Source organism: Confluentibacter sediminis, assembly GCF_003258355.1.
Lineage (GTDB): Bacteria > Bacteroidota > Bacteroidia > Flavobacteriales > Flavobacteriaceae > Confluentibacter > Confluentibacter sediminis.
In genome coordinates, this window is sequence record NZ_QKPO01000008.1 from 1 (window position 1) to 115,343 (window position 115,343).

Sequence of the window (115,343 nt, forward strand, 5' to 3'; positions counted from 1 at the left end):
CATTTGGGACCCCGTCTCCATCGATGTCCGGGTCATTGTTGTCCCCAACACCATTGCCATCTGTATCCGTATCCTCCATTGGATCCAATGGGAAGGCATCCTGGTCATCGGGCGTGCCATCATTGTCATCATCTGGATCCACATTGTTGCCCATGCCATCACCATCCGTATCCGTATCTTCTTTTGGATCGTATGGGAAGGCGTCCTGGTCATTTGGAACCCCGTCTCCATCGATGTCCGGGTCGCTGTTGTCCCCAACACCATTGCCATCCGTATCGGTGTCTTCCATTGGATCGTTCGGGAAGGCATCCGCTTTGTTGCCAACGCCGTCACCATCCGTATCCGTATCCTCCGTGGGGTCGTATGGGAAGGCGTCCTGGTCATTTGGGGTCCCGTCTCCATCTATGTCTGGGTCGCTGTTGTCCCCAACATTATCACCATCCGTATCCGTAGTTTCTTTTGGGTTGTATGGGAAGGCGTCTTGGTCATTTGGGGTCCCGTCTCCATCGATGTCTGGGTCGCTGTTGTCCCCAACATTATCGCCATCTGTATCCGTATCCTCATTCGGGTCGTTCGGGAAGGCATCCGCTTTGTTGCCAACGCCGTCACCATCCGTATCCGTATCCTCCGTGGGGTCGTATGGGAAGGCGTCCTGGTCATTTGGGGTCCCGTCTCCATCGATGTCTGGGTCGCTGTTGTCCCCAACATTATCGCCATCTGTATCCGTATCCTCATTCGGGTCGTTCGGGAAGGCATCCGCTTTGTTGCCAACGCCGTCACCATCCGTATCCGTATCCTCCGCGGGGTCGTATGGGAAGGCGTCCTGGTCATTTGGGGTCCCGTCTCCATCTATGTCTGGGTCGCTATTGTCCCCAATATTATCGCCATCCGTATCCGTAGTTTCTTTTGGGTCGTATGGGAAGGCGTCCTGGTCATTCGGGGTCCCGTCTCCATCGATGTCTGGGTCGCTGTTGTCCCCAACATTATCGCCATCTGTATCCGTATCCTCATTCGGGTCGTTCGGGAAGGCATCCGCTTTGTTGCCAACGCCGTCACCATCCGTATCCGTATCCTCCGTGGGGTCGTATGGGAAGGCGTCCTGGTCATTTGGGGTCCCGTCTCCATCTATGTCTGGGTCGCTGTTGTCCCCAACATTATCACCATCCGTATCCGTAGTTTCTTTTGGGTTGTATGGGAAGGCGTCTTGGTCATTTGGGGTTCCGTCTCCATCGATGTCTGGGTCGCTGTTGTCCCCAACATTATCGCCATCTGTATCCGTATCCTCATTCGGGTCGTTCGGGAAGGCATCCGCTTTGTTGCCAACGCCGTCACCATCCGTATCCGTATCCTCCGCGGGGTCGTATGGGAAGGCGTCCTGGTCATTTGGGGTCCCGTCTCCATCGATGTCTGGGTCGCTGTTGTCCCCAACATTATCGCCATCTGTATCCGTATCCTCATTCGGGTCGTTCGGGAAGGCATCCGCTTTGTTGCCAACGCCGTCACCATCCGTATCCGTATCCTCCGAGGGGTCATATGGGAAGGCGTCCTGGTCATTTGGGGTCCCGTCTCCATCTATGTCTGGGTCGCTGTTGTCTCCAACATTATCACCATCCGTATCCGTAGTTTCTTTTGGGTCGTATGGGAAGGCATCCTGGTCATTTGGAGTGCCATCTCCATCAATGTCTGGGTCGCTGTTATCCCCAACCTTATCGCCATCTGTATCCGTATCCTCATTCGGGTCGTATGGGAAGGCGTCATCCACATCAGGTGTGCCATCTCCATCAGAGTCTAAGCTTATAGTCACAATACCTACTTCGCTATAAGTTGTTCCACAACTGCCATTACTCAACTCTGCCCTGAATAAAGTGGTAGTTGCTATATTTGAATAAGGATAGGTATTGGAAGTATTCGCAATATTTGTCCAGATAATACCATTATCTGTTGACATTTGCCACTTATTTATGGTTCCTGTATAGTTAATAAGGGTAAGTGTTCCACTATTTGTTGCAGAGGAATGCGTTACCGAACTTATCTGACCTCCTTCAGGGGGCGTTCCATTGGTCACTGTAATTTGTTTGGAAGGCGAAGCTACTGGTGCACCACAGCCAGCAATTTCAACTAGAACCCTATAATAGAACGTTCCAGTAGAAGGCAAGGTTTGGGTAAATGTAGTTGCTGTACCCGTTTGATCTACCCATGTAGCATTGTCCGTAGAGCGTTGCCATTTATTAACTGTTCCCACCTGACCTGAGACATAAAGTTCCACATCAGATCCTGAACAAATAGTTGTGTTTTCCGCAAAGACGTTTCCAGGCTTAACTTCTTGCACATAGATTGGGATACTTGAGGTTACAAGACCATTACAGGTACTTGGCGACGTTGAATTCACTACGGCGCGATAATACATGGTCTCGTTTATATTCGTTACCGTCAAGGTGGTCGATGTAGAATTGATAGTCGTTCCTACAGTTATGAAATTATCCACGGAACTTTCCCAACGCACAACAGACCCCTGAAGACCAGTTAATGTAAGTGTTGTGGAATTTGTCCCTGGGCAAACATTTACGTTACCTCCCGTGATACTTCCGCTAGATGATCCCTGAACGAAAATATCTTTTGTAAAATGTGGGGATGCAGCTGTCTGATCGGTGGGCATATCCCCAAATTCCATAATACCTTTAATGGTTTGTGAGTTAGGAAAATCATTCCAATCACCTGCGGCGCCTGCATATACATGTCCATAGTGTTCAGAACCCAAATTATTGGGTTCTCCATTTCTCCAATTCAGATAAACTCCCGACATCCATCCACTATCCCCATTGGTGGTGGTTAATTGCGTTCCCTTTTCTGGTCCGGTCACCCAATAAAATTTACCTTCTGAGGCACTCTGGTCCGCATAGAGTGTATAACCTACAGCCTGGTTTATCAATTGATAATCATCCGAAGCCCCCATCCAAGAATTCTCTCCCACGAGTCTGGCTACAAATGTATTTTCTGCTGCACTGGTTAGGGTTACCAAATACCCTTCCCGTCCATAATACGAAATAGAGGCAGCCGAAGCCTGTGCGGATGTCCAACTGGAGGCAGTAGTGGTGAGGCGATAATAATGCCCGTTTAATGGATTGTAAAATGTTTGTCCGGCCACAAAAGAAACTTGCCGTGTCTCGGGCGAACATACACTACCTGTGGTAATGGTTACATTCCGTAAAAAACCCTGCCATTCGGCGGCTGTTTTAGTGCCTAAAAACACTATAGATCTCGTATTGGCATTCCAGCCACTTGTTGTAATTCCCGATGGTAATGAACCTGTAAATCCCAGAGCATCATTGGTACTGTATGAGTTGGTAATAGACACCGTAAAATTTGTGATAACTTGGGGCGCATTTACTGTTAAATCCGGAGCTACAATCTCAGCGGTACTAGAAAGAATAATCCTAGTATCCTGTGTACCCCCGACGCTAATTTGTCCATACGTTAGGGACAAACTAAAAAACGAAAATAAGAGTAATACTTTACTCCATAAAGAAAATCTGTGCATGTTGGTCAGCTGTTTTTTTGTTAAAAGAAAAAATGAACTTATTTTATTTAAAATAACATATGATTTTTTTTACAAAAAATAACACGTTATCGAAGCAAACGTACATTTAATCTGATTTTTAAAAATAAAAAAGTATCATCAACATTGACATATATCAATAAAACAATGTTTTTAATCGAATTATCATGCATTTAATCGCATTTATACACAAGAAATAAGCAAATACATACAATTTAAATAAATACCAATATTTTAGGATAGAAAAAAATAAAGACTGGCTTATTAATATTGTAGGTGCATAATAAGGATGAGTAATGCATTTCATTCTATAGTCAATCTTTAGTTCGAATTCGGGGTTAATCCACCTAACGCTTCATTGAAAAAATATTTGATTGTTTAAGTGTTCTTTTGGAACGTCAGTGAAAGTGAAAAGGACGTGAAGTTGAATGGCCCGTTGGGTGTAATTAACTAGAAATGCTTTTGATGATAAATTGAGGCCGTTAGAAATAAAATATCTCTGTATCGATAAGTATCTTGAAAGTCGAAGACCTCGTAAACAAGCACTTCTCCTGTACGCAGTGTGATAAACTTAACATAATTACCTGTAAACAATATTATACCCGACGGTGTGATATATTATTTATCACAATTTAGGGTGAGTTTAATGTTATATACTGCCCGCAATACCAAAAATCTTTATAGGTTATTAGAGATAAAACTCTATAAACAGGATCCTTTATTCATTTTTTAACTGCTCTTCATACATTTTCAAGTTGTCTTTAATGGCATCATCAAGATCGGGCTCTTGAATGTCTTTATATTCTTTTAATGTGTCGTATATTATTTTGGCTACCATGTAACGCGCAGAATCTTTATCATCTGCAGGAATGTTATACCAAGGCGCATAAGGTGTTGATGTTCTATTAATGGCATCTTCATAACAGCCTTGATAGGTATCCCAAAGCTTGCGTTCTTTTAAATCTCCAGGAGAGAACTTCCAATTTTTTTCTTGTTTATCTAATCTTCTCAAAAGCCTATCACGTTGCTCATCTTTTGAAAGATTTAAAAAGAACTTAAAAATAATAGTTCCGTTATCGACAATATGCTTTTCAAAATTATTTATTTCTTCAAAACGCTTATCCCAAAAAGCATCATTTACATCTTCAACCGAATTTACGGTTGGAAGGTTTTCACCCAAAATATACTCAGGATGTACACGTGTTACCAAAACATTTTCGTAATGTGTTCTATTAAAAATACTAAACTTACCACGTTCTGGTAAAGCTATATAATGACGCCATAAATAATCGTGTCTTAATTCTAGCTCAGTAGGCACTTTAAAACTGTGTACCACAACACCTCTAGCATTAAAGTCCTTAAACACCTCTCTAATTAAACTGTCTTTACCAGCAGTATCCATCCCTTGCAAACAAACCAAAACGCCATATTTTCCATGGGCATACATAGTGTCTTGAAGTTCCCCAAGCTTTTTTCTAATATCTTCTAATTCCTTATCGGCATTTTTTATAACTACTTTAGTTTTTGAATCTTTTAAGGATATGCTTGCAGGGATTTTAAAATCGTTTATGTTTACAGACTTCATATTTTTATGTTTATTGGATAATAATTCCTAAATATACTAAAACCATAAATTCGACGAACGACATTCTTGTTAATTATGGTTTTAATATATTTGACCTAACCTACTTATTAACTTAACCCGAATTTTATGGTAAAACATTACTTATTTTTATTATTTATACTGTCATATAATCTCTTTTTTGCCCAAAACTCTTGTGAAGGTGCTAATTCAGATTTGATTTATGCTTATTCACATGTAAAGTCCTCTTACAATTCCAATAATATATCACATTTAAAATATTATGCAAACAGATCTTTGGAAGCGTTTGAACGTTCTAAGAAAAAGTTAAAGGAATGTGGTTGTGAAACTGCTTACGACTTAGCTTATGATGCCGCTCAACTTTTAAGTAAAGTGGAAAGTGCTGAATCTTTTGAAGACGGTCGTTTTTTTGTTAAAAGAGCAAGAGACATAGCGCAACAAAGCGTTACAGAACTTGATAGATGTACCATTTCAACTAAAGAGATTCAAATTAATGCTGATAACCAAGAACTTTCTTCTTTACAAATGGAGCAAGAAAAATTGAAGCAACAACAAGAAGAACTAAAACGCAAATCTGAAGAAATTAAAATAAAAATGGCTGAACAGAATGCCATGGCATTAAAGCTTAAAAAGCAAGAAATGATCAATTCCTATAAAAGTGCCATATCTTCTAACATCGAAAGTTATAATAATGCGTTAAAAGCCTGCAATTGTGATAAAAACTTAATTACACTAGAAGATAAAAACATGGATGTTTCAGAAAAAAGTGAAGCAGAAATTAAGCGCTATTATTTGAATAGCCTTAAAAGCTTAAATTCAAACTATTTATACCAACTAAACTTATGTGATGATAACTAAATAAATCACTATAGACTAACAACCAAAGCCTTTAGACCAAACATGCCTGACCCAATAACTCCTTCCTATCTCGGGGAATTTCTCTTATAATTTTAGAGAGCTCCTTCCCTTCTATTTTTTAACAATTCTACTTATATTTTGTGATGGACCATACACTATATAAATGTGAACTTGGTATTTACCCACAACTCCTTTTTGAATATTGATACCTTCTGAATCAATAATTTGTATCAAAAATTTTCTGCATTCTTTTTGAACATCTCCCAGTGACACAGGGTAATGGCATTTAGTACTCCTACTATATGTGCGGTTAAGCGGGAAAATGTATATCCATTATTATTTGCTCTGACATAAAACAAAGGAGATTTTTTAGAAGCTAAAGCGAAATGTACTAAAGGCATAGTTTTCACTAATTTTGAGACCAATAAAATACTAAAGCATTCCAGACTAAAGTTTGAAAGGTTTCCAGGAATTGTCTGTACATGCAACTATTTACTCATAAACACCAAACAAACTACCTAAGATCAGTGCTTACCAAAAGCCTTGACTCCTGCTTCTACTCTCGTTTTTAAATAATTTTCACGTGGTACAATGGGACATGAATATTTGTCGTTATAAGCACAATATGGGTTGTAGGCGGTGTTAAAGTCAACAGCTAAGCTGTCTCCTTTAGGGATTCTTAAATCTATGTAACGTCCGCCACCATAACTTTCCAAGCCGTTTGTTTCATCTAGAAAAGGTAAAAACAAATAATCCTCTAAGCCTTCTTTCTTCATGGTCTCTTGCCCTTGATACACATTTAGCTGATAGGTTTTTCCTTTTAATTCAAAATGCAAAATACCAAAAACACGTTCTTTAGATACTCTACTGGTGGTGGTTCGCATATTAAACCATTTAGAATCTGGGGTTCTCTCTAACTGCGCTTTTACAACGTATGTAGAATCAACTTTAAAAAAATCCAATCCTTCAAACTTTTTTCGGTCTTTATCTTTTAAAGGCGATTTGCTGGCATCTTTATATTCGGCATTCAACTCACGCTGAAATTCCGTGTCGCCTTGTATAGGTCGTTTTTGGGCACAACTGGTTAAGCATAACATACCTATCAAAAAAGTGACTAATAGTTTCATTTAAAAATATTTGTTCCAAAAATACAACTTCAAAAGAATATTTTTATAAATTTGAGACATCAAAAAATTAAAAACAATTATGCGCCATAACGTCACAATTTGTATGAAGCGATCAACCTCTTTAAAAGAGATGAGTTGGGCTTGTTATATATTGTGGTGATATGAATTAATATATTACAATATTTAAAAAGTCCGACTTCACCGTCGGACTTTTTTGTTTTCAGCTAAAAAATCAATCAAAAAAACGAATCACTAACCAAAAAATGAAACTATTATTCAATAAATATCTAAACACGTTTAAAGGACTATCAACTGAGGTTTGGTGGCTTGCTTTAATTACGCTTATCAATAGGGCTGGCACCATGGTAATCCCTTTCCTATCTCTGTATTTAAAAGAAGATTTACATTTTACCATTAGTGATGTGGGTTGGATTATGAGTGCTTTTGGATTGGGTTCGGTAGCAGGTTCTTGGTTAGGCGGCAAACTAACGGATAAAATAGGCTATTATAAAGTGATGGTTGGAAGTCTTTTTATCAGTGGTATTTTGTTTATAGCCTTGCAAATAGCCCATACATTTACAACAGTATGCTTGGGTGTATTTATAGTAATGCTTGCTGGAGATGCCTTTAGACCAGCTATTTTTGTGGCACTTAATGCGTATAGTAAACCTGAAAACAAAATACGTTCTTTAACCTTAATAAGGCTGGCCATCAACTTAGGGTTTTCAGCGGGACCCGCTATTGGCGGGCTTATTATAACTGGCTTAAGTTATGGCGGTTTATTTTGGGTAGATGGTATTACCTGTATTTTGGCATCTTTATTAATGGTACAGGTTTTAAACCCTAAAAAGGCAAAGGTATTGGATGCTATTGTGAATGAAAATCCTATTTCGGCATATAAAGACAAAGCTTTTTTAGTTTTTTTAGTCGCGATGACTTTATTTGGGATTGTGTTTTTACAATATTTTTCAACCGTACCCATTTATTACAAAGACGTTCATAAACTAAGTGAACTACAAATTGGGATTATATTAGGCTTAAATGGTTTTCTTATTTTTATCTTTGAAATGCCATTGATAAAATGGTTGGAAAATACGAGATTTACCAAGTTAGGTCTTATGTTTTTTGGAGCGCTCTTAACAGGCATTAGCTTGTTAGTGCTTAACTTAACAAGTTGGTCGGGTATTTTAATTATTGGGATGCTCCTTATGACGTTTGGGGAAATGATAGCGTTCCCTTTCTCGAACGCCTTTGCAGCTGATAGAGCCAAAAAAGGAAATCAAGGCGAATATATGGCATTGTATTCCATATCGTTCTCCATAGGTCATATTTTTGGACATAACGCCGGCTTACAAATGACGAATGTGCTGGGATTTAGCATGACTTGGGATATTATTGCGGGCATTGCCCTGGTATGTGCCCTTATATTATTTAGTTTAAATAGGAATTTAATAAAACTTAAACCTTGACAATAGAAAAAGACATCATCATTATTGGCGCAGGCCCTATAGGAATTGCCTGTGCTTTAGAATGTAAAAAAAGACATTGGAATTATGTGGTTATCGAAAAGGGGGCACTCACCAACTCCCTTTTTAATTACCCTAGGAATATGACCTTCTTCTCTACTTCAGAGAAATTGGAAATAGATAATATTCCGTTTATAAGTAACCATCCAAAGCCCAATAGAGATGAGGCTTTGGAGTATTACAGACGGGTGGCTATTTCAAATAACCTTCCTATCAATTTGTATGAAACGGTTCGTTCTATCAAAAAAGAAGACGATGTTTTTTCAATTTCAACGAGTAAAAATAATTACAGTTCCAAGAGGGTCATTATTTCTACGGGGTTTTATGATATCCCTAAGTTATTGGATATTCCTGGTGAAAACCTCCCTAAAGTAACTCATTATTACAAAGAAGCCCATAATTACGCGATGCAACATGTGGTAGTGATTGGCGCAAGCAATTCGGCTGTTGATGCCGCTTTGGAAATTTATAGAAAGGGTGGATATGTTACTATGGTGGTTCGTGGTGAAGGTATTGGTGAACGTGTAAAATATTGGGTTCGCCCCGATATTGTAAACCGTATTGAAGAAGGCAGTATTAAGGCTTATTATCATTCTGAAGTAATAAAAATAGGTGAACATAGTGTTGATATTCAAACGCCTGACGGATTAAAGACCATAGAAAATGACTATGTGGTGGCTCTTACTGGCTATTTACCAAACTTTGACCTTTTGAAGGAGAGTGGTATTGAATTATCGGATGATGGTAGAAAAATACCCAACTACAATCCAGAAACCATGGAATCTAATATTGAAGGTCTGTATTTAGCTGGTGTAATTTGTGGTGGGAAAGAAACCCATAAGTGGTTTATTGAAAACTCCAGAGTGCATGCCGAATTAATAGCAAAACATATCTCTGAAAAAACTAAATTATAGGTTTTAATTCTTTTTGTTTCACCACATGGGATAATACAATTTGGGTTTTGGTTTCGCCGTATACAATAAGTTGATCTATAAACTGTTCTAAATGTTTTTGGTTTTTTAAAACTACTTCCATTACAAAGTTTTCATCACCCGTGATGCGATAACAATTAACGATTTCATCATAGGTTTTTACTTTTTCAAGAAAAGGTTTTAATTTCCCCATAAAAGCCCTCATGGTGATGATCGCTTTCAATTGATACCCGATTTCAAATGGAGACACCAAGGTTTTGTAGCCTTGTATCACACCTAAATCTTCCATTTTTTTGATACGTTCAGAAACTGCTGGCGAGCTAATCCCAACCTGTCTCCCAATTTCGGCATTAGACTGTCTGGCATTTTGCTGTAAGCACTTTAAAATTTTCCAATTAAGACCATCTATATTCATTTAAAGTAAATTAACATTAAAAAATTAATTATTAAACCAAATATACGATTTTACTTTAAAACCTAAAGACGATTACCATTTTTAGTGAGTAATTTTGAGTAAAATTGCTTAGGAAAATGTTATCGAATACACCTACTCATTTGTATGACTTGCCTATATATAAAAAGGCAATGGAAATATTTGCCCTGTCTCAAAATATTTCGGTGTATTTAAATCATGATTTATCCGGATTAAAAGATGATGGGTCTGAAGATATCAATATCTATTTCTCAGGAGATATCATACAGCAATCTGTGTCGCTAGCTCCCGAAATCGTGAATGCAGAATTGGAACGTTATTCCGAAAGAAAGCACAAACACATTGCTTCCCTAAAACGTCTTACCAATTTGCTTTACAAAAACTCTTATAGACTTGAGCGTTCTAACAGCAATGGTAAAGATTTTCTCCCTATTTTACGTGCTGAATTAAGAAAGTTCAAGAAGCTACAACGTAGTTGGATGTTGAGTTTATAATCAACAAAAAACGTTTACTTTTATAAATAAAAAAAACATACATCAAAAGACATATGTTTTTTAGTTAGAGGTTATATGGTTAGTAATAAAACAATAAACCTTATTGTTGATATAAAGCAATTTACATTTATAGATTGCACTATAAATAGCGATGCTAAAATATTATTTTAAATATATATATATTAAAAAAAGGACATCTATTATTGATATATGTCAATCTTTATGATTCTTTTGAAACCTCATTGTGACTTCAATCTCGACAATGTTTCTGGTCTCATATTAAGAAGTGATGCCAAGTATTTATTAGGCAACCGTTTAATGATTTCGGGACTTGTGATGCTTAAAAAATATTCATATCTATCTTTAGCTATAGGAATTCTTGCCATAAATGCACGGTACTCAGCATGCAGATAGTAATCCTCCATCAATATCCTATTTAGATGGCTCATTTCACTAAAGTTTTTTAAGGCATAATGCATATCCTTAAAACTTAAACTTTCAGTAAATGTATCTTCAAGGCAGTGTATATTTTCTAAAGCAGGTTCGTTTTTAAAATATCCAGAGATTGAAGTAACCAATGTACTATCTACACTCACCCAGGTTGTTATATCGGTATTATTATGATTAAAATAACCTCTTACCAAACCTTGTCTAATAAGGTGTATTCTATCACACACTTCACCTTTCTTAACAATATAATCCCCTTTCTTATATTTTGACGAAATGAGCACATTAGTGAAAAACTTATTGAGTGGTTTTGATAAAGGGTAAATTGAATTTAGTAGAGCTATAGTAAAAAAATGATTGTATTTTTTATTAGGCATGAGGGATATTTTGATCACGAAAATATATAAATTTCTATAATTGACAAGTCAATTTTAGGGTAACTTTACTCTATAATTAACATGTTGTGCATTTTGAATGAAATTTGCTATTTCGATTGAATTTGGGAATCATACTGAACCAATTCATATAGAAACACTTATACTTTATAGGAGGTCTCGACATAAAATTTTTTACAATTTTTTTTTCGAACTAACATTCCATGATATTAGATAAATTAACATGTACAACGGAATATTATTAAAATAAAAATCCTCATAGATGTTATTCTACAAGGATTTTGCTTGACTATTAAAATGGATCGTTTTAATCTATATAAGCACTGTGTGTAAAATTAATGATGTCACCTTCAACTTGATAATATTTTTCTGATTTAATAACATTTATCAACCAATCTAAGTGGTTCTTAGACTGTCTTTTAAAATTATAATTTAAAGTAGTTTTCATAGCTGAAAAAAGTTAAATTGTTTGGGATTAACACTGTAAAATTAATGCTAGATATTTAGTCTAACTATTTTCTTAAACTTTATTAGTTTAAGAGTTCAATTAATTCTATGACGTACAAGAATTTGCAAAAATGAGCGATGAAATATCCATTGAATTTTAGTCAATTCTGTAAAATCATATTCTATGGTTATTGTTAAATAATTTTGGGTATTTTTAGGAACTGAAATTATTTTAAACAACATGAATAAAATTACCATTTTAATACATTGTAAAGACAGAAGAAATATTATTGCTACGATAACCAACTTTATCGCCGAAAAAGGAGGTAATATTGTATACATCGATCAACATGTGGATAGGGAGCAAAATATATTTTTCATGCGTTTAGAAAGTGAGTTTATAGTAGATGGCTTTTCTACAGACATTTTTAAAGAAGCTTTTGAAACTCATTTGGCTACTAAATTTGAAATGAAATGGCGTATATATTCTACTGCAATCAAGCCAAAAATGGCATTGTTTGTCTCAAAATATGACCATTGTTTGTATGATTTATTGGGACGTTACAATTCTGGCGAACTTAATCTAGAGATTCCCTTTATAATAAGTAATCACAATGATTTAAAACCAATTGCCGATAGTTTTAATATTCCTTTTTACCATATTCCTGTTACTAAAGACACTAAAGTGGAAGCTGAAAACAAACAACTAGAACTTCTAGAAAAACATCAAATAAACTTTATCGTTTTGGCTCGCTATATGCAAATAATCTCAGAAAAATTAATAAAAAAATATCCAAACAAAATCATCAATATCCACCATTCCTTTTTACCTGCGTTTGTTGGCGCAAAACCCTATCATTCCGCTTATAAAAGAGGCGTTAAAATCATTGGTGCTACTAGCCACTATGTTACGGAAGAATTGGATGCAGGCCCTATTATAGATCAAGGTGTTGCTCGAGTATCCCATACTCATTCAATTGAAGATTTAATTGCTAAAGGTCGGGATTTAGAAAAAATTGTATTGGCAAATGCCGTTAAATTACATACCAATAGAAAAGTGATGGTTTTTAATAATAAAACCGTTATTTTTTCTTAATTTGTTTTACTAATCCCATATCAAATACATTATGATTCGTAAATTTTTAATATTGGCAGTCATTTTTAACCTTACTGCATGTGCTGAGTTACAACAAGTGGTCAATCAATTACCGCAAGGAACTCTAGGCAATGATGAGATTGCTTCTGGACTGCGACAAGCCTTGGATTTTGGAATAGATAAACAAGTAAGTAAGCTAACCCAAACCGATGGTTTTTTTAAAAATGAATTGGTCAAGATTTTATTACCAGATGAACTTAAAAAAGTAGATAAAGCCTTAAGAGATGTTGGTTTAAGCAATTTGGCAGATGAAGGCTTAAAAGTATTAAATAGAGCTGCTGAAGATGCTGTGAAAGAGGCAACTCCTATTTTTGTTGATGCTGTAAAAGGCATTACGTTTGCTGATGCTAAAAATATTTTACTGGGCAGCGATAATGCGGCCACACAGTATTTAACCAGCAAAACTGAAACATCATTATATGCGAAATTCCATCCTGTTATTAAAAAATCTTTTAGTAAAGTTGGAGCAGACCAAATTTGGAGTAATTTAATCACTAGATATAACGCATTACCGTTTACTGCAGATGTAAATCCTGATTTAACAGATTATGTGACCAATGAAGCATTAAAAGGCGTTTATACCATGATTGCTATTGAAGAAAAAGATATTAGAACAAAATATTCGTCTAGAACCACCGATTTATTAAAAAGGGTCTTTGCATTACAAGATTAGCATTATTTCAAAAAAATATCATTTATTTTTAATTTTAAAATAAAAAATGTATATTTAATTATCTCTTATTCAGTAATTAGATGAATAGAATTGATATTATAAGGAATCATGAAGTTAAACTCCACAAGCGATACAAAGAACTTGTTGAAGAAGCTTATAATTTACGCCAGATTGATTCTGCTCTTAGTGATATATCAGAATTTAAAGCCATAAAACTTCTCAATAAGCTTAATAGACTTAAATATCTGTCCAGAGAAAAAACATTACCTATCCTTTAGAATTTTTTATCAATTCTTTAACTTATAGCTTACGTCCAAATCTTAAAAAAGCTCGTAATTTATAGTATAAAAAATCAAGTTATGAGTCCCCATTTTTGTAGAGTTGGTAAAATTAAACCAAACGTAAATAAATTAATTAGCCTTATGGAGCTGGAAAATATGATACTTAATTTTGTTGAAGATGCCAGTAAAATTGACTATCCTGAAAGTTTAAAGGCTAATTTTTAAATAAGTAAATGTATTATTTACTTAAAATAGCTTCCATTTCCTGTTGAAGCTCTAAGGCTTTTTGTGCTGCAATGTGAGCAAAATCCTCTTTATTGGAAGCATATATAATGCCTCTAGAAGAATTTATGAGTAACCCTACACTAGAATTCATTCCATATTTACAAACATCCTGTAAATTTCCTCCTTGTGCACCAACACCAGGAACCAATAAAAAACTATCTGGAATTATTTTTCTTATATCGACCAAATATTCAGCTTTTGTAGCTCCAACCACATACATTAAATTCTCTGAATTGTTCCATGTTTTCGATGTTTCCAAAACTTGTTTGTAAAGTTCTTTACCTTCAATTGTTTTAGTTTGAAAATCAAAAGCCCCTTCATTTGATGTCAAAGCCAACAAAATAGTATGTTTATTTTCTAAAGCCAGAAAAGGTTCAACGGAATCTTTTCCCATATATGGAGCGACAGTTATAGAATCAAATGCTAAATCCTCTAAAAAAGCTTTTGCATACATACTACTTGTATTACCAATGTCTCCTCGTTTGGCATCAGCAATCGTAAAAATGTCAGGATAATTCTCGTTTAAATACTTAATTGTTTTTTCAAGGGCTTTCCAACCTTTTAAACCATACGCTTCATAAAAGGCCGTGTTTGGCTTATAAGCCACACATACTTGGTGTGTTGCGTCTATAATGGCTTTGTTAAAAGTAAAAATAGGATCTTCTTCTTGTAATAAGTGGGAAGGTATTTTCTTTAAATCGACATCTAACCCAATACATAGAAAGGATTTCTTTTTTTTTATTTCTGAAATGAGTTGGTTTTGGGTCATATTTTTTTTGCCACTAATTCACGAATGTTAAGTTTTTTGTTTTGGATACATTCCTATGAAAACAGGAATGACAAGCTAAATATTCGTGAATTGGTGGCATTTTTTTTAAATTACATCATTATTAGCTTTCAATTTCTCAGTATTTTCTGCGAGTTGTAATTCGTCTATAATTCTTTGGATATCGCCATTTACAATATTTCCTAAATCGTAAAGTGTCAATCCAATTCTATGGTCTGTGACACGTCCTTGCGGGTAGTTATAGGTTCTAATTTTAGCACTTCTATCTCCTGAAGACACCATCGAGCCACGTTTCGCTGCATCGGCTTCATTCTTTTTAGCTAACTCTATATCATACAAACGAGAACGCAATACTTTAAAGGCTTTTTCTTTGTTTTTATGTTGCGATTTTTGGTCTTGACATTGCGCCACCAATCCTGTTGGAATATGCGTTAAACGTACCGCTGAATAAGTCGTATTTACAGACTGCCCCCCAGGTCCTGAAGAACAGAAAAAATCGATACGTACGTCTTTTGGATTGATTTCAATATCAAACTCTTCAGCTTCCGGAAACACCATGACGGTTGCTGCACTGGTGTGGACACGTCCTTGGGTTTCGGTCTGTGGCACACGCTGTACACGATGAACACCTGCTTCAAATTTTAAAGTACCATACACATCTTCACCCGATACTTCAAACTGGATTTCTTTAAATCCACCATTGGTGCCTTCACTAAAATCTACCGTATCTACTTTCCAACCTTTGCTTTCGCAATATTTAGAATACATTTTAAATAAATCACCAGCAAAAATACTGGCTTCATCACCACCTGTTCCTGCACGTAATTCCACTACGGCATTTTTAGTATCTTCTGGATCTTTAGGTATTAAAAGGAATTTTATTTCATCTTCCAATTTGGGAATTCGTGCTTTGGCTTCTTCATACTGCATTTTGGCCATGTCTGCCATTTCAGGATCACTTTTATCTGAAAGCATCTCTTCTGCTTCTGCTAAGTTATTAGTGACTTCAATATATTCTGCACGCTTATCAATAAGAACTTTTAGGTCTTTATATTCTTTATTTAAAGCTATATAACGTTTCTGGTCGGTCATTATATCCGGCTGAATGATTAAATCACTCACCTCATCAAAACGTTGTTTTATTATTTGTAATTTCTCTAACATCTACCTGTTTAAATTGTGAGGCAAAAATACGATAATTTATGAATTCTATATATTATCTAAAACATCTTATAAATGGATATTAAAAATAATGTTAGTTTTAAGTCGTTATCAACATATTATGCAAAAACTAATCTCCATATTTTCCTTTTACAAACCTTATTTTTTTTGGTCTATGGGGATAACCATATTCTTATTTATACTTTTCAATCAAAACATCCCACTTTTCGGTCACAAAGTTTTTTTGATAATTATAGCTAAGATTTTCTTGATTTCATCCTTGGCTTATTTTATTAATGCTTCTTCATTCAAACAAAAACTAATATTCTATAAAAATTTAGGGATATCTACCTTCATGTTGTTTTTTATGTTTTTTGTCATCGATTTTGTATGGACCATTCTCCTTCTCATTACTATTAAAATATTTATATGATTGTAGAGATAGATAATGTAGAACTATATTTTAAAGAAAAATGCATTTTAAATGGCATTTATTTAAAAGCTGAAACAGGAAACATCACAGGGATTTTAGGAAGCAATGGCTGTGGAAAAACATGTTTGCTAAGAATTTTATTTGGGGATTTAAATTCAAAATACAAATTAATACGAGTTGATAACAAACCTATTTTAAAACCTTTATATCAAACCCATTTAGTAGCTTACTTACCTCAACATCATTTTATACCAAATAACCTAAAAATTAAAACGGTATTTAAACTTTTTAAGGTGAACTGGAATGATTTTATAAAAGTCTTTGAGTCTTTCATTTTATTCGAACATTCAAAGTTCAACAGACTTTCTGGTGGTGAACGGCGGATTATTGAAATCTATATCATACTTAAATCCTCAAGTAAAATAGTCTTATTAGATGAACCCTTTTCTCATATAGCGCCTTTATATATTGAAAAAATAAAAGATTTAATTGAAACTGAAAAACATCAAAAGGCAATTATAATTACCGATCATATGTACCGACATATAATTTCAATTTCAGATACCATGTATCTTATAAAAAACGGCAGTACCAAGCTTATTGAAAACCTAAAAGCACTTGAAGATTATAGCTATTTAAGCATTGGAGCTTTAGACTGAGAAATAATTTTTCATTTTTACTTTTTTTAGCTTGTCTTTATCCGAAAAAAGGACAATCTTCGTTTAACATAACATATAAAATATTAAAAGGATTTCATATCAAGTCGTTGTATTCATGGGATGGTACCACATGTCAAGTGGATACGATGTAAGAAAGTTGAAAATAATCACAAAAAAAGAATTGACTAAATTGGTACATTGTTTATTGGTAGAATGGTCCCATTTAAAGGATGATTTATTTTATTTTTGCTTCCCACATTCAAAGACAAGAAACATCCAGCCTTTAAAACAATATATTTGTAAACTATGAAAAAAATATTAGCTGTATTATTTATTACCGTTCAAACAATTGCTTTTGGTCAGTTACCTGCATCAGGTAAAATGCAATCCGACAAACCCAATTTGCTCCCCCCGTTTCCAGAAACACGAGAAAAGCAAGCCATAAACAGTGTTGAAATGGGAGATTGGAAAACATTTCCAGAAATGATTTTGGATATCCCCATAGCTGATGGTCCATTTAAGCCAACATGGGAATCCATCGAGGAAAATTATCCAGGAGAACCTTCTTGGCTCCGCGAGGCAAAGTTTGGAATATGGGTGCATTTTGGACCACAATCAGCTGGAGAAAGTGGTGACTGGTACGCTCGTAATCTGTACAAATCAGATTATTTAGCCTATAAAAACCATCTTAAAAATTTTGGGCACCCCTCTAAAGTGGGTTATAAGGAAGTGTTACGCGACTGGAATCCCATAAAGCTCGACCCTGCTGCGCTCACTAAAATATATGAAGATGCTGGTGCCCGTTTCCTCATGATTCAAGGAGTACATCATGATAACTACGATTTGTGGAACTCAAAATATCAACCATGGAATTCCGTCAACATCGGACCTAAAAGAGATTTAATCGGTGAATGGGCCGCAGCTTGCCGTGCCAACAATATGCACTTTGGTGTAACGTTCCATCATGAATATACCTGGTGGTGGTGGCAAACTGCATTTGGAGCCGATGTAGATGGTAACAAAATGGGGGTTCCTTACGATGGTAACCTGACACTTGCTGATGGGAAAGGCAAATGGTGGGAAGGATACGATCCCCGCATGCTTTACGGCATCGACTTACGAGAATACAACGGTGTAAGAGACGCAGCAAATTCGTCATGGTCTCCTCCTCCCGCAGGTATATTCTCGAATCACTTGGATTATGCCAAATGGTACACGACCCAATGGGCTTTAAGGATGATGGATGTGGTAGAACATTATGATCCTGATTTCATATACACCGACGGTACGGTTCAGGGGCCATTCACTGGCGATGGTACAGGAACCGGTATTAAAGCTAATGCCATGCCGCTAGTTATGGCCGATTATTATAATCGCACCCTTCAAAAGCGTGGAGAGGTGAATACTTTTAGCATTGTAAAGTTCCGTCACAATACAAATGGCACTGTAAATACTGAGGAATTTGGTATTCCTGCCGATATTAAAACCGATCAACCTTGGATTGCCGAAGCACCTGTTGGTGACTGGTTTTATGCCCCTGACTTTACTTATGATGCTGGCATGATGATTCACTACATTATTGAGGCCATTGCCAGAGATGGTAATGCCGCGCTTTGTATTTCTATTCTACCCGATGGATCGTTAGACGAAGGTTCCATTTCGATGTTGAAAGCTGTTGGCTTATGGATGCGTCAAAATGGTGAGGCCGTTTACGGAAGTCATGCCTGGAGCATACCCGGTGAAGGAGAAATAGTCAATGGAAAATTAAGAATGTTTCCAGGAGGAAAACTTGACAGCAAACATGCCGAATTTAAATTTAGTCCGCAGGATTTTCGCTTTACAATTGGTAAAAACAGCTCCCTTTATGCATTCTGTATGACTGTTCCAGAACCTGGCACAAAGTTGAAAATAAAATCAATTGACCAAGATGGGAAAAACTTGGGCAAACCTGTGAAAACGGTGAAGCTAATCGGTTATGATGGCAAATTAAATTGGAAACAAGAAGCCGATGGACTTGTAATTACATGTCCTGATAAAATGCCTTTTGCAACATCGGTAGTTTTCAAAATTAACTAACAAATGTCTTTCAAGAATAATTGCGGGTACAATAGGTGGCGCAACATAGTGTCTCTTCCAATAGTCCAATATCAATAAGGCTAAATACGAACGCAGCCGTTCATCCCTACCATTTTTAGCACCAAAGATAAATGAGCACAGAATACCTCTAATACAAAAAAAAAGGAAGTTAATTAACCCATTAACTTCCTTTTTCAATACTTATTATAAAATTATCATCCACATTTAGAAGACCCGCAGTCTTTACAGGTTAAACAGCCTTCTTGATAAATTAAGTTTTCAGATTTACAATTATCACATACCTGCCCTTTTACTTGAGTACCGTCTTCAACATAGCGTTTTAAGGCACGTACCACACCATTTTTCCATGTATTGATAGATTCACTATCCAGTTGTAAACTATTTATTAAATCGACAATTTTATCGATGGGCATGCCATGGCGAAGGGTACTAGAAATAAGTTTGGCATAATTCCAGTACTCTGGATTAAACTTATGAGATAATCCTTCAATAGTAGTTTTATAGCCTCGTATGTTCTTATATTGAAAATCGTATCGAGATGTGCCATCGGCATTTCTATTTTTTATAATAACACCCTCATTCACCCATCTTGGAATTAAAATACCATCTTCATCATCAGCTAAACCTGTAAAAATCTCATAAGGTTTTCCTTCTATCAAACCAATAAAGGCAATCCATTTTTCTTTATTATTTTGAAATCGAACTACATCGGCCTCCAAAGACTCTGGACGCTTTTTAGGAAATGGGGTTAATATATTTTGATTTTTATCTTCCTTCTCATCATTCGCAATTAACACCCCTGAACGAGAACCATCCCGATAAACGGTAACACCCTTACAACCAACTTCCCAAGCTTTTAAATATAAAGAACCTACTAAATCTTCCGTAGCATCGTTTGGCAAATTGATGGTCACACTTATGGAATGGTCTACCCATTTTTGAATAGCTCCTTGCATAGATACTTTACTTAACCAATCTACATCATTGGACGTTGCTTTATAATAAGGTGATTTTTTAATTAATTTGTTTATTTCTTTTTGGGAATAATTAATCGAGGTATCAATACCATTTACTTCCATCCATTGTTTGAAGCGATGATGGAAAACCACATATTCTTCCCAAGAATCGCCTACTTCATCAACAAAATCAATACGTGCTTCTTTATCACTCGGATTCACTTTTCTCCTTCGTTTGTAAACGGGCATAAATACGGGTTCAATACCAGATGATGTCTGCGTCATTAAACTAGTAGTTCCTGTTGGCGCAATGGTTAATAAGGCAATGTTTCGTCTGCCGTATTCCAACATATCATAATATAATTTACTATCTGCTTCTTTTAAACGTTGAATGAAAGGGTTATTTTTTTCGCGTTCTGCATCAAAAACTAAAAAGGCGCCCCGCTCTTTTGCTAAATGCACAGAGCCTCTATAAGCTTCAATAGCTATGGTTTTATGCACTTCTAAAGAAAATGCATTGCCAGCTTCGCTGCCATATTGGATACCCAAGGCTGCTAGCATATCTCCTTCTGCCGTGATACCAATACCTGTTCTTCTTCCTTCCTCCGCTTTATTCTTTATGTTATTCCAAAGATTTCTTTCTATAGCCTTAACCTCATCTAGCTCAGGATCGGCATCGATTTTTTGCATGATAGCATCGATTTTCTCCAATTCCAAATCGATAATATCATCCATAATGCGTTGGGCATAGGCAATATGTTCTTTAAATAAATCGAAATTAAAACTAGCCTTTTCTGTGAACGGACGTTCCACATAAGAAAATAAATTAATTGCCAACAATCGGCAAGAATCATAGGGACATAATGGTATTTCCCCACAAGGATTTGTCGATACGGTTTTATATCCTAAATCGGCATAACAATCTGGTATGGATTCATTTATAATAGTGTCCCAAAACAGAATACCTGGTTCTGCAGATTTCCAAGCGTTATAAACTATTTTTTTCCATAAAGCATTCGCATCAATGGTTTTAGAAACCTTAGGTTCGCTACTAAAAATAGGATATTTTTGAACATATGCTGTGCCATTTTTAACGGCTTCCATAAAACTGTCGTCTATTCTAACCGATACATTGGCACCCGTAACTTTCCCTTGCTCTAGTTTTGCATTAATAAAATCTTCTGAATCTGGATGATTAATAGAGACCGATAACATTAAAGCTCCTCGCCTACCATCTTGTGCAACCTCTCTTGTGGAATTGGAATAGCGTTCCATAAAAGGCACAATACCTGTAGAAGTCAACGCTGAATTATTGACCGGAGAGCCTTTCGGACGAATGTGCGATAAATCATGCCCCACTCCCCCACGGCGTTTCATGAGCTGTACCTGCTCTTGGTCAATTTTCATAACGCCACCATAAGAATCGGAATTGCCAGAATTTCCAATTACAAAACAATTTGAAAGCGACGCTATTTGATATGGATTACCAATGCCAGCCATAGGACTACCTTGCGGAACAATGTATTTAAAATCTTTAATTAAATTAAAAATAGCATCTTCACTTAAAGGATTGGTGTATTTTTTTTCTACTCTAGCCAATTCTTTGGCTATACGACGGTGCATATCGTTTGGTGTTAACTCATATATATGCCCTTGGGAATCTTTTAAAGCATATTTATTCAACCAAACTCGAGCAGCTAAATCATCATTTTTAAAATATTCTAAAGATGCTTTAAATGCGTCATCTTGTGTGTAAGTTTTAGGTGGTAGTTTGGATACATCTGCTTTCATTGTTATTTTTTTGATATGAATTAATAATTTTAAACCGTAAAATAACAAAAAATAAAGAACTTAAAACATGACAAATATCATGAAGTTATCAAAAAACACCTGTTAATATACTCATTTTTAATTACTTAATTTTTTATCAACACTAAAAAGTTAACAAATTATTGAAATAATAAAAAATATATAATTTAAAAATCTACCGCAAACCCAATACCTAAAAACTGTTTCCATTGAACTTTGGCACCAGCTTCATCAAATTCTCCCGCAACAGCGGAAGGTACCGACGTTTTTACGTCATCATCATACTTTAAATGAGATTCTAAAGTAGCCCTAACAAAACTATTTACTTTAAAGTCAAAATTCACTTTCCAGTCAACATCTACATTGCCAAAATTATTTATGTAATCAGAATACAGAGTTAATAGATTTTTAGCAACTATATTTTGAGCAATTTCCATTTGGTAACTGTTAGTGATTAAAATACCGGCCTCAGTTCTTGATTTACTTCCTTTTTTAATTAAAACCCCATCTGTATCATAAACCGCAGGTGTTACCCCAAACTTACCCGCATTAGCTAAATCGTCATCTAAAACAAAGGTGGTTTTTAATGTAATGGGGGATAAATAAAATGATAATTCATCAATATTACGACCATATTCCATACCACCTCCAAAAAACAAATAGCCCGGAGCCATAAACTTAGATATAGGATTATCTGTATTGGGGTATTGATAACCTTCGGCAAATTGGGTTTTAAGATTGAATCGTGCAGAATAAAACCAATTCGATTTTTCATCAGGACTAAATCCGAAATTTGAATTAATATCTAGTAAATCCGTTGTTTTTCTAGTTTCTCTTCCTTGTTGCCCATTCACACCGTACCCAGCCACAAGACTATTTTTCCAAAAAAAATATTTATCAGTATAATCATAAGAAAACTGATAGCCCAATAATGCGGAAATAGAATTGCTACCTCCCGCATTCCAATTCACAAAGGTCACCTCGTTTAAATCTACACTAAACTTATTTTTTTGAATCCACTCCGGTCTTATTTCTTTTTCTTTCTTGTCTTTTAAAAACAGGGAATCTGGTTGCGCATTGGAAAAGTTGAAAATGAAGCAAAATAAAATAAAAAAAATACTCTTCATGGTTGATTGAGAACTTTGCATGATACAAATAAAAATTAAGGCTTAACTAAAAAACATTCTTTCTACCAAAAACTATTCCGTTTTAGCCTATTAAAATAATTTTAATAGTTAAACTCCCCAAACTCACTTTTTATTGTAAGCTTTTTGGTATTTGATGCTTCAACACGACCAATAATTTTAGCATCTACATTGAAAGATTTTGAGATTGAAATAATATCATTGGCTGCTTCAGGAGACACATACAACTCCATTCTATGCCCACAATTAAAAACTTGGTACATTTCTTTCCAATCTGTTTTAGACTGCTCCTGTATTAATTTAAACAATGGTGGCACAGGGAACATAGCATCTTTAACAATATGAAACTGATCGACAAAATGAAGAATTTTTGTTTGTGCCCCACCAGAGCAATGAACCATACCATGGATAGTGTCGCTAGTATATTTTGATAAAACTTCCTTTATAATAGGCGCATAGGTTCTGGTTGGCGATAATACTAATTTACCCGCGTCAATGGGCGAGTCTTTTACAGTATCCGTCAATTTCATGTGTCCTGAATACACCAAGTTCTCAGGGACTGAAGCATCAAAACTCTCTGGGTATTTTTTTGCCAAATAGTTGTCAAATACATCATGGCGAGCTGAGGTTAAGCCGTTACTGCCCATCCCTCCGTTATATGATGTCTCATAAGTTGCCTGTCCAAAACTTTCCAACCCCACAATAACATCGCCTGCTTTAATGTTGGCATTATCGATAACATGACTTCGTTTCATTCTAGCCGTTACCGTAGAATCAACAATAATAGTGCGAACTAAATCTCCAACATCTGCAGTTTCTCCTCCAGTTGAATGAATGGTGACCCCGAATGATTTTAATTCTGAAATCAACTCTTCAGTACCATTAATAATAGCTGAAATAACATCTCCAGGAATCAAGTTTTTATTTCTTCCTATGGTTGACGACAACATAATATTATCTGTAGCCCCTACACATAGTAAATCGTCAATATTCATGATTAAGGCATCTTGAGCAATGCCTTTCCAAACAGAAACATCCCCAGTTTCTTTCCAATACATATAGGCTAAAGACGATTTTGTTCCAGCACCATCGGCATGCATAATCAAGCAATAATCGTCATCATTTGTTAAATAATCAGGAACAATTTTGCAGAATGCCTTTGGGAACAATCCTTTGTCTATATTTTTAATAGCATTGTGAACATCTTCTTTTGATGCCGAAACACCGCGCTCCGCATAACGTTTACTTACTTCTTGACCCATAGTATCATATTGTGCTGCAAATTTAATTTTTTGAATTAAAAAATCCCGCTTTTTAAAGCAGGATTTTCCAAATGATACGAACTATCTTGTAAACATTAATTCTCTATACTTTGTTAATGGCCAAATCTCATCATCGACCAGTAACTCTAATTTATCACAATGATAACGGATATCATCAAACAAAGGTTTCACATTAAAACAGTAAGCATGGGCTTTCTTTTCTATATCCTGTATGTTATTTGCTTTCTTACGTTCATTAGTCATTTTGGTTACATTCGCATTTATACTCTCAATATGGGTGGATATTTCTTCCATTAACACCAGTTGTTCTTTAGCCAATTTCTTATAATCTACTTCAAAAATATCTTTTAATCCTTTTACATTTTCAATTAAAATATTTTGATACTTTACAGCTGTAGGCACTACGTGATTTCGTGCAATATCACCTAAAACGCGACTTTCTATTTGAATATGGTTAACATAATCTTCCATTTCCACTTCATAACGCGCCTCCATTTCTATTTTACTCAGAACCTCCATTTCTTCAAATAAAGCAATCGATTTTTTGGATATTTTGGCTTTTAAAGCTTCAGGAGTTGTTTTATTATTACTTAAACCTCTTTTTTTAGCTTCTTTTTCCCAAGCCTCGCTATAACCATTACCTTCAAAAAGAATGTTTTTCAATCCTTTTATATATTCTCTTAATATATTGAAAATGGCTTCATCTTTTTTCAAACCTTTACCATCAATAAGTTCATCTACTTCAACTTTAAAATCCTTTAATTGTTTGGCAACAATAGTGTTTAAAATGGTCATAGGATTAGCACAATTTGCTTTAGAACCAACAGCCCTAAATTCAAATTTATTACCCGTAAAAGCAAAAGGCGATGTTCTATTTCTGTCTGTGTTATCCAATAAAACATCAGGAATCTTCCCAATAACATTAAGCTTTAAATCTGTTTTTTCTTCTGGAGACAGTTTTCCTTTGGTGACACCTTCCAATTCTTCAAGAACTTTAGTTAATTGTTCCCCAATAAATACTGAAATGATGGCGGGAGGCGCTTCATTTGCACCCAATCTATGATCATTTCCAGCAGAAGCAATAGTTGCTCTTAAAAGTTCTTCATTTTCATGAACCGCTTTGATGGTATTTATAAAAAAGGTTAGAAACTGAAGATTGCTCATAGGCGTTTTACCCGGTCCCAAAAGATTAACTCCTGTGTCTGTGGACAATGACCAATTATTATGTTTTCCAGAGCCATTAACCCCTGCAAATGGTTTTTCATGCAACAATACTTTAAAATTATGCCTAGAAGCCACACGCCCCATAATATCCATTAGCAATGAATTATGGTCAACAGCTAAATTAGCTTCTTCATAAATAGGAGCTAATTCAAATTGATTAGGAGCGACTTCATTATGCCTTGTTTTTGCTGGAATTCCCAAATACATACATTCAATCTCTAAGTCACGCATAAAATTTAATGCCCTATTAGGAATGGAACCAAAATAGTGGTCATCTAGTTGTTGTCCCTTGGCGGAAGAGTGTCCCAACAAAGTTCTGCCTGTTAAAAGGATATCTGGCCGACTAGCTACGAGTGCCTTGTCTATTAAAAAATATTCCTGCTCCCAACCTAGTGAAGACGTTACTTTTCGAACGTTTTTATCAAAATATTTACATACCTCAGTGGCCGCATTATCAACCGCTAGCAATGCTCTTAACAAAGGTGTTTTATAATCTAAAGCCTCGCCTGTATAAGCCACAAATATGGTTGGAATACACAATGTTGTACCATAAATAAATGCCGGAGAGGTAGGATCCCAAGCCGTATAACCCCTAGCTTCAAAAGTATTTCTTATACCTCCACTCGGAAAGCTAGAGGCATCAGGTTCTTGTTGCACTAATTGGCTTCCTCCAAATTTCTCAACAGATATACCCTCTCCAATAGTTTCAAAAAAAGCATCATGCTTTTCAGCGGTTGCGCCTGTTAAAGGTTGAAACCAATGTGTATAATGTGTAACACCTTTAGATAGTGCCCAATCCCTCATAGAAGACGCTACTTGGTCCGCAATATTTCTATCAATTTTTTTCCCATGTTTTACAGCGTTCATAACACCTTTAAAAGCATCCTTTGTTAAATACTGACGCATGGTATTTTCGTTAAAAACGTTTTTACCAAATATATCTGAACGACGTTCTTTCTCTTCTATTAGAATGGGCTTATGTGCCAAAGATTCTTTGATGGCATGAAATCTTAATATAGACATAGTTTAGAGTATTAATTATATTTTAAAGCATAAAAACTTCAACACAAAAATAAGTATCAAAGTCTATAATAAATAATTAAAATAGAAATTTTCTTATTGCCAAAAAAACCACTATTAGCATTTTTATAATATAAATATAAAATAATAAGGTTTTTTTAAAATATACCGCAAAAAAATGGGGTTTAAATAAAAATACTATAGACTTTTATTAAAACCCCCCTGTAAAATGGTAAGTATTGGTTAAAAAATTATATTTGTGTTAACTTATCAAAATTATAAAACATTCACTATGGCAAAAATTAAATTAGAATACCTTTGGTTAGATGGTTATTTTCCAACTCAAAATTTGAGAAGTAAAACTAAGGTAGAGGAACATGAAAACTTTAAAGGCACATTAGAAGAAATAGGAAATTGGTCTTTTGATGGTTCATCAACGAGACAAGCAGACGGTGGGTCTTCCGACTGTGTTTTAGTTCCTGTTGCGATTTACCCAGATCCTGAACGTGTTAATGGTTGGTTGGTAATGACAGAGGTTTACAATGCTGATGGAACGCCTCATGTTTCTAATGGTAGAGCTACTATTGATGATGAAGATGATGATTTCTGGTTTGGTTTTGAGCAAGAATATTTTATTATGGATACTGCCACTGGCTTACCATTAGGTTTCCCAATTAATGGATATCCAAAACCACAGGGTATGTACTACTGTTCTGTTGGTGGTTTAAATACACATGGTAGAGATTTAGTTGAAGAACATGCCGATTTATGTATTCAAGCAGGTTTAAATTTTGAAGGTATTAACCAAGAAGTTGCTTGTGGCCAATGGGAGTTCCAATTATTTGCAAAAGGCGCTAAATTAGCTGGAGACGAATTATGGGTTGCAAGATATTTATTAGATAGATTAACTGAGAAATATGGTTACTATATTGAGTACCATCCAAAACCACTTGGTAAAGATATGGATTGGAATGGTTCTGGTATGCATGCTAATTTCTCTAACTCCGTTTTAAGAACTTGTGGAGACAAAGAAGTTTATGCTAAAATATGTGAAGCTTTCCGTCCTGTTGTGGAAGAACACATAGCCGTGTATGGTGAGTTTAATGACCAACGTTTAACTGGTAAACATGAAACTGCATCGATCCATGATTTCTCTTGGGGAGTTTCAGATAGAGGTGCTTCAATCCGTATTCCTTTAATTGCCGTTAAAAAAGGTTATAAAGGTTGGCTAGAAGACAGACGTCCAGCTTCAAATGGTGATCCATACAAAATTGCTGCTAGAATTGTTAAAACCGTTAAATCTGCTAAGATTTAATTAAAACATATAGATTTCATTCATACAAATAAGGCTTACAGAAATGTAAGCCTTATTTGTTTTACTTATCTTTTTTTTTCGGATTAAAATATTAGGTACATAAAAACAGCATACCCTAAAACCAACAAAAAACCTTTAAGCTTATTTAGTTCAAATTTTTTGGGAAGCAATACCAGTGGCAATAGTATGACCGCAAATCCAAGCATCCAAAAAATATCCCTTGAAAGAATGGACGGCTCAGTTACAGAAATAGGTTTTATAATGGCTGTCAGTCCTAAAACAGAACCAATATTAAAAATATTAGAGCCAATTAAATTCCCTAAAGAAATAGCTTTCTCTTTTTTAGCCGCCGCAATAATGGATGCCGCCAATTCTGGCACACTCGTCCCAACAGCTATTAAAGACACTCCTATAACGGCCTCGCTAACACCTATAGATAATGCAATATCCTTAGCGCCTTCTACCAACCATTCACTTCCAAAATACAACGAAATGGCCCCTATTAATAACCAAATAATTATTTTAAAATTTGAAACCACAGATAAGGTTTCATCAACCTCTTCAACAATATCATACTTTTTTGATTGTTTAATTAATATGATTAAAAATAGAATAAGACCGATAAATAAAACAGTTCCTTCTATACTAGAAAGCGAATTGTCATTATATAGAAAGCAATATAATACTATAGAAAAAACCATCATTACGGGCCAATTAAGCTTATAGAACGATGTATCAACAGCAATAGAACTTACTATGGCTGTAATGCCTAAAACCAATCCAATATTAGCGATATTAGAGCCTACCACATTATTAATTGCTATGGCAGGAGAACCAGACAATGCTGCTTGAAGACTCACTAACAATTCGGGAACAGACGTAGCAAATGATACAACCGTCATACCAATAACCATTTTTGAAATATTGAACTTGAATGATAACGCCACTGAAGACCTTACCAAAAACTCACCTCCTACTACTAATAGTACAAACCCTAGAATAACCAAAATAATACTCATAACTATTTTTTTTTACGAAGATAGTGTTTCGTTACTTTTTATGTTAAATAAATCAGTAATTGTTAACACTCTTTTAAGTAGTAGTTTTAAAGTTTAGTTAAACTTTTTTAATCAAATAATTTATATAATAATTTTATATAACAGTTTTAAAAATAAATAATTATGAAATCTAAAAATGTATTAAAAATAGGTACTGGCCTATTTATCATTGTGATTTTATGCCTCGTTTCTTTAAAAAGTTTTGCACATAAAAACACAAAAGCGGAGCCAACAAAACAAATTAGCAAAGATGCTAATGTGATTGTCACTATCGACAAAAAAACCACTCAAGAAGAATTTAATGACATTAAAAACATGCTTAAAGAAAATGGTATAACGGCAACTTTTAGCAATATTAAGCGTAATGACATGGGAGAACTTACGGGTCTTAAAATTGTAATGAACGACAATAATAACAACCAAGAAGCAGCAAGCAACATCTCTAGCTCATCTCCAATCGCTCAGATTACATTTGGAAAAAAAGATGGTTTGCTATTTATATCGCAAAGCAACACCGAACAAGGCGCGTTTGGTTTCTTTAATCAGCCAAATATGTTACCATTTGGTTCTGAAAATGATTCTATAGCAAGTCAATTCGGGAACTTTAATTTTGATGACTTTTTTAATAATGATGACAACAACAGCTTTTTCTTTGACGGAAAGCCTATGGATATTGACCAAATAAGAGAGCAAATAAAAAAACAAATGGAGTCTAGCGGAATGAATTCCAATAGTTTTTCGTGGTTTTTTGATTCAGAAAATAATTCCCAAAACCATTACAGTTTTGTTGATAAGCCTTATTTGAACAAACTCATTATTATTGATGGTAAAGAATCTAATTTTGAAAACTTAAATGATTTAGCAAAAGCAGACAAACTTAAAGCTGTAGATGATTTAAAACCTGAAACTGCTAAAAGTTTATATGGTGACAAAGCTAAAGATGGCGCTATTATAGCGACCACAAAATAACAATACCATAAACCTTCCAAAACAAATTGAGGCACTTAACAGTGCCTTTTTTATTGCATTAAAAACTAAATATTTCGTTAAATAACGATATATTTAGTTGTATAACTACAAAAATAGTTATATGTTTACTGAAAATTAAATATAAAATGTATTCACTATCAAGAAAAATTTATGCTTTTTTTACAATTTTTATAGGTTTATTATTTTTTACATCTGGAATAATGCGACATGATGTTAACGAAGCGGAATACTTAAAATTAGGCAGCCTAAAACAATTTGAGTCTGTTGGAGAGGTTATTAAAGATAGTACTAATAAAACAGAAGGATCATGTGTTCTTATAGACAAAAAATTTGTGCTCTCGGCGGCTCATGTTTTTGCAGAATTTGAAACAACTCCAGATACAATTAAAATGAACGGTCAAAAAATAGTAGTCAATCTACCTTCAAAAGCTAAACTTGCCGACATTTCAAAATTCTATTTAAATTTTAACAACCAAAAATATAAGATTAAATCTGTCGTTCTTCATCCAAATTATTCTGAAAACTTTAAAAACGGAGGATATGACATTGCACTTATACAACTTAAAGAAGAAATCAAAAATGTTATCCCAGCAACTCTCAATAAATCCTTAAACGAATTAAACGAAAATGTTGTTGGTGTTGGATATGGTATGTCTGGTGTTGCAAATAAGCCTAACGAATTATCTCTACAGCATAAAAAAATTGGGGGAGAAAATGTTATTGACAGTATTGGTGGATTAAAAATAAAAAACCTTCACACCATATTATATTGTGATTTTGATAGTTCAGAAGATCCTTCTTTAAACCTTATGGGTAGTGCTTTACCTAGACCTTTGGAATACTTGCCTGTTGCTGGCGATAGCGGAGGTGGTCTTTTTAGACAAGATGGAAATTCATGGAATCTAATTGGAATAGTTCACGGAGGTAAAATAGATTTAAATCACCTTAAAAAAAATGGATATTATGGTACTCTTATGGGTTGGACTAGGGTTTCTGTTTTTAATGATTGGATAACCAAAACTATGGATGAAAAAAGAAAATAAAAATATATTTATAATAAATATGGAAAAGCTAACAAACAAAGAAGAAGAAATCATGCACATTTTGTGGAAGCTTGAAAAAGGTTTTGTAAAAGACGTGATGGCAGAAATAAAAAATGATAAACCACATTACAACACCTTATCAACCATTATAAGAAATCTAGAAGACAAAGGCTATGTATCTTATAAAGCTTACGGAAAAACGCATGAATACTTCCCTATTGTTAGCAAAGAAACGTATAGAAAAGGCTTTATGAATACAGCCATTGACAATTACTTTAACAACTCCTATAAAAATATGGTCTCATTTTTTGCAAAAGAAGAAAAAATAAGTGTGGAGGAACTTAAGGAAATTATAGCATTAATAGAAAAACAAAAATAATATGGAATATCTATTAAAAGTGAGTGCCGTTGTAGCGATTTTCTATCTAAGCTATAAACTGTTTTTGCAACGGGATACCTTTTTTGAATCAAACCGATGGTTTTTAATTCTTGGTCTGATATCTTCTTTAGTGATTCCATTTTTAGTAATTCCCATTTATATTGAATATACACCTGTTGATCTATCCAATTTCACTATTAACGAACAAATTTCAACAGAAATTACTGAGAAGGCTTTTAATATTTTAGATTATTTAGCAATTTTTTATGGTCTAGGTGTTGCCTTTTTTTCTGTCCGCTTTTCTATTCAGTTTATGTCGTTAGCAACATTGATCTTCAAAAACAAAGGGCTTAAAAAAGAAAACTTTGTTTTTATTGAAACACAAACTAATATATTGCCTTTTTCATTTTTTAATTGGATAGTTTACAATCCTGAAAAATTTAACCAAACTGAACTAGAACAAATCATCACACACGAAAAAGTACATGCCAAACAATACCATTCTCTAGATATTTTAATAATGCATTTAAGTTGTATTCTACTTTGGTTCAATCCGTTTATATGGTTTTACCATAAAGATTTGAAACAGAATTTAGAGTTTATTGCAGACAAAAAAACAATAAAAGAATACAACTGCAAAAAAAGCTATCAATACACGTTGCTTAAAACAAGTATGCCATCTCATCAAATGGCTTTAAGTAACAATTTTTATAATTCATTAATCAAAAAACGAATCGTTATGTTACAAAAATCAAAATCAAAAAAAATCAATCAATTGAAGTATGCGCTGGTCATTCCTTTTGTGGCTCTATTTTTAATGGGTTTTAATACGAAAGAAATTTATGTTGAAAAACAAAATCCTAGAAAATCAAACTTAATAGAAACATCAAAAAAAATAATTCCTGAAGATATCTATATCATTATTACAAAAGATTTTACCGATGAAGACTTCAAAAGAGTTATTGCTGAAGCACAAGAGCAAGGCATCAAACTTACTTTTACAAACATTAAGCGCAATGATAAAAACGAAATCATTTCTATTGACGCTGCCTTTACAAACGAGAATGGCTCAGGAACTTTTAACCTAAACGGAAAAGAACCCATAAAATCATTCGCTTACAGTCAAAATGATGAAGGGTTTGGGTTTGGAACCGCATGGGAAACAAAATCTATTTTTGGAAAAACTACGGCCGATGTTACAGTAGTTGGATATGGAGACAAAACTGCTAGCACATCACAAATTATTTTGAAAGGCGTATCTAACGCAAATGGCACATCACCCTTAATTGTTATTGATGGAAAAGAAATACCAAACAAAAATTTAAATGAGGTCATTAAACAAGATGACATTTACTCCATAGATGTTCTAAAAAATGAAAATGCCAAAAGTTTATATGGTGAAAAAGGTAAAGACAGGGTTATAGTAATTACCAGCAAAGAAAAAGCTAAAATTGAAGGAAAAACAATGAACAATGTGACAGTAGTTGGGTATGGTACTATGTCTGATTCAACTAAAACCATCAGAATTGGACATAAATTGGATGTTGGAAAAGATAAACACCCTTTAGTAATTGTTGATGGTAAAGAAATACCACAAGAAGATTTTGAAAAATTAAATCCAGACAAAATAGAAACTATGACCATTTTAAAAGCTGAAACTGCAACAAAAAAATACGGTAAAAAAATTGAAAATAATGTTATTGAGATTACCACCAAAAAGTAAATTGCAAGCTATTCTATAATTTTAAAGCACTCCCAAAAGGGGTGCTTTTTTATTTTAAAAATAATCAAAACTTCAAAATAGCGGCTTTTTAAAGTATTTATTCCCTATAACTTTTAAAAACATCTCAAAAACCTCCTATAATTATTATAATTTATAACAATAAACATATTTATTAGTTAATAATTTAAACTTTAATGAAGTAATATTAATTAAATATATTATAAATATGATTTTTTTAGTTACATATTTATAGTCAATTTCATAGATTTTAGTGAAAGTATTATAGCAAACATGGGCAAATATCTATCTTCAATAAACAATTTATAATTGAAACTATTTACTAACTATAAAACCTAAAATTATGATCACACTTGCCGAACTTGTAATTGAATTTATCATTTCAATTATATTCTAAAAAAAACGTAAAACTTAGTCTAGAATAAGTTTTACTACTTTTGTCTTTTAAGAAGGATGTTAAAAATGAAAAAGCAAGTATTCAAGATTTTAGCAAAAATCAATAAAATAGTTTTGCCCAGTTATTCTAAAAAACAATTAGATTTAGCTAAAGCCAGTAAACTACAAATGGCTATTATTGGGTGGAGATGGTTTATTACAAAAAATGCTTTAGATTAATCTGTAATTAAATCAAAATCTCTTGATTTTTTTCTAATTTTAAAACATGTATTCAGAGATTAATAAAAACATATCCAAATACGTTTCTTTTACTGAAGAAGAATTAAATATATTCCATTCTTTATTAGAAATAAAAACGGTTTCAAAAAAGGAATATCTTCTTCAAGAGGGCGATATTTGCGATTTTGAAGCGTTTGTTATTAATGGTTGTTTGATAAAATATTATATCAATGAAAAAGGTGCCGAAGTTATTGTTCAATTTGCCATTGAAGATGGTTGGATAAGTGATATTGCTAGTTTTTCCAATGGTAAACCAAGTCATTTTTTTATTGAAACATTAGAAGATAGTGAGCTTTTTATACTAACACCATCTAAAAAAGAAGAATTACTTTCCAGAGTTCCTAAATTTGAGCGTGTTTTTAGAATACTTGTACAACGCCATCTTTCTGTAACGCAAGATCGCTTAGTAAATACCATTGCCAAAACTGCTCCAGAAAAATATCTTGATTTTTTAGAACATTACCCAACCATTCCACAAAGAGTTGCTCAACATTATATTGCATCTTATTTAGGTATTTCTGCCGAGTTTTTAAGCAAAGTAAGAACCAGATTGGCTAAATCTTAATTGTAAATTTTTCTTTATAACAATTTCTGCCTTCTGTAAACATATAAAGTATGTCTTATTTATCCATGCTATTAATTTAATTTTTTTGCGGATTTTATTTTTCTTGTCCTAGTTCAATGCACAGGGTTTATATAAGCCGCAAATTTGTAATGTAATAATAAAGCATTTAAATAATGCTCAATTAAAATCACTTAAATAATAATTAAAATAAAACATTAAAATTATGGCAACTACAAAATGGACAATCGATCCAACACATTCAGAAATTGGTTTTAAAGTAAAACACATGATGTTTACAAACGTTTCAGGAAAATTTCAAGAATTTGAAGCTACTGCTGAAACCGAAGAAGAATTATTTGAAAACGTAAATTTTGAATTTACAGCAAAAACAAGTTCTGTAAATACGGGAAATCCTGATAGAGATGCCCACTTAAACAGTGGAGATTTCTTTGACTCAGAAAATTATCCAGAAATAGCTTTTAAATCTACTTCTTATAAGAAAGTCTCAAACGGAGCATATGAATTAAAAGGCGACTTATCATTAAAAGGTGTTAGCAAGCCTGTTACTTTAAATATTGAATTTCACGGAACAGCATTAGACCCTTGGGGAAATAAAAAAGCAGGTTTCGGGATTACTGGAAAAATCAATAGAAAAGATTGGGGACTTAACTGGAATTCTGCTCTTGAAGCTGGTGGCGTTTTGGTAGGAGAAGAAGTAAAACTAGTTATTGAATTACAATTTGTAAAACAATAAATTTTTGGTTCCCTTTCATAAATAAAAACCAAACACATCATGGAACATGTTCTTCAAGGCTTGCATCACATTACGGCTATTGCTGGTGATGCAAAAACAAATTTTAAATTTTACACGGAAGTTTTAGGTTTACGGTTTATTAAAAAAACAGTGAATTTTGATGACCCACATACCTATCATTTTTATTTTGGTGATGAAATAGGAAGTGCAGGAACTATACTAACATTTTTTCCTTGGGGTGCCGGAATCCCACAAGGACGAAGAGGTTCTGGCATGGCTACTGAAATTGGTTATTCTGTACCAAAAGGAAGTTTGGATTTTTGGATAAAACGTTTTGAAGAACATAATGTTATATACAACAAACCTGCTACCAAATTTGGGGAAAAATATGTAACATTTTTAGACCCTGATGGGTTAAAATTGGAACTCATTGAAGTTGAAGACAACAGAAAACCTTGGATTACCAATGAAGTCGCAATAGAGCATGCCACCCGAGGATTCCATAACATTACCATTACCTTAAATGATATTAAAGGCACGTCACATGTTCTTACAGATATTTTTGGTTACAAATTAGTATCAAAGGAAATTAATAGATACAGATATGTTATTGATACCGTAGAACATGCTTCCATAGTTGATTTGGTAGAATTACCTGAAGAAAAAAGAGGACATGTTGCTAATGGCACGGTGCATCATGTAGCATTTAGAGTAATAGACGATGAAACATTAATGTATTTTCGTGAAAAAGTAGAAGCTGCTGGTTTAAATATTACGCCACAAATAGATAGAAACTATTTCCACTCCCTTTATTTTAGAGAGCCAGGTGGTGTTTTATTTGAAATTGCAACAGATAATCCTGGATTTACAGTAGATGAATCTGTTGAAGATTTAGGTAAAAACCTAAAATTACCAGCTCAATACGAATCTCGTAGAAGTGAATTGGAAAATCATTTGGTAAAACTTAATTAATAGAATTATGGATTTTCAACCTTTAAAATACATATACAAATCTGCTGGAAACCATGAAGCACGCACCTTATTGCTGCTTCATGGGACTGGTGGAAATGAAAATGATTTAATTCCTTTAGCTAAAAACTTTGGAAATACTTTCAATATATTAAGCGTAAGAGGAAACGTTTTAGAACATGGCATGCCTCGCTTTTTTAAACGTTTAGGCTTGGGCATTTTTGATGAAAACGATTTAAAATTTAGAACCCACGAATTGGTCGCTTTCTTAAAAGAAATAGCCATCAAAGAAGGTTTTGATGTTGAAAAGATGATAGCTTTAGGATATTCTAACGGAGCTAATATGGCTGGTTCCTTATTAGTACTTTACCCTAACTTTTTATCTGGAGCTATTTTATTTAGACCTATGCTGCCTTACAAACAGATGCCTGATTTTGAAACTAACAACAATGTGCCTGTATTTATAAGTTCTGGGAATTCCGATTCTATGGTTAGGACAGAAGACATTGAATTTTATAAAAATATATTACAAGAAAATAACTTTAAGGTAGAACTTAATCAATTAAATGCGGGACATAATTTAATTGAAGAAGATATGGCATTAGCTGTTAAATGGTTTCATAAATTATTTTAAAAAACATGCTATGAATTCTAACATCACTAAAGTACATTCCGATGCTAATGGCGATACACATTTTAAGACTTAATGATACCCTTAAATGATAATGATGATATTGGTTATCTGTCTGAATCCCAAAAATTCAAACATTTGGTTTTTAGAAAAGTAGCAGCTACTTATGACTTTGATTTCCACCCAGCTCCAAAACGCCAATATGTGGTGTTATTGGATGGCGGCATTGAAATAGAAACCTCATTGAGTGCTAAACGTAAATTCACATCAGGAGATATTTTATTGTTAGAAGACACAACTGGCAAAGGTCACAAAACAAAAAATATAAAAGAAGCCATTAGATCTTCCTTATTTATAGAAATTTAATAACAAATCCTTAAATTTACTCAAAATCTATGACATGAAATCACCCTTAACTATAATAATATTGGCTCTTTTAATGGGCTGCACTGCTGTAAAAAAAGAAAGTAATATGTTTACAATTTCTAAAATTCAGCAAGAAAAAGATGGACAAACGCTTTTTCTAAAAGATAATGATAATAAGGTCTACACTACAATTATTAGCATTCCCAACGGAAACTTTATTAAAGTTAATGAGGGCGATAACATTCGTATTAAAATAAAAGAAATTTTAGATACAGATCCTCCAATAATAGTGTCCAAACATATAGAAATTTTAGATTGAAGCCTATCGGTTTAAAGTCATCCTTACATAAAGTATAAAAGAAAAAAGAATGAATTTAACAATCGAAAACATATTATTCGTTGGCTCTTTATTATTATTTTTAAGCCTTATTGCAGGTAAGACATCTTATAAATTTGGCGTTCCAACATTATTACTTTTTTTGGCCATTGGGATGTTGGCAGGTTCTGATGGCATTGGGGGTATTAATTTTGACAATCCACAAATTGCTCAATTTGTTGGCATAGTTTCTCTTAACTTCATCTTATTTTCAGGGGGTCTGGATACCAATTGGACTTCTGTAAAACCAATTTTAAGGGAAGGCCTTGTTTTGTCTACTTTTGGTGTTTTATTGACAGCTCTTTCATTGGGGACATTTGTTTGGTTCGTTACGGACTTTACAATTTATGAAAGTATGCTATTGGGATCCATTGTTTCATCAACAGATGCTGCTGCCGTATTTTCAATTCTACGTTCTAAAAACCTAGCTTTAAAAACTAACCTAAGACCTACGTTGGAGTTAGAAAGTGGTAGTAACGATCCTATGGCTTACGTGCTGACTATTGCATTTTTGACACTGGTAATCAATCAAGACCAAAACATTTTTTCTATCATCCCTTTATTTCTCCAACAAATGATTTTGGGCGGAGTTGCAGGTTTTGGGTTTGGGAAATTAAGCAAATTCATTATTAACAAAATCCAACTCGACTTTGAAGGACTTTATCCTGTATTGGTTATCGCTTTAATGTTCATTACATTTTCTGCAACCGACTTTGTAGGCGGAAATGGCTTTCTAGCTATTTACATTTGTGCCGTTTATTTGGGTAATCAAGACTTAATACACAAAAAAACCATCTTAAAAATGTATGACGGTTTAGCCTGGCTAATGCAAATCGTATTGTTTCTTACATTAGGATTGCTTGTTTTTCCTTCTCAAATTATTCCATATATGGGTATTGGGCTTCTTATTTCTTTGTTCTTAATACTTGTTGCGCGTCCTGTAGGCGTATTTATAAGTCTAATGTTTTTCAAAATGAAATTAAGAAGGCGATTATATATTTCTTGGGTTGGATTACGTGGTGCTGTCCCCATTGTATTTGCTACTTATCCTCTATTAGCCGGAATTGACAAAGCTCATATGATTTTTAATATTGTATTCTTTATATCGGTTACTTCCATTCTTATCCAAGGCACCACACTGTCCATTATTGCGAAATGGCTTAGAGTGGCATTGCCAGAACAAGCAAAGAAACTAACTGCAACGGATTTGCTATTGACAGAAAGCCCAAAAGCTGAGATGAAAGAAATTTTAATAACAACAGAGAGCTTTGCCGTAGATAAAAAAATCGTGGAATTGGGATTTCCAAAAGCCGCAATAATAGCCATGATTATCAGGAACAATAGCTATATCACCCCAAATGGATCAACAAAAATAGAAGCACAAGACACTTTAATTGTTCTAGCTGATAGACATATCGTTTTTTATGATGTATACAAAGCACTCAAAATATAAGCTCAGCAGATATTATAAATAAGAGTCATTCTGGCGAAAAAGTGTTTATTTTATAGTTTTTTAATTTAAAACCCAAAGCCCATTTTAAAAGCTAACCTTAAACCATCATGTCCATGAAAAGCAGACACATTAAAAGTCATAAAGTCTGCCGCATTGGCGAAAATACCCCCTCCCATGGATGTATTCCATTTTCGTGATGAATCATTTTCCAACCACACACGACCATAATCAAACCCTCCATAAAAACCAATATGGAGTGGTAATAATCCTGTTTTCACTTTATTTACATTTACTCTTAAATCTGTGCTTTGAACAAATGAATTCTTTCCTGTAAAACGTTGATTCCTATACCCTCTTAAGCCATTACTAGCTCCAATAGTGGCTGCTTGATAAAATTCATAGCCTTCACCAATATTAATATGCCCAATTAAGTTTGATGCCAAAACGATATTGCCGCTTGAAACTAATTTATAATCAATCCCTAATTGTGGCATGACATACATAAAATCATTTGAATTATTGACATTCGATTTATAGCCTATTTCCAAGCTAGTCGACATTCCTAACGTTGGAAAAGCCTTATTGTCATAATTTTCAAAAGCATACTTAACCTCTCCTCCAAAAAAACTACTGCTTACCTCCACATTATTACCTATAAATTGGTTTATAAAACGTCCCTGGGTTTCTTCAACTTCATTAGTTTCATAAGATAATCCTACTTTAAAGCTTGCACCCATTTGACCTCTCCAAATTAATCTTGAAGCAACTTTTAAGAGTCTTATTTTCACTCGATTATAATCCATACCAACCTCAAGTCCATCACTATCATCAGCTTCAGGGTTTGACGTTTCATTCCCATAACCAAAAAAGTTTACAGCATAATTTGGACTTGTGTAAACAGCATCAAAACCTAAATTCATATTTCCTATTATTTTTGCAAATTCCCCTTGATAAGCCAATTCAAAACCATTAGTTGCAAAATAATAGGCTCCTTTAAATGTGTGTTGCGAAGTAAATGGGTTTCTTTCAAAACCATAGTTTTTATAGGTATTTGAGATTCCTATTTTAAATCCATCATCTGGGTTAGCTCCAAGTGTTGGAATAAATTGATTGGAACTATTTTTTAACTTTTTATAATCATATACATTGGTTTCATAATCATCAGTTAATTTCTGACTTCCCTTATGGGTTACAAACTCATTAGTTTTGGATTTGTAGTCATAAATTTTCACTCTAGCTCCATTTTCAATATCATAGGTATCTGTATTCTGCCCTCCCACTAAACGAATTTTAATCGGTTTGTCCCCTTCGCCATAAACTTTAAATACATCGTCATCATCTAAACCATACACCCAAATTTCTTTAGTTTCGTCATTATGATATATCCTATCATGAAAGACATCTCCCTTTTTCCCGTTTTTAATTCGAAATGCCGTTACTTTAGTACTTCCTTTTGGTAAGCGCTCTATTTCAAACCAGTCATCTTTGTTGGTTCCTTTTACAACAGCATAGTTATTGATATGCTTATAATAAGCATCTGATATTGTCTGTAGATTTGCTAGTCTTCCTTTTAACTTCTGTTTAATTTCCATTACGGTTGCATCATTAACTTCCTTTGGAAAATTTAAAAAAGCTTTATCTATAACTTCATCCGTTATGTTTTTAACTAAATAATTGACTTGTTCATCCCAAACCTCTTTTCCTGATTGATTGATTAATGCCATATCCAATGAGTACGGTTCTAAATTGAACCATTTTGTATTTTTCAGCTCTTCACCATAACTTTGCATTAATCGTAAAGTGGGAATTGCTTTTGTTGCAAAACTTAACAAAACGCCATCTGCCATGATTGAAAACGCCTGATCTCTGTCTCTAGGCACTGGACGATACCATTTTTTTCCATTGATTTTAAATTCTGCCCAACGCCATTGATCTTCATGTCTGTCCCAATCTCCAATAAGCATATCAAATAATCGAGCTTTGATATAGGCTGGTTCATCTAAAACAAAATCTTCATCTTTATTTAGTTTTTTCAATAAATCGTCGGTACTTATTAATTCATTGGAAAAACCAAAACTTGCTAGGTCTCCATGTCCTGAATCGGCACGTTCCTCAATCATATATAATTCATCACCAAACTCACTGTTAAATTCGCCTAAAGCCTTTTGTTTAGGTACATAATACAATTTGGGATTTGTATGGTAAATTCCAACGGCGTCCGATAATGTTCCAATAGTAAAAGGTGCATAAGGGTGCGCACCTGCAAACACATCCATTAACAATCCCTCTGTATAAGTATCGTTGAATTGTCCCTCAATATAACGATCTTTGAACGCCACAGCTTGCAAATATCGAACGGCACTTTTACGAAGCGCACGCATCACATACTCCTTGCCTTTTTCATCTACTAAACGCAATGATTTTGATTGATGCCCACCTCCCATCCTGATAGGGACGACACCTCCAAACAAGGTGTCAAGGTTCACAGTAGATGCGTTTACTTTGGTGCTGTAGTATTTTCGATAGCGATTACCCCATAAAACTTTATAAAGACCACCTTTTTCTGTTTCCTTTTCTGAATAGATAGAAGCTAATTCCTCCTTTGGGAATGGTGTTTCAAATTGGGTTGTTTCTTCAGGTTTTTTATTTTCTGAAAGCACCTGACTTTCAAAAGCAACTTTTTGGTCATTAACTGAGAAAAAACGAACGTGAGAGGAGCCATCTTCAAAAACGTCCAATCTTGCAAACCCTGGAGACGCATAAGAGAACTGACCACCACCCACATTTCTGGTAGCAGACAGTTTGGAACCAGAACCACTTATAATTTGAGGTAAATTATCTTGCACAATGTATTGCAGATTATGATCATGACCAGACACAAAAATGACTTTATCATTTTCTTGAGACATCGTTATAATACGCTTTCGCAACTCATTATAACGCTTATTCTGTATATCAACCGAAGCTAAACCACTCGTTTTTCTAACAACATTTTTTAAAGTTCCTAAAATGGGTAAAGGGGAAAGATAACTTGCAAACGAATACTGCCCTCCATGACTCCCATTGGTAAACATAGGATGATGAATGGCCAATATGGTTGTTTTACCTCGTGCTTTTTTTATGTCTCCTTCCAGTTCTTCAAAAAACTTATCTCTGGTTTTTATATCACAATCGTCATTTATTGTTGGATGATTATCCCAATTGGTTAAATACCATTCTGAATCAACAACAATCAAAACAATATCATCAGATATGTCCACTTTATCGATTGGACAACCATTTTCAGGCAAAAATGTGTTTTTTCCTAATTTGTCTTCTATAAAGTTTTCTTGACGTTTTAACCCTTTCAACCCCTCTGAATACCAGTCATGATTTCCCGGAATGAATATAGCATTCCCTTTAAAATCCTTTACCGCATCCATCTGAACGTTTAATTGGTGTTCGGCAAAGCCCCTTCCGTCTTCATCTTTTTTAGGCAATCCATTTGGATAAATATTATCTCCCAAAAAAATGACCGTACTATTTTTAGAGGCTTTATTTAATTGTGATTTCAAAAGCTTTAATGCATTTGTCTCATTATCGATAGGCGAATTTCCTGCATCGCCTATAAAATAAAACGACTGTGCAATCGTTTTATCCTCTGGAAAGTTTTTTTCTTTGAATTCGTCTGAATATTGGGCTTTATAAGTAGCACAAGACACCGAAAAAAAAGATATAAAAATTAAAATGATGGTTTGTCTAAAAGTCACGATAATGGATTAATTATTATCTTAGTAAAAATAATATTTTAAATGAATGAATTACTTATAGAGGTCGAGAATTATGTATCTAATTTACTTAGAAAAAAATTATCGCATGTATTTGTTTACCATAACCTGAGCCATACGCATCGGGTGATAAAATGCATACAAGAACTTATTGAAAATGAGGCCATAAGTGAAAATGAGACGGAAAACCTATTAATTGCAGCTTGGTTTCATGACTCAGGCTATATAAATGGTACTGATAATCATGAAGAAGAAAGCGTTACTATTTCAACTGAATTTTTAAAAAGTAAAAACATAGATTCCGAAAAAATACATGCTATTTCTAAAATTATTTTGGCAACAAAAATGGGTTATGAACCTGAAAATTTAGCTGAACAAATAATACGTGATGCAGATTGCGCGCATTTATCAGATAAAAACTTTATTGAAATTAGTGAGCTTTTAAGACATGAATGGGAACAGACTAAAGATAAATTATTTACAGACAGTGAATGGACTCAAGAAAACATATCTTTTTTAACCAAACAACACCAATTTTATACCAATTATGCCATAAACACTTGGCAAAATGGAAAAGATAGAAATTTAGTATCTCTGTTTAAAATTCAAAAAAAACTACAGCAAGATGAGCAAAAGAATATGGCGAAACATGAAGCACTAGCTTTTAAGAAAAAGAAAGCTAAACTGCCTGAACGTGGTATAGATACCATGTTTAGAGTCACGCTAAGAAACCATATTACTTTAAGCAATATTGCAGATACTAAGGCAAATATTTTACTTTCAGTAAATGCCATAATTATATCCTTGGTACTATCTAACTTAATACCAAAACTTGACAATCCTTCCAACCAATATTTGATCTATCCAACAGTCATTTTCACCCTATTTACGGTTACCTCCATGATTTTATCTGTAATAGCAACGAGACCAAATGTGACCAGCGGAAAATTCACTAAAGAAGATGTGAAAAACAAAAAAGTGAATTTACTTTTTTTTGGAAATTTTCACAAAATGAAACTTGATGAATTTGAATGGGCCATTAAAGAACTTATGAATGATAAAGATTATTTATATAATTCTATGACCAAAGATCTTTATTTTCTGGGATTGGTTTTAAATAGAAAATATAACATTTTAAGAATAACCTATACAGTTTTTATGATAGGAATTGTTTTAAGTGTCATTGCCTTTTATATAGCGTTTCAATCTTCTGGAATTAAAAATTAAGCCTTTAATTCTTTCATTAGATCGTCATAGGTATAAAACTCTTTTTTACTATCGTCTTTATGGTATAATATGCTTACTCTAATAGCCTTTAAACCTGTTACTGCCTGTAAATCTTGCAATTCCAATATTTCAATATCTTCATCTAAATAATTTTTGGATTGCAAAAATTTAATGTAACGCAAATATTCTATTTCATCTTCCTTTTGGGAATAAATAATCGTTATTTTACCCTTTTTAGTAACACGTTGTTTTGTGCCTTTTATAAAGGCTTTATCAACACGCTTTTTTACAATCTCATAACGTGCATTATATGTACCATCTACATCAAATTGTTTTTCATCCATTCTAAAACTTATGGATAACGGTTGATTGAACACCAAGATCATAGATGCCACATCTAATTGCATAGGAAACTCACTTTTCATTTGGTAATATTCATTTTCCATCTCACACATTACTTGTAATTGCCACAATCTTAAATTATACAAGTAAATAATGTTAAAAGTCTCTTCTTTGGCAATCGCTTCACCGATATACATGGTATGTTCAACTCCATCGGTTTTAAATCGTTCAAAAAAATGCGGATACATGTTTTGAGCGTCTACTTGTTTTTTATCAAGAATAGAAGCCATTCTTTTATTGATTAACGAAATTGTTTCATCATAATTCTTCCTGTAAATATAGATACCTTTCAGCTTATTATCGATGCTATCCATATAATGATGAATCGGATCTTTCAAATAATCCACATGCCTTAAATGTTCAAATAACGGATTAATCTCGTATCTTAAAAAGCCTAGTATTTGTTGTTCGCTATCAACTTTAAAATAATTATTTAAAGCTTCTAAGTAGTCCGTAACCTGAAAAATATATTGTTCATAAATGGGTAAGGATTCTTTAGAAAAGGCTATTTCTATGATGTTCTTTACTGCTTTTAATTGTAAGGTTAAATCATTTTGAGTGGCCCAATTTCTAGCTTCAGAAGACCCTTTAATATCTATTTGTCCATATAAAGGATAAATATCTTCGAATGAAATTTTATTGAATATAGCATTATGTCCTTTAAATTGCGCTTTAATGAAGTTTTTAGCTTCTCTTTCAAATTTCCAATAAACACTTGGATGTATAGATGTACATTCTTGCTGTATAACGGCTTCTATTAAGTTTTGCTCTTCCCTTTTTGACCTTAAAACTGAGGCAACTATAAAAGGCATGATATCGATAAGCTTATTGGCATTTATACTGTTCAAAATTTTAGGATTGCTAGAAACCAATTCTAAAATACCTAGTAATTCATCATTATTGGCAATAGGTGCCAATATGGCGCTTTTTATACCTTGTTCTTTTAACGCAGTAATCTCAGGTGAATTTCCTTTAGATAATTCATACATTCTATCAACATCTGAAACTGTATAAAACTTATTTTCCTTTAATAGGTAATTATAAGAACCATCACACAGAAGATTTTTGCAATTATTGGTTTCTCTATCGTTTAACAAAAAACTAGTAATACCTTCACCATAAACATGTTCAAAGGAATCTTCTGCTTCATTGTAAGCGGAAAAGCCCACTCTTAAATCTTTTATTCCTAGAAAAGATTGAAATATCTTATAAAAATCTTTCATTAAGTAATCTTTGTTGGTATCTTTTTTAGATATCAATGCCGACTTAATGTTAGAAATGGACTGGTCATCAGTTACATTAAAAATATTGGAAATAACAAACCCTTTAAAAATGTAGCTGTTTGGTGGAAATTTTTCTTTCCATAAATCTATATTATTAAAATTATCTAGCAACTCATCATAATCTTCTTGTGATATTGGTTTTGCTAAATCTGTAGGGATTATTTCAGAAAAATCTGCATTATACAGAATTTTATAATATTCCAATACACCTTGTTTATTGGGGATTTCATAATAAAAAGGCCTTTTGAAATTGATATCATAACCATAACAGGTGTTAAGTATAATACTACATGCCACAATATAAATGTCGGCTATGGGCATGTTTTTTATCTTTAGCTCAAAGCCTTCACCCGCATCTCCAATGATTTTTTTGAACCTTTCAGATAAATTAAAAATAGTATTTCCAAACGGTATTGATGCTGCCTTTATTTCGTTATGTGTTAAAATAGGATTGAAAGAATCATGGAGGATGGTTTTTATTTGGCTTTTGTAGATTTCCAATAAAGACAAGTCTGTGAACCCTTCTCTAAGCTTAGGATAGTCCGCCCCAATTTTTAAGATTCTTTTTGCATTATCAGCTATTAACTCGTTATTATCATCAACCAATTTTTCGTATTGCGATAACAATTTATTAAAGCTAATCTTAAAACATACTGGTAGTTCAATTTGTGGGGTATTCTCCATTTGAAACTTCTTTATTTTATAAAAATACAAATATAATATACGTTTGTCGTAAAAGCTATACCATTATTTCACATATGATGCATTAAATTTAAAAACTATCAATTATCAAAAGCACAGGAAATAATGGTCTAAAAATTAGTTTATTAATTGATAACCCTAGATATTCTTGCTATATTTAAATTATTATTACAAACTGAAATGAGGTTGTAGAACTTCAATCATGTCAATTTTAGATAGATAATGGTGATAAATTGGCATAATAGAAAACCAAAAAACCACAAAGAACTAAAAATCAGTAAGTTATATTTTATTTTAATGACTTCGCTGGATTTGAACTTTTACTCCAACCCTATATTTATTACCTCACCGGCTTTTTTAATAAAATCACGAAAATTTACTCTGTTCCTTTTTTAGTACAAGTTTTTTCAACTTACGCAGAACATTACAGACAGCGTAAGTTTTTATTATATAATTGAATGAAACACTAGCGAGATGTGAAACTCAAATTGCCGCACCAAACTTGTCATTAGGTATATGAAGTGTTATGGACTGAATTTTATTTTCTTGCATTAATATTCTCTGACTAAATTTTCAAAGTCAAGAAAAAGCAATTTATCGCCCATCATCATTTTTAAAGTTTTAGCTTTCCTACCAGATTTAATATAGGGTGACTCAAAACGGGGATAGTTTGTGTTGATAATTTCCCAACATCATATTTACGAAATATTGGATTCCAGTCATCATCAACAATACTATATCCAAATAATTGGAGCCGTGGAACAGTCTATTTACAATATTTAATTTTTTAATCTATATACTATTAATAGATCTCTATATTCGAAATAAGTGGACAAGTTTTTGAATCTAGGATATTAATTCTAATTTTTTTAGTCAACTTAGGGGAATTCAATCTCACAATCCTTTTATAGCCAATTGTAGCACCATTACCAACTTCTACCCATTTATCTTCTTCCCATGCTTCCACATTAAATTGTTTTACTCGTTGTCCCAATCGGATGTACTCTTGAATCAGTAGATAGGAAATCTTTTTATCTTCTGGGAATTCTATTTCTATTATTCCTTTTTGTACTCCATCATCGGTAGCCCAATACGTATCTTTATTTTCATCTACCATCTTCTGGGCACTGTATGTATCTTTTCCACCTCGATAAGAACTAACCGAAATTTTTCCTTGACCTACTAAATTCGAAGCAAAACGTTCGTTAATGAGTTCCTTCCATTTCAGTAAAGACGCCACATCATTTTCATGGATTAATCCCCTACGATCAGGAGGAATATTCAGTATGAGATTTGATCCTCTGCCAACCGAAGTTAAATAAATATCAAATAGTTCTTCAGGGCTTTTAACCTGAGTATCCTCATTGGCATGGTAAAACCATCCCGGACGTATAGAAACATCTACTTCTGCAGGAATAAAAGAGGTTCCATAAGGTCTACCTTTATTAAGATAAGCCTTCTTTTCTTTTCCTGTAATGAGCTTCTTTTCAATTGAATCTTTATTAATCATACTCCAATTTGGATCTCCAGCATAGCCTTCTTCATTTCCACACCATCTTACATCTGGTCCAAAGTCACTAAATAAAATAATCTCAGGTTCTAATTCCTCAACTAAATCAATTGTTTCGGGCCAATTGTAATACCCTGTATTAATTTCTCTTTTTTCTTTGGCTCCTCCGTAGTAACCATCACCCCCGTTCGCTCCGTCAAACCACATCTCAAATACGGGTTCATATAGAGTAAACACTTCCTTTAACTGGTTTCTGTAATATTCTACATAGCTAGGGCTTCCATAGTCTGCGCGGTTTCTATCCCATGGGGATAGGTAAACTCCAAATTTTAATCCATACTTTTTGCAAGCATCACTCACAGCTCTTACAACATCCCCTTTGCCGTTCATCCAACGGCTATTTTTAACAGAATGCTCGGTGTATTTACTTGGCCACAGCGCAAAACCATCATGGTGCTTACAAGTAAACACGATACCTTTTAAGCCAGCATCTTTGATGACTTTCGCCCATTGGTTCGGGTCAAATTCTGGTCCAGGGTTAAAAACATTAGGGTCTTCATCCCCATAACCCCATTCTAAATCAGTAAACGTGTTAGTTGTAAAATGTATAAATGCATACATCTCCAACTCGTGCCAAGCCAATTGTTTTTCTGAAGGTAATGGATAGATTGGTTCTGGAGGTGCAACAGATTTAGAACAGGAAAAAAATCCATAGATTAACAATATTAAAGTTGTTGCTTTACAAAACTCTTTCTTTTTGAGAATATTCAATAAAACTGATTTTGTCATTTTTTTATTTTTTATTAAGAGAAAATCACAAATACTGCCTTTATTATATGCTGAATCCGTAAATTAATTATAAAATAACTACCTCCTATTTATGTTTTCATTATTTTTTTGATTAGAATAAATTCAATCCCTAACATCTATAAACTAACAAGTCAAATAATTTTTAAATCGTTACTTTTTCATTTCTTGTTTAACCGCTTTTGAAAACTGAGCGTTTGTCACTTCGGTAATATCCATAAAAAATCCGTCTACTTTTACTGGGTGTTGAGGCTTTTCATGCCTCATCGCCATGTTGTCTTGTGGCACCGCACCTTGTAAAAAAACACCCCTTGGTATCCAAGCCAAGCTTCCTGGAGGGTTTTGAATGAGACTATCTAATACTTTTTTTGAAATAGTTTTATCTGGGAATGAATCATTTCAAGTTTATCAGACGGTTGTCTTTTACAACCCCTAGTTATAAAAAAGCAAACAGCTAGTATCAGTAATTTATTCTTAGGTATCATTTCAACTATTAAAATCAATTTATTATTTTCAAATAATAAAAACCGTTAAACTTATAGCTCCTTGGGCTCCAATTACCAAACATTGTTCTATATCTGCTGTTTTTGATGGACCTGAAATAAATAATCCAAAAGTTCTGTCTCTTTTTGAAATGGACTCATAAGCACTGTGCATGTGCAAATGAATATCTTCTTTGTTTACTACTAAAACCAAATCATTCGTTATAAAAGGTAAAACACGAATGGTGAAATTATTTTCGGCAATCCAAACCGCACCGTTTTCGGCAACAGCCAATTCTCCTTTTACAATCGCTAAATCAATAGTTTCTAATTCATGAGGCTCTGTGTTTTTAGAAATAGATATGCTTCCTAAGCTAGATTCCTTTATGCATGATACCATTTTTACAGCATGGGGATATAGATTTTTTATTTCTGCATCGATGTCTTTGATACTATCCAATAGAATGGCTCTGCCGCCTACAAATTGAACATTTTCAATAAAGGTTTTTACTAAATCTATATCTTCAGAAAAAACATTTAAATTAATTTCTGGCAAGGGCAATAATTCAGGTTTGTTCTTTTTAACAGCGTTTAAAATGGAGGTTCTACTCATGTCTTTGTCTTTTTTTATACCATTGATCAAAATTACCATCTTTAATTTCAGGCAAATCTCTTGCTTTTCCCCATGTATTTAATTTAGAATACACTACCCATCGAGGCGCATATTTTAACATAAAACGTGCTGACTTTCCAGCAAAATCATACAGTTTAGTATTTGCCAATACACGCCCAGCCATTTTTAAAATGGTTTTCTTTACAACAGGTTGAGGAACGTTTTTAGTGATTATTTGCCGCCATTTATAAAGTTGTTCGTGAATGTTTATTTTTACGGGGCAAACATCAGAACAAGATCCACATAAGGTCGATGCAAATGGGAGATCGCTATGTTTCGTTAAATCTTTTCCTGGCGATAAAATAGAACCAATAGGCCCTGGAATGGTGGCTTTATAACTGTGACCTCCACTGCGTCTATAAATCGGACAGGTATTCATGCACGCACCACAACGGATACAATGTAGGGATGCCCTAAAATCTTCTCGACTTAGCTGCTCAGTTCTACCATTATCAACAATAATGATATGCATTTCTGTTCCTGAAGCTGGCTTATTAAAATGTGAAGAATAAGTGGTTATAGGTTGTCCTGTGGCACTCCTTGCCAACAATCTAAGAAAGATTCCTAAATGTTTTTCTTCTGGAATCAGTTTTTCCATTCCCATACAAGCAATATGAACTTTTGCTAGATGCGCTCCCATATCGGCATTGCCTTCATTGGTACAAACAACGATACCTCCAGTATTTGCAATTGCAAAATTAACACCTGTTATGGCTGCATCGGCTTTTAAGAATTTATCACGTAAATGTTTTCTAGCCTCATTGGTTAAATATTGAGGATCGCCATGGCTGGGTTTTGTACCTAGATGCTTCTGAAACAAGACATCGACTTCTTCTTTTGTTTTATGAATGGCGGGTAAGACGATATGACTTGGCGGTTCTTTTGCTAGTTGAACGATGCGTTCCCCTAAATCGGTATCAACCACTTCTATGCCATGGGCTTCCAAATACGGGTTTAAATGGCATTCTTCTGTAAGCATCGATTTACTTTTAACCACTTTTTTTACGTTGGTTTGTTGAAGAATACTATGCACAATTTTATTATGTTCATCAGCATCAACAGCCCAATGCACGGTTATTCCATTCTTTTGTGCGTTTTCTTCAAACTGAATCAGATAATTATCAAGATTAGACATGACATTCGCTTTAATGGCCGATGCTAAATTCCTGAGCGTTTCCCAGCCTTTTACGTTGTGCGCCGATTTGTCTCGTTTTTGTCTAACAAACCATAAGGCTTTATCATGCCAGTCTACTTTTTCTTCGTCTTTATTAAATATTGCTGCTTCGTCTGCGTGTGCCATAATTACATGCTACTGTTTAAAATTTCTGCAATGTGCATCACTCTTAAAGGTTGCTTATTCCTATTAATCAAACCTTCTAGGTGCATCAAACACGAATGATCTGCTCCTGTAATCACTTCAACATCACTATCTATATGATCTCTAATTCTGTCGTTTCCCATTTTTACTGAAATGGCTTCTTCAAATACGGAGAATGTACCCCCAAAACCACAGCATTCATCTACTCTTTTCAAGGTCTTCAATTCCAAACCTTTTACATTTTTAAGTAAATCTTCTTCAGTAGAATAATGTGCGTCCATCCGTTCAGAACATGACCCTAAACGCAATCCTCGTAAACCATGGCAACTTTTATGAATGCCTACTTTATAAGGGAAAGATGCTCCTAAATCGGTTTTTCCTAATACATCGTGTATAAATTGGCATAATTCATAGGTGTTTTTTCTAACCCGTTTCACATCTTCCGTTTGCTCTAAAATATCGAAATGTTTTTTTACGTGGTACACACAACTCCCTGATGGCCCCACAATATAATCGTATGCTTTAAAATTTTCAACAAATAAGCTACAAATACCTTTGGAATCATTTTCGTAACCGGAATTCCCCAATGGTTGTCCGCAACAGGTTTGTCCCATAGGATAATCGACATTTAGTCCTAATTTTTCAAGTAACTCTAATGTTGCAATCCCCACCTGAGGATATAATTGATTAATATAACATGGAATAAATAACCCGACTTTCATTTTTAGTTAACCTATATTAAACTTTATACAATTCGTTATGACTTAAAAACACAATTCATCAATACCCATTTCTCTCCTTTTTTAGCATTGGGCTGTGTTGACCATAATATATGGTAACAATTCCACGACCCATTCTCTTATTAAAGCGTTTCTACCTGCATTTGAAGCAGCATAGCCAGAAGTCCTTCCTTGTCCTATCATTGAAGTCTCAGATCCCATATTAACAATGGCTCCATTGCTCTTCTTCAGTTCTGGCAAGGCATAATGGCCCATTAAGTAATAATGCACTAGATTCGTTTTTATGGATTCCATAAAGCTATCATAATTCCCAGATACCAAACCTACACTGTCGTTTACTCCTGCATTGTTTACTAATCCGTCTATTTTTACAAATTCTTTTATAACTCGTTCTACGGCATTTTTGCATTGTTCATGATTGGTAAGTTTAACAAAAGCATAGGATGCCCTTTGATTTTTAACATGTATAGCCTTAATAGCATGAAATATATTTTGATGGTTTCTTCCTACTATTACCGGTATAGCACCTTCTTCTTTCAAAAGATTACACATGCCATTACCAATACCCTTGGAGCCTCCTGTTACTATGATTATCTTATCCTTGAGTCCTAAATCCATCTAATTTAATTACCTATAAATAATATTATAAAATGGCATCTAATTTCCTAGCATTCCTTAAGAATTTAGAAATTTGAGTAAAAGTTTCCTCTCTATGCACCATAAGCTTTAACATGTTGCCTAGAGATTCCTAACCCCTCTATTCCCAATTCCATGACATCTCCCTGCTTTAAATATACCGGTGGATTTAAGCCTAATCCGACACCAAAAGGTGTTCCTGTGGAAATGATGTCCCCGGGTAATAAGGTCATGAATTGACTTATATAGCTCACCACTTGCTGCACGTTAAAAATAAAATCGGACGTGCTGCTGTTCTGCATCATCTCTCCATTCACCTTTAACCAAAGGTTTAAATTGTTAGGATTTTGTATTTCATCTTTTGTGACCATAAAAGGTCCCATAGGTGCAAATGTATCACAGCCCTTGCCCTTACACCATTGTCCGGAGCGTTCTATTTGAAAGGCGCGCTCACTTATATCATTATGCAAGACATAACCTGCAATGTGGTCAAAAGCATCAGCCTCTTCCACATAGGATGCCTTCTTACCTATAACAATTGCTAATTCTACTTCCCAATCTGTTTTGCTGCTCCCTTTAGGAATAATGACATCATCGTTGGGTCCAATTAAAGCCGTTGTGGATTTAAAGAACAAAACAGGTTCCTTTGGGACTTCCATACCTGCCTCTGCAGCATGCTGTGCATAATTCAATCCTACGCATACTATTTTAGATGGGCGTACAAAAGGTGTCCCCAGTCTAACATTTGGATTAACTATTTTACAAGTTTCTCCATGTTTATCCAGCCAATTCTGTAATCTGGTAACTCCATCTGATCCAAAAAAAGATTCATTGTAATCTTCACCAAAATCGCTCACATCGATTCTTACGCCATTACCTATTTCCAATCCCGGTTTTTCCTTTCCCGCTTCTCCAAATCGTATTAGTTTCATCTATCTTTATTTATATTAAAATTTGTTAGTTTCCGTTCAATGTTACAAAACCTCCATCAAGAGCATAATTAGATCCTGTTATAAAAGAGGCTTCATCGGAACATAAATACAATGCTAAATTGGCAACTTCCTCAGGACTACCCATGCGTCCAACGGGTTGTGTCTTCGACAATTTTTCGAACATTTCGGCTTTGTTATCTGGATAATTCTTTTCTATAAAGCCATCAACAAAAGCCGTATGTATCCTTGCTGGAGAAATACAGTTACAGCGTATGCCATATTTAATATAATCTTTAGCAATTGAATAGGTCATCGCAAGCACTGCTCCTTTTGTCATGGAATAGGCAAATCGGTCAAAAATACCAACAGAAGATGCTACTGATGCCATGTTTATTATAACACCTCCATTTTGTTTCATGGTGTCTATAACAGCTTGCGCACAGTTATAAACCCCTTTGATGTTGACTTGGTAAAGTTTGTCCAAATCTTCTTCCTTAGTATTTTCTAAATTGCCAACATGAGCAATACCTGCATTGTTGACCAAAATATCTATTTTTACTTTTTTGGCTATTGAATTGATGACTTCATTGACTTTTTCCTTATTGGCTACGTTGCAAATATGTGCTTCTGCTACTCCACCTTTTTCCTGAATTTCTTGTATGGTGCCATGGGCATATTCTAGGTTCATATCTAAAATATGTACATGAGCCCCATATTCTGCCAAAACAACACATATGGCATGTCCAATACCGCTTGCTCCTCCCGTAACCACAGCTGATTTACCTGTAAGATCAAATTTCATATCTTATTCTTAAACGTTTTTTGATTTTATAATCTCTTCCCATATATTTCCTTTAGGATATTCATATGCTTTTAATGAAGCTTCCTTCATAGTGATACTATACCCTGGTAATGTTGGTGGCATATAAGCTCCATTTTTAATTATTACAGGATCATAAAAATGCTCATGTAAATGATCTACATATTCAATGATCCTGTCTTCCAAACTACCGCTAATGGCTATATAATCTATCATGGATAGATGTTGAACATATTCACAAAGACCAACCCCTCCAGCATGTGGACAGACTGGTACATTGAACTTGGCTGCCATCAATAATATAGCAAGTATTTCATTGACACCACCCACTCTGCAACTATCTATTTGGCATATTCCTATGGCATTTGTCTGTAACAGTTGTTTGAAAACTACTCTGTTCTGACAGTGTTCTCCCGTGGCTACTTTTATTGGAGCTATAGCTTTTGCAATCGTTGCATGCCCCAAAATATCGTCAGGACTTGTTGGTTCCTCGATCCACCAAGGGTTGAACATCTTAAGCCACTCCATATTAGTTATGGCCTCATTGACATCCCACTTTTGATTGGCATCCATCATTAATTTCAGCTCTGTTCCTATTTCTTCCCTGATGATGGCAGCTCTACGCATATCATCCTGTAGATCGGAGCCCACTTTTATTTTCATATGCTTAAAGCCCTCAGCTTTAGCTTCCTGGCACAATCTACGCATCTTTTCATCTGAATAGCCCAACCAGCCTGCCGAGGTTGTGTAAGCAGGATAACCATTTGCTTCCAAATAGGCTATACGGTCTTTCTTTGTAGATTCCTTTTCTTTAAGCATTGCCAAAGCTTCCCCTGGAGTTATGGCATCGGTTATATAGGTAAAGTCAACACAAGAAACCAATTGTTCGGGGCTCATATCGGCCAAAAGTCTCCACAATGATTTTCCTTCTACTTTAGCATAAAGATCCCATACGGCGTTCACAATAGCTCCAGTTGCCAAATGAATGACTCCCTTTTCTGGGCCTAACCAACGTAATTGACTATCTCCGGTTATCATGCGCCAAAATGCGGCCATATCATTTGTAAATTCTTGGAGGGACTTGCCAATGATTAAATGGCTCAATGACTGAATAGCGGCTACACACAGTTCATTGCCCCTCCCAATGGTGAATGTTAATCCATGTCCCTCCATACCCTCCGCATGATTTGTCTTTAAAATAACATAGGCTGCAGAATAATCTGGGTCTGGATTCATAGCGTCAGAACCATCTAATGACCGACTGGTTGGAAAACGTACATCTTTTACTTGTATGTTTGTAATAATAATGTTTTGATTCATCTAATAACTATTAATAAAAATTAAAATTAACAGTTTTAGAAAAACTGCACTACCTTAAAACTAACATAAACTAATACTTATTTTGCCTTATCCTTTTTTAAATGTGCCTTTATAAAATCTGTGGGAGACATACCTTTAATATCTTTAAAATGTCTGTTGAAATTTGACAGGTTATTGTAGCCACAATCGTAACATATACTTGATATGTTATATTTTGACTCCAAAATCAATTTACAAGCATAACCAATTCTTATTTCATTCAAATATCTAGTAAATGTCTTTTTATGTATACGTTTGAAAAAACGACTGAAAGATGCATGGTTCATAAACAATATAGTCGCTATATCTTTAGAGCTGATATCGTTCTTAAAATTATCAAAAATATAATCGTACATTTTGTCTAAACTTTTATTACCAATGCTTACTTCAGGACTTCTAAATCCTTCACTCGATAATAATTTGATTTGTTTATGATTTGACAAAGCATAAAGAATTTCAATAAACTTAATCGTTCTTTCGAAAACGTCGTTAATATTTAAATTTATGATTTTATCTATTAGTTTTTTTTCAAGACCAATAAACTGGATTCCTTGTGAAGACTTTTTTAATAAATTTAAAATCGTCATCATCTCAGGAGCCTTTTCAAATATGGTTCCTAAAAACTCTTCCCTAAAATGAATTGCCACTGCTTTAGCGTTTAATTTTGAGTCCTCCAGAAAATAAACATCATCATTCAGCCATTTATGAGGCAAATTTTTCCCTATTAATACCACATCTCCCTCTTCAAATTTTTCAATATTATCACCAATAAACCTTGTACCTGTACTTTTTAATATGACCACAAGCTCCAATTCAGGGTGGTAATGCCAAAGTTTTAAAAAATATCTATAGTCATTTATATTAACAGAAAAAGACGTATTATCAAATTTAGTCTTGTTTAATAAATGAAGTTTCATATAACTTATGGATTAAAATGAAATATTAAATTCTATAAAATATTAAATTCTATATTTTAAAAGTAAGTATAGTAATCATATCCAATTCATAAATATAAAATAAAAAGAGTTGAAACCAACCAACTCTTTTCCAACTAAACTAAAAACTAAAATTTTAATTGCCATTGCGATTGCAAAATCGAAAGAAATACAATTATCAATCAAATTTAATGTGAATTTAAACTTATAGATACCAATCAACATACAATGAATGATACTTTTTTTGCTCTCAAACGATGTTTATATACTCAAAAGATTAGAATCTGGTTTTTTAAAGCCTTCGTTCCCTGAATTTATAGACTTTTAAAATAATTAAGGAAGACAAAAATATGATAATTCTACAATCAATTTTCCATTGTTCAAAAGGTTGATATTCGAATAAATAAGAAGAATAAAAATTAAATACAAAATTGATATATGGTATAAAATATAGATGCTTTTATTTACGATACCATTTAATTTACTTCTTAACATTTTCATATAAACACTCACTTTCTCTTCTATGACTTTAGCATAAACTTGAGTTATGAAAATTTTATTAGGTTCCAACATCTATAAGCTATATTAAGAGAGGTAATTTGCTAATTATAACATGCTCACTTTTATGTCCTATTAGATGGTACATCTTGCTCTCCCTATCTACTAAAGCACTAATATCAACATGAACGATAATCATATCGACAATATGAATGGTATGGTTTTCCAGAATTAAATAATCATAGCTTAGAGACAAAAAGCTTAACTAATCTTGATTATACTTCTCAGCGTATTATTGATTTTAACTAATACTTCAAAAGTTCCAAAAAAAAGAGGCTGCCTTTTCAGACAGCCTCTTGCATTAACTTGAAAACAGATTAACCCTATATAGGCATTAAAATTTTAAATTTATCATTATTTCATGACTTCCATTATCCATACTCCTCACAGAACTTTCGTGTGATGTTTCATAAGCATAGCCTATCTGCATCGTTCTAGATAAATTAAATATAACCAAACCACTAACACTTTCATTAATCCTATATGCTGCCCCTAAATCAATCTTACCATTGAATTCAAGTATCGCCGTCAAATCTATGGATAGCGGGGACTCTTCTACATAACGTAATAAGGCACTTGGTTTCAACACGATATCGTTACTTAATTTAACGTTGTAACCTCCTGCTAAATACATGTGTCTTTTACTGGCGTCTACAGTTGCAACACCGTTTTCTTCTTCAAGTCTGTCTGAGTTCAAGATTTTTGGTATTGAAAAAGATAAAAAATAATCTTTATGCTTCAAATATAAACCTGCTCCAAAATTCGGATTTAAACGTCCATCTAGATTCATCAACTTTGGGTCTTGTGAAACACCATAAGTAACCAAACCATTTGCATTGGCAATATAGGAATTAAAGCTGCCCTTAATTCCAAAATACAGGTCATAGACATCATTCAATTTTAAATGATATGAAAAATCAAGGGCTAACGAAGTCTGCTTTTCTATAAAGGTTTTGTCGCTAATTATTGACAATCCCAATCCAACATTTTTACCTATCGGAGTTCCAAAAAGAAAACTTTGCGTTTCTGGTGCGCCTTTAACGTTGGCCCATTGGCTACGGATATTAATACCAAGATTGGTAGTCCCTTCTGATCCTGCGTAAGCTGGATTTATCAAATTCATATTATACCTGTAAAGCGTATAATTCGGGTCTTGTTGTGCTTCTACTTTAGTAACCGTTACTAATACTAAGAGTAAAACAATTCTATATATTGACTTCATTTTATTGACTTTGTTTTATTAATAATTGATAAATATCCAACCTTGTAATGGTGCTGAACCAGTTCCTAAATCAATCACATATAAGTATGACCCTGATGGTAATTTTTCAGAATTGGACTTAAACGTTCCGTTCCAATTGTTCTTATAACCATTGGTTGCAAAGACTTCATGACCCCATCGATTATAAACCCTTACAACTGAATTAGGATAATTATCAATCCCTGGAATTACCCAACTGTCATTTATGCCATCGCCATTTGGAGTAAATGCCTGTGCCGGAACTAATAGCGGTGTGTTATCCTTAGGAAAGTAATCATCTGAATCTAAAATGCCATCGTTGTCATCATCATCATCACAAGAGTCTGCTATTAAATCTCCATCTGTGTCCAATCCTGTCAAGGTAAGTATCGCTTTTTCTGTAGTGGTGTTTCCACTAAGGTCTGTTGCTGTTAAAGTAATGGTATACGTTCCTAAGTTAGCACAGTCAAAATTTGTTTGGTCAATGCTTAAACTTGAGATACTGCAATTGTCATAACTTTCATCAATAAATTCTTCTGCTGTGACACTAACCAAACCGGTGTCGTCTAATGTTATGGTAACATCTTTAGCAATGATTTTTGGTGCTATATTATCCTCTACCGTAATTATGGCCGTTGCCGTATTACTGTTCCCTGAAAAGTCGGTTACCGTTAAGGTTACTGTATTAACCCCTAAATCGTCACAAGTAAAGGTATCCTTATCAAGAGTCATGGTTTTAATGGAACAATTATCTGTAGAACCATTGTCTATTTGACTAGGTACAATTGTTGCTGCTCCAATCTCATCCAATTGTACTACAATATCTTGTATTACCACTGTTGGTGGTGTTTTGTCAAGCAATATTATTTCTACTGAAGTTGTTTGGGTACAGCCGTTTGCATCCATTATAGTACAAATATATGTCCCTGCTTCTACTTCTGTTATAGTTGCAGTAGTAGCATCATTATCCCATGAATACGTGTATGGTGCTGTTCCTCCTGTAGCTGAAGCTGTAGCTGATCCGTCGCTACCACTACAGCTTACGTTAGCATTTACTACACTTGAAGCTACTAAAGCAGTAGTAGGTTCGGTTATTGTTACCGAGGAGATTGCTGTACAACCATTATCATCGGTTACAGTTACCTTGTACGTGCCGCCTGAAAGCCCCATTATTGAGGCTGTGGTAGCTCCATTATCCCATGAGTAAGTGTATGGTGCTGTTCCACCCGTAGCTGAAGCCGTAGCTGATCCATTACTTTCACCATTACAGCTTACGTTAGCATCTACTATACTTGAAGCTACCAAAATAGTAGGTTCTGTTATTGTTGCCGAGGCGGTTGCTGTACAACCATTATCATCGGTTACAGTTACCTTATACGTACCTGCTGAAAGCCCTGTTATTGAGGCTGTGGTAGCTCCATTATCCCATAAGTAAGTGTATGGTGCTGTTCCACCCGTAGCTGAAGCCGTAGCTGATCCATTACTTTCGCCATTACAGCTTACGTTAGCATCTACACTTGAAGCTACTAAAGCAGTAGGTTCGGTTATTGTTGCCGAGACGGTTGCTGTACAACCAATAGCATCGGTTACCGTTACCTTATATGTACCTGCTGAAAGCCCTGTTATTAAGGCTGTGGTAGCTCCATTATCCCATAAATACGTGTATGGTGCTGTTCCATCTGTTACATTAACCGCTGCTGCACCGCTAGATTCCCCATTGCAAGTAACATCGGTTTGTGAAGTAACAGTTACCGTGGGTGCTGAAACATTTATAGTTATCTCAGTATCACAATCATCAATTGATGAGCTTGAAGCTGTAAAAGTTGTTGTAGTATAAATTGTAAAAGGCGTACCGTTTGTGATATCATTATCCCAAGTAACAGTACCTCCGTGATTAGAAATTGCGCTTAATGTTATCAAAGTTCCTGAGCATACCACAGTATCAACAGGGGAAATAATTAAAGGTTCACAAAGTACGGTAATAACTACCTGTCCATCTCCTGACTGAAACCCCGATTCATTAACTTGGTTGTTACCAGTATTAAAGGATCCACCACCACCAGCTACCCTGCCACTATCACCTCCGGTATAGCCGCCGCCGCCGCCGCCGCCGTAGTATCCACGACCTTGACCGCCACCGCCAAATCCACCAGCTGCGTTATCACCAGCTTCAGGGTCTCCACCGGTACCACCGGCTGCTCCGTTTAGGAAAGAACTTCCACCAATCCCATAGATATAGTCATTGGCTCCATTTCCTATGAATCCGCCACCGCCGGATCCCCAACTTTCTGAAGGTGCAAAACCTCCGTCGCCTTCTACTGCTGCGTTTGGTGTTCCTCCTCCAGTTTCAACATCAATAGATCCAGTTGTTCCAAGAAGAGTAGTAACCCCTGGGTTACCGTTTTGAAGAACAACAACTCGCGTTCCTCCGCCTCCGCCAGCAATAACTAGTGGAGTAACGGCTGTGCCTGAAAATGGACCGGCACTAATTACATAAGGGGAAGTAGGGTCGCTAATAACGACAAAACTTCCACCGCCACCGCCGCCGTTTGATTCGCTGCTTTGACCTTGGCCCTTGCCTCCAACAGCAATTATAATGACATCACCTGGGTTTACATCAAAGTCCCCAGACATTTTAGCACCTTTACCACCTACATATCCTGTGTCTCCTGATGCTCCCTGAGCACCAAAAGCGGTGATATTAATTTTGCTTACTCCCGCAGGAACGGTGTAGCTTTCCATTGCTCCCGTATGATTAAATATCGTTGTTTGGGAGAATAGCCAGAGTGGCGATAAAAAAAACAACATTAAAAATTGTTTTCCAAGTAATTTTTGTTTCATAAAATTGGTTTTTAATGGTTATTTACTATGTTATAACCTGTGTGTAATTAAATTGTTTGATTTTTAATATTTTTGATTGGTTTATTAAAGATGAATTTATTGATATGTCGAACCAATGTTAATGCTGTTATCTTTTCCAAAATTCTTGTTTTAAAAACTTGAAAAGTTTTAGCATAATTTTTTCTGATTCTGGAATGGTCGCAGAGTTGTGAAATAATATTGATTTTTTTTTCTTGCTTTTATAAGAATATAGGGATGTATCTTATATTTTTTTGATTAGCTCTATTTGACATTTACAGTTTGAAACAAATCCAATTGAATACTCTGAGATAAGTAACCTCTGACACCCAGATAAAACACAATCAGACATTTGTTGTTTTATGTTTTTCAAAAAATGAACATCTTGAACTTCTGTTTTTATAATATCCAACGAATTGAAAATTCCATTTATGGAACAAACTATAAGCAATTTATACCCTTAGAACCAGTTATTTTGAGAAGCATAGAACACTTGGTTTGTTTTTCAATTTCAATATTATAAAATTCACTATATTAATAAATATCTAGGCAATTTATTTTGCTGCCAATAATTACACCCAACAGGTTAAAAAATATATTTTTCTCTCATATAATAAGTAGGTTGTCTTTAAAGATTTTAAAAATAGCTTTAATAAATTAAGCATAATTGATAAATACGTTCTACGATTTAAAAAACTGAACACAAAGAAATCTATTAAAAACATTTAAAACAGACTATATGTTATAAACAACTAAAAACTGTAATAGATGATATAATTCATATCAAAATCAAATGTATTAAGGTTAAAAATGGCCTATCTTTTAAGCAAGACAAAGTGACATTGGAATTACTATACCTACTTAGGCATAAAGATGTTGTAGAAACAAAAAATTAGACAAGTCTCATAAAGAGACTTAAATTCAATTACTAAACCATTATTTATAACTATTGGACTCCTAATAGGTTTAGTTTTTCCTTTGTAATAAAAAAGAGCAACATCTCAGCCATTTGAGTCATTAGATACTTTTTATATTTTCAATTAATTTTTCAGCCTTATTTAATAATGAAAACTAAATTAACACTTTATTTTTTGCCTTTTATAAATTCCACATTGCCGATTTATTCCATTTAAGTAGTATAAGACTTTTAAAAATTTCTATATCCCTGATATTTACAAAAAACCTTCAAGAAGATTTTTTAATACAGTTTCATACAATCGTTTTGTTGAATTAATGTAATTCAATATACTGCCATTAACCTTATATATAACATGAAAAATGCACAATGAGTTTGAGAGACAAAATATTGCTCAGAAAACGCTCGGTCTTAGAAACCATAAATGATTAGCTAAAACATAAGATTTTTTAATCGAATAAAACACTATAATCACACATGTTACAAAACAACCAACACATACTACCTATTGATTTATATTCGCACCATTATCTTTTTATGAGTAGTAATTAAGGTAAGATTTGGGGCTAAAGCAGACTATTCGTAGTCTGCTTTTTTAATACTAATGCTTACTACATAGTTTTTAAAATTAGAGAACTTATTATTGTTGGTGTTGGTACTTTTGTATAAGACATTATTGTAAGCTATAAATTAGATTAAATTATTGCTTACACTTCAACTCTTATTTCAATATCTTTTTATTAGGTTAGCCATTTAGTTTCTATATTTTTAAGTAGTTATTAAAGAATTACCAAATGAAGAAACATTTAAAACTCATTTGGTCAAACATAAGTTTTAAACCTTTACAAAATTCTGTTCAAACAAAGGTTGCAAAAGAAACAAGCTACAATTAGCAATGTCATTTTAGCTGCCAGGATGTAAAAACTCCATAGGAAGATACTAACAATTGTATCTTTAGACTTTTCTGAAATTAGTTAAAAAAGAATTTTTAACTTTTAAACTACATTATGTTTTTTAAAAATAAAAGAATTTCTTGAAACCCACTATCCTCCACACAGATCGATAGAGCTTTTTCGCTTGTTTCATTTTGACTAAGAAGCAGTCAAAAAAATAAATTCTGTTATTTAGACTCCCGTTTTATTCATTATTTAAAATTTTAGAGACATGTACACCTGAACCTTTAGGTTTCAATAGAATAACAATTTCAACGAAAATCCAGATACAGAGCCTCGAGGAATTCTTTTTGATTAAATAAAAAAAGCACGCATATAATGTATACGTACTTTTTTTATAGACAAACTATACTAAGAACCATCTAGTAGAGTTTATTTCTAATCTATATATTGATTGAATGTTATTTTTGCATAAATATCCAACTATCCTTAAATACGTCTGTATTTAATTTAGTGTTTCTAAAATCTAGTGTTTCCCTCAACGTTTTAAAGTATCCTGCACTTACATAATACCTACCCGTTCTATGTTCTTTAAAAATTTGAAAAGGAATATTACGCTGAGTCAAATATTTCTCTAACTTATCCACATTATCCTTATTTTTAAGCACGTGTACTATAACATAGTAACCTTTCTCTATAATAGATGAGTCGTCTGGATTTTCTAAGGTATAAACTCTTTCTTTTTTGTTGTTTTTCTTATTAATTGAATCAATAATTTTATTTTGCTTTAATTCTATTTCTTCTATTTTTTGAATAATTTCTATTTGAGATACCTTAATGGAAGTATTTATAGAATCTTTAATTTTGCTTAAAGCTTTTTGGTTTTTTAATTCTCTATCAATAGATTCTTTATTAGTTTCCGCCTCAGATTTAAGCATATCTTCTATTGATTCGAGCCGAGAAACCACATTTTTTTCAAATAAGTTAGTTTTCCTTTTTGCTATTGGGTTTATGCCCTTTATTCTCCAAACCAATCCTGTATTTAACTGGTAATGGTTTCCAATACCTTCAACACTGGTTTTATTAACTTTTCCAATCATATTTATTAAAACGCCAACTCTAGGTGAAATCCAGTATCTAAAACCAGCCGTTAGGTCAAAATTAGTTTTTGTTATATGGTTTATGTTATATACTCCCCCTCCCAGTCCTAAGTAAACATTAAAGTCCTCATTATCAAAAAGTAATTTATCCAAATACAAATTTGCTAAAACATCTGCACTATAATAATATTTAGTAGTTTCTCCATTTAGTAATATTTTGTTAGATGAAAGTGTAAGTGAAGCCGTCCAATTATCTGTAAATGATCTTTCTGCCGTTATAAAAAAAGGGGTATTAAAATCCCATCTGTCCACATCAAATGGAATTGGACCTTCATTACTATTGTCTATTAAATTAACTCCAAAGGCTAAATTAAAAGAATAATTTTCAACAGTTTTCAAAACGAGGGATTGTGCTATACCATCAATTGATATTATAAATAGTAGGATAATTAATAAGTTTTTTGTTTTCATGTGACTATTGTTTTTAAGGTTTATTTTTGAAGAAGGATCATTTATTCTTTAATCTATAACAACATAGTTATAGCCAAAGGATAGTTCATATCATAAATGACATATCCTTATTTTTGTTTTTTGTTATTGAAAAAATTTAATGAATAAGCTGGTAAATTTTTAGTAAAAAGTAGAACTCATAATGCATGTTCTTCTATCTGAGAGGTCTAAAATCAGGAACTTATCTTACAATAAAACTGTTGCAACTGTTATTATAATAATACAATTACAAGTAGTTTTATTTATTTAACTACCTTACAACAAGTCAATTACAAGTATTTTACCGCTTAATAAAACATTGGTCATTTTATTTTGAAACCTATCAAAATTTTCTAGGCAGCAAAACCAACACTTTCGCAAGATTTAATAAATAATTTACCAAAGGCTCCTAATATAGAATCTAATAAATTTTAGATTTAGCATCTTCTTTCTGCATGCAAAACATAAAATATAATGAATTTATTTAATCCTAAACACTTCAGTTGTATTTCCTTTATCTTGATTCATCTTTATTTAATATTTGAGTTATTTTTATTGAATATAATAAAGCCATAAACTCATTTTGTTCGATTGCTTCGCCACTACCAGTCACAAAATTCTGATTGGTAGAATACTTTTAATAATTTATATCTATGTTTCTTAGCTGCCTTAAGAGTTTTTATTAAAGCTTCTAAAAACACTCCAACACATTTGTTTGATCACTTTTTTTAACACAATTAATGTTTGGAAAAACAAAAGAAGTTAGATAAAACTCATACTTTCTTTAATATATTTGGCTATAACATTACATCACAGAAGGCATACTTAACTAAAACAATCACCTCCAGTTGATGTGATTCAAAACAATTTTTATATACTTATATTCTATTACTTTAAACTTAAATCCCAGTATATAATCACATATTTAAAATATATCAATACAAATGGCTTTAAGCCTATGATTAATTTGCAAAAATAGATGTAAGAACCAATCGTCTTCAAAATTTGTAATAACTGGCTTGAAAATGTATTAACTGGAGATTTATCAAACTAAAAAGATTGTTTTTTAACATTATAGGCAAAAAAAAACTTATCTATAATGTATTTAATAAACTTTACTTTATATATAAAATACTGGATTATTTTATAGTGTTACTAAATCATATTAAATAGCTTTTAATAATGTAAATACTCCTTTACAGAAGAAAATCGTCGATTTGAGATAGGAACGATATAATTATCTGACAATATACAATATTGCCCTCCGTTATCTCTAACAATATTATTTAGATAAGCAACATTAACTATGTAACTATTATGAACTCTTAAAAAATCATTATCTTGAAATAATTTATCATAATATCCTAAATTTTTACAAACTAAGGTATTCGTTTTATTTTGAAGATAAATAGAGGTGTAACGTCCTGAGGATTTTAAATAGACTATATTAGAAACTTCTAAAACCTTAATTCCTTTATGAGAATTAATAGCGATGTACTTTGGCATAAATTATATTTTTTTTGGTAACAAAAGGTTATTCTTTTAATTCAATCCTGGAATTAAACTCGACTTAAATATTTAGCAGTTTATCCTCTAACATGTTGTAATAATTTAAGAGATCAAAATATATATATAGCCTTTTCTCTTTAGCTGTAATTTTATTCATAGCATTAACTGAAACAATTTTATCATAAATTACTGTTTTAACCATTTTACTAAAATCATTATAATTTTTAAAAAAAGTAGTTCTTTCTACCAATTGCAGCTCAAAAATACTCCTTATAACATTAAAAAAATTACTGACTTCCAATTTATCTTTCAATATATTTTCAATATTCTTGTTTGCTGTGACAAATTGATTCATTTCTTCAGAATTATTTGACCCAATATTATAAATTCTGAATTTACAGTAAGTTATTTCTTTCGTAGTTAATTTAATACTAGCATTAAAATCTCTATTTTTAATAAACACCATATACGCTTTTACAATAAATTCATTTAACAAAACATCAAGGATTAAGTTTTCTTTCTTTATTATATAATCTGAAGCAACCAAATAATCGTATATATATTCTGAATATTTTAAGGCTAATTTTTTAATTTCATCTTTAACCAAATCATAACGATCAATTTGACCAAAACTAATACCCAACAATGCTGTTTCAAATAAATCTAAAGAACTATATTTAAAAAACAGATTATCAATGACTAAGTGATATTCATCTGCCTCAATTTCTAAAAGTTTCTGAATTTCAAATTCAGAATAATTTAAAATATACATTTTAAGTATTGCAGATTCTGAAAAATTCAATTTTAAAGCTTTTAAACTCAAGTTATCACTTATACACAACTCCTTAGTAGGTTTTATCATTTTTAAAATATATTTTATGACAAACTTATCTATGAAAACAATTAAAAGTACAGAACACGTTATAAATGACTTGCAATCGTAATAAGTGACTTAATATTAATACGAGTGTCATAAAAATGAATTAATTAAAATTTTTAATATATAAACCGAAAACTTCAAATGAACAAAAGTATGATCGTAAATTTTCAGCTCATTAAAGTTGCTCATACAAAATGGCTATGTTAAAAAACGAAATGCATATTATTCTTGTACCACGAACTGAAATAAGGGTGCATAATTTTGAGCATTATGTATAGAAATGATAAAGTAATGAGACGGTATTTAAAATCTTTTAAACTGAAAACACACACATACATTCTGAAAAAAAATAAAATAGATGTTAGTAAGACTAAAGAAAATCTTTGTTACGAAAATGCACTGGCAAAAAGGTTAACGAGATTCTTAAAGATGAATTTTATCTATACCAAACCTTTACAAATACAACTAACACGAAAAGAGCTACAAAAAATGCAATTAATTTATACAACGAAATAAGATTACACTTATCTTTAGATTTTAAAACACCGGATATGGTATATAAATTAACAGTCTAATCCCGATAGTTATCAGGACAATTGTAATCTGCAGCCATAGACATTAAACTAAATAAACTCCATTAATATGTTAATATGCATGATAATGACTTACAAACAGCGTATTATTAATACAAAACTCTCAAAAATTAATAACTTACAATATAATATTTACAGTAAAATTTATTTGCCACCATTAAACATTCATGAATTATAATGTTTTATTAATAATTTTACACCATCCAGATCAAAACAACTAAATACTCATAACTATGAGTCCTAAAATTAACCTATATGAAAAATACTAACTCTCTTTCGATTTTTTATCATTATTACGACATGGTTTATTCCAATAAAGATTCAACATTGCTAGAAAAAGAAATTTTAGAAAATTATGCCAAAGATGAAGGAATTAATAAAGAACAAATAGAGAAGTTCTTATCATCTCAAAAAGATTTGAAAAATGAAGAATCCTTTATAAGTAATTTTGAGTTTTTATATAAATTACATGTTTCTGTAAGCAAACATTACGTAATAAAAAAAAACATACAGGAAATATTAAAAAAATATTGCTTAATGATCGGTTTTTATAATAGTAATATAGATAAACTATCAAAGACATTATTGATCAACGCTAAAAAAAATGTTGCTTTTTCCGATTTATTACCCCTATTAAATAATATGTAGATTAAATAGATTAATACATTTTTCCAAGTTCTATTTATACTAATCATTTTGTACATGCCTTATAGTATCCAAAAACGATACCTGAAACTAAATACAATGTGATAGTCACATTAGTAAGACACATATGTTAATTTTATGGATTTACTCATATTAAAAAGTTTTAGATACCTAAAAAATAACATAGCCTTTAAACATGACCACCATAAAAGATGTGGTTTTTATTAATAAACAAATAGAATGGAAAATTCATTTTTAATTAAAAGTGCAAAAATTTCTTTATAAACGGAATTTTTCTATTAGAAATGGGAACAATACAATTTTCTTTTAGAACACAATAATATCCACCCTTATCTTTAAAAATATTTTCAAGATGTGCCACATTTATCAAATAACTACGATGTACTTTTATGAAGTGAATCTCTTTAAATAATTTTTCATAATATCCTAAGTTTTTAAACGCTTTAAAACTAGTTTTATTCTGTAAATATACTATTGTACTATTCCTAGAGGCTTCTAAATATAATATATTAGAGGCCTTTACTATTTTTATATTTTCTTTTGTATTGATTGCTATATGCTCTAATGTTGCCTTCGAATCGTTTTGAGTTTTATTTTTTTCCATTATTTATACTTGTAAAATACTATTTTTTATAAAAAACAAATGTTCTTTTAAAAGACTATTCTAATTTATTAAGAGCAAACACTCTATAAGTAAACACAAAAAAATATAACCCCAAAGAAAACACTTACACATATATCTAACTAGGTAAAATTTAGAATAATTTATTCACATATATTCTGCATGGCAATTACATTTAAAGCATTAAAAATATTTATTATAAATGACATCTATTCACAATAGATGATAATATTTGCTACTTATCGACAAATAAGTATTTTTAGTTTTTGCTAAAAAAAAAGTCTAAACATTAATATTCAGTGTTTTAATGTTAAAAAATATGATAAAACGAGCATAGATTCTTAAAAAATAAATTATTTTTGCTTATATATTAAATTAATCTATAGCATAATGGGCAATGTGCAACTCTCAGCATTATTTCATCATTACCATCACAAAACCTTTAGTGATCCTTTTTTTACTGAATTAGAGAAAGAAATTTCAGAAAAATTTGGTGAAGATTTAGGAATTACCCCATGTGTAATTCAAAATAAATTATTAAATCCCAAAGATATCATTGAATTTGAATACGACTTTGATATTCAATTTGAATATCTCTATTCCTTTTACAATTCTGTATCTAAAAATTATATTATTACTGATAAAATAGAAACTATTTTGAAAAAGTACTGTCTTAAAGTTGGTTTTTTTAATAGCAATTTAAATGAACTTTCAGAGTTTCTATTAAAATGCACTTATTCAAACATACCTTTTAATGATGTTTTAAATGCAATAAAACTATAATAGCTAATGGAAATAATATATCAAATTTTAGTATGTTAAGATAGAAACATCTTCTTAAGCTTTATTCGTTTAATCCTTTTCAAACATAGCACCGATAAAAGTAAGTATAACAAAATTATCACAAGTATGTTTTTTCTTTAATAGTCTATAATACTTTGCATTATCTATTTTAAGTAGTTTATTTTACCGTCTTCTATTGTTATTCAACAAAAAAACATTTATTTATTTTTTTTAGCATTTAAAACAAGTAAAAGCCTTTTATAACCATTTAGAACGATACAGATTTACACTTTTATAAATTTGTTTTGTCATAACTTTTATTATGCTAAATAAAAAAAAAATTAATTATGTAAATTTAAAATTAGAATTTTTAGAATCTGCTATTTTGAAGACGTATGCGTTGGGATATTCTGAAAAAGATATATGTAACCTCCTCGATTTAAAAATTTCTGACTACCACTTAATTTTACACAAGCTATATTTAAAGTATAATACTAGAGAATTATTTCAAACTGTTTATCTTGCTATAGAAAACGGACAAATTGATCGTTATGATTTAGTGAAAGAAGAAACTAAACAAGCTGCTCTACTAATTTCAAAAAAAGTAGTTGATTATTTTAATACAGATAACGTTAAAGCATCAATTATTACTGAACTCATTAAAACATTTATTGAAGAAACCCATAAAAATTTTTTGAAAAATTTAGATGCAACTGTTAACTTAGATATAACTCAAGAACAAAGTATCTATTGTTACTTAAAAATCACCAATAACCTCAACGCAAAATCAAGAATATCTTATCAAATTATTAATTCTAACAATAATATAGAAAAAAATTTAGCCTATAAATTAAAAGTCAATAACTTTTTTAATGTAATAAGGCGAATCTTTGAACTTAATCTAATCAATAGAACTAAATTTATTTCAGACCATAATGGTTTCGAGAAAAAACTATTAAAAACTTACAAAGATAAAATTGCCTGTGTTAAATATATTAAAAAAGCAAAATTAGAAGAACAAAATCTTTATATATATTTTGATTTAATCAATTTTTATAATGATTTAGAAAACAAATCACTTCACATAAAAAAGTACAAAAAAAACCATAAATTATGAAGAATGGCTGTTTACACATAATCACTTTGCGTATAACAAAAGTTTTGTTAGTGAACCGATACAATAATTAGGTAGGTTTCCTACAAACAATATTATTGTTTTTCAGAAGCGTATATAATTCCTAATTTCCAAAAGGAAATTTTTGCATGTACATAGGACTCAAACTTTCTTTTTTATTGAATTATAAATTTTGATATTTTTATAATCCACGCTTTCTATAAGCTATAATGATCATATACTAAGTCTTTTTAGAGTATATTAGTAATTCAATCAGTCATTTTATTTCTTTTATATTAATTCTTCACTAATAATAATTTATACACTTGAAAGAAACTACAATAAGTTAGACTGTTAAAAAAAGATAATCAAAATCAATTCCTCTAAAAATACAGTTCATTAAAACAAATAACAAGCACTTATTACAAACATTGCGGTAAACTATGTAATCAATCTATTTTTGCCTCAAAAAAGCGACTATGTCTTTAGTTAATAAAGAAAAATCCAATTTAAATTGGCATGTATTGTACGTTAGAGCAAAACAAGAATTTAAAATTGAAGATCATATTAATAATTCAGACTTTGATATAGAGGCTTTTTGTCCATCACGAATAGAAACAAGAATCTGGAGTGATAGAAAAAAGAAAGTTAGCGTGCCCATTTTACCCTCAATTATTTTAATAAAAACCCAAGAATCTCTTAGAGATAAAGTTTTTTCAATACCAGGTACTATACGCTATTTATTTTGGCTAGGAAAACCAGCCATTGTTAAAGAAACTGAAATAGAACAATTACGTTTTGTATCTCAACACAAAGATATAGTTTCTCATGAAGTTGAAGTACTAAAACCTGGAAAGACGATAAACCTAAAACCATTTGGGTTTTCTGACGCAAATGGCATTATTGAAAAAGTATCAAACAATGTATGCTGGATTATTTTAGAAACTTTAGGCTTTACAATTAAAGTAACTCTAAAATAAATAAAAATACAATTAGTAATATTTCTCTATTAGCACAAAAAATGTGACTAATAGCGGCGAAGCCGTGAAATTTCAGATGCTTTCATCTGAATGGATTTATTTAAAAACCATCCAAATAAACTCAAAATCAAAGAATATAGTAAGAGTGTCAAAGTTGAGACTTTACATTAATCTGCTAATTTCTTAAACCTTCAAGAAATACGCAAAAAACAATACCATAACAATTATGATAGAATTATTTAACTAGTAAAAAATAAAATTATGAATATAATTTCAAAATTTTTAAATGAGTATATACCTCTGGCTACGGTGATGATCATTTTGGTTTCATACTTTATTTCATTAAGTGTTTTTCCTGTTATAATTTATCTTAACTTAACAAAAAAACTCTCAAAGAAACCAAATAACAGAAGCTCTCATGTTAATAACATCCCAACTCTTGGAGGCATCCCTATTTTTATAAGTATTATTGTAACAACAACATTGTTAACAGCACTTATTGGTAACTTGAAAGAAATGTCTAATGCTCTAATTTTAAATATTTCCCTTGTTCTATTATTTTTTGTTGGAATTAAAGATGATATTTTAGAAATATCGTCTCGTAAAAAATTTGCAACGCAATGCTTATCTACTTTATTAATCATAATTTGTTCGCAAATAAAAATTTCATCCTTTCAAGGTATTATAGGTATTCATGATTTGCACCGATTTGTTTCAATAGTATTTACACTATTTGTTTTTACACTAATTATTAATGCTTTTAACCTAATAGATGGTATTGATGGTTTAGCTGGATCCTTAACAATTATTATTAGCTTGTTTTTTGGGGTATATCACTTACTTAATAAAAATTTTGTTGATGGCTTTTTTTCTTTTGCAATTATTGGAGCCACACTAGCTTTTCTAAAATATAATATATCAAATCATCGAAAAATATTTATGGGAGATACCGGATCAATGACCATAGGATTTTTATTGGCTTATCAGTCTGTTAGCTTACTTTCAATGCAAAAAAATACAGAGTTATTGTATCAAATTCACAATACACCGGTTTTTATTCTAGCCTTACTATCATTTCCTTTATTTGACACTTTTCGGGTTTTTATTATTCGAATAAAAAACAAAAAAAATCCATTTTCAGCAGACAGAAATCATTTACATCATAAATTAATCGATTTAGGATTATCTCATTTACAAGCAACAGGTCTCATTACACTATATACTATATTTATTACATCAATAACATTTATTTTTCAAGATTTTAATATAAATACACATCTAGTAATTGTAGCATTGTTAAGTACTATTCTTTTATTAGTACCATTCTTTATTAAAAGAAAAGAGGATGCAAGCAAATTTGTTTTTCCCTTTTTTTAGAACGTATAACCACTAATTTTTTATTAAATTACTAATATAGGTATAATGATATAGTAGACTTAAAAATAGATCCTACGATTGATAGACCAGAAAAACAAACCTGGACAAACTCTTTTGGAACGCCATATACAACTCAAAGGCTGTAAGTATATTGATGAAATTATCCCCTAAGGTACTAAACAAGATTTAGAAGATATATTACAAAGCTTCAAGGTGATGTACGAATTGTTGGAGATGGGTATAAATTAAAAAATTTACAAGGCGCACATACTGCAAAACAAAAGGTATTAAACTATATTATAACAAACGAGAACACAAATGTTTTTCTTACACATTATCAAGACATCAAAATAATTAATAATGAAAGCATTAAATTACATTTAAAAGTAGACAATAAAAAAAATCTAAAACTGATTTATACAAAAAAATTAATCTTAAAGAAAATGACTATTCCTAAACATCCTATTAAAAATAGATGTGTTTTACCTCCTATACTCAAGATATTTTAATGGTAAAACTCCTTAATTAGATAGAGGATCAGGCCAATTAGGTGTTGATTGCAGTTTTGCGATTTATGTACAAAAAAAAGAATTAATAGCTCAATTATTTATATTTAAAACCATTCCGAAAATAGTCGTTCCCGCTAAGAACTATTTTCTGACATAATTATTCTAAGCTTAACATTATTTCTCAACTAATTACCAACTATAACTAAAAAAGAGCAAGATTGTCAACTTACCTCTTTAAAGATCATTAAAAAAATTATAACTCTTTTTTTTTTAAACTCAATTAGCACTAATCAACTAATAACTAAAGAAACATGTGTGGTATTGTAGGCTATATAGGAAGTAGACCAGCTTCCCCAATTATTATACAAGGATTAAAACGACTAGAATACCGTGGTTATGATAGCGCAGGTATTGCTTTATATGCTAAAGGAACTGTTAATCTATATAAAACACTAGGCAAAGTTGCCGAGTTAGAAACTTTAAATGATTTCGCAGCAGCCTCTCAATGTATTGGCATGGGACATACACGTTGGGCGACTCACGGTATTCCATCTAATGCCAATGCACATCCCCACACCTCCAGTTCTGGAGAGCTAGTACTAGTACACAATGGAATTATTGAAAACTACGACGCTTTAAAGCGAGTTTTAGTCAAGAAAGGCTATACGTTTCAATCGGACACCGATACAGAGGTATTAGTGAACTTAATTGAGGATGTGCAAAAAACACACAATTATAAATTAGGTAAAGCGGTACAAATGGCTTTAACCCAAGTTACTGGCGCCTATGCTATTGTTGTATTTGATACTAAAAAACCCAATGAATTAGTCGTAGCAAAATTAGGAAGTCCCTTAGCTATTGGTATAGGAGACCGTGAGTTTTTTATTGCTAGCGATGCCTCCCCTTTTATCCAGTTTACGAACAAAGCCATTTATTTAGAAGATCATCAAATGGCTATATTAAAACAGGGAAAAAAACCAAAAATAAAAAACATTAAAGATGGTCTTGTAATAGATTATTACCTTCAAGAATTAGAGCTTAATTTAGAACAGATGGAAAAAGGAGGCTATGATCATTTTATGATCAAGGAGATATTTGAGCAACCTCATGCCATTAAAAACACCTATCGAGGCCGTTTACTAGTCGATCAAAGCTTTATCAAAATGGCTGGGCTCGAAGATCATTTAGAAAAATTAAACAATGCTAACCGTATCATTATCGTTGCCTGTGGTACCTCTTGGCATGCAGCTTTAGTAGCAGAATATACTTTTGAAGATTTAGCAAGAATCCCTGTAGAAGTAGAATATGCTTCGGAGTTTAGATACAGAAATCCCATAATTGCAGAAAAAGATGTCGTAATTGCCATTTCACAATCAGGTGAAACTGCTGACACCTTAGCGGCTATTAAATTAGCTAAATCTAGAGGAGCATTTGTTTTTGGTGTTTGTAACGTCGTAGGCTCGTCTATTGCACGTGAAACTCATGCAGGTGCTTATACGCATGCAGGTCCAGAAATAGGAGTTGCATCAACAAAAGCCTTTACTACACAAGTTACCGTACTAACACTTATTGCCTTACGTTTAGCCATATTCAAAGGCAATATTTCAAATTCAGATTTCAAACATCATTTACATGAGCTTGAAATGATTCCTGAAAAAGTTGAAAAAGCATTAGAATCAGACGCTCAAATTAAAGTGATTGCTGATATTTACAAAAACTCAGCTAATTGCTTATACTTAGGAAGAGGATATAATTTTCCCGTTGCCCTTGAAGGCGCCCTAAAACTAAAAGAAATATCCTATATACATGCCGAAGGCTATCCTGCTGCAGAAATGAAACATGGGCCTATTGCATTAATTGATGAACATATGCCGGTAATCGTCATTGCAACAAAAAAAGGACATTATGACAAAGTAGTCAGTAACATTCAAGAAATTAAAGCTAGAAAAGGTAAAATCATTGCTATTGTCACTGAAGGAGATGTTGATATTAGAGAGCTATCAGATCATGTGATTGAAGTTCCTGAAACGTTAGAAGCTTTAACACCACTATTAACCACTATTCCCTTACAGTTACTATCTTATCATATTGCTGTATTATTGGGGAAAAATGTAGACCAACCAAGAAATTTAGCAAAGTCAGTTACAGTAGAATAAAATCCCTTTTCAAAGCTTAAATTATTAAAAATTTTATACTGCTTATGTCTTTTCATAACTACCAATTAAATCATTATAATGTCATGTATAATGACTCTTTTACAAATTCAAATGCATTGAAGTCTTTCACCAAGGACATTGTTACCAATATTATTAAAAAACACTCGGAGTCTTATATTTTAGTTCAAATCTAAACTAATATCAATTTAGATACAGAAGCTAAAGAACATTAGTTAGGTACTTTGAGGCATAAAAATCACATTAAAATCATTCAATACTAAAGAGGTATTTATACAGTCATTTACTTTTAAAGATGATATTATAAACCATCATGATATTTATAGTAAAATAAAAAAAATTATTTTATGCAGAAATCAAAAGCAGTCATTGTAAGTGGCTATTTTAACCCACTTCACAAATGCCAAATAGATACTTTCAAAATTATTACAAGACAAACGTCTTTTTATTATAGGAAATCTAAAAGTAGTAGATAAATGCTTTTTATCTATAGATCAAGATCGCACGGTTACTACCAGCATCACCAAAATTCATGAGCTTTTTCTAAACACTATGACTTAGCTTTTGTAACGGAGGAGATCAAAAACAACGATACTATACCCGAACGCCCTATTTGCAAAGCTTTAGACATGACTCTTTTAGACGGTTTGGGTAGTAAAATACAGTCATAATCTTGGTTACTTAAATAAGTAGCTGTATAAAAAAACAATTTACAATATCTTAAAACTTTATTATGAAAAAAATCGCACTAATCACGGGGGTCACAGGGCAAGATGGATCATATTTAGCCGAATTTTTATTACAAAAAAACTATATTGTCCATGGTATTAAAAGACGTAGTTCTTTATTCAATACCGATAGAATTGACCACTTGTATCAAGACCCACATGCAGAAAACAGAAACTTCATTCTCCATTATGGCGATATGACAGATAGCACCAATCTAACACGTTTGATACAACAAGTTCAACCAGACGAGATTTATAACTTAGCGGCAATGAGCCATGTGCAAGTGTCCTTTGAAATGCCTGAATATGTAGCTGATGCCGACGGGATTGGTACACTAAGACTTTTAGAAGCCATTCGTTTATTGGGTTTAGAACAGAAAACTAGAATCTATCAAGCCTCTACATCCGAACTCTATGGCAAGGTACAAGAAGTCCCACAGACAGAAACCACCCCATTTTATCCTCGTTCTCCGTATGCTGTGGCTAAAATGTATGCCTATTGGATTACGGTTAACTATCGTGAAGCTTACAATATGTTTGCTTGTAACGGAATACTTTTTAATCACGAGTCCCCTCTAAGAGGCGAAACCTTTGTCACTCGTAAAATAACAAGAGCCGTATCTAAAATCGCCTTAGGTCTTCAAGACAAACTTTACTTAGGAAATTTAGATGCCCAACGAGATTGGGGTCATGCTAAAGATTATGTACGAATGATGTGGATGATACTCCAAGCAGAACAACCTGAAGATTGGGTCATCGCCACAGGTAAAACAACACCTGTAAGGGAGTTTGTGCGTATGAGTTTTGCTGAATTAGGTATTGAAGTTAATTTTGAAGGTACAGGGATTAATGAAAAAGCTTATGTGGTGGCGTGTACCAATAACGAATTTCAATTACCCGAAGGTAAAGAAGTTCTTAATGTAGACCCAAAATACTTCAGACCAACAGAGGTTGATTTATTAATAGGAGACGCTACAAAAGCCAACACAAAATTAGGATGGATACCCCAGTATAACTTACAAGATTTAGTAAAAGATATGATGGCTAGCGATATTGAACTGATGCAAAAAGAACAGCACCTAAAAGAAAATGGCTATAAAATTTTAAACTATTTTGAGTAGAAAACATCATTAAAAATACAAACTAACAAACACTTCGTAAGAGAACTAGTAGATGTATTTTTAAACTGATTTGTAAAACTTATAAACTAAATCGTTTATAACTAAATTTATTAATAAAATGATTAATAAAATAAATAACTCCACAAAAATATATATTGCTGGTCACAGAGGCATGGTCGGATCCGCTATATGGCGAGCCCTAGATGCCAAGGGCTACACCAATTTAATAGGATTAACCTCTAAACAACTTGATTTAACAAATCAACAAGCTGTAAATCATTTTTTTGAGGATATTAAACCAAGTGTAGTTATTGATGCTGCCGCTCGTGTGGGAGGTATCCTAGCTAATAATAACTACCCATATCCATTTTTAATGGAGAACTTACAAATACAAAATAACCTCATTAATGGTGCACATAACAACAACGTTGAAAAATTTATTTTCTTAGGCAGTTCGTGTATCTATCCAAAACTAGCAACACAACCACTTAAAGAAGACTATTTACTAACAGGGTCCTTAGAACCCACCAACGAATGGTATGCCTTGGCAAAAATTGCAGGCATAAAGGCCTGCGAAGCTATACGCAAACAATACGGCAAAGACTTTGTTAGTTTAATGCCTACAAACTTGTATGGCCCTTTTGATAATTTCCATTTACAAACCTCGCATGTTTTACCTGCCATGTTGCGTAAGTTCCATGAAGCTAAAATAAATAACCATGCGCCTGTGACTCTTTGGGGTTCAGGTACACCCATGCGAGAGTTTTTACATGTTGACGATTTAGCTCAAGCCGTACTATTTGCCTTAGAGCATTTATTACCAGAGTATTTATACAATGTAGGAACGGGTAAAGACGTCACTATTAACTCACTCGCAAAAACTATTCAAACTATTACTGAGCATCAAGGAGATATCCTTTGGGATAATACTAAACCCGATGGCACCCTCCGCAAATTAATGGACAGTTCTAAAATGAACGCTTTAGGCTGGCATGCTAGTTATGACCTTAAAGCTGGTATTGAACACACCTATGACTGGTTTTTAAAAAACCAAGATAGTTTTAAACAAATAACTTTATAATGAATAATAATACGTACTACAAGGTACTTTAAATTATTATTCACAATCAACAAAATATGACTATTAAAAACATCTGTTGTTTAGGAGCTGGCTATGTGGGAGGACCAACCATGTCCGTCATTGCTTTAAAATGTCCCGAAATAAAAGTAACTGTCGTCGATTTAAATGAAGCGCGTATCGCTGCTTGGAACGATGAAAATCTAGAAAATTTACCAATATATGAACCTGGACTTGACAAGGTCGTTGAAAAAGCAAGAGGTCGTAATCTTTTTTTCTCTACGGATGTGGATACTGCTATTGCTGAAGCTGACATGATCTTTATTGCCGTTAATACACCTACCAAAACCTATGGAGAAGGCAAAGGCATGGCAGCCGATTTAAAATTTGTAGAGCTTTCAGCCAGACAAATCGCAAGAGTAGCCAAGTCTGATAAAATCATTGTTGAAAAATCAACATTACCTGTTCGCACTGCTGAAACATTACAAACGATTCTAGACCACACAGGTAATGGCGTTCATTTTGAAGTATTGTCAAATCCTGAATTTTTGGCTGAAGGCACTGCCATGGATGATTTGTTTAATGCAGATCGTGTTTTAATTGGTGGTAACGAAACGCCAGAGGGGCAAAAAGCAATAGCTGCATTGGTAGAAGTTTATGCACACTGGTTAAAGCCAAGTCAAATTTTAACTACAAATGTTTGGTCGTCCGAATTATCTAAATTAACAGCAAATGCTTTTTTAGCTCAGCGAATTTCTTCTATAAATGCCATGTCTGCTTTATGTGAAGCTACCGAAGCTAATGTTAATGAAGTGGCACATGCTATTGGCACGGACAGCCGTATTGGACCAAAATTCTTAAAAGCTTCTGTGGGTTTTGGAGGCTCTTGTTTTCAAAAGGATATTCTGAACTTGGTTTACCTCTGTAGATATTTTAATTTACCTGAGGTTGCCGACTATTGGGAACAAGTAATCAAATTAAATGACTATCAAAAATATAGATTTGCAAAAAAGATTATTACCACATTATTCAACACAGTAAACGGTAAAAAAATTGCTTTTCTAGGATGGGCTTTTAAAAAGGATACCAATGACACCCGTGAGTCTGCCGCCATATATGTCGCTGAACATTTAATAGAAGATGGTGCCGAAATACATATATATGACCCTCAAGTTTCGGAAGCTAAAATAATATCAGACATGCAATACCTATGGTCTTTAAAAGGTTTAAATGAGAATAAAATAGAACAAAAACTAAAACAACTGGTAGTCTATAACTCTTACGAAAAAGCTGTAAAAAATGCACATGCTATTGCTATTTTAACAGAATGGGATGAGTTTTTAGGATACCCTTGGGGAAAAATATATATAGAAATGTTAAAACCGGCTTTTGTCTTTGATGGGAGAAATCTACTAGATTTAGATAAGCTAAATAAAATAGGATTCAAAAGCTATACTATTGGAAAATAAGATTTGTTTAAAGATATTATTATTTTAAACTTCAGCATTATATCATAGCATCCTATTCTCCATTTTTTCGGCAAAAAAATTTTTAGTCAAAAATCTTTTCAAATTAAATAAATGCAAGACGCGAAACGTGTAGCTAATAACACTGGTATTTTATATCTCAGAATGGTCATCACCGTTTTTATTTCACTCTATGTAACAAGGTTAGTGCTAGCAGCTTTAGGAACTGAAGACTTTGGAATATTTAGTGTTGTTGGGGGAGCTATAACAATGCTTACATTTTTGAATGCAGCAATGACCTCTGCAACACAACGTTTTATGTCTTATGCTAAGGGTGAAGCTAATAATATGAAGCTAAAAAACATATTCAATGTAAGCTTAATTCTTCATTTTTTAATAGCCATAGCCATTACTGTAATTTTAGAAGTTGCTGGATATTTTTTTTTTAATGGTGTATTAGAAATCAATCCTGAACGAATTAATGCAGCCAAACTTATATATCAATTTTTAATAGTAAGTACTTTTTTTACAATAATATCTGTTCCATACGATGCTGTTATAAATGCAAATGAGAATATGCTTTTTGTTGCCATAATTGGTGTTATAGAAGCTTTTCTTAAGTTAGCTATCGCATATTATGTTACTTATACTGTTTTTGACAAACTTATAAGCTATGGTTTTTTAATGGCAATTCTTATTATTTTACTTTTGGTTTGTAGACAATTATATTGTCACATAAAATATGAAGAAGTAGATATTAACTTAAAAAAATATAAAGACAAATTATTATTTAAAGAAATGTCAAGGTTTGCTGGGTGGTCACTTTTAGGATCATCCTCAGGAATGCTATCTAACTATGGTCAAGGTATTGTACTGAATATGTATTTTGGGACTTTGATAAATGCTTCTCAAGGAATTTCGAATCAAGTTAATGGGCAATTAAGCTCATTTTCTAATACCATGTTAAAAGCTCTAAATCCGGTAATTGCAAAAAGTGAAGGAGCTGGTAATAGAAAAATGCTGATAAGCTCTGTTAAATTAGGTAGTAAATTTTCATATTTTCTGCTTTCTTTTTTTGCAATACCCGTAATTATAGAAATGCCCTTAATACTAAATTTATGGTTAAAAGATGTACCTGATTATGCTGTAACTTTCTGTAGATTGTTATTGATAAAAAACTTACACGACCAACTATTTGTCACATTAGCACCTGCAATAGCCGCTGTGGGAAATATTAAGAAATATCAAATATACATTTCTCTTTTAGCTTTTACACCATTAATTATTACCGCCATTTTGTTTTCAATGGGCTATGAACCCTATGTATTATATATTGTTTTCATTATACAAAGTGCGGCAAGGTCTTATTTTATCACTTTATATCACGCAAATAAAAACCTTAATTTGTCAATTTCAGGGTTTTTAAATGATGTGGTCTTCAGATGTTTAAGTGTTGCACTGATAGTCTTTATAATTGGTAGTTTATTACATATTTTTTTAGAAGTAGGATATTTAAGACTGTCTCTTGTCATTATAATATGTTCTATCCTTAATCTTCTTGGTTTAGCTTTTATCGTATTAAAAAGTAACGAGAAAAAAATCATATATGAATTAATATTACCTATCATCAAACGGTTAGGAATAATTAAAGCTTAATGAATAAAAAGAAAATTTCACTTTTACATATATTATGACAGAACCTCAAATATTAGATAAAACAGTAATCCAAAATGGTTATTGTATTGGTTGTGGAGCATGTGCAGCAAAAAAAGACTCTCCTTTTAAAATGAAAATGGATAAATATGGAAACATTGTTGCTGAAGCTTCATCAGACTTAAGTCTAAGCTCTGTTGATGTATTAAATATTTGCCCTTTTTCTGGAAAATCTAAGAATGAAACTGAATTGGCAGATATTGTGTTTTCTGACATCGAAAAAGTTGATGATAGAATAGGAAAGTATGAAAAAACCTTTGCTGGGTATGTAAAAGAAAAAGAATTTAGAAAAAAAGGGAGTTCTGGCGGAATTGCGAAATGGATTGGATATCAATTATTAAAAAATAATGAAGTAGATTATTTTGTTCAATTAATACCAAATCAATCAAATGACTCTTCTGCACCATTGTTTGACTATGGATATTTTAGTGATCCTGAAGAGGTCTTAAATGGATCTAAATCTTCTTATTATCCAGTAACATTAGAAAATGTTATAAAAAAAATAAACAAAACAGATGCTCGTTTTGCAATAACTGGTGTTCCTTGCTTTATTAAAACATTACGTCTATTATCATTAGAAGATATTGTTTTAAGAGAGAGAATAAAGTACACAATAGGAATTGTATGTGGAGGAATGAAGAGTGCAAATCAATCTAAAATGATTGGTTGGGAGCTAGGGGTTGAACCAGAAAACTTAATAAATATAGACTTTAGAAGAAAATATAAAGACAGACCAGCAAGTCAGAAAATATATCAAGTCTGGTCTAATAAAGATTCTATAGAACGGTACAAAAATGCTAATGAGATTTATGGAACAGATTATGGTTCTGGTTTTTTTAAACCCAAAGCATGTGATTTTTGTGATGACGTAGTGGGTGAACTAGCAGATATAAGTATTGGAGATGCTTGGCTGAGAGATTTTAGAGATGATCCTAACGGAACCTCACTGGCAATTGTTCGAAACAAAAATATTTTAGAAATATTAAAGCAAGCATCTGAAAAAAATAAAGTAAAATTAACAGAGATCACTGCAGAAGAAACCGGCAAATCTCAATTAGGAGGTTTTAGGCATCGTAGAGAAGGCTTATCATTAAGATTATCCCATAAAGAAAAAAACAAACAATGGTATCCTAAGAAAAGAGTGGTACCTGGGGAATTTAACTTATCTGAAAAAAGAAAGAAAATCTACAACCTTAGGGAAGATATTGCAATTAAAAGTCATAAGGAATTTTATAATGCACTTAAAAAAAACAACTTAAACATATTTAAAGAAGAAATGGCTCCTTTAGTAAATAAATACATTGCAGCCAACAAGCCAAGTTTAAGCTTACGTTTAAAGAGGAAATTTTTAAGATACATACAAAAAATGAAAAAATGAAAATTGGTATAATGACAACCCATTCATCATTAAATAATGGTGCTGTTTTACAAGCATATTCTTTACAAACATATCTGGAAAGCTTAGGGCATGACGTAGAGTTTATTAACTATGAGGAACCTTACCCTTTTAAATATAGAAATTATTTTTCAAAACGTATTTCAATAACATTAAACCTTTGGAAAGACAGGTTAAATGAGAAAAAATATAAGAGAAAAGGTGAATTTGGCAATTTACTTAAAAGAACGACTACTGTTTATAAAACCTTAGAGGACTTACAAAAAAACCCTCCTAAATTTGATGTTTATATAACAGGTAGCGATCAAGTTTGGACAGTTGCTAGCAGAAAAAAAGTTAGGCGCCCTTTTTACTTAGATTTTGGATTTAAAGAAGTGAAAAGAATTTCTTACGCAGCAAGTTTAGGTCAATGCATAGTGCCAGAATATATGGAAAAAGATATGCGAGATTTGTTACTTAAATTTGATGCAATAAGTGTTCGTGAAAGTTCGGGTGTAAAATATATTCAAAATTTGGTTGGAGATAAAAAAGACATTTTTCATGCAATAGACCCAACATTATTAGTAGAACCAAGTATTTTTTCTAAAATATTTTCAAAAGATTTACAATTAAAACAAGAAAGCTTTATTGTATGTTATTCCTTAACGGCCTATAACGATAAGGAAAAGGCGATGGTTAATTATATTCAAAATAAATTAGGAAGCCTACCTATTAAAAATTTAAGAAATCCCGGAACATGTATTAGGATAAAAGACGCAGAAAATATTATAGTCACACCAAGTGAATGGTTAAAGTATTTTAGCATGTCTAAAATAAATATTTGCACATCCTTTCACGCAGTAGTATTTTCATTGGTATTCCACAAACAATTTGTTGTTATTTCTCCATATATCAACAAAAGAATTATGTCCTTGTTAAAATTAGTGAATCTAGAAAATCATTTTATTACAGATTTCAACAAACAAAACATAGATACTCTAATAGAAAAAAAAATTGATTGGAATCACGTAGACAAACAAATTGAAACAAGTAGAGAAAAAAGTAAACTATTTTTAATTGATGCTCTAACAAATTAATTTTAAAAACCTTTTACATAAGTTATGATATCTGTAGTAATACCTTTATACAATAAAGAAACAACAATAATAAAAACTGTGTCATCAGTACTAAATCAAACATATACTGATTTTGAGTTGATTATTGTAGACGATGGTTCATTGGACAAAAGTATAACTTTATTAAAAAACACCTTTAATACTAATGAGTGTATTAAAATTGTATCTCAAAAAAATCAGGGAGTTAGTGTCGCAAGAAATACTGGAGTAGAGAATTCTAAATATAACTTAATTGCTTTTTTAGATGGGGATGATTTATGGGAGCCTACTTATTTAGAAAACATGCACAACATATATTTAAAGTTCCCGAATGCCGGAATGTATTGTTGTGCTGGATTTATTAAAAATGCAGATGGTTCAATTTTTAAGAGAATCAACAATAAAATTACTGAAAAATATTCTAAAATTTCATTTTTCCAAAACCCACATGTTTTTTTACACACGAGTGCTACAATGGTTCAAAAAGATGTGTTTTATAGAGCAAAAGGATTTCCTCCTGGCATGTTAAGGAATCAAGATTATGCTTTATTCTTCTCCATTGCCTTAATTTCAGATGTCTGCTATTGCAACATACCTTTAAGCACCTATGTTGGAGGTGTACCAAATCAAGCTACAAGTAGTTTTACTATGAAAACATTAAACTCAGTAATATCAAGACATAATAAGGTTTACAACAATTGGATTCAGTCAAATAAGACTAAAAATGATTTTTTAATTTTCACTAAATATGAATTGAGACATCAGTTCAAAGTACATATAATTAAAAATGAATATGACTTTTTAGACTCTTTTTTTAGAAACTTGGATTTAAAATTGTTAAAAGAATTTCACTTTATTGAAAGATTTATGTACAAAAGAAAAAAATTAAAATTTTTATCAAAATTAACAATAAATATTACAAAAGTAAGATGGCGTTTAAGAGGCTATCCCATTTTTACTTCTTACTAACACCATTTCTATAACAACTATATGATTATAATTAAACTTTTAAGAAAAATATATATACGCTTTTTTTTTAATATTCCTATAAAAAAAATACCAGAATGTATAGAAAATCCACATCAAGCTTCAAAACTCATCTACGATACTTTAATATCAGATGAGCCATCTATGATTGCTCGTTTTGGTAGCACAGAACTTGCAACATTGATTAATTATTTGGAAGTAAAAAAACAAGATAAGAATATATGGAAGTATATAAAAACCGGTTTGCCATGGTGGTGGGAACAAAACATAATCGATCAAATGCAACAATGGAGTGGTTTTTTCCCCCCAACAAAAGACAAAATTGAACAGTTTTGCGAACTAATGCTTCAGGACATAAAAGAAGTTGATATTTTAGGTTCTTGGATAGCAAATGAGTATTATTTTGAAGACCGCCTTATGGCCAAAAAGGTACATCTTAGGCTTTTAGACCCTTTTGGGTTTGAAACGCAAACACCATGGACAGCAGCATTAAAAGACAAAAAAATATTGATAGTTCATCCTTTTGTAGAATTAATGATAAGTCAATACCAAAATAGAACACTTCTTTTTAACAACAAGGATGTTTTACCTACGTTTGCATCCATAGCTGGTATAAAAGCCATACAAAGTTTAGGTGCTGCAGATCCTCGGTTTTCGGATTGGTTTGAAGCTTTAAGCTTCATGAAAGCCAAAATCAATGAGCAAGACTACGACATTTGCCTAATTGGAGCTGGTGCTTATGGTTTTCCCTTAGCGGCACATGTAAAACGAATGGGAAAAAAAGCAGTACATATGGGAGGGAGCTTGCAATTACTTTTTGGTATTCGAGGTAAGCGATGGGATGACCCTAATTATGGTGTTAAGGAATGGGGAATTCCAAAAGGGAGTTACAGTAACTTGGTAAACGAACATTGGGTTAGACCTGGTGATAATTTAAAACCTAAAAATTCACAACAAGTTGAAGGATCTTGTTATTGGTAGTCAATATGAAAAAATTATTTAGAATTTTTTATTTAGTTCCTGGTCTATTAATTAAATTATTTGAAATTGCAAATGATGGAGCTCGAGACATTCAAAATAAAATAAGGTTTAAAGACGCTATAATTGAGAAAGGTGCTAGTTTTAACCCTAAGACCATCTTGAAAGAAAATTCAAAAGTTTCATCCGGGTGCATATTAAATAATGTCTTTTTAGAAAGTTATTCATACATCGGTAGAAATTGTCTCATTCAAAATACCAGTATAGGCAAATTTTGTTCTATTGCCAATGATGTATTCATCGGTTTAGGTTGTCATCCTATCAATAGATTTTCAACTTCTCCAATTTTTTATAATAAAAATAACCCTCTTAAAATTGCATTAGTAGAAGACGATAAAACTTTCGTTGAATACAAAAAAATTGAAATAGGGAACGATGTCTGGATTGGTGCTCGTGCTATTATTCTTGACGGTGTTAAAATAGGCAATGGAGCCATAATAGCAAGCGGAGCAATCGTAACTAAAGATGTTGAGGATTACGAAATAGTAGGTGGTATTCCTGCTAAATTAATTAAAATGAGATTTGAAAAGGATAAAATTAATCAGCTAAACAAGTCACATTGGTGGTCATTACATTTGGAAGATATATTATCCTATTTTGAATAACACATATATATTATACTTATCTTCTTTTAAATCAAATTGAAAAGATTTTATTCATATGTTCCCAATTCAATAATACAAATTAATTAATGACTTTAACAAAACAAAAGCTAAAACAATATGCACTATTATTTACTTTATTTGGGCTTTTAATAGTAGTTAGCACTAATATATTAGCAAAAGCTGGTATTCTTTTTAGTTTGGGCACCTATGCTTCAATAGTAATAATGTATGTCTCAATTATTATTTTTGCAAAATTTGCATATAATGTTGGTTTAAAACACGTTCCTAAATTCCTTTCTATTGTATACCGCCTTTTAATTTCTTGGTTTATTTTACAAATAATAAGAGGTGCTTTAATTGCAAATAATTATTGGGAATATAAACTTTTATTTTTCAATTCCTTAACTTTTACCTTGATTAGCTTAGTTTTCTTTTTAGGAAATAACCTAAACATAACAAAATACATTTTTCAAAAATATTTATATGCCATTTTACCAATAGCAATAGTTTTATTGCCATTAACTCATAATGTAGCGAATCAGTTATTTTCCAGATTGGCTATTCCTGTAACAATCTTATTACTTTTTATTCCATATATTAAAAAAAAATGGATTATTATATTAACAGTCATTATGATAATCTCTATACTTTCTGAACCAGGATTTAGAACAGGGTTTATAAAAATAGGGGTTTCTCTACTATTACTAATTGGTCTTTATACCAAATTGTTAAATTCAAAAACCGTAAAAAGCATCATATTTTTAACCATGTTAGCACTACCTATTATAATGCTTACTTTAGGGATAATTGGGAGTTATAACATTTTCGAGAAGTTATCTGAAAATGAAGATTTAGAATATAAAATAGAAGTAGGAGATAAACTTCAAAAACAAAATATTGATACGAGATCTTTTCTATACGAAGAAGTTTTAGAAGATTTAATAAGTACAGACAACTTACTATTTGGAAAGAGTCCATCTCAAGGGTATAAATCATATTTTTTTTACAATAATGGAGGAGCTATGAATGGTATTCGTTATTCCTCAGAGGTTAATATATTAAACCTTATGCTATATTTTGGTTTAGTAGGTTGCATGCTCATGGTCATCTTAGTTATAAGTGTGTCATATTATGGCATTTTTAAATCCAATAATAAACTGGCTATCACTTTAGGTTTTTTATTACTAAGTCGCTACTTATTATTTTTTATAGAGGAATTTACTCAGTTTAATTTTAATTTTTACTTTTTTTGGCTGGTTATGGGGTTGGTAGCATCAAAACAATTCAGAAGCATGAATGAGAGTCAAATAAAACTTTGGGTTAGAAATATTTTTAACAAAAGCTCTAAACAGAGTATTAGCCTAAATAAATAAAGATTTATTCATTACTACAATCTTCATAAAGCTTATTTTTTTAGTAGTTCATATTTAACTACAGACACCAAAAACAAATATGTGTATCACAAATAACTTTAGTTCTACTAAAAATGGGAAACTGGAAAAGATGTTTTTTCATTTCTAATGGTGTATTTAACATGATGGACAATTACAAAAACACATATCAGTACTTAGTATATTACAATAATGATAGAACTAAAAACAATAGCAGTATTACTTACCTGCCACAACCGAAAAGATAAAACCATAATGTGTTTAGATGCTTTATTTAAAACATCTTTACCTGAAAATCATTCTTTAGAAGTCATTCTGGTAGATGATGGTTCAACCGATGGTACATCCAAAGCTGTAAAAAAATATTTCCCTAAAGTACATATCATTACAGGAAATGGCAATTTGTATTGGAACCAGGGCATGCGATTAGCCTGGAAATCTGCATATAACATAAAAGATTATGATTTTTATGTATGGTTAAATGACGATACATTTATTGAAAATGATGCTATTACCCATTTAGTATCTAGCTATGAAAGATTTAAAAAAGAAAACCTATCAGAAGCTATTATTGTGGGGTCTTGCAAAAATAATGAAACCTCTACTCGCTTTTCTTATGGTGGACACACCGATAAAGGAATAGTTATACCTAATGGTAAATTACAAAATGTAAAATACATGAATGGCAATTTTGTTTTAGTCTCTAAAACAGTTTTTCATATTTTAGGCAATCTAAATAAAGATTATACGCATGGAATGGGTGATTATGACTATGGATTAAGAGCCTTAGAAGAGAATATACATGTTATTATATCTGAAAAATATGTAGCAACTTGTGCTATAAATAAAGGCATTCCTACTTGGTGTAATCCAAATAAAAAACTTAAACAAAGATGGTCTCATTTCAATTCCCCGTTGGGCTTAAATATTAAAGAATATAAAATATTTAGAAAAAGGTTTTGGCCGAAATCCTATTACAAATCAATCATCAAAGCTTATTTCAAAATGTTATTACCTAAAATCTATTATAAATTATCGTTAAATAAATAATCTTTTTCTTAAAAATAAAAATATGAACAGATTTAGAATAGTATTATGTGAATTTTTTTCGAGGCTTCCAATGTCTGGATATATGCGTGGTATATTATATTCTTTTAGTCCAATAAAATATGTTCTCAAAAAAAATGAAAAATGCAAAATTTTTATAGGTAACGGTGTTTTGTTCGATACATTGTATCCTGAAAATATTGAAATTGGAAATTATACAACGATTGCTGCTGGCAGCAAAATTATAACACATTATCTAATACCAAATAATGGAAATCCTGGGTTCATATTTAGAAAAGGTAACGTTAAAATAGGTAGAGCAACTTTTATTGGTTCAAATGTAATTATCACAAATGAAGTAACAATCGGCAACAATGTAATAGTTGGTTCAGGTTCTATTATTACCAAAAGTATTCCTGATAATCAAATATGGGCAGGTAATCCTGCTAAATTCATAAAGCATAGGTTTATTGAAAACAAATAACCATTAATGGTTTTTACCATATAATCCATCTTAAATAATATCTAAGTTAATAGCAAATTAATGATTCAAATGAAACGCTTAGCTCCCATTTGCCTATTTACGTACAATCGATTAAGTGAAACCCAACAAACCGTAGCAGCATTACAACAAAATTTTTTAGCTAAAGAAAGTGATCTGTTTATATTTTCAGATGGAGCAAAGATTGATGATGGTACGTTAAAAATAAAAGAAGTTAGAACCTTTTTAAAAAACATTTCAGGTTTTAAATCGGTAACACTCTTTGAGTCAAAAAAAAACAAAGGCTTAGCCAATTCTATAATTGATGGCGTAACAAAACTACTCTTAACACATGAATCTGTAATCGTTTTAGAGGATGATTTAATTACCACCCCTAACTTTTTAGATTTTATGAATCAAGCTCTGGAATATTATAAAGCTGATGATACAATTTATACCATAAATGGGTATTCTCCTTTGATTAAAAACATGGACTTAGATACTTTCTATTTGCATAGTAGATGTTTTCCTTGGGGATGGGCAACTTGGAAAAAAAATTGGAATAAAGCATATTTTGATAAAGAGAACATTAGAAAACATATTTCTTTAAATTCAAATGTCTTACCAAATTTTGATAAATATATTGGTGATGATGCTAGCTATATGTTACTAGAAACTTTAAATAATAAAATTAATTCTTGGTACATTAGGTGGGTTTTTAATAACTATTTAGAAAATAAAAAATCTATTTTCCCTGTTTTATCTAAGGTTCAGAACATAGGAGATACAAAAGAAGCTACTAATTATAGCGGGGGTATATCTGCTTATTATTCTGTATTAGACAACTCTCACTACACTAGTTTTGATTTTAGTAAAACAATTATATTAAACAAAACAGACTCTCGTTTTTTAAAATATTTTTCTAAAAAACATAAATTCCTTCATCGATTAAGAATGTTATCATCCAGAGGTGGAGTAAAAAAACTAACAACAGAAATAAAAACAAAAATTTTTAAATAATGGACATACTTAAAAAAATTATATTGTTTTTATTAAAAAAAACTCTTTGGAAGAGATACGAATTTGGAGAAAACTTTCATGCAGGAAGAGGAGTAGTATTTTGGGCTAAGAACCAAATCAAAATAGGAACCAATTTTTATATTGGTCGCTATTCACAAATTGAATGTGATTCCATCATAGGAAACAATGTCCTTATTGGGAACAATGTCGCTTTTATTGGCAAATACGACCATAATTATACTCAAATTGGGGTGCCAATCAGGTTGGCCAAACAAATAAGAGATAACGATTATAATTGGCTAGGTCTAAATTCTAAAGTAGTTGTTGAAGACGATGTCTGGATAGGTTATGGAGCAACTATAATATCGGGAATTACAATTAAAAAAGGAAGCATAGTTGCGGCAGGAAGTGTCGTAACCAAAGATGTTGAACCATATACAATTGTTGGCGGTAATCCTGCGAAATTAATTTCAATGCGTTTTGACCAAGATCAAATCCATCAACACGAATTAAAATTATATCGAAATTAGATACTTTATTTATATGTTCTAATGTTTTAGTCCATTTTTTTACCAGATAAAATATTTATCAGTAAAAAATATAAAATTGTTAAATGTTGTTATCCTTTCCCCAGTAATTGTTAAAACAAATCTAAAAAAAACATATTCTATTTCATACCAACAAAAACACATCTGATTTAATAAATAACAGCAGTATTAAAACTTACAAATCTATATTCCACTTAAGCGGAATATAGGCATATATCAATACCTAAAAAGGACGTTTCCTTTATGTTATTTTTATAACCAAGCTCTAACTGGAATCTCTTTTCACAAACATCAATCTATCACTTTTCTAATTGTGAAACTGATGGTATAACTCTAATTATTAGCTGCTTCAGTATATAACAAAAAATTCATAAAGATCATTAATGGCAAACATTAACAAATACCACCTATAGTTTAAATATTTAAACCTACTCTTTATAAACACTTAATAAATAAAAAAAATCGAGTGACAAAAAATTATATACAAGTAAACCTTAAAAAAAATGAATTTAAAAGAAATAGTAAAACGTCATGTTTACACAGCTTCACTTTCAGAAATACAAATAAATAAGAAGCATATTATAAATACCATTAACCCACATTCGTATTGTGAAGCAAAAAAAGATAACGTGTTTGCCGAAGCTTTATTAAATAGTGATGTGTTACTACCAGATGGTTCTGGCATTGTTTTAGCTACCAAAATATTGACAGGTAAAAAAATAAATAAAATTGCTGGAGCAGATATACACCATTTTTTATTAGAACAAGCTGATTTAAAAAAACAAAAAGTATTTTACTTAGGAGCTTCAAAAAGCACATTAAATTTAATAGAAAAACGCATAGCAAAAGAGTTTCCAAACATACAAGTTGCTAGTTATTCTCCACCTTACAAACAGGAGTTCTCACAAGAAGACACCAATACTATGCTCTCAAAAATAAATACTTTTAAACCCTCTATTGTGTTTGTGGGAATGACGGCTCCAAAACAAGAAAAATGGGTATATAACAATAAAGAATCCATAGACGCTATTACCATTACATCAATAGGTGCCGTATTTGACTTTTACGCAGGAACTGTAAAGCGCTCTGCTCCTATTTGGATAGATTTAGGATTGGAATGGTTCCCTCGACTATTAAAAGAACCAAGAAGATTATTTTACAGAAATTTTGTTTCTGCACCAAAATTTTTATTAGAATGCTTTTGGTACAAATTTTTTAACAGAAGTATTCTATAATTAAAGCATCTCATTTTATTAAGATTTAAAGAATTAAAAACAGATAATATTATTCATTCTAAATATTGTTCACTCAAAGAAAAACAAGATGACAGCAATATGAAACACTTAAAAAGTTTATAATATCCATGAGGTTTTTACCACTTCCTAACCCCTATATGAATGGATTAAAAATAGTTTTAAAAGTATTTAGTATCGTCTATTTTTTAGTGTTATTTTATTTAGTCTTTTTTTTAAAAATAAGATTTACCACCCATTATAATGGAAGCTTACAAATTATCCCATTTAAACGTTATATGTTATTACTTCAAAATAGCTCTTTAAAAGACTTTATACAAAATACTAATATGATAGAGCCTTTTGCCAATTTGCTTCTATTCTTACCTTTTACGTCTGCCTTAAAACACTTAACAGGTTTAGATTTTAAGTTTAAGGAGTGCCTATATATTGTATTGTTATCTAGTTTTAGCATTGAGAGTATACAGTATGTATGTCATATTGGTGTGGCCGATAGCAGCGACATTATTTTAAACTCCTTAGGAGGTTTAATAATACCTAGTTTACTATATTTTAAAATCTTACACTTTAAACCTAAAGTCTAAAAGAAATCTTTCGTGTATTGATATCTGTGTCTCATTAAACACATATACAGCAAAAATAAATACGGAATCGAATTGAAAAACTAATTATTATTAATAGAAATTACATGTTTAAAATCTATAATTTAAGGTACACATCCCTATAAATCACGCAATTTTATAAAGACTAGAAATGCTATAGAAATACTATTGACAACTTATAAAAGCTAAAAACACATAACAATTATACTTTACAGTTTATTAAATAAAATCCACATCTATACTCAAAAACAAACAACTATTACACCGAGTACTTTTTAAATAAAATAGTCATGCTTTTAATCTAATTTCGCATTTAAAACAAATAAAACAAAAAGCTTAAATCTTCCTTATAATGAACCGCAAAGCAATTAAGATAAAATCTTTAATATACTTATTATTACTAAGCAGTTGTGTCACACAAAAAGACCTACTCTATTTTCAAGATGCCAGTAACTATAATGACACACCAATTAATTACACTTCTAATACTATACAAGCTAATGATATTTTAAGTGTTAACATAAGTGCTTTAGTACCTGAAAGTGCTGCTGCTTATAACACTTCTTTTGGTGGAAATACAACTCAAACACCATCTATAGATATATTAAGACTTCAGGGATATTTGGTAAGCCTTGAGGGTACTATAAACTTACCTGTTTTGGGCACTATAAAAGTCGCAGGGGAAAGTCCTGTTTCTTTAGAGGCTAAGCTTGTGAATACTTTAGAAACTGGTGGACATCTAATAGCTCCTATCGTAAAGATACGTGTATTAAATGCTAAAGTTACTGTATTAGGAGAAGTTAATTCTCCTGGAACATATAATTTTACCGAACAGTTTATAACGCTCCCGCAAGCCTTAGGTTATGCAGGCGATTTAAAGATTAATGGAAAACGTAATGATATCCTTCTCATTAGAGAAGTTGATGGAATTAGGCACATTACTCACATAGACATCACTAGCACTTACTGGATGAATGACCCAAGATATATTATTAAACCCAATGATGTGATCGTAGTAAACCCAAATCAAGCAAAAGTTAAAAGTGCTGGTATTATAGGGAATGCTGGAACCGTACTAAGTATTGTTTCTGTGATTTTAAGCACTACCATTTTATTAACCCGATAGCTATAAACAAGTAATGACGAATTCTCAATTTACAGATAACGACTACAATGAAGAGCAATTAGATTTAAAAGCGGTGTTCTTTAAGTATTTGAATTTTTGGCCATGGTTTTTAGCCACCACACTGATAGCCCTTATAAGCACATTTTTATATCTGCGCTATGCCAATGTTATCTATACTAGCGAAGCCAAAGTAAAAATTCTAGATGATAAAAATTCTCAGGAAATTGATTTAAATATAACTAAACTATTTAATAAATCGAGCGTAAATCTCGAGAACGAAATAGCCTTATTTAAATCTTACAGGTTATGTGAACAAGTGGTAAAGCGCTTAAATTTACATATAACGTTCTATCAAGAAGGAAATATAAAAACAAGACAAGTGTTTTCCGTCCCTTTTAAACTCTCTCCTATTACAGACAGTTTATCTGGCTATAATTTTGAAATTGAGGTTTTAAAAAACAGTTATAAAATCACAAACACAACTAATGGTAAAACTTTTAATACCAAAAACCTTTACTATAATGAAACTAACCACGATTTCCCTATAATATTAGAGCCTGAACCTATTAAAAGTAGGTTGACAAAGTCAAGTAAAACATATATAGTCGCCATTAACAATATTGAAAAAACCACCTTAAAACTTATCAATTCAATACAAATTACTCCGGATGGAAAAAATAGTGATTTATTAAAATTAAGCATTAATGGTATTAATAGTAACCAATCTAAACTCATACTTAATACCCTTTTAAAAGTTTATGAAGAAGATGGTATAAAAGACAGACAAGAAGTATCTAAACGTACAATTAACTTTGTGGACGAGCGTTTTGAATTTTTGCTATCCGAACTAGATTCTATAGAGCGATCTAAAAAAGAGTTTAAGCAAAGAAATAATTTAAGTTATATTGAAGCTGATGCTGGAGCAACACTGAATAAACGCTCCTTAAAGGAAGAAGCTTTATTTGTAGCAGAAACACAATTATTACTAGCTAAAACATTACAGACCAATGTTACAGAGCAAAAGGATTTTAAGCTTCTACCAGCCAACATAGGTCTAGAAAACACAACAATCAACCAGCTTGTAGATAGCTATAACACCACCCTTTTAGAATATGATAAATTAAAGCTAAGTGCCGGCATCAATAACCCTAATCTAAAAAATTTAAGAAATAACATATTAGAAGTCAAAAACAATATTGCCAATTCTATAAGTGGTTACATACAACAACTAGAAACGAACTTAAAACAAGAAACCTTAGCACAAAAAAAAGCTAAAGGATCTTTTGAAACTATTCCTCAAAAAGAATTGATACTTCGTAACATAGAGAGGCAACAAAACCTAAAAGAAAGTTTATACCTCCTATTATTACAAAAACGTGAAGAAGCCGCTATTAATCTAGCAATTACTGTATCAAACCTAAAGGTTATAGATTACGCCATAACCAATCCCATAGCTATAGCTCCTAAACCCAAAATAATATATGCAGTAGCTACTTTGATAGCTCTCTTTTTACCCTTTGGAGTTCTATACCTAATGTTTATGTTTAATACGAAAATAATTATATCTAAAGATGTAGAAACCCTAAATAAAAAGACTCCCATCTTAGTGGAATTACCCACATTATCTGATGTAAGTGCTAAGACAGAGAGTAATGATAAAAACACACAACTAGACGAGGCTTTTAGAACTTTAACACATAGTACACAATTTATTTCTCCTGCAACTAATAACGGTAAAGGAAGCATTCTTTATATAACATCAGCCATAAAAGGAGAAGGGAAAACCCTCGTGGCTTATAACTTAGCTAAATCTTATGCTCAACTACAAAAAAAGGTGCTATTAGTAGGTATAGATTTTAGAAATCCACAATTACACCGTTATACACAATATACTAAAAATGAGGCGGGTTTATCAAACTATTTAGCTGACGAAAGTTTGAAATGGAAAGAACTTATTAGAAAACCTAAAAACTTAGATAGTTTTGATATTTTACTCGGAGGAATTATACCGCCCAACCCTACTCTTTTATTATCGTCCCAACGCCTTGCAACTCTTATTAATGAGTTAAGAGACTTTTATGATTATGTAATATTTGATACGGCTCCCACTTTACTGGTGTCAGATACATTAACTATTTTAAAATATTCAGATACTCTTTTATATGTAGTGCGTTCTAACTTTACTGAAAAAAATCTTATACACTATTCATCAAAATTATTTGAAGATAAAAATATTAATAATGTAGGATATGTAATAAATGATATTAATTATAACAAATCTTATGGTTACGGTTATGGTTATGGTTATGGTTATGGTTATAACTATGGGTACGGATACGGTTATGGCTACAACTCACAAAACAGAAAGAGAACATGGTTTAATTTTTTTAATAAATAACTCTGCTCTTCTCTCTTTAAGGGATTATTTCAAATATTAACTATTTGAGGTAATTATTTGATGTGAAATAAATTGTTTGGATATCACTAAAGCAGATGTTCCCTACGTTCATTTTTTGAAAAACATAAAACAACAAATGTCGATTATATATTGCTTGCAGATGAAGATTACTTGTGGCAAAGCATTCAATTGTGTTTCTTCCAAATTGGAAACATCAAATGGGAAACGCCAAAAACACCCAATCAAAAAGATTATAAACTACAACTTTATTATATTATTTAGGAAATCAAGAAAAAGATTGAAACATTATTTTCCACAATATGTGAGCAATTCAGGATTAGAAAAACAATAATGCCAAAACTTTTGAAGGTTTTAAAACAAGTATTTTAGCAAAAACTACAGCATTGACATTGATTCAGTATATCAATAAATCCATCTTTAATAGACCAATCAAAAATATTAAAAATCAAACAATTTAATTACACCCACCTGGTTAGTGTCATTCAAAACAATGTGTTTTTATTAAAAAATCAGAATTAAATTATATTAAAAAAACGGATGTTCTTATAATCATTTAACATCTCTAATCCTTTAATTTAAATAATAAATGGGAGATATAAAGCCCCTGTTTATAAAAAGCATATACAAAATTAATCCCATGAATTTCATATATCCTCCCCTCTCTATACCAATAAAACATTTTCATAAAATCTTAAAAAAATGATTATGCTGAATACTCTTTATAAAGCATAAATAATAGTTCGATTAGTCAATTTACTATTATACTATAGAGCGAATACTAACCTAATAAATATTTGTGTTAATAAACATAAAGTTGTATATATTACAAATAGCAGCATGAAAACCCCCAACATAATTATATTCCTTATTTTAATTTTAACATTCAGAAATCACAAACAATCTTCAACCTTCAAAAACACTTACATACCAAAGTTGGAGACTTTCTTACTCTCTCCAAACATCTCTCATCATAGTAAAGAGCTTATAAAAGCTTCTAAAGATGGAATTAAAGTAGGTTCTATTTATAAACACAAAATTTTAGTTGATAAAACTTCATTTTTAAAAACACCTGATGCTGCTGATTTAAATTCTACATTAACCATTAATAATAAAAATAAAGCCGTAATAAAAAAGGGGCAAACTCTAACAAATAAACTATTAGATGACAGCAAAAAGGATATACAAATCTTCTTATTCAGACAACGCATTGGTATTATTTTAATAGTATCTACCATTATCGGATCTATATTAATAATAAAAAGTTTAACCAAAAAAATTAACTCTTTAGAACAAGCTTTAGGTACTGTTGAAAAAAACATTAATGAAAAATACACTAGACAATTGTATCATTATGATTTGAACAAATTTGAAAACGGTAAAAAATTAATAGAACTTGATTTAAGAAATATAAAACTTAAAGAAGAATTACTTAAAAAAAATACAGATCAAAACATTACCTCCGAACATAGCATCAAGCTATTAGAGCCTCACTGGCAAATATTTATTGATAAATTCAATAACTTAAACCCTCTATTTGTTTCATTATTAAAATCGAGATATCCATCATTAACCAGTTCTGACATAGAACTCTGTTCACTTATTAAACTTAACCTTGAAAATAGAGAAATTGCATTAATATTAAATATTGAATACAGAAGTGTTATCATCAAAAAACAACGCTTAAAAAAGAAATTAAAACTAACTAAAAATGACTCTTTAGAAAATTTTGTTAATACATTAAAATAACAAGCCGTAATGAAGGTTAACCATCCTGCCTTTATTAAATTACTTACCTTTTAAAAAGGATATAACACCAATAAAACTTATTAAAATATAATCGCTATAAAGAATAGCAGAACGAAATAAAAGACAATAAATAGTGTTAACTTATTTTGAATGATTTTGTTCCTTTTTGATTTTAAATTTCTTGAATTAATTATATCGTAGCGTGTATAATACACATATTTTTTGAAGGATTTAATTTTACTACTATATGATGAGTAAAATAAATAATATTTTACTACTAGAAATAATAAAATCAACAATAAAAGCATACTTATTAAAACTAATTTAAAATTTATCATATTTTTTTTCATTTATTTTTAAAATCTTATAATTTTTTCAAAACTAAGTCCATAATTAAAAGAAATAAAACTTTAATGGTATACAAATGGTATACAAACGGTATACGATAGCGTCTATTTTGTAGTTTATTTAAATAAAATATTTTTAACTACCTAATAGCTTGCAAAAAATGATTAAAAGGATCTTCGTCAAATTTTAGGTTATGCAATTTAGATAACACACATTTTTTATTAAGAGATCAAAATCGGCTCTTAAATACTTTTTTATTCTATATACAATACCTTCTACCTCTCCATTGCTTCAAATGGAAATAAGATAGGACAGGACAAAACAAAAAACCTTGCAAATCATAGGATTTGCAAGGTTTATAACTTTTTATAAATTTACTTAGTAACCTCTTAAAACCATGTCCATCATATCTATTCAATCCATCCCAAGTGCCAATCTATAACAAATTTTCAGAATCTTGAAAAATAGTGTTTACAGAACTGTTGGAAAGACCATTTGTATTATCTAATTGCTCAGTGGAATATTTAGACTCAAAAGAATTGGACTTATCAATAGGATTGTCTTTAACATAAGACTGCTCTTTTTGGTTTTTGATAAAATATTTAAAGCAGATTGTTCAGGCTTTATACTACAACCAATAAATGATAAAAAATAATTGCTATTAGTAATTGACTAGACTTCAAAACTAAATTCGATTGATTAAAAATTAAAGAAAAAACAACAATTCAGACAATTGTCATACTCTAAAACAAGAATACGAATTTAAAAAAATATTGTTTGATTTTTATTGATTATTTAAAAATACAGAGCAAAAACCGTAGTGCATTTATAAAAAGTTATGTATACTGCAAAATAATAGTAACCACTAAACAATATAAATGCACTACGGGTTAAGTTTTAGAAAAAGAAATAACCAACAGATAGTTGAAATACGCCGTTTTTATTCTTACTAGAAGAATTATCTAATTTATTAATATCAGTTAATCCCAGATTATATCTTGCACCAAAATTAAGTCCATTGTTAAGTTTATAGCCTAAGCCAAAATTAACACCAAAATCAAAAGTATTAAACGAATCTTTTACATCTGTCTTATTATTTTTAGCAGAAAGTAAAAAACCTATTTGAGGTCCAGCTTCAACACTCAATCCTTTTGTTAAATAATATTTTCCCATTAAAGGAATGTTTAGATAACTTAATGCAGTTAAGGGAATCGTATTCTCATTGGAACCAAATCCCTGACCAGAATACATTAATTCAGGTTGAAAAGAAAATTTTTTGGAAATGATAATTTCTGACAAAACACCAAAATTAAATGATGTTACGATATCAGTACCTTCGACATTATCTCCGCTGACAGATGCAAAGTTTAAACCTCCTTTAGCACCAAATTTAATTTTTTGGGCATTAACATTTGTAAATCCTAAAACTGTAACAACAGCTAGTAATAAAATTTTTTTCATAAAAAGTGATTTTAATTATTTAAATACAAAATTCAAATAAGAAAAATCAGTAAAGGTTTCAAAAACTTAAAAATGTATAAAATGGCACTTATTTGCTGGTATTTTTATATTCATTTGGTGTCTGACCAGTAACTTTTTTAAAAGCTTTATAATAAGCCGTACTTAATTTTATTTAAATACAGCTTGTATTGTTTTATTGAATTACTTTTATTATTTAATATGCTTCGAAGTTGCAAACTTCGAAGAGCTGGCGAAGCTTTCTATTTTTGTCTTATTATTGCTTCGAAGTCATAGAATGCACAGCTGGTTATATACTGTTTAATTTCACAAAAACGTCTTCCTCTGTTTCAAAATATAACTTTACATCATAGTCTTCTTTTAACAATTCGTAATCTTGGACATGGTCGATAAAAGTCTTGTAACCCCAAGGATAAAAGCTAGCTTTGTTTATCATAAATAAGCTCACATCTGTTACAACTAAATAATCACTATCTAAAGATTCTATACCAACAAAAGATTCATTTAATCCACTAGAATACAATAATTTTCCATCTACTAAGGAAAAAATCACTATCATCCACCACATATTAACTACTACAACACCATCCTTTTCAAAAGGAATTGCTGAGGAATAACCTTCAAAAAGGTACTTCTTATCATTAATAGATAGCAAGTGATAATCGTCTTGTTTACTATTATTTAAAAAAAGAAAATCATAATTGTAATCTATTTCTTTTTTTGTCTCTTCAAAACTATATTCCATAACTTTTACTTGTCTGTTTTCTTTAACGCCTCATTTCCTGCTTCTACAGCCTGAATTACTAGCTCTTTTATTTTTGGACCTAATTCTTTTTTATTTACTTCAGGAATGGAAAAAGAAGTCAAACGGGGAATTTCTTCTCCTTTATCTATTATAAAGTTAACGTTTACCTTTGTTCCGTCTGCTAATGTTACTTGTTTTTTAAATATTTCACCAAACTCATTAGTTATTCTTTTGCCAACTTCAGTTCCTTCATCAAAAGCTTTAACTGCTAATCGTGCCATATCTTCAGTAGTTTCAAGCCCATTTTCTTTAACCCTTTTACTTCTTATAAGTGATTTAGCCATATTCTCAATTTCTCTCATACTCATCTTTGACAAATCTTTTAGTACAGTACTTCCTTCTCCAAGAGCGTAATTTAGCTTTCCAATCGGTATAACAAACTTTTGGACAGCTCTAGAATTAGTTATTCCTTTTATTACAAGTTTAACCCCATTAGCTAAATCATCACCCACTGCTGGCCCCGGATACGGTTCATCTAACAATATATTCCATGTAATAGCAGTAGTTTCATTAGCTATTTCGGTTGCTGTAGCTAGATTCAACATAACCCAAGTAAAAAAGGCTACACCTCCTTCGTATAATGCTGCAATACCTGTTGAAGCTAATATACCTATTACTGCACCATCACTTGCTCCACTTTGATGAATTCGCATTTCATTATTTACAAACTCTCTCTTTTGAGCACCTTCTAATCCTCTTATATCAGCTACAGCCTCTGTCCCTTGTCTAATTGCTCCAAGTGGGTATGGCTGGTACTCAAGTCCTTCAAGTTCAACCCCATCAATAACCCTGTTTTCGCTAAATGCATATGGAGAGTTATAAGCATATCTTCTAGATAACGGGTCAACCGTAAAAAACCTCCCCACCCTAGGGTCATGCATCCTAAAAGTATAGTTCAAGCTATTCCCTTCCCCTTTAATCTCGTCATCTTTCTCCTGTCCCTGAAAACCGTAACGGTATTCAGGCGTGTTGTCATGCCTATTGGGCAGCAGCATACCGAAGGGGTAATAATCATTATATGTAAGAACGTCCGCAGTAAAGTTAGTAAAATTAAGTGGGTCTGCCACAATTTTTCGATCACTTACCACACTTAATACGTTGCCTAAATGGTTACTCAGCTCGTAACGTTTATCGCCCACCAGTCTGGCATAGGTATTTGGTGCTTCTGGCGTGGCACTAAATGGTTCTATTTTAGCTAATAACTTGCCTCCAGGTTTGATGTGTAACCCTGGTTTCAACAAAATGATGTTACCTGCCTTTAACACAAGATCTCCTGTTTTTTCTACCGTATAAATAGCAGGGTTACCGGCAACCACAATATCCTGTTGGGCCTGAACCAGTTTTGTAGTGTTCAGCGTCCCATTTAACAAGGTCTCATTAAACGAGCCTTGCAAGTTTTTATCTTCTATACCCAAACGCGCACTGCCATAGATGTGGTGTTCTTTAAGGGTCACCGTTTTATTGGCAGTAACATTACTAATATTAGATTCATTGGTTTCGTAAACCGCCAATACATTGCCCTGGGCATCGCGTGCATACAGCGTAGTAATATCATCGGGTAATACGGTTTTGGCGATACGGTTGCCTAAACCATCATAAGTGAATTTAATTACTTGTGCCCCGCCATTTTTTGTAATGCTGGCTACTTTGCCGTCTACACGCCATTCTATCAGGTCGATACCTTCAGCGGCATCGGATATTAATTGCCCTATATCGTCATACACATAATTATCCAAGGCTTGTCCGCTATCGATATCCGTGCTAAAATTACCATCTAAAGCGGAGCTTACTTCTTGTACAGAACGTAGTCTGTTATTCAGTTTTTTACCTTCGGAATCTACATGGTACTTATAGTCAAAATCATCCATGGGGATAACTGTCCCCGAACTGTTTACGGCACTTCTTTTTAGACTATCTAAATTTCCATTTCTATCATAACTATAAGAACTTTTATAGTTTTCATTACCAGATGCATCATAGCCTTGCATGGCTTTGATACGGTTAAGCTGATCGTAAGCATAATTGTTTATTTGTGTACCCAGTGCTAATGCGTTAAGACCAGCTATATCGGTCGCCATTTGTTTGATATTACCGTTATACAGGTTTTTTATATTGGCAGGTGCATTGTTGTTGGTATTCACAAAAGCGTTTATAGTACCGATAGAGGCGTAATCGTTCTCCTCTGTGGTATTGTTGGTATTATAGCCAACCATCTCAACCCCAAAAAGTGGAAAAAAGGGTAATTGATACTCATTGGCATAGGTTTAACACTTGGGCAAACGTGCTAGCATTATTGGAGTGAATGTTAAAGACATGAAAATCAATATTGAAGACACCTAAAGTCAAGACATTATGAGAACAAGAATGGAGACAAAACACTTTATGATTATTTCATTATCAAATTAATTTAAATAATGGTTTAACAACAAAAAAACGCACAAATCCTATAATTATCAATGCTTTATAAATTTTTATAAATTTACTTAGTCATCGGGCAGTGATTTATTCTCCCTTGAATTTCAAATCTTGGTAACATTGAAATAATTGAGTGTGCGTTTGGTCTAAATATAAATTTATTTGTCTGGCTTCACTGGAAGTTCCTTTTGCACTTTTCTTTGTAGCATCCCAAATGGATATATCAATTTTTCGCTTAAGGCTTAAGTTCACTCGTTTACCATCAACAGTAATTCTGGCATAAAGTAATGCCTGTCCACCTCTCATATTTTTTTTGTCCGTCCAAAAAAGTATGGAAAAAGTGTTTGTGTTCCTCATAGTTGTCGTCTTTAAATTATAAAAAAATTATCAGAAAGAAAGTCAAATCAACTATACTAATTCAATAAACAAAATTTTCAAAAGTGTCCGTTCGAACTGACACTTTGAAGTTTAACTGTCGAATAGCTACCATTTAAATTCAAAACAAATCAAATTAAATGATGGTCTAAAAACCAAGAAACCGTGCAAATCATAGGATTTGTACGGTTTTCTAACTTTTTACAAGTTTACTTAGTGACCTCGACTGGATTCAAACCTTACGATTTTATCCCAATATTTAAAGGGACTATGCTAAATTCTATGTTTTATGTTGACGAATTGTGAATTCTATATAATACTCAATGTTTCTTTTTAATATATCGCCTAGTACAAATATATATAAAAAAGCAATCTTAAAAGATTCGATTTTTTTGTGTTAAGTAGTAAATTTAAATGTCTAATTAAGCTTATTTGGATAGATTAGACATGGTGAATACCCTTAGTTTTTTTTAGCCCTAACTTATGTCCAGAAATAGCATAGTACAAAATGATAATGTAACAAGGCAATAAAATCCAATAGCCTTTAGTGGCAGCTTGAGCAGTTGCTAAAACCTCACTCATACCTTGAGCTATTAAATCTGCTTTATTTCCGTCTACCAATCTTCCGTACAATGGTGGGATTATTGCACCTCCAGAAATAGCCATAATTAACAAGGCTGAAGCCGTTTTGGTATATTTCCCTAGACCTTTTAATGTTAAAGGCCATACAGCTGGCCAAACCAATGCATTTGCAACCCCTAAGGCCGCTACAAATAAAACAGATGTAAATCCAGTTGTAAACACAATACAAAAAGACAAGACAATACCAGTTATAGCACTTGCCTTTAAAGCCGTAGTCTGACTAATAACCTTTGGAATTAAAATAGCACCCAAAGCGTAGGTTGCTACCATAGCCATTAAGGTATATGTTGTGAAAAATCTAGCATCTGCCGCAGGAATTCCTAAAGAAATCCCATAAGCTATAATGGTATCTCCTGCAATAACTTCAACACCAACATACATAAATAATGTTAAAACACCCAACCACAAGTGTGGAAATTGAAAAATACTGGTTTTTGCGATAGCTCCATCCTTGGCTTCTTCAATAGGTTCAGCTTCTACATGTGGTAAAGGCGCCTTTAATATTAATAAGCCCAATACAACCAACACAACAGTCATAACAATATAAGGTGTTACAACACTATCTGCCATAGTATCTAGTAATTGCACCTTCTCAGACGTAGTAACAGTGCTTAATTTCTCTTTAATTTCGTCTATACCCGATAATAGAAGCGTTCCAAAAATCAATGAGCCTAAAGCGCCCGCTACTTTATTGGCTATACCCATAATAGCAATACGTTTTGCAGCACTTTCAATAGGACCTAATATGGTAATATATGGGTTTGAAGCAGTTTGTAATAAGGTCATTCCCGCTCCTTGAATAAAGATTCCAGATAGAAACATCCAATAGGTTCTGGCTTCTGCTGCTGGAATAAATACCAGCGCACCCAATGCCATGATAAACAAGCCTAAAGACATACCTTTTCTATAACCTATTTTTGATAAGATATAGGATGCGGGCAAGGCCATAACGACAAAAGAAATATAAGAAGCCGAGGCTACTAAAAATGATTGAGCAGAGGTTAATTCGCTTATGGTTTTCATAAATGGGATTAACGCTCCATTAATCCATGTGACAAATCCAAAAATGAAAAATAGTCCTGCTATAATCATTATAGGAACTAAGGTGTTATTTTTTTTTTGGACTGATGCTTGGCTATTATTCGACATATTTATTATATTATTATTAATTTATTTTTTACTTGTTTATTTTAATAATCTGTAACTTATCATTATTATTAGCTACTACCATAAATTCATTATTTCCACTTTTTAATGTTCTTATTTTTTTAGCATCATTATTAATAAAAAGTCCGCTTTCACTAACACTTTTTGGTGAAAAACCACCTTTTCCATCTCCTTCCATTAAAAGCCCTGTTCCAGCATCATTCCTAGGAGTTTCAATTTCAAAACAAAATAAATTACCTATTGTAAGTACATCTAAATTTCCATCGTCATTAAAGTCCTTTATCAAAATATCATTAATGTTAGAAACCTGGGCTTGTACAGGTAATGGTGTTAGTTTAAAATGACCATTGCCCAAATTTTCTACATATAAGGATGCAAAAGTATTTGTCACAAAATGTAATGCCTTTTCTAAATTGTCTTCACCATATACTTCATCTATTTTCAATGAAGCAAATACATCATATTTTTTAAATTCTTTTTTAAGATTAGGTATTTGTTGTGAAGAACATGAAAAACCTCTTAATGGATAGTGATTATCTTTATTGTAATAACCTAAAACTAAATCATTACTTCCATTTTTATCAAAATCAGAATAATAAATATCAAATGGTTTTTCTTCAGATGTTTTATACTTATTGTTCAAACCTAAATTTCCAACAATAAAATCTATATCCCCATCATTATCAAAGTCTCCTTTATTAATGCTAAACCACCAACCAGATGTGTTTTTAAAATCTTCCAAAATGGTCTTTGAGAGTTTTCCTTCTGTATTTTTAAAAACAGTTATTGGCATCCATTCTCCTACAACTATCAAATCTGTGTCGCCATCATTATCATAATCGACCCAAATAGCATCAGTAACCATTCCAATATTTTCTAGTTCAGGAGCTAACTCTTCTGTTTTATTGACTAATCTTCCGTTTTCATTTTTAAAAAACATACTAGACGCTGGCATTGGGTATTTGTGTGGTGTATGCCTACCTCCAACAAAAAGATCCATGTCTCCATCGTTATCATAATCAATTGCTTTAACAACCGATCCACTTATGGCATCTGCGTAATTAAATTCTACTTTATTAAAATTTCCAGAACCATCATTTATATATAAACGATCTAAGTAATGTGGATCATTTTCTTCATATTGATTTCCTCCACTAACAACATATAAGTCTTGATATCCATCACCGTTAATATCAACAAACAAAGCATCAACATCTTCATAATCTTTTTCTTTTTCCCAAAGTGCTTCAGAACTCTTTGAGAAATTCCCATCTTTATCTTGAATGTATAAAACAGCATTATAACCAAATGCTCCTCCAATAAAAACATCTTCTAAACCATCATTATTAACATCTGAAACTGCTAGTGCAGGACCAATTTCAGACAACTTATGCGGTAATAATACCTGAAAATTATAATCGTCAAAATTATTTTCTTTATGGTTGAATTTAATGGTTGAAAGCTCTGCATAATCAGTAAAAATAGGCTGATTTTCCTCTTTTATTAAACTTTCCTTTGCATCTATTGCTTTGTCGTTAGATAATTTTATGGTCTGATTTATTGACGGATTATAAAGCTTAGATTGTTTTAAATTAGGCCAAACAACAACTAAACTATCTACAGTTTTATTACTACCTAGACCAAAATGTATATATGGTTCGCTTGTAGAAAACATGCCTCTTGCACTTGTAGTTTCTACAAATTGGCTTTTTCCAGATCCGTAATAAATAGTCGCCTTGGCACCGAAAACAGAGGTTTTTTTATTATCTGTTAATATTACCCTTAAGAAATTATTTTTTGAATTATTTTTAAGAACATGGGCTATTTCATCAACATTGTTTACTACAATATCTAAGTCACCATCATTATCTAAGTCACCATAAGCAGCTCCACTTGAAAACGTTTTTTTATCAATACCCCAATCATCAGATACATCTTGTAACTGATAACCATTAATGTTTTTGAATAGCTTATTTTGTAATTTAGTGGATGGGTACATATTTGCCATTTCCTTATAATCAACAACATCCCATATTTTTGAATACTCAATATTACCATTGAGTTTTAAATACTCTTGTAATTTTTTACTTATATATAACTTAATTTTATAGTCGGCATCGGTATTTCTTATATCTCTTAATAGACCATTTGTTACAAAAATATCCTTTAGACCGTCATTATCGAAATCTGCCATTAATGGTGTCCAACTCCAATCGGTACTTGAAACCCCCGCTAATTGTGCGATTTCACTAAAAGTTCCATTGCCATTATTTATTTGCAATGCATTATACATGTATTGATAGTTCCAACCCTTGTCAACAACCTTCCAAAATTTATCAGGATTCATTCCACTCATATTAGACTTTAGCCTAAAATTGTCATTTGCCACCATATCTACTGTATAAAGATCCAACAGTAAATCATTATTCAAATCGGCAGCATCAATCCCCATACTATAATAAGAGGTATGCTTATATGCGGTATTAGATGTGTTCTTAAAAGTTTTATTACCTTGATTTATATATATGACATCTGGAGCATCAAAATCATTAGCCACGGCTATATCTGGATATCCATCCTTGTTAAAATCGCCAACAGTAACAGCATTTGCGTATGATGGACTTATTACGCTAGCAGATTCTGACACGTCATAAAATATTCCGTCTTTATTTTCATACAAACGCGGTGCATATTGAGCAGATGTTAAATCTCCTTTATCCAATAAGGACTTGTATTTTGAATACATCCCTGGATTGGGAGGTTGGCGTAGTAAAAAAACATCTAGATCGCCATCTAAATCATAATCTAAAAAGACTGCTCCACGTGTTCTTGTAGTATCTCCAAGACCAACCTTTTGAGCTACTTCAGTAAATTTATTATTTCCTTTGTTTATATATAATCTATTTCTTCTCCATTCTGGTTTATCATCATATAGTTCTTTAGTAACGTAAATATCTAATAATCCATCGTTATTGATATCTATCATTGAAACTGATGAAGACCATCCTGTATCTAAGTCTGCTATTCCGCTTTTTTTGGTAATATCCTCAAATACAAAATTTCCTTTGTTTATATATAGCTTATCCTTTTCTTGATTACCACAAAAATAAATATCGAGAAGTCCATCATTATTAACATCACCAAGGCCTACACCAGCGCCTTGATAAAAATTATCATACATAAAAATATTCTCATCTTCTGTGGCCTTTAATTTGTTTTCGAAATTTATTTTAGACTCACTAGGAGATACATATTCAAAAAGGGGGACATTTTGTCCTATAGATTTAGTTATGACTAAAAAAGATATTATTATAAATTTTTTCATATCCATAATTATTAAACTTTTTATACTGGCCAGTTTTTACTTTACAAAAACAATTTTATTATATCACAATTTTTTGAAGACATAAGAACATTAAAAAAAACCTCTTGTCTATATTAACAGGAAAAGGAGATATATCTCCTTTTCCTATCAACATTATCATAAAATTAGCTAATATAAATACTAAATTAGCTTTGAACATTTAATAAAATTATTATTCAGCATCCCACCACATTCTTGTGGTTAATAAATCTGGCCCTTGGGCAGATACAGCTGCATTATAATTTTCTGTATTTGTAACTGCATCAGCAGTATAATATGTCAACCTTCTTGGTATGGTACCGTTAGTTACATTACCTGGGTAATTTACAGGTGTTAATACAGGGAATCCTGTTCTTCTCCAGTTAGCATAAGCTTCATATTCATCTAAGAAAACAGCTGCCCAATACTGAGTATTTATTTGCTCTAATGCATTAGCTGAATCATAAGGATTAGCTAATAAATAAGCTGAAATTTCAGTATCACTAATAGCTGCATCTGGTGAATATAGCTCTAAATATTTCATTGCTGCAGTAACACCAGCATTGTAATGACTTGCTGCGTCACCTCCTGCAAGTCCCCAACGAACAGCTGCTTCTGCCAACATAAACTCAACCTCTGCATACGTTTGGAAGAACATTGGTGCATCTTCTCCTTGAAGGAAGTTTGAATTTACCTCAGAGTATGTCGTCATATCAGCACCTCCTGAATAACCAACTAAAGTTGCAGAATCATACCCATTAGGCAATCCTTTTTGTACTGCAGGATCATCATTTCCATCAGGTAAAGCCGCATAAACTCTCATACGAGGGTCTCCTTGTAAAAAGTCTAGGAATGTTTTGCTTATTCTTGAAGAACGATCTGCAGAGAATACTTCTCCGTTAGCATTTTGAACGATTCCGTTTCCTTGCTGATGTATTACATAAGCTATGTCATCATTAGATGTCATAACACCTCCTGATATAGCTGTTGTAGCCCATTGTTGTGCTAATGCTGGATCAACTTTTACAAGTCTTAAACTTAAACGTAACATCATAGAATAAGCCCATTTTTTCCATTTAGCTTCATCTCCATTATAAAGAATATCTGCAGTACCCAATTCGCTTGTTCCACTACCTAAAAGTGCAGCAGACTCATTAAGCTCATTCAGCATATCATTGTAGATAAATTCTTGACTATCGTAAGCCGGTCTCAAAATACCACTTATATATGCCTTACCAGCTTCACTATATGGAATATCTCCATACAAATCAGTTAGTCTTTGATAAGCAAATACCCTAAGGATTCTTACCATGGCATATTCTGGCGTATCGGTTTTTTCATCAGTTTCCAATTGCGCCTTTATATCCTCTATTGATTTAATAGTTTGTGGATATTGTGCTTCCCAATAAGCGCCTGCATAACTTGTACTTAAAGTATATTTATCTCCATTCCAGTAACCTTGTGTACTAGCCAAATGTTGAATCATTACGGAACAATAAATAAAATTTCCTCTCCAAGTTTCGTAACGTTGACCTGCCGTATATAAAATAGCTTTTGGAAATTTGTATTTCACATCTATCTGTGTCGCAGCAGTTGGATCTATATTAATATCTTCAAATCCCTTATCACATGACGTGGTAATCATGAATATTGAAAATATTGCTAAATAAAATATTTTTTTCATAGTATTCTTTTTAAAATTTAACATTTAAACTTAATCCATAGCTTCTTGTAGAAGGAAGACCAAAACGCTCTAATCCTGCTCCATAAGTATTATTAAATGCAGATTCTGGATCAATATTTTCTGTATGTTTCATAATGTAGAATAAGTTTCTAGCTATAAAAGAAATATTGATGCTCGAAATAGATGTATTAGATAATAAACTAGATGGGAAATTATACCCTAAACTAACTTCTCTAAATTTGATAAAATCGGCATCTTGCATATTTGCCTCAGCAATAGAATAAAGTTTTTGATAATAAGTATTTACATTCGCAGCTGGGATAGTCGTTGAAAAACTGTTTCCAGATTCATCTACTCCACTAACTGCCAAACCATTTTCTCTACCAACCAATGTGTTTTTACTATATCCATAATAATTAGCATAAGCACTTGTTCCAGAAAAAATATCAGCTCCAAATTTTGCATCAATTAAAAAATTAAGATTGAAATTTTTATAATTGAAATTATTTGTAAGACCCATACTATATGGCGCAACACCATTTCCTAAAAATGCGTTTGGACCAACAGTTGGAGTTCCATCACTGTCATACTGTACTTGTCCTTGATCATTTCTTACAAACGTTGTTCCATAAATAGCCCCCATTGGTTTTCCTACAAGAGCACCAGACTGAGAATTTACACCATAAGATTCATCTCCTGAAAAGAATGGATTACCATCATCATCAGTTTTAACAACTTCATTCTTATTATAACCAAGATTATATGTAACATTCCAACCGAAATTATCTGTTTGTATAGGAGTTCCTTTTAATAAAAATTCAATACCTTTATTTGTTACTTCACCAATATTAACAACCGCTGAACTATACCCTGTAGTATTAGAAACTGTAATTGGAACAATATCATCAGTTGTTTTATTTGAATAGTATGCTAAATCAAGACCCAATCTATTATTGAAAAATTTAAGATCTAAACCAAACTCATATTCAGATTTTGAATAAGGTTTTAAGTCTAAATTTGGTAATTGACTTTTCGAAATACTACCTAAAGATATGCTAGGTCCTGTTGCTGTATAAGTATCTGTAATACCATAAGCTAAAGACAGTGAGTATGGGTCACGTGCGCCACCTCCAATATCTGAATAACCAGCACGAAACTTACCATAAGATAACCAATCTGGCATTTCAAAAGCATCAGAAAACAAGAAGCTACCACTTACTGATGGATAAAAATATGAATTTGGTGCCGTTTTACCCGCTAGTGACAACGTTGAAAACCAGTCATTTCTACCTGTAATCGTTAAAAACAAGTAATTATCATATGATAACTCTGTAGAAAAATATAATGAACCTTTTTTTGTTTGACCTAGACTGTAACTGTAATTTTTATTTTCAACATTGGAGACATCTTCTAATGTTGTTATTACAAAATTTTGACCATTTAATTCTAGTCTTTCATTTGTAAATGAATTGCTATTAGCTCCTAATATAGTTTTTGTTGAGAACTTATCTCCAAAATCTTTATCAATTCCTAACATGAAATCTGCATCAATCGTTTTAACATTATAGGTCGTTTCGGTCATGCCTCCTAAATTTTTATAGGCAGTTCCATAAGGTTCTATATTTGTTATTCTTGCGGTAAATTGATCGATACCTACTCTACCTAAAGCATATAACCAATCTGTAACATTATACCTTAATGTACTTGAACCAATAAATCTGTTCTTTTTACTCTCATTACTGAATCTGTAAGCAACAAAATATGGGTTTTGGTGGTAGTTGCTACCAGTAGATATTAAAAGTTCTGAACCTACTTGGTTATAACCAGGTTTAGGAGTTAGTCCATTTACAGTAGTCCCTTCTTCATAAACACCTGGTTTATAGTCCAGAACATTTATGTTGGCAGGTGATAAAGCCACTGTAAAATTGCTATTACCAGGAGAATCAGCTAACCTAGGTCTATTATGTACGTTTTCTAAAATATACTTTCCACTAATATCTAAAGTTAATTTATCAGTCAGCTGAACACCTCCATTTAAAGAAAACGATTTTCTATTTAGTCCAGAATTAGGCGTAATATCTTTATTAGTTAAATCTGTTCCAGAAAATCTTAAATTAAAACCTTCTCCTGCTTTACTAATAGCTACCGTATTTGTTAATGTACTGGCTGTTCTATAGAATTTATCTATATTATTTCCAGTATAACTATAGGGTCTGCTTTCCCCATCAAACTGAGGTACGCTAGAACCATCTAATTTACCTCCCCAAGCATACAATCCAGCATCTAATGCCTCTAATTGACTAGTTGGTTTTAGACCATTATTACCTTGTCCATATTCTTTTTGAAAATCATAAAGACCTGTATTAACTGTCTCCATTAAAGCAGAACCTGAATACTCAACTCCTAATCCTTTTTGGTTTTTACCTGTTTTTGTAGTAATTAAAATCACCCCATCAGACGCAGCAGACCCATATAATGCAGCAGCTGCACCACCTTTTAAAACACTTATACTTGCAATATCATCTGGGTTAATACTTGAGATACCATCACCAAAATCTGATCCTCCCCATCTACTTGCAGAACCAAGATTTTGATTGTTAATTGGAATACCATCAACAACATATAAAGGTTGATTAGTTCCACTAACTGAAGAAGCGCCACGAATAACAACATTACTAGTACCTGCTGGACCTGTCGCAGAACCAGTGATATTTACCCCAGCAACTTTACCTTGTAAAGAATTAATGGCATTTACCTGCTTCACATTAGAGAGTTCTTCTCCGCCTACTTCAGTAAGAGAATACCCAAGTGCTTTACTTTCTCTCTTAATACCTAATGCTGTTACAACAACCTCATCTAAAGCCTCTGTATCTTCCGATAAAGCGATATTTAAAGTTGTTGAACCAGTTAATAACACTTCTTTCATAGCGTATCCAACATAAGTAACGACTAAAGCTGTAGCGCTATTTGGAACTTGAATACTATAGTTCCCATCAAAATCTGACGAAACACCGGTTGATGTTCCTTTAACAACAATACTTGCTCCAAGTAATGGAATTCCACTAGAAGCATCAGTAATCGTTCCTGTTACTGTAGTCTGTGCTTTGGCATTCTGAAAAGAGAATAAACAAAAAACAAACAGCAGTTTTAGCACTTTTTGAATCATAAATTTCATTTTTGAGTTAATAATTTTGGTTTTAACACGTTAACTTTAAGTTAATAGTATGTTAAATCTAAAAACCTAGAAGGTTATAATTAGCATTATTTCGACCAATAACAGGTTTAAAAAGGCGTTGGGATGAATTTCTTTTTTCTGCAATATAAATTGAGATGAATGCCATTATTAAAATCATTCAAAAACGTTGCAAAATCCTACTCAAATTCAACAACCTAATCAAATATAACTAGTTTCCCTAATTTAATTTTTTTCTAGATTTTAGTGTTTTTTTGACTTTTTAAAGAATAGACCGCTATGGATTTTAAATCCATAGTTTTTAACAAAATAATGCAATTCTTTTTCAAAACGACTCTAGTATTCAATTCCCTTTTACTATATTGAGTTCTTACTTGTTAGTTCAAGATATTCCTGAACCATCTATCTCATCAGTTGAACATGCAACAAAACTAAAACATTTATAGAAACAAAAGTAACTACAATAAAAATGCAGTGTTTAACATTTAACTTGAAAAGAAATACTAACAAAGTATTTTAAATTAACGAAAGGGAAGGACTAACATTTATCATGTTTACGTCTTTATTCAGAAATCATAATGATCTGTAGGATATTAAGTTCCATTTTAAAGTAGTAATAGCTAAATTGGAGCGGGATGATATATAGAAGATTACTGTTTATTAATTATAGATGCCATTTGATTCAAAAGACTTTAGAAAACACTTTAAGCGAAAGATATCAACATCTGCTTTTATAAACATAATGAAAATATACACAGGTATGACTATTTTGATCAAGAACTATGTGGCTTAGGATATGCCATCAAACGTAGCAATGTCTGGATGGATAGTTATGTGAATTGATTTTTTTTTTGAGCTATTGACCAGTTAAAATCTCTTTCAAACGATGAGCTACAATTTTCACCTGTTCAGTTTTTAATAATACAACCCCAATGTTTATGATTTTATCTCCGTTTCTTTCTGTTTTACTGCAAACAATACTAGGAGTTCCATTTTTCAACTGGTTATATATAGTATCAGCAGTTAATGAAGATTTTTCCTTGTCCCAAAACACATCTACCGTAGGGAAAACATTA

Annotated in this window: 91 protein-coding genes and 5 pseudogenes (1 of these 96 running past the window's edge); 54 read left to right on the forward strand and 42 right to left on the reverse strand. The window is 32.2% G+C overall.

The window, feature by feature from the left end; genetic code table 11:
- Together DKT72_RS08125 and DKT72_RS08130 are read right to left on the reverse strand one after the other, a co-directional pair.
- Positions 1-3,538 (reverse strand): thrombospondin type 3 repeat-containing protein (locus DKT72_RS08125; RefSeq protein ID WP_220628104.1); only part of this gene is annotated, 3,538 nt, incomplete at its 3' end.
- 736 nt (positions 3,539-4,274) lie between these two features.
- Positions 4,275-5,141, reverse strand: coding sequence for a PPK2 family polyphosphate kinase (locus DKT72_RS08130; RefSeq protein WP_111308244.1), 867 nt, complete (start codon positions 5,139-5,141; stop codon positions 4,275-4,277).
- Between the two features lie 126 nt (positions 5,142-5,267).
- Between DKT72_RS08130 and DKT72_RS08135 the strand changes: the two genes are divergently transcribed.
- A complete protein-coding gene (locus tag DKT72_RS08135) occupies positions 5,268-6,017 on the forward strand; it encodes a coiled-coil domain-containing protein (RefSeq protein ID WP_111308245.1) in 750 nt (249 codons plus the stop codon).
- A 111-nt stretch (positions 6,018-6,128) separates the two neighbouring features.
- On the opposite strand, the gene DKT72_RS18710 is transcribed toward DKT72_RS08135, so the two are convergent.
- Both DKT72_RS18710 and DKT72_RS08145 read right to left on the reverse strand, forming a co-directional pair.
- Complete coding sequence (locus DKT72_RS18710) at positions 6,129-6,347, reverse strand: transposase (protein WP_111308246.1); 219 nt, start codon at positions 6,345-6,347, stop codon at positions 6,129-6,131.
- A gap of 194 nt (positions 6,348-6,541) precedes the next feature.
- Positions 6,542-7,144 (reverse strand): DUF1684 domain-containing protein, encoded by a 603-nt coding sequence (locus DKT72_RS08145; protein ID WP_111308247.1) that lies wholly within the window; start codon positions 7,142-7,144, stop codon positions 6,542-6,544.
- Between the two features lie 263 nt (positions 7,145-7,407).
- Here DKT72_RS08145 and DKT72_RS08150 point away from each other — a divergent pair, with 263 nt between their 5' ends.
- The gene (locus DKT72_RS08150; RefSeq protein ID WP_111308248.1) at positions 7,408-8,613 is read left to right on the forward strand and encodes an MDR family MFS transporter; all 1,206 of its coding nucleotides are present in this window, start codon (positions 7,408-7,410) and stop codon (positions 8,611-8,613) included.
- Positions 8,610-9,584, forward strand: coding sequence for a YpdA family putative bacillithiol disulfide reductase (locus tag DKT72_RS08155; RefSeq protein ID WP_111308249.1), 975 nt, complete (start codon positions 8,610-8,612; stop codon positions 9,582-9,584). Before DKT72_RS08150 ends, DKT72_RS08155 begins: the two co-directional genes overlap by 4 nt.
- Here the strand turns inward: DKT72_RS08155 and DKT72_RS08160 are convergent.
- Positions 9,574-10,017: an Lrp/AsnC family transcriptional regulator gene (locus DKT72_RS08160; protein WP_111308250.1), complete on the reverse strand. Its 444-nt coding sequence runs from the start codon at positions 10,015-10,017 to the stop codon at positions 9,574-9,576. The genes DKT72_RS08155 and DKT72_RS08160 overlap by 11 nt on opposite strands.
- 116 nt (positions 10,018-10,133) lie before the next feature.
- Here DKT72_RS08160 and DKT72_RS08165 point away from each other — a divergent pair, with 116 nt between their 5' ends.
- Positions 10,134-10,529, forward strand: coding sequence for a hypothetical protein (locus DKT72_RS08165; protein WP_111308251.1), 396 nt, complete (start codon positions 10,134-10,136; stop codon positions 10,527-10,529).
- A gap of 239 nt (positions 10,530-10,768) precedes the next feature.
- On the opposite strand, the gene DKT72_RS08170 is transcribed toward DKT72_RS08165, so the two are convergent.
- Both DKT72_RS08170 and DKT72_RS18200 read right to left on the reverse strand, forming a co-directional pair.
- The gene (locus DKT72_RS08170; protein WP_111308252.1) at positions 10,769-11,353 is read right to left on the reverse strand and encodes a Crp/Fnr family transcriptional regulator; all 585 of its coding nucleotides are present in this window, start codon (positions 11,351-11,353) and stop codon (positions 10,769-10,771) included.
- Positions 11,354-11,678: 325 nt separating this feature from the next.
- Positions 11,679-11,819: a hypothetical protein gene (locus DKT72_RS18200; RefSeq protein WP_162623269.1), complete on the reverse strand. Its 141-nt coding sequence runs from the start codon at positions 11,817-11,819 to the stop codon at positions 11,679-11,681.
- Between the two features lie 240 nt (positions 11,820-12,059).
- Between DKT72_RS18200 and purU the strand changes: the two genes are divergently transcribed.
- From purU to DKT72_RS18205, 4 genes are all read left to right on the forward strand, one after another.
- Positions 12,060-12,914: a formyltetrahydrofolate deformylase gene (gene purU / locus DKT72_RS08175; protein ID WP_111308253.1), complete on the forward strand. Its 855-nt coding sequence runs from the start codon at positions 12,060-12,062 to the stop codon at positions 12,912-12,914.
- Between the two features lie 31 nt (positions 12,915-12,945).
- Positions 12,946-13,647: a DUF4197 domain-containing protein gene (locus DKT72_RS08180; RefSeq protein WP_111308254.1), complete on the forward strand. Its 702-nt coding sequence runs from the start codon at positions 12,946-12,948 to the stop codon at positions 13,645-13,647.
- Between the two features lie 80 nt (positions 13,648-13,727).
- Entirely contained in the window at positions 13,728-13,925 is a 198-nt protein-coding gene (locus tag DKT72_RS08185; protein WP_111308255.1) for a Lacal_2735 family protein, read from the forward strand.
- 81 nt (positions 13,926-14,006) lie between these two features.
- Positions 14,007-14,153 carry a hypothetical protein gene (locus DKT72_RS18205; protein ID WP_162623270.1) on the forward strand — a complete coding sequence of 49 codons (147 nt, stop codon included), beginning with the start codon at positions 14,007-14,009 and terminating at the stop codon, positions 14,151-14,153.
- 13 nt (positions 14,154-14,166) lie between these two features.
- Here DKT72_RS18205 and pyrF read toward each other — a convergent pair whose 3' ends face one another.
- Together pyrF and prfA are read right to left on the reverse strand one after the other, a co-directional pair.
- Entirely contained in the window at positions 14,167-14,982 is an 816-nt protein-coding gene (pyrF, locus tag DKT72_RS08190; RefSeq protein ID WP_111308256.1) for an orotidine-5'-phosphate decarboxylase, read from the reverse strand.
- Between the two features lie 105 nt (positions 14,983-15,087).
- Positions 15,088-16,164, reverse strand: a complete 1,077-nt coding sequence (prfA, locus tag DKT72_RS08195; protein ID WP_111308257.1) for a peptide chain release factor 1 — start codon at positions 16,162-16,164, stop codon at positions 15,088-15,090.
- A 426-nt stretch (positions 16,165-16,590) separates the two neighbouring features.
- Between prfA and DKT72_RS08205 the strand changes: the two genes are divergently transcribed.
- Together DKT72_RS08205 and DKT72_RS08210 are read left to right on the forward strand one after the other, a co-directional pair.
- Entirely contained in the window at positions 16,591-17,253 is a 663-nt protein-coding gene (locus DKT72_RS08205; RefSeq protein ID WP_111308259.1) for an ATP-binding cassette domain-containing protein, read from the forward strand.
- A gap of 402 nt (positions 17,254-17,655) precedes the next feature.
- Complete coding sequence (locus tag DKT72_RS08210; protein WP_235841653.1) at positions 17,656-19,329, forward strand: alpha-L-fucosidase; 1,674 nt, start codon at positions 17,656-17,658, stop codon at positions 19,327-19,329.
- Positions 19,330-19,544: 215 nt separating this feature from the next.
- Here DKT72_RS08210 and DKT72_RS08215 read toward each other — a convergent pair whose 3' ends face one another.
- From DKT72_RS08215 to DKT72_RS08230, 4 genes are all read right to left on the reverse strand, one after another.
- On the reverse strand, positions 19,545-22,097 hold the full coding sequence (locus DKT72_RS08215) for an adenosylcobalamin-dependent ribonucleoside-diphosphate reductase (RefSeq protein WP_111308261.1): 2,553 nt from the start codon (positions 22,095-22,097) through the stop codon (positions 19,545-19,547).
- 185 nt (positions 22,098-22,282) lie between these two features.
- Positions 22,283-23,242: a DUF3078 domain-containing protein gene (locus tag DKT72_RS08220; protein WP_111308415.1), complete on the reverse strand. Its 960-nt coding sequence runs from the start codon at positions 23,240-23,242 to the stop codon at positions 22,283-22,285.
- A 101-nt stretch (positions 23,243-23,343) separates the two neighbouring features.
- Positions 23,344-24,522: an AIR synthase related protein gene (locus DKT72_RS08225; protein ID WP_111308262.1), complete on the reverse strand. Its 1,179-nt coding sequence runs from the start codon at positions 24,520-24,522 to the stop codon at positions 23,344-23,346.
- An 81-nt stretch (positions 24,523-24,603) separates the two neighbouring features.
- Entirely contained in the window at positions 24,604-26,790 is a 2,187-nt protein-coding gene (locus DKT72_RS08230; protein ID WP_111308263.1) for a glutamine synthetase III family protein, read from the reverse strand.
- Between the two features lie 289 nt (positions 26,791-27,079).
- On the opposite strand from DKT72_RS08230, the gene DKT72_RS08235 reads away from it, so the two are divergent.
- Positions 27,080-28,102: a glutamine synthetase beta-grasp domain-containing protein gene (locus DKT72_RS08235; protein ID WP_111308264.1), complete on the forward strand. Its 1,023-nt coding sequence runs from the start codon at positions 27,080-27,082 to the stop codon at positions 28,100-28,102.
- An 83-nt stretch (positions 28,103-28,185) separates the two neighbouring features.
- On the opposite strand, the gene DKT72_RS08240 is transcribed toward DKT72_RS08235, so the two are convergent.
- Positions 28,186-29,121, reverse strand: coding sequence for a calcium/sodium antiporter (locus DKT72_RS08240; RefSeq protein ID WP_111308265.1), 936 nt, complete (start codon positions 29,119-29,121; stop codon positions 28,186-28,188).
- Positions 29,122-29,283: 162 nt separating this feature from the next.
- Between DKT72_RS08240 and DKT72_RS08245 the strand changes: the two genes are divergently transcribed.
- The 12 genes from DKT72_RS08245 to DKT72_RS08300 all read left to right on the forward strand — a co-directional run bounded on the left by DKT72_RS08245 (position 29,284) and on the right by DKT72_RS08300 (position 39,102).
- Positions 29,284-30,129, forward strand: coding sequence for a hypothetical protein (locus DKT72_RS08245; RefSeq protein ID WP_111308266.1), 846 nt, complete (start codon positions 29,284-29,286; stop codon positions 30,127-30,129).
- Between the two features lie 146 nt (positions 30,130-30,275).
- Entirely contained in the window at positions 30,276-31,193 is a 918-nt protein-coding gene (locus DKT72_RS08250; protein ID WP_111308267.1) for a trypsin-like serine protease, read from the forward strand.
- A gap of 19 nt (positions 31,194-31,212) precedes the next feature.
- Positions 31,213-31,572 carry a BlaI/MecI/CopY family transcriptional regulator gene (locus DKT72_RS08255; RefSeq protein ID WP_111308416.1) on the forward strand — a complete coding sequence of 120 codons (360 nt, stop codon included), beginning with the start codon at positions 31,213-31,215 and terminating at the stop codon, positions 31,570-31,572.
- Position 31,573: 1 nt separating this feature from the next.
- The gene (locus tag DKT72_RS08260; protein WP_111308268.1) at positions 31,574-33,295 is read left to right on the forward strand and encodes a M56 family metallopeptidase; all 1,722 of its coding nucleotides are present in this window, start codon (positions 31,574-31,576) and stop codon (positions 33,293-33,295) included.
- Positions 33,296-33,775: 480 nt separating this feature from the next.
- A complete protein-coding gene (locus DKT72_RS08265) occupies positions 33,776-33,928 on the forward strand; it encodes an SsrA-binding protein (RefSeq protein ID WP_111308417.1) in 153 nt (50 codons plus the stop codon).
- A gap of 46 nt (positions 33,929-33,974) precedes the next feature.
- A complete protein-coding gene (locus DKT72_RS08270) occupies positions 33,975-34,553 on the forward strand; it encodes a Crp/Fnr family transcriptional regulator (protein ID WP_111308269.1) in 579 nt (192 codons plus the stop codon).
- A gap of 223 nt (positions 34,554-34,776) precedes the next feature.
- Positions 34,777-35,307 (forward strand): YceI family protein, encoded by a 531-nt coding sequence (locus DKT72_RS08275; RefSeq protein ID WP_111308270.1) that lies wholly within the window; start codon positions 34,777-34,779, stop codon positions 35,305-35,307.
- A gap of 39 nt (positions 35,308-35,346) precedes the next feature.
- Complete coding sequence (locus tag DKT72_RS08280; protein ID WP_111308271.1) at positions 35,347-36,279, forward strand: ring-cleaving dioxygenase; 933 nt, start codon at positions 35,347-35,349, stop codon at positions 36,277-36,279.
- A gap of 7 nt (positions 36,280-36,286) precedes the next feature.
- Positions 36,287-36,910 (forward strand): alpha/beta hydrolase, encoded by a 624-nt coding sequence (locus DKT72_RS08285; protein WP_111308272.1) that lies wholly within the window; start codon positions 36,287-36,289, stop codon positions 36,908-36,910.
- 72 nt (positions 36,911-36,982) lie between these two features.
- Complete coding sequence (locus DKT72_RS08290) at positions 36,983-37,273, forward strand: cupin domain-containing protein (RefSeq protein ID WP_235841655.1); 291 nt, start codon at positions 36,983-36,985, stop codon at positions 37,271-37,273.
- A gap of 34 nt (positions 37,274-37,307) precedes the next feature.
- Complete coding sequence (locus tag DKT72_RS08295) at positions 37,308-37,592, forward strand: hypothetical protein (RefSeq protein WP_111308273.1); 285 nt, start codon at positions 37,308-37,310, stop codon at positions 37,590-37,592.
- 49 nt (positions 37,593-37,641) lie between these two features.
- Positions 37,642-39,102 carry a potassium/proton antiporter gene (locus DKT72_RS08300; RefSeq protein WP_111308274.1) on the forward strand — a complete coding sequence of 487 codons (1,461 nt, stop codon included), beginning with the start codon at positions 37,642-37,644 and terminating at the stop codon, positions 39,100-39,102.
- A gap of 65 nt (positions 39,103-39,167) precedes the next feature.
- On the opposite strand, the gene DKT72_RS08305 is transcribed toward DKT72_RS08300, so the two are convergent.
- Complete coding sequence (locus DKT72_RS08305) at positions 39,168-42,851, reverse strand: metallophosphoesterase (RefSeq protein ID WP_111308275.1); 3,684 nt, start codon at positions 42,849-42,851, stop codon at positions 39,168-39,170.
- Between the two features lie 42 nt (positions 42,852-42,893).
- On the opposite strand from DKT72_RS08305, the gene DKT72_RS08310 reads away from it, so the two are divergent.
- The gene (locus tag DKT72_RS08310; protein ID WP_111308276.1) at positions 42,894-44,096 is read left to right on the forward strand and encodes a Pycsar system effector family protein; all 1,203 of its coding nucleotides are present in this window, start codon (positions 42,894-42,896) and stop codon (positions 44,094-44,096) included.
- Here the strand turns inward: DKT72_RS08310 and DKT72_RS08315 are convergent.
- The 14 genes and pseudogenes from DKT72_RS08315 to DKT72_RS18520 all read right to left on the reverse strand — a co-directional run.
- On the reverse strand, positions 44,093-46,465 hold the full coding sequence (locus DKT72_RS08315; RefSeq protein WP_111308277.1) for a GAF domain-containing protein: 2,373 nt from the start codon (positions 46,463-46,465) through the stop codon (positions 44,093-44,095). The genes DKT72_RS08310 and DKT72_RS08315 overlap by 4 nt on opposite strands.
- An 820-nt stretch (positions 46,466-47,285) precedes the next feature.
- Positions 47,286-48,782 carry an alpha-L-fucosidase gene (locus DKT72_RS08320; protein WP_111308278.1) on the reverse strand — a complete coding sequence of 499 codons (1,497 nt, stop codon included), beginning with the start codon at positions 48,780-48,782 and terminating at the stop codon, positions 47,286-47,288.
- Positions 48,783-48,953: 171 nt separating this feature from the next.
- On the reverse strand, positions 48,954-49,175 hold the full coding sequence (locus DKT72_RS08325) for an SUMF1/EgtB/PvdO family nonheme iron enzyme (RefSeq protein ID WP_111308279.1): 222 nt from the start codon (positions 49,173-49,175) through the stop codon (positions 48,954-48,956).
- Between the two features lie 138 nt (positions 49,176-49,313).
- Positions 49,314-49,895: a LutC/YkgG family protein gene (locus tag DKT72_RS08330; RefSeq protein ID WP_162623271.1), complete on the reverse strand. Its 582-nt coding sequence runs from the start codon at positions 49,893-49,895 to the stop codon at positions 49,314-49,316.
- Positions 49,888-51,255 carry a lactate utilization protein B gene (locus DKT72_RS08335; protein ID WP_111308281.1) on the reverse strand — a complete coding sequence of 456 codons (1,368 nt, stop codon included), beginning with the start codon at positions 51,253-51,255 and terminating at the stop codon, positions 49,888-49,890. Before DKT72_RS08335 ends, DKT72_RS08330 begins: the two co-directional genes overlap by 8 nt.
- A gap of 2 nt (positions 51,256-51,257) precedes the next feature.
- The gene (locus tag DKT72_RS08340; RefSeq protein WP_111308282.1) at positions 51,258-51,995 is read right to left on the reverse strand and encodes a (Fe-S)-binding protein; all 738 of its coding nucleotides are present in this window, start codon (positions 51,993-51,995) and stop codon (positions 51,258-51,260) included.
- Positions 51,996-52,076: 81 nt separating this feature from the next.
- Positions 52,077-52,631, reverse strand: a complete 555-nt coding sequence (locus DKT72_RS08345; RefSeq protein ID WP_111308283.1) for an SDR family NAD(P)-dependent oxidoreductase — start codon at positions 52,629-52,631, stop codon at positions 52,077-52,079.
- Between the two features lie 92 nt (positions 52,632-52,723).
- Positions 52,724-53,581 carry a fumarylacetoacetate hydrolase family protein gene (locus DKT72_RS08350; RefSeq protein ID WP_111308284.1) on the reverse strand — a complete coding sequence of 286 codons (858 nt, stop codon included), beginning with the start codon at positions 53,579-53,581 and terminating at the stop codon, positions 52,724-52,726.
- 25 nt (positions 53,582-53,606) lie between these two features.
- Positions 53,607-54,383 carry an SDR family NAD(P)-dependent oxidoreductase gene (locus tag DKT72_RS08355; RefSeq protein ID WP_111308285.1) on the reverse strand — a complete coding sequence of 259 codons (777 nt, stop codon included), beginning with the start codon at positions 54,381-54,383 and terminating at the stop codon, positions 53,607-53,609.
- Positions 54,384-54,392: 9 nt separating this feature from the next.
- Positions 54,393-55,721: an L-fuconate dehydratase gene (locus tag DKT72_RS08360; protein ID WP_111308286.1), complete on the reverse strand. Its 1,329-nt coding sequence runs from the start codon at positions 55,719-55,721 to the stop codon at positions 54,393-54,395.
- Between the two features lie 77 nt (positions 55,722-55,798).
- Positions 55,799-56,677 carry an AraC family transcriptional regulator gene (locus DKT72_RS08365; RefSeq protein WP_111308287.1) on the reverse strand — a complete coding sequence of 293 codons (879 nt, stop codon included), beginning with the start codon at positions 56,675-56,677 and terminating at the stop codon, positions 55,799-55,801.
- Positions 56,678-57,587: 910 nt separating this feature from the next.
- Positions 57,588-58,475 (reverse strand): PorP/SprF family type IX secretion system membrane protein, encoded by an 888-nt coding sequence (locus DKT72_RS08375; RefSeq protein WP_111308289.1) that lies wholly within the window; start codon positions 58,473-58,475, stop codon positions 57,588-57,590.
- Positions 58,476-58,493: 18 nt separating this feature from the next.
- Entirely contained in the window at positions 58,494-61,334 is a 2,841-nt protein-coding gene (locus DKT72_RS18605) for a T9SS type B sorting domain-containing protein (protein ID WP_111308290.1), read from the reverse strand.
- A 47-nt stretch (positions 61,335-61,381) separates the two neighbouring features.
- Positions 61,382-61,842: pseudogene (locus DKT72_RS18520) on the reverse strand (transposase); the annotation flags it as partial.
- A 630-nt stretch (positions 61,843-62,472) separates the two neighbouring features.
- On the opposite strand from DKT72_RS18520, the pseudogene DKT72_RS18875 reads away from it, so the two are divergent.
- Together DKT72_RS18875 and DKT72_RS18880 are read left to right on the forward strand one after the other, a co-directional pair.
- Positions 62,473-62,588: pseudogene (locus DKT72_RS18875) on the forward strand (IS982 family transposase); the annotation flags it as partial.
- Between the two features lie 20 nt (positions 62,589-62,608).
- Positions 62,609-62,697: pseudogene (locus tag DKT72_RS18880) on the forward strand (transposase); the annotation flags it as partial.
- A 925-nt stretch (positions 62,698-63,622) separates the two neighbouring features.
- Here the strand turns inward: DKT72_RS18880 and DKT72_RS08385 are convergent.
- From DKT72_RS08385 to DKT72_RS08395, 3 genes are all read right to left on the reverse strand, one after another.
- Positions 63,623-64,732, reverse strand: a complete 1,110-nt coding sequence (locus DKT72_RS08385) for an SPOR domain-containing protein (RefSeq protein WP_111308291.1) — start codon at positions 64,730-64,732, stop codon at positions 63,623-63,625.
- A gap of 1,194 nt (positions 64,733-65,926) precedes the next feature.
- Positions 65,927-66,256 (reverse strand): LytR/AlgR family response regulator transcription factor, encoded by a 330-nt coding sequence (locus tag DKT72_RS08390; protein ID WP_111308292.1) that lies wholly within the window; start codon positions 66,254-66,256, stop codon positions 65,927-65,929.
- Between the two features lie 64 nt (positions 66,257-66,320).
- Positions 66,321-67,121 carry a hypothetical protein gene (locus DKT72_RS08395; RefSeq protein ID WP_111308293.1) on the reverse strand — a complete coding sequence of 267 codons (801 nt, stop codon included), beginning with the start codon at positions 67,119-67,121 and terminating at the stop codon, positions 66,321-66,323.
- Between the two features lie 401 nt (positions 67,122-67,522).
- On the opposite strand from DKT72_RS08395, the gene DKT72_RS18715 reads away from it, so the two are divergent.
- Together DKT72_RS18715 and DKT72_RS08405 are read left to right on the forward strand one after the other, a co-directional pair.
- Positions 67,523-67,714, forward strand: a complete 192-nt coding sequence (locus DKT72_RS18715; protein ID WP_111308294.1) for an IS3 family transposase — start codon at positions 67,523-67,525, stop codon at positions 67,712-67,714.
- Positions 67,715-67,987: 273 nt separating this feature from the next.
- Entirely contained in the window at positions 67,988-68,380 is a 393-nt protein-coding gene (locus DKT72_RS08405) for a hypothetical protein (protein ID WP_162623272.1), read from the forward strand.
- A 256-nt stretch (positions 68,381-68,636) separates the two neighbouring features.
- Here the strand turns inward: DKT72_RS08405 and DKT72_RS08410 are convergent, their stop codons facing one another.
- Positions 68,637-69,002 (reverse strand): LytR/AlgR family response regulator transcription factor, encoded by a 366-nt coding sequence (locus tag DKT72_RS08410; protein WP_111308296.1) that lies wholly within the window; start codon positions 69,000-69,002, stop codon positions 68,637-68,639.
- A gap of 408 nt (positions 69,003-69,410) precedes the next feature.
- On the opposite strand from DKT72_RS08410, the gene DKT72_RS08415 reads away from it, so the two are divergent.
- From DKT72_RS08415 to DKT72_RS08540, 26 genes and pseudogenes are all read left to right on the forward strand, one after another.
- Positions 69,411-69,803, forward strand: a complete 393-nt coding sequence (locus DKT72_RS08415; RefSeq protein ID WP_111308297.1) for a hypothetical protein — start codon at positions 69,411-69,413, stop codon at positions 69,801-69,803.
- A 322-nt stretch (positions 69,804-70,125) separates the two neighbouring features.
- Positions 70,126-70,920 (forward strand): hypothetical protein, encoded by a 795-nt coding sequence (locus tag DKT72_RS08420; protein WP_111308298.1) that lies wholly within the window; start codon positions 70,126-70,128, stop codon positions 70,918-70,920.
- A 476-nt stretch (positions 70,921-71,396) separates the two neighbouring features.
- Complete coding sequence (locus tag DKT72_RS08425; RefSeq protein WP_111308299.1) at positions 71,397-71,897, forward strand: transcription termination/antitermination NusG family protein; 501 nt, start codon at positions 71,397-71,399, stop codon at positions 71,895-71,897.
- A gap of 261 nt (positions 71,898-72,158) precedes the next feature.
- Entirely contained in the window at positions 72,159-73,274 is a 1,116-nt protein-coding gene (locus tag DKT72_RS08430; protein WP_111308300.1) for an MraY family glycosyltransferase, read from the forward strand.
- Between the two features lie 50 nt (positions 73,275-73,324).
- Positions 73,325-73,632, forward strand: a pseudogene (locus DKT72_RS18525) (adenylyltransferase/cytidyltransferase family protein); the annotation flags it as partial.
- Positions 73,633-74,094: 462 nt separating this feature from the next.
- Entirely contained in the window at positions 74,095-75,939 is a 1,845-nt protein-coding gene (gene glmS, locus DKT72_RS08440) for a glutamine--fructose-6-phosphate transaminase (isomerizing) (RefSeq protein ID WP_111308301.1), read from the forward strand.
- 751 nt (positions 75,940-76,690) lie between these two features.
- Positions 76,691-77,806, forward strand: coding sequence for a GDP-mannose 4,6-dehydratase (gene gmd, locus DKT72_RS08450; RefSeq protein ID WP_111308302.1), 1,116 nt, complete (start codon positions 76,691-76,693; stop codon positions 77,804-77,806).
- A gap of 97 nt (positions 77,807-77,903) precedes the next feature.
- Positions 77,904-78,887, forward strand: coding sequence for a GDP-L-fucose synthase family protein (locus DKT72_RS08455; protein ID WP_369074221.1), 984 nt, complete (start codon positions 77,904-77,906; stop codon positions 78,885-78,887).
- 56 nt (positions 78,888-78,943) lie between these two features.
- Positions 78,944-80,353, forward strand: a complete 1,410-nt coding sequence (locus tag DKT72_RS08460; protein ID WP_111308304.1) for a UDP-glucose 6-dehydrogenase — start codon at positions 78,944-78,946, stop codon at positions 80,351-80,353.
- Between the two features lie 111 nt (positions 80,354-80,464).
- Positions 80,465-82,006: an MATE family efflux transporter gene (locus tag DKT72_RS08465; RefSeq protein ID WP_111308305.1), complete on the forward strand. Its 1,542-nt coding sequence runs from the start codon at positions 80,465-80,467 to the stop codon at positions 82,004-82,006.
- Positions 82,007-82,040: 34 nt separating this feature from the next.
- Positions 82,041-83,441 carry a Coenzyme F420 hydrogenase/dehydrogenase, beta subunit C-terminal domain gene (locus DKT72_RS08470; protein ID WP_111308306.1) on the forward strand — a complete coding sequence of 467 codons (1,401 nt, stop codon included), beginning with the start codon at positions 82,041-82,043 and terminating at the stop codon, positions 83,439-83,441.
- Entirely contained in the window at positions 83,438-84,535 is a 1,098-nt protein-coding gene (locus DKT72_RS08475; RefSeq protein WP_111308307.1) for a polysaccharide pyruvyl transferase family protein, read from the forward strand. The genes DKT72_RS08470 and DKT72_RS08475 overlap by 4 nt, the downstream gene beginning before the upstream one ends.
- A gap of 24 nt (positions 84,536-84,559) precedes the next feature.
- Positions 84,560-85,522 carry a glycosyltransferase family 2 protein gene (locus tag DKT72_RS08480; protein ID WP_111308308.1) on the forward strand — a complete coding sequence of 321 codons (963 nt, stop codon included), beginning with the start codon at positions 84,560-84,562 and terminating at the stop codon, positions 85,520-85,522.
- Positions 85,523-85,543: 21 nt separating this feature from the next.
- Positions 85,544-86,521, forward strand: coding sequence for a hypothetical protein (locus DKT72_RS08485; protein WP_111308309.1), 978 nt, complete (start codon positions 85,544-85,546; stop codon positions 86,519-86,521).
- Positions 86,522-86,526: 5 nt separating this feature from the next.
- Positions 86,527-87,183: a CatB-related O-acetyltransferase gene (locus tag DKT72_RS08490; protein WP_111308310.1), complete on the forward strand. Its 657-nt coding sequence runs from the start codon at positions 86,527-86,529 to the stop codon at positions 87,181-87,183.
- An 86-nt stretch (positions 87,184-87,269) separates the two neighbouring features.
- Positions 87,270-88,556, forward strand: a complete 1,287-nt coding sequence (locus tag DKT72_RS08495; protein ID WP_111308311.1) for a hypothetical protein — start codon at positions 87,270-87,272, stop codon at positions 88,554-88,556.
- A gap of 210 nt (positions 88,557-88,766) precedes the next feature.
- A complete protein-coding gene (locus DKT72_RS08500) occupies positions 88,767-89,624 on the forward strand; it encodes a glycosyltransferase family 2 protein (RefSeq protein ID WP_111308312.1) in 858 nt (285 codons plus the stop codon).
- Positions 89,625-89,646: 22 nt separating this feature from the next.
- Positions 89,647-90,105 carry an acyltransferase gene (locus tag DKT72_RS08505; RefSeq protein ID WP_111308313.1) on the forward strand — a complete coding sequence of 153 codons (459 nt, stop codon included), beginning with the start codon at positions 89,647-89,649 and terminating at the stop codon, positions 90,103-90,105.
- 69 nt (positions 90,106-90,174) lie between these two features.
- Entirely contained in the window at positions 90,175-91,122 is a 948-nt protein-coding gene (locus tag DKT72_RS08510; protein ID WP_162623273.1) for a glycosyltransferase, read from the forward strand.
- On the forward strand, positions 91,122-91,652 hold the full coding sequence (locus DKT72_RS18820; protein ID WP_111308315.1) for an acyltransferase: 531 nt from the start codon (positions 91,122-91,124) through the stop codon (positions 91,650-91,652). Before DKT72_RS08510 ends, DKT72_RS18820 begins: the two co-directional genes overlap by 1 nt.
- Before the next feature lie 521 nt (positions 91,653-92,173).
- On the forward strand, positions 92,174-92,905 hold the full coding sequence (locus DKT72_RS08520; RefSeq protein ID WP_111308316.1) for a WecB/TagA/CpsF family glycosyltransferase: 732 nt from the start codon (positions 92,174-92,176) through the stop codon (positions 92,903-92,905).
- A 158-nt stretch (positions 92,906-93,063) separates the two neighbouring features.
- Positions 93,064-93,507 (forward strand): VanZ family protein, encoded by a 444-nt coding sequence (locus DKT72_RS18725; RefSeq protein WP_369074222.1) that lies wholly within the window; start codon positions 93,064-93,066, stop codon positions 93,505-93,507.
- Between the two features lie 370 nt (positions 93,508-93,877).
- Positions 93,878-94,651 (forward strand): polysaccharide biosynthesis/export family protein, encoded by a 774-nt coding sequence (locus DKT72_RS08530; protein WP_111308318.1) that lies wholly within the window; start codon positions 93,878-93,880, stop codon positions 94,649-94,651.
- A gap of 13 nt (positions 94,652-94,664) precedes the next feature.
- Positions 94,665-97,049, forward strand: a complete 2,385-nt coding sequence (locus DKT72_RS08535) for a GumC family protein (protein ID WP_111308319.1) — start codon at positions 94,665-94,667, stop codon at positions 97,047-97,049.
- 76 nt (positions 97,050-97,125) lie between these two features.
- Positions 97,126-97,528, forward strand: a pseudogene (locus DKT72_RS18530) (transposase family protein); the annotation flags it as partial.
- Between the two features lie 379 nt (positions 97,529-97,907).
- On the forward strand, positions 97,908-98,816 hold the full coding sequence (locus tag DKT72_RS08540; RefSeq protein ID WP_111308320.1) for a helix-turn-helix transcriptional regulator: 909 nt from the start codon (positions 97,908-97,910) through the stop codon (positions 98,814-98,816).
- A gap of 1,245 nt (positions 98,817-100,061) precedes the next feature.
- On the opposite strand, the gene DKT72_RS08545 is transcribed toward DKT72_RS08540, so the two are convergent.
- The 9 genes from DKT72_RS08545 to DKT72_RS08585 form a co-directional block, all read right to left on the reverse strand.
- Positions 100,062-100,625, reverse strand: a complete 564-nt coding sequence (locus tag DKT72_RS08545) for a porin family protein (RefSeq protein ID WP_111308321.1) — start codon at positions 100,623-100,625, stop codon at positions 100,062-100,064.
- A 307-nt stretch (positions 100,626-100,932) separates the two neighbouring features.
- Positions 100,933-101,388 (reverse strand): hypothetical protein, encoded by a 456-nt coding sequence (locus DKT72_RS08550; RefSeq protein ID WP_111308322.1) that lies wholly within the window; start codon positions 101,386-101,388, stop codon positions 100,933-100,935.
- 5 nt (positions 101,389-101,393) lie between these two features.
- Positions 101,394-103,661: an RHS repeat domain-containing protein gene (locus DKT72_RS08555; protein ID WP_111308323.1), complete on the reverse strand. Its 2,268-nt coding sequence runs from the start codon at positions 103,659-103,661 to the stop codon at positions 101,394-101,396.
- A gap of 289 nt (positions 103,662-103,950) precedes the next feature.
- Entirely contained in the window at positions 103,951-104,220 is a 270-nt protein-coding gene (locus tag DKT72_RS08560) for an Arm DNA-binding domain-containing protein (RefSeq protein ID WP_111308324.1), read from the reverse strand.
- 459 nt (positions 104,221-104,679) lie between these two features.
- Positions 104,680-106,029, reverse strand: a complete 1,350-nt coding sequence (locus tag DKT72_RS08565; protein WP_111308325.1) for a sugar MFS transporter — start codon at positions 106,027-106,029, stop codon at positions 104,680-104,682.
- Between the two features lie 28 nt (positions 106,030-106,057).
- A complete protein-coding gene (locus DKT72_RS08570) occupies positions 106,058-109,372 on the reverse strand; it encodes an FG-GAP-like repeat-containing protein (RefSeq protein ID WP_162623274.1) in 3,315 nt (1,104 codons plus the stop codon).
- A gap of 211 nt (positions 109,373-109,583) precedes the next feature.
- On the reverse strand, positions 109,584-111,074 hold the full coding sequence (locus DKT72_RS08575) for a SusD/RagB family nutrient-binding outer membrane lipoprotein (RefSeq protein WP_111308418.1): 1,491 nt from the start codon (positions 111,072-111,074) through the stop codon (positions 109,584-109,586).
- Between the two features lie 10 nt (positions 111,075-111,084).
- On the reverse strand, positions 111,085-114,240 hold the full coding sequence (locus tag DKT72_RS08580) for a SusC/RagA family TonB-linked outer membrane protein (RefSeq protein WP_111308419.1): 3,156 nt from the start codon (positions 114,238-114,240) through the stop codon (positions 111,085-111,087).
- A gap of 883 nt (positions 114,241-115,123) precedes the next feature.
- Positions 115,124-115,343 carry the 3' end of an aminotransferase class V-fold PLP-dependent enzyme gene (locus DKT72_RS08585; RefSeq protein WP_111308327.1) on the reverse strand. Its footprint extends 1,022 nt past the window's final position, so 220 of the gene's 1,242 nt are visible here — the last part of the coding sequence; the start codon falls outside the window, past its right edge — the gene reads right to left on this strand; its stop codon occupies positions 115,124-115,126.

Bases quoted from the DNA above. Each gene is read 5' to 3' on its own strand.
- DKT72_RS08130 (WP_111308244.1), bottom strand. From the start codon at position 5,141: ATGAAGTCTGTAAACATAAACGATTTTAAAATCCCTGCAAGCATATCC.
- DKT72_RS08135 (WP_111308245.1), top strand. From the start codon at position 5,268: ATGGTAAAACATTACTTATTTTTATTATTTATACTGTCATATAATCTC.
- DKT72_RS08145 (WP_111308247.1), bottom strand. From the start codon at position 7,144: ATGAAACTATTAGTCACTTTTTTGATAGGTATGTTATGCTTAACCAGT.
- DKT72_RS08150 (WP_111308248.1), top strand. From the start codon at position 7,408: ATGAAACTATTATTCAATAAATATCTAAACACGTTTAAAGGACTATCA.
- DKT72_RS08160 (WP_111308250.1), bottom strand. From the start codon at position 10,017: ATGAATATAGATGGTCTTAATTGGAAAATTTTAAAGTGCTTACAGCAA.
- DKT72_RS08165 (WP_111308251.1), top strand. From the start codon at position 10,134: ATGTTATCGAATACACCTACTCATTTGTATGACTTGCCTATATATAAA.
- DKT72_RS08170 (WP_111308252.1), bottom strand. From the start codon at position 11,353: ATGCCTAATAAAAAATACAATCATTTTTTTACTATAGCTCTACTAAAT.
- DKT72_RS18200 (WP_162623269.1), bottom strand. From the start codon at position 11,819: ATGAAAACTACTTTAAATTATAATTTTAAAAGACAGTCTAAGAACCAC.
- purU (WP_111308253.1), top strand. From the start codon at position 12,060: ATGAATAAAATTACCATTTTAATACATTGTAAAGACAGAAGAAATATT.
- DKT72_RS08180 (WP_111308254.1), top strand. From the start codon at position 12,946: ATGATTCGTAAATTTTTAATATTGGCAGTCATTTTTAACCTTACTGCA.
- DKT72_RS08185 (WP_111308255.1), top strand. From the start codon at position 13,728: ATGAATAGAATTGATATTATAAGGAATCATGAAGTTAAACTCCACAAG.
- DKT72_RS18205 (WP_162623270.1), top strand. From the start codon at position 14,007: ATGAGTCCCCATTTTTGTAGAGTTGGTAAAATTAAACCAAACGTAAAT.
- pyrF (WP_111308256.1), bottom strand. From the start codon at position 14,982: ATGACCCAAAACCAACTCATTTCAGAAATAAAAAAAAAGAAATCCTTT.
- prfA (WP_111308257.1), bottom strand. From the start codon at position 16,164: ATGTTAGAGAAATTACAAATAATAAAACAACGTTTTGATGAGGTGAGT.
- DKT72_RS08205 (WP_111308259.1), top strand. From the start codon at position 16,591: ATGATTGTAGAGATAGATAATGTAGAACTATATTTTAAAGAAAAATGC.
- DKT72_RS08215 (WP_111308261.1), bottom strand. From the start codon at position 22,097: ATGAAAGCAGATGTATCCAAACTACCACCTAAAACTTACACACAAGAT.
- DKT72_RS08220 (WP_111308415.1), bottom strand. From the start codon at position 23,242: ATGAAGAGTATTTTTTTTATTTTATTTTGCTTCATTTTCAACTTTTCC.
- DKT72_RS08225 (WP_111308262.1), bottom strand. From the start codon at position 24,522: ATGGGTCAAGAAGTAAGTAAACGTTATGCGGAGCGCGGTGTTTCGGCA.
- DKT72_RS08230 (WP_111308263.1), bottom strand. From the start codon at position 26,790: ATGTCTATATTAAGATTTCATGCCATCAAAGAATCTTTGGCACATAAG.
- DKT72_RS08235 (WP_111308264.1), top strand. From the start codon at position 27,080: ATGGCAAAAATTAAATTAGAATACCTTTGGTTAGATGGTTATTTTCCA.
- DKT72_RS08240 (WP_111308265.1), bottom strand. From the start codon at position 29,121: ATGAGTATTATTTTGGTTATTCTAGGGTTTGTACTATTAGTAGTAGGA.
- DKT72_RS08245 (WP_111308266.1), top strand. From the start codon at position 29,284: ATGAAATCTAAAAATGTATTAAAAATAGGTACTGGCCTATTTATCATT.
- DKT72_RS08250 (WP_111308267.1), top strand. From the start codon at position 30,276: ATGTATTCACTATCAAGAAAAATTTATGCTTTTTTTACAATTTTTATA.
- DKT72_RS08255 (WP_111308416.1), top strand. From the start codon at position 31,213: ATGGAAAAGCTAACAAACAAAGAAGAAGAAATCATGCACATTTTGTGG.
- DKT72_RS08260 (WP_111308268.1), top strand. From the start codon at position 31,574: ATGGAATATCTATTAAAAGTGAGTGCCGTTGTAGCGATTTTCTATCTA.
- DKT72_RS08265 (WP_111308417.1), top strand. From the start codon at position 33,776: ATGAAAAAGCAAGTATTCAAGATTTTAGCAAAAATCAATAAAATAGTT.
- DKT72_RS08270 (WP_111308269.1), top strand. From the start codon at position 33,975: ATGTATTCAGAGATTAATAAAAACATATCCAAATACGTTTCTTTTACT.
- DKT72_RS08275 (WP_111308270.1), top strand. From the start codon at position 34,777: ATGGCAACTACAAAATGGACAATCGATCCAACACATTCAGAAATTGGT.
- DKT72_RS08280 (WP_111308271.1), top strand. From the start codon at position 35,347: ATGGAACATGTTCTTCAAGGCTTGCATCACATTACGGCTATTGCTGGT.
- DKT72_RS08285 (WP_111308272.1), top strand. From the start codon at position 36,287: ATGGATTTTCAACCTTTAAAATACATATACAAATCTGCTGGAAACCAT.
- DKT72_RS08290 (WP_235841655.1), top strand. From the start codon at position 36,983: ATGATACCCTTAAATGATAATGATGATATTGGTTATCTGTCTGAATCC.
- DKT72_RS08295 (WP_111308273.1), top strand. From the start codon at position 37,308: ATGAAATCACCCTTAACTATAATAATATTGGCTCTTTTAATGGGCTGC.
- DKT72_RS08300 (WP_111308274.1), top strand. From the start codon at position 37,642: ATGAATTTAACAATCGAAAACATATTATTCGTTGGCTCTTTATTATTA.
- DKT72_RS08310 (WP_111308276.1), top strand. From the start codon at position 42,894: ATGAATGAATTACTTATAGAGGTCGAGAATTATGTATCTAATTTACTT.
- DKT72_RS08315 (WP_111308277.1), bottom strand. From the start codon at position 46,465: ATGGAGAATACCCCACAAATTGAACTACCAGTATGTTTTAAGATTAGC.
- DKT72_RS08320 (WP_111308278.1), bottom strand. From the start codon at position 48,782: ATGACAAAATCAGTTTTATTGAATATTCTCAAAAAGAAAGAGTTTTGT.
- DKT72_RS08330 (WP_162623271.1), bottom strand. From the start codon at position 49,895: ATGAGTAGAACCTCCATTTTAAACGCTGTTAAAAAGAACAAACCTGAA.
- DKT72_RS08335 (WP_111308281.1), bottom strand. From the start codon at position 51,255: ATGGCACACGCAGACGAAGCAGCAATATTTAATAAAGACGAAGAAAAA.
- DKT72_RS08340 (WP_111308282.1), bottom strand. From the start codon at position 51,995: ATGAAAGTCGGGTTATTTATTCCATGTTATATTAATCAATTATATCCT.
- DKT72_RS08345 (WP_111308283.1), bottom strand. From the start codon at position 52,631: ATGGATTTAGGACTCAAGGATAAGATAATCATAGTAACAGGAGGCTCC.
- DKT72_RS08350 (WP_111308284.1), bottom strand. From the start codon at position 53,581: ATGAAACTAATACGATTTGGAGAAGCGGGAAAGGAAAAACCGGGATTG.
- DKT72_RS08355 (WP_111308285.1), bottom strand. From the start codon at position 54,383: ATGAAATTTGATCTTACAGGTAAATCAGCTGTGGTTACGGGAGGAGCA.
- DKT72_RS08360 (WP_111308286.1), bottom strand. From the start codon at position 55,721: ATGAATCAAAACATTATTATTACAAACATACAAGTAAAAGATGTACGT.
- DKT72_RS08365 (WP_111308287.1), bottom strand. From the start codon at position 56,677: ATGAAACTTCATTTATTAAACAAGACTAAATTTGATAATACGTCTTTT.
- DKT72_RS08375 (WP_111308289.1), bottom strand. From the start codon at position 58,475: ATGAAGTCAATATATAGAATTGTTTTACTCTTAGTATTAGTAACGGTT.
- DKT72_RS18605 (WP_111308290.1), bottom strand. From the start codon at position 61,334: ATGAAACAAAAATTACTTGGAAAACAATTTTTAATGTTGTTTTTTTTA.
- DKT72_RS08385 (WP_111308291.1), bottom strand. From the start codon at position 64,732: ATGAAAACAAAAAACTTATTAATTATCCTACTATTTATAATATCAATT.
- DKT72_RS08390 (WP_111308292.1), bottom strand. From the start codon at position 66,256: ATGCCAAAGTACATCGCTATTAATTCTCATAAAGGAATTAAGGTTTTA.
- DKT72_RS08395 (WP_111308293.1), bottom strand. From the start codon at position 67,121: ATGATAAAACCTACTAAGGAGTTGTGTATAAGTGATAACTTGAGTTTA.
- DKT72_RS08405 (WP_162623272.1), top strand. From the start codon at position 67,988: ATGAAAAATACTAACTCTCTTTCGATTTTTTATCATTATTACGACATG.
- DKT72_RS08410 (WP_111308296.1), bottom strand. From the start codon at position 69,002: ATGGAAAAAAATAAAACTCAAAACGATTCGAAGGCAACATTAGAGCAT.
- DKT72_RS08415 (WP_111308297.1), top strand. From the start codon at position 69,411: ATGGGCAATGTGCAACTCTCAGCATTATTTCATCATTACCATCACAAA.
- DKT72_RS08420 (WP_111308298.1), top strand. From the start codon at position 70,126: ATGCTAAATAAAAAAAAAATTAATTATGTAAATTTAAAATTAGAATTT.
- DKT72_RS08425 (WP_111308299.1), top strand. From the start codon at position 71,397: ATGTCTTTAGTTAATAAAGAAAAATCCAATTTAAATTGGCATGTATTG.
- DKT72_RS08430 (WP_111308300.1), top strand. From the start codon at position 72,159: ATGAATATAATTTCAAAATTTTTAAATGAGTATATACCTCTGGCTACG.
- glmS (WP_111308301.1), top strand. From the start codon at position 74,095: ATGTGTGGTATTGTAGGCTATATAGGAAGTAGACCAGCTTCCCCAATT.
- gmd (WP_111308302.1), top strand. From the start codon at position 76,691: ATGAAAAAAATCGCACTAATCACGGGGGTCACAGGGCAAGATGGATCA.
- DKT72_RS08460 (WP_111308304.1), top strand. From the start codon at position 78,944: ATGACTATTAAAAACATCTGTTGTTTAGGAGCTGGCTATGTGGGAGGA.
- DKT72_RS08465 (WP_111308305.1), top strand. From the start codon at position 80,465: ATGCAAGACGCGAAACGTGTAGCTAATAACACTGGTATTTTATATCTC.
- DKT72_RS08470 (WP_111308306.1), top strand. From the start codon at position 82,041: ATGACAGAACCTCAAATATTAGATAAAACAGTAATCCAAAATGGTTAT.
- DKT72_RS08475 (WP_111308307.1), top strand. From the start codon at position 83,438: ATGAAAATTGGTATAATGACAACCCATTCATCATTAAATAATGGTGCT.
- DKT72_RS08480 (WP_111308308.1), top strand. From the start codon at position 84,560: ATGATATCTGTAGTAATACCTTTATACAATAAAGAAACAACAATAATA.
- DKT72_RS08485 (WP_111308309.1), top strand. From the start codon at position 85,544: ATGATTATAATTAAACTTTTAAGAAAAATATATATACGCTTTTTTTTT.
- DKT72_RS08490 (WP_111308310.1), top strand. From the start codon at position 86,527: ATGAAAAAATTATTTAGAATTTTTTATTTAGTTCCTGGTCTATTAATT.
- DKT72_RS08495 (WP_111308311.1), top strand. From the start codon at position 87,270: ATGACTTTAACAAAACAAAAGCTAAAACAATATGCACTATTATTTACT.
- DKT72_RS08500 (WP_111308312.1), top strand. From the start codon at position 88,767: ATGATAGAACTAAAAACAATAGCAGTATTACTTACCTGCCACAACCGA.
- DKT72_RS08505 (WP_111308313.1), top strand. From the start codon at position 89,647: ATGAACAGATTTAGAATAGTATTATGTGAATTTTTTTCGAGGCTTCCA.
- DKT72_RS08510 (WP_162623273.1), top strand. From the start codon at position 90,175: ATGAAACGCTTAGCTCCCATTTGCCTATTTACGTACAATCGATTAAGT.
- DKT72_RS18820 (WP_111308315.1), top strand. From the start codon at position 91,122: ATGGACATACTTAAAAAAATTATATTGTTTTTATTAAAAAAAACTCTT.
- DKT72_RS08520 (WP_111308316.1), top strand. From the start codon at position 92,174: ATGAATTTAAAAGAAATAGTAAAACGTCATGTTTACACAGCTTCACTT.
- DKT72_RS18725 (WP_369074222.1), top strand. From the start codon at position 93,064: ATGAATGGATTAAAAATAGTTTTAAAAGTATTTAGTATCGTCTATTTT.
- DKT72_RS08530 (WP_111308318.1), top strand. From the start codon at position 93,878: ATGAACCGCAAAGCAATTAAGATAAAATCTTTAATATACTTATTATTA.
- DKT72_RS08535 (WP_111308319.1), top strand. From the start codon at position 94,665: ATGACGAATTCTCAATTTACAGATAACGACTACAATGAAGAGCAATTA.
- DKT72_RS08540 (WP_111308320.1), top strand. From the start codon at position 97,908: ATGAAAACCCCCAACATAATTATATTCCTTATTTTAATTTTAACATTC.
- DKT72_RS08545 (WP_111308321.1), bottom strand. From the start codon at position 100,625: ATGAAAAAAATTTTATTACTAGCTGTTGTTACAGTTTTAGGATTTACA.
- DKT72_RS08550 (WP_111308322.1), bottom strand. From the start codon at position 101,388: ATGGAATATAGTTTTGAAGAGACAAAAAAAGAAATAGATTACAATTAT.
- DKT72_RS08555 (WP_111308323.1), bottom strand. From the start codon at position 103,661: ATGGTTGGCTATAATACCAACAATACCACAGAGGAGAACGATTACGCC.
- DKT72_RS08560 (WP_111308324.1), bottom strand. From the start codon at position 104,220: ATGAGGAACACAAACACTTTTTCCATACTTTTTTGGACGGACAAAAAA.
- DKT72_RS08565 (WP_111308325.1), bottom strand. From the start codon at position 106,029: ATGTCGAATAATAGCCAAGCATCAGTCCAAAAAAAAAATAACACCTTA.
- DKT72_RS08570 (WP_162623274.1), bottom strand. From the start codon at position 109,372: ATGAAAAAATTTATAATAATATCTTTTTTAGTCATAACTAAATCTATA.
- DKT72_RS08575 (WP_111308418.1), bottom strand. From the start codon at position 111,074: ATGAAAAAAATATTTTATTTAGCAATATTTTCAATATTCATGATTACC.
- DKT72_RS08580 (WP_111308419.1), bottom strand. From the start codon at position 114,240: ATGATTCAAAAAGTGCTAAAACTGCTGTTTGTTTTTTGTTTATTCTCT.